105 protein-coding genes, 4 tRNA genes and 4 pseudogenes (2 of these 113 cut by a window edge) are annotated in these 111348 nt (G+C 67.0%); 60 read left to right on the forward strand and 53 right to left on the reverse strand.

Annotated features, from left to right (window positions below; all coding sequences use genetic code 11):
• On the forward strand, positions 1-252 hold the 3' portion of the coding sequence (locus ABN401_RS03535) for a plasmid fertility inhibition factor family protein (protein ID WP_349683453.1). 159 nt of this gene lie to the left of the window's left edge; the window shows 252 of its 411 coding nt (coding positions 160-411); its start codon lies beyond the left edge, outside the window; its stop codon occupies positions 250-252.
• A 118-nt stretch (positions 253-370) separates the two neighbouring features.
• The gene (locus ABN401_RS03540; protein ID WP_349683454.1) at positions 371-919 is read left to right on the forward strand and encodes a hypothetical protein; all 549 of its coding nucleotides are present in this window, start codon (positions 371-373) and stop codon (positions 917-919) included.
• 19 nt (positions 920-938) lie between these two features.
• Here ABN401_RS03540 and ABN401_RS03545 read toward each other — a convergent pair whose 3' ends face one another.
• The 6 genes and pseudogenes from ABN401_RS03545 to ABN401_RS16400 form a co-directional block, all read right to left on the reverse strand.
• Entirely contained in the window at positions 939-1649 is a 711-nt protein-coding gene (locus ABN401_RS03545) for a Fic family protein (RefSeq protein ID WP_349683455.1), read from the reverse strand.
• 69 nt (positions 1650-1718) lie between these two features.
• Positions 1719-2444 carry a hypothetical protein gene (locus ABN401_RS03550; protein ID WP_349683456.1) on the reverse strand — a complete coding sequence of 242 codons (726 nt, stop codon included), beginning with the start codon at positions 2442-2444 and terminating at the stop codon, positions 1719-1721.
• 883 nt (positions 2445-3327) lie between these two features.
• Positions 3328-3918 carry a YjaZ family protein gene (locus ABN401_RS03555; RefSeq protein ID WP_349683457.1) on the reverse strand — a complete coding sequence of 197 codons (591 nt, stop codon included), beginning with the start codon at positions 3916-3918 and terminating at the stop codon, positions 3328-3330.
• Between the two features lie 47 nt (positions 3919-3965).
• Positions 3966-4589, reverse strand: a complete 624-nt coding sequence (locus ABN401_RS03560) for a helix-turn-helix domain-containing protein (RefSeq protein ID WP_349683458.1) — start codon at positions 4587-4589, stop codon at positions 3966-3968.
• A gap of 317 nt (positions 4590-4906) precedes the next feature.
• Positions 4907-6403: a hypothetical protein gene (locus tag ABN401_RS03565; protein ID WP_349683459.1), complete on the reverse strand. Its 1497-nt coding sequence runs from the start codon at positions 6401-6403 to the stop codon at positions 4907-4909.
• Between the two features lie 228 nt (positions 6404-6631).
• Positions 6632-6985: pseudogene (locus ABN401_RS16400) on the reverse strand (hypothetical protein); the annotation flags it as partial.
• On the opposite strand from ABN401_RS16400, the gene ABN401_RS03575 reads away from it, so the two are divergent.
• On the forward strand, positions 6933-7709 hold the full coding sequence (locus tag ABN401_RS03575) for a hypothetical protein (RefSeq protein ID WP_349683461.1): 777 nt from the start codon (positions 6933-6935) through the stop codon (positions 7707-7709). The pseudogene ABN401_RS16400 and the gene ABN401_RS03575 sit on opposite strands and share 53 nt — an antisense overlap.
• On the opposite strand, the gene ABN401_RS03580 is transcribed toward ABN401_RS03575, so the two are convergent.
• Both ABN401_RS03580 and ABN401_RS03585 read right to left on the reverse strand, forming a co-directional pair.
• Positions 7706-9154, reverse strand: coding sequence for a UvrD-helicase domain-containing protein (locus ABN401_RS03580; RefSeq protein WP_349683462.1), 1449 nt, complete (start codon positions 9152-9154; stop codon positions 7706-7708). The genes ABN401_RS03575 and ABN401_RS03580 overlap by 4 nt on opposite strands.
• A complete protein-coding gene (locus tag ABN401_RS03585; RefSeq protein WP_349683463.1) occupies positions 9147-10889 on the reverse strand; it encodes an ATP-dependent nuclease in 1743 nt (580 codons plus the stop codon). The genes ABN401_RS03580 and ABN401_RS03585 overlap by 8 nt, the downstream gene beginning before the upstream one ends.
• 751 nt (positions 10890-11640) lie before the next feature.
• Between ABN401_RS03585 and ABN401_RS03590 the strand changes: the two genes are divergently transcribed.
• A complete protein-coding gene (locus tag ABN401_RS03590; RefSeq protein ID WP_349683464.1) occupies positions 11641-13017 on the forward strand; it encodes a hypothetical protein in 1377 nt (458 codons plus the stop codon).
• 69 nt (positions 13018-13086) lie between these two features.
• Here ABN401_RS03590 and ABN401_RS03595 read toward each other — a convergent pair whose 3' ends face one another.
• The 4 genes from ABN401_RS03595 to ABN401_RS03610 all read right to left on the reverse strand — a co-directional run bounded on the left by ABN401_RS03595 (position 13087) and on the right by ABN401_RS03610 (position 16311).
• A complete protein-coding gene (locus tag ABN401_RS03595; RefSeq protein ID WP_349683465.1) occupies positions 13087-14550 on the reverse strand; it encodes a tyrosine-type recombinase/integrase in 1464 nt (487 codons plus the stop codon).
• Between the two features lie 327 nt (positions 14551-14877).
• Entirely contained in the window at positions 14878-15705 is an 828-nt protein-coding gene (locus ABN401_RS03600) for a transporter (RefSeq protein ID WP_349683466.1), read from the reverse strand.
• Between the two features lie 142 nt (positions 15706-15847).
• Positions 15848-16060, reverse strand: a complete 213-nt coding sequence (locus ABN401_RS03605) for a DUF2842 domain-containing protein (protein ID WP_349683467.1) — start codon at positions 16058-16060, stop codon at positions 15848-15850.
• Positions 16060-16311, reverse strand: coding sequence for a transglycosylase (locus ABN401_RS03610; protein WP_349683468.1), 252 nt, complete (start codon positions 16309-16311; stop codon positions 16060-16062). The genes ABN401_RS03605 and ABN401_RS03610 overlap by 1 nt, the downstream gene beginning before the upstream one ends.
• 138 nt (positions 16312-16449) lie before the next feature.
• On the opposite strand from ABN401_RS03610, the gene ABN401_RS03615 reads away from it, so the two are divergent.
• On the forward strand, positions 16450-17541 hold the full coding sequence (locus ABN401_RS03615; RefSeq protein WP_349683469.1) for a COX15/CtaA family protein: 1092 nt from the start codon (positions 16450-16452) through the stop codon (positions 17539-17541).
• 12 nt (positions 17542-17553) lie between these two features.
• Here the strand turns inward: ABN401_RS03615 and ABN401_RS03620 are convergent, their stop codons facing one another.
• Positions 17554-18951 carry an alkaline phosphatase PhoX gene (locus ABN401_RS03620; protein WP_349683470.1) on the reverse strand — a complete coding sequence of 466 codons (1398 nt, stop codon included), beginning with the start codon at positions 18949-18951 and terminating at the stop codon, positions 17554-17556.
• A 1037-nt stretch (positions 18952-19988) separates the two neighbouring features.
• On the opposite strand from ABN401_RS03620, the gene ABN401_RS03625 reads away from it, so the two are divergent.
• The 6 genes from ABN401_RS03625 to msrB all read left to right on the forward strand — a co-directional run bounded on the left by ABN401_RS03625 (position 19989) and on the right by msrB (position 23587).
• A complete protein-coding gene (locus ABN401_RS03625; protein WP_349683471.1) occupies positions 19989-20267 on the forward strand; it encodes a hypothetical protein in 279 nt (92 codons plus the stop codon).
• 197 nt (positions 20268-20464) lie between these two features.
• A complete protein-coding gene (gene rplM / locus ABN401_RS03630; RefSeq protein WP_349683472.1) occupies positions 20465-20941 on the forward strand; it encodes a 50S ribosomal protein L13 in 477 nt (158 codons plus the stop codon).
• Positions 20942-20995: 54 nt separating this feature from the next.
• Positions 20996-21466 (forward strand): 30S ribosomal protein S9, encoded by a 471-nt coding sequence (gene rpsI / locus ABN401_RS03635; RefSeq protein WP_432763517.1) that lies wholly within the window; start codon positions 20996-20998, stop codon positions 21464-21466.
• Positions 21467-21744: 278 nt separating this feature from the next.
• Entirely contained in the window at positions 21745-22089 is a 345-nt protein-coding gene (locus ABN401_RS03640) for a hypothetical protein (protein WP_349683474.1), read from the forward strand.
• Positions 22086-23018: an N-acetyl-gamma-glutamyl-phosphate reductase gene (gene argC / locus ABN401_RS03645; RefSeq protein WP_349683475.1), complete on the forward strand. Its 933-nt coding sequence runs from the start codon at positions 22086-22088 to the stop codon at positions 23016-23018. Before ABN401_RS03640 ends, argC begins: the two co-directional genes overlap by 4 nt.
• A 56-nt stretch (positions 23019-23074) precedes the next feature.
• Positions 23075-23587: a peptide-methionine (R)-S-oxide reductase MsrB gene (msrB, locus tag ABN401_RS03650; protein ID WP_349683476.1), complete on the forward strand. Its 513-nt coding sequence runs from the start codon at positions 23075-23077 to the stop codon at positions 23585-23587.
• On the opposite strand, the gene ABN401_RS03655 is transcribed toward msrB, so the two are convergent.
• Positions 23584-23970, reverse strand: coding sequence for a hypothetical protein (locus tag ABN401_RS03655; protein WP_349683477.1), 387 nt, complete (start codon positions 23968-23970; stop codon positions 23584-23586). The two genes, msrB and ABN401_RS03655, sit on opposite strands and share 4 nt — an antisense overlap.
• Positions 23967-25946, reverse strand: a complete 1980-nt coding sequence (gene phaC / locus ABN401_RS03660; protein WP_349683478.1) for a class I poly(R)-hydroxyalkanoic acid synthase — start codon at positions 25944-25946, stop codon at positions 23967-23969. Before phaC ends, ABN401_RS03655 begins: the two co-directional genes overlap by 4 nt.
• Positions 25947-26031: 85 nt before the next feature.
• Here phaC and ABN401_RS03665 point away from each other — a divergent pair, with 85 nt between their 5' ends.
• The 9 genes from ABN401_RS03665 to ABN401_RS03705 all read left to right on the forward strand — a co-directional run bounded on the left by ABN401_RS03665 (position 26032) and on the right by ABN401_RS03705 (position 34170).
• Positions 26032-26493, forward strand: a complete 462-nt coding sequence (locus ABN401_RS03665; RefSeq protein ID WP_349683479.1) for a hypothetical protein — start codon at positions 26032-26034, stop codon at positions 26491-26493.
• 58 nt (positions 26494-26551) lie between these two features.
• Positions 26552-27508: a class II fructose-bisphosphatase gene (glpX, locus tag ABN401_RS03670; protein ID WP_349683480.1), complete on the forward strand. Its 957-nt coding sequence runs from the start codon at positions 26552-26554 to the stop codon at positions 27506-27508.
• On the forward strand, positions 27508-29322 hold the full coding sequence (recJ, locus tag ABN401_RS03675; RefSeq protein ID WP_349683481.1) for a single-stranded-DNA-specific exonuclease RecJ: 1815 nt from the start codon (positions 27508-27510) through the stop codon (positions 29320-29322). Before glpX ends, recJ begins: the two co-directional genes overlap by 1 nt.
• 59 nt (positions 29323-29381) lie before the next feature.
• Positions 29382-29456 (forward strand) — tRNA-Glu (locus ABN401_RS03680).
• A gap of 133 nt (positions 29457-29589) precedes the next feature.
• Entirely contained in the window at positions 29590-31176 is a 1587-nt protein-coding gene (locus tag ABN401_RS03685) for a histidine kinase famiy protein (RefSeq protein WP_349683482.1), read from the forward strand.
• A gap of 71 nt (positions 31177-31247) precedes the next feature.
• Positions 31248-31829: a cold-shock protein gene (locus ABN401_RS03690; RefSeq protein WP_349683483.1), complete on the forward strand. Its 582-nt coding sequence runs from the start codon at positions 31248-31250 to the stop codon at positions 31827-31829.
• A gap of 23 nt (positions 31830-31852) precedes the next feature.
• Positions 31853-32335, forward strand: a complete 483-nt coding sequence (locus ABN401_RS03695; protein WP_349683484.1) for a DUF192 domain-containing protein — start codon at positions 31853-31855, stop codon at positions 32333-32335.
• Positions 32336-32384: 49 nt separating this feature from the next.
• Positions 32385-32461, forward strand: a tRNA-Pro gene (locus ABN401_RS03700).
• 185 nt (positions 32462-32646) lie between these two features.
• On the forward strand, positions 32647-34170 hold the full coding sequence (locus tag ABN401_RS03705; RefSeq protein ID WP_349683485.1) for a tryptophan halogenase family protein: 1524 nt from the start codon (positions 32647-32649) through the stop codon (positions 34168-34170).
• Between the two features lie 28 nt (positions 34171-34198).
• Here the strand turns inward: ABN401_RS03705 and ABN401_RS03710 are convergent.
• Positions 34199-34273: transfer RNA gene (locus tag ABN401_RS03710), tRNA-Asn, on the reverse strand.
• A gap of 65 nt (positions 34274-34338) precedes the next feature.
• Here ABN401_RS03710 and ABN401_RS03715 point away from each other — a divergent pair.
• Positions 34339-35148, forward strand: a complete 810-nt coding sequence (locus ABN401_RS03715; protein ID WP_349683486.1) for a TrmH family RNA methyltransferase — start codon at positions 34339-34341, stop codon at positions 35146-35148.
• A gap of 231 nt (positions 35149-35379) precedes the next feature.
• Here ABN401_RS03715 and ABN401_RS03720 read toward each other — a convergent pair.
• Positions 35380-35453 (reverse strand) — tRNA-Cys (locus ABN401_RS03720).
• A 172-nt stretch (positions 35454-35625) separates the two neighbouring features.
• Between ABN401_RS03720 and ABN401_RS03725 the strand changes: the two genes are divergently transcribed.
• The 4 genes from ABN401_RS03725 to ABN401_RS03740 all read left to right on the forward strand — a co-directional run bounded on the left by ABN401_RS03725 (position 35626) and on the right by ABN401_RS03740 (position 41492).
• Positions 35626-36255: a protein-L-isoaspartate O-methyltransferase family protein gene (locus ABN401_RS03725; protein ID WP_349683487.1), complete on the forward strand. Its 630-nt coding sequence runs from the start codon at positions 35626-35628 to the stop codon at positions 36253-36255.
• 130 nt (positions 36256-36385) lie between these two features.
• Positions 36386-37915 (forward strand): TolC family outer membrane protein, encoded by a 1530-nt coding sequence (locus ABN401_RS03730; protein WP_349683488.1) that lies wholly within the window; start codon positions 36386-36388, stop codon positions 37913-37915.
• A gap of 156 nt (positions 37916-38071) precedes the next feature.
• Positions 38072-38698, forward strand: coding sequence for a DUF2497 domain-containing protein (locus ABN401_RS03735; protein WP_349683489.1), 627 nt, complete (start codon positions 38072-38074; stop codon positions 38696-38698).
• A 79-nt stretch (positions 38699-38777) separates the two neighbouring features.
• Complete coding sequence (locus ABN401_RS03740) at positions 38778-41492, forward strand: valine--tRNA ligase (protein WP_349683490.1); 2715 nt, start codon at positions 38778-38780, stop codon at positions 41490-41492.
• 144 nt (positions 41493-41636) lie between these two features.
• Here ABN401_RS03740 and ABN401_RS03745 read toward each other — a convergent pair whose 3' ends face one another.
• A complete protein-coding gene (locus tag ABN401_RS03745; protein WP_349683491.1) occupies positions 41637-41765 on the reverse strand; it encodes a hypothetical protein in 129 nt (42 codons plus the stop codon).
• Between the two features lie 64 nt (positions 41766-41829).
• A complete protein-coding gene (locus ABN401_RS03750; protein WP_349683492.1) occupies positions 41830-42390 on the reverse strand; it encodes a carboxymuconolactone decarboxylase family protein in 561 nt (186 codons plus the stop codon).
• A gap of 132 nt (positions 42391-42522) precedes the next feature.
• On the opposite strand from ABN401_RS03750, the gene ABN401_RS03755 reads away from it, so the two are divergent.
• Both ABN401_RS03755 and ABN401_RS03760 read left to right on the forward strand, forming a co-directional pair.
• Complete coding sequence (locus ABN401_RS03755) at positions 42523-43413, forward strand: LysR family transcriptional regulator (protein ID WP_349683493.1); 891 nt, start codon at positions 42523-42525, stop codon at positions 43411-43413.
• Entirely contained in the window at positions 43410-44147 is a 738-nt protein-coding gene (locus ABN401_RS03760; RefSeq protein WP_349683494.1) for a TlyA family RNA methyltransferase, read from the forward strand. Before ABN401_RS03755 ends, ABN401_RS03760 begins: the two co-directional genes overlap by 4 nt.
• A gap of 305 nt (positions 44148-44452) precedes the next feature.
• On the opposite strand, the gene ABN401_RS03765 is transcribed toward ABN401_RS03760, so the two are convergent.
• The gene (locus ABN401_RS03765; RefSeq protein WP_349683495.1) at positions 44453-45055 is read right to left on the reverse strand and encodes a glycine zipper 2TM domain-containing protein; all 603 of its coding nucleotides are present in this window, start codon (positions 45053-45055) and stop codon (positions 44453-44455) included.
• A 141-nt stretch (positions 45056-45196) separates the two neighbouring features.
• Here ABN401_RS03765 and ABN401_RS03770 point away from each other — a divergent pair, with 141 nt between their 5' ends.
• Together ABN401_RS03770 and ABN401_RS03775 are read left to right on the forward strand one after the other, a co-directional pair.
• A complete protein-coding gene (locus ABN401_RS03770) occupies positions 45197-46438 on the forward strand; it encodes a class I SAM-dependent RNA methyltransferase (RefSeq protein ID WP_349683496.1) in 1242 nt (413 codons plus the stop codon).
• A 3-nt stretch (positions 46439-46441) separates the two neighbouring features.
• Positions 46442-46840 (forward strand): hypothetical protein, encoded by a 399-nt coding sequence (locus tag ABN401_RS03775; RefSeq protein WP_349683497.1) that lies wholly within the window; start codon positions 46442-46444, stop codon positions 46838-46840.
• Positions 46841-46843: 3 nt separating this feature from the next.
• Here ABN401_RS03775 and ABN401_RS03780 read toward each other — a convergent pair whose 3' ends face one another.
• The 3 genes from ABN401_RS03780 to topA form a co-directional block, all read right to left on the reverse strand.
• On the reverse strand, positions 46844-47920 hold the full coding sequence (locus ABN401_RS03780; RefSeq protein ID WP_349683498.1) for a PA0069 family radical SAM protein: 1077 nt from the start codon (positions 47918-47920) through the stop codon (positions 46844-46846).
• Between the two features lie 123 nt (positions 47921-48043).
• On the reverse strand, positions 48044-48559 hold the full coding sequence (locus tag ABN401_RS03785; RefSeq protein WP_349683499.1) for a hypothetical protein: 516 nt from the start codon (positions 48557-48559) through the stop codon (positions 48044-48046).
• A 183-nt stretch (positions 48560-48742) separates the two neighbouring features.
• Positions 48743-51361: a type I DNA topoisomerase gene (gene topA / locus ABN401_RS03790; RefSeq protein WP_349683500.1), complete on the reverse strand. Its 2619-nt coding sequence runs from the start codon at positions 51359-51361 to the stop codon at positions 48743-48745.
• 149 nt (positions 51362-51510) lie between these two features.
• Here topA and ABN401_RS03795 point away from each other — a divergent pair, with 149 nt between their 5' ends.
• On the forward strand, positions 51511-51759 hold the full coding sequence (locus ABN401_RS03795; protein WP_349683501.1) for a hypothetical protein: 249 nt from the start codon (positions 51511-51513) through the stop codon (positions 51757-51759).
• A 131-nt stretch (positions 51760-51890) separates the two neighbouring features.
• Here ABN401_RS03795 and dprA read toward each other — a convergent pair whose 3' ends face one another.
• Together dprA and plsY are read right to left on the reverse strand one after the other, a co-directional pair.
• Entirely contained in the window at positions 51891-52979 is a 1089-nt protein-coding gene (dprA, locus tag ABN401_RS03800) for a DNA-processing protein DprA (RefSeq protein WP_349683502.1), read from the reverse strand.
• Positions 52976-53617, reverse strand: a complete 642-nt coding sequence (plsY, locus tag ABN401_RS03805; RefSeq protein WP_349683503.1) for a glycerol-3-phosphate 1-O-acyltransferase PlsY — start codon at positions 53615-53617, stop codon at positions 52976-52978. The genes dprA and plsY overlap by 4 nt, the downstream gene beginning before the upstream one ends.
• A gap of 135 nt (positions 53618-53752) precedes the next feature.
• On the opposite strand from plsY, the gene ABN401_RS03810 reads away from it, so the two are divergent.
• The gene (locus tag ABN401_RS03810) at positions 53753-54682 is read left to right on the forward strand and encodes a glycerophosphodiester phosphodiesterase family protein (protein WP_349683504.1); all 930 of its coding nucleotides are present in this window, start codon (positions 53753-53755) and stop codon (positions 54680-54682) included.
• 14 nt (positions 54683-54696) lie between these two features.
• Here ABN401_RS03810 and gatA read toward each other — a convergent pair whose 3' ends face one another.
• The 3 genes from gatA to ABN401_RS03825 form a co-directional block, all read right to left on the reverse strand.
• Positions 54697-56175, reverse strand: coding sequence for an Asp-tRNA(Asn)/Glu-tRNA(Gln) amidotransferase subunit GatA (gene gatA, locus ABN401_RS03815; protein WP_349683505.1), 1479 nt, complete (start codon positions 56173-56175; stop codon positions 54697-54699).
• Complete coding sequence (gene gatC, locus ABN401_RS03820; protein ID WP_349683506.1) at positions 56176-56463, reverse strand: Asp-tRNA(Asn)/Glu-tRNA(Gln) amidotransferase subunit GatC; 288 nt, start codon at positions 56461-56463, stop codon at positions 56176-56178.
• Positions 56464-56554: 91 nt separating this feature from the next.
• A complete protein-coding gene (locus tag ABN401_RS03825; protein WP_349683507.1) occupies positions 56555-57094 on the reverse strand; it encodes a hypothetical protein in 540 nt (179 codons plus the stop codon).
• Positions 57095-57166: 72 nt separating this feature from the next.
• Between ABN401_RS03825 and ruvX the strand changes: the two genes are divergently transcribed.
• From ruvX to pyrC, 4 genes are read left to right on the forward strand one after another with little or no spacing between them, the layout of a single operon-like run.
• A complete protein-coding gene (gene ruvX / locus ABN401_RS03830; protein WP_349683508.1) occupies positions 57167-57646 on the forward strand; it encodes a Holliday junction resolvase RuvX in 480 nt (159 codons plus the stop codon).
• Positions 57643-58566, forward strand: a complete 924-nt coding sequence (locus ABN401_RS03835) for an AEC family transporter (RefSeq protein ID WP_349683509.1) — start codon at positions 57643-57645, stop codon at positions 58564-58566. The genes ruvX and ABN401_RS03835 overlap by 4 nt, the downstream gene beginning before the upstream one ends.
• A 23-nt stretch (positions 58567-58589) precedes the next feature.
• The gene (locus ABN401_RS03840) at positions 58590-59570 is read left to right on the forward strand and encodes an aspartate carbamoyltransferase catalytic subunit (RefSeq protein WP_349683510.1); all 981 of its coding nucleotides are present in this window, start codon (positions 58590-58592) and stop codon (positions 59568-59570) included.
• Complete coding sequence (gene pyrC / locus ABN401_RS03845) at positions 59567-60847, forward strand: dihydroorotase (protein ID WP_349683511.1); 1281 nt, start codon at positions 59567-59569, stop codon at positions 60845-60847. The genes ABN401_RS03840 and pyrC overlap by 4 nt, the downstream gene beginning before the upstream one ends.
• 9 nt (positions 60848-60856) lie before the next feature.
• Here the strand turns inward: pyrC and ABN401_RS03850 are convergent, their stop codons facing one another.
• Together ABN401_RS03850 and ABN401_RS03855 are read right to left on the reverse strand one after the other, a co-directional pair.
• A complete protein-coding gene (locus ABN401_RS03850) occupies positions 60857-61438 on the reverse strand; it encodes a hypothetical protein (protein WP_349683512.1) in 582 nt (193 codons plus the stop codon).
• Between the two features lie 64 nt (positions 61439-61502).
• Complete coding sequence (locus ABN401_RS03855) at positions 61503-61838, reverse strand: hypothetical protein (protein ID WP_349683513.1); 336 nt, start codon at positions 61836-61838, stop codon at positions 61503-61505.
• 99 nt (positions 61839-61937) lie between these two features.
• Here ABN401_RS03855 and gatB point away from each other — a divergent pair, with 99 nt between their 5' ends.
• Positions 61938-63443 (forward strand): Asp-tRNA(Asn)/Glu-tRNA(Gln) amidotransferase subunit GatB, encoded by a 1506-nt coding sequence (gatB, locus tag ABN401_RS03860; RefSeq protein WP_349683514.1) that lies wholly within the window; start codon positions 61938-61940, stop codon positions 63441-63443.
• Positions 63444-63540: 97 nt separating this feature from the next.
• On the opposite strand, the gene ABN401_RS03865 is transcribed toward gatB, so the two are convergent.
• Both ABN401_RS03865 and ABN401_RS03870 read right to left on the reverse strand, forming a co-directional pair.
• Positions 63541-63987, reverse strand: coding sequence for an RcnB family protein (locus ABN401_RS03865; protein ID WP_349683515.1), 447 nt, complete (start codon positions 63985-63987; stop codon positions 63541-63543).
• 151 nt (positions 63988-64138) lie between these two features.
• Positions 64139-64576 carry a YciI family protein gene (locus ABN401_RS03870; RefSeq protein WP_349683516.1) on the reverse strand — a complete coding sequence of 146 codons (438 nt, stop codon included), beginning with the start codon at positions 64574-64576 and terminating at the stop codon, positions 64139-64141.
• Positions 64577-64721: 145 nt separating this feature from the next.
• Between ABN401_RS03870 and ABN401_RS03875 the strand changes: the two genes are divergently transcribed.
• The 6 genes and pseudogenes from ABN401_RS03875 (at position 64722) to ABN401_RS03900 (ending at position 71118) form a co-directional block, all read left to right on the forward strand.
• Complete coding sequence (locus ABN401_RS03875) at positions 64722-65126, forward strand: BLUF domain-containing protein (RefSeq protein ID WP_349683517.1); 405 nt, start codon at positions 64722-64724, stop codon at positions 65124-65126.
• Positions 65127-65414: 288 nt separating this feature from the next.
• A pseudogene (locus ABN401_RS03880) lies at positions 65415-65606 on the forward strand (Arm DNA-binding domain-containing protein); the annotation flags it as partial.
• A 51-nt stretch (positions 65607-65657) separates the two neighbouring features.
• A complete protein-coding gene (locus ABN401_RS03885; protein WP_349683569.1) occupies positions 65658-66545 on the forward strand; it encodes a tyrosine-type recombinase/integrase in 888 nt (295 codons plus the stop codon).
• Positions 66546-66772: 227 nt separating this feature from the next.
• Entirely contained in the window at positions 66773-69607 is a 2835-nt protein-coding gene (locus tag ABN401_RS03890; RefSeq protein WP_349683518.1) for a recombinase family protein, read from the forward strand.
• A complete protein-coding gene (locus ABN401_RS03895) occupies positions 69604-71031 on the forward strand; it encodes a recombinase family protein (protein WP_349683519.1) in 1428 nt (475 codons plus the stop codon). The genes ABN401_RS03890 and ABN401_RS03895 overlap by 4 nt, the downstream gene beginning before the upstream one ends.
• Before the next feature lie 3 nt (positions 71032-71034).
• A pseudogene (locus ABN401_RS03900) lies at positions 71035-71118 on the forward strand.
• Between the two features lie 437 nt (positions 71119-71555).
• Here the strand turns inward: ABN401_RS03900 and ABN401_RS03905 are convergent.
• Both ABN401_RS03905 and ABN401_RS03910 read right to left on the reverse strand, forming a co-directional pair.
• Positions 71556-71990 carry a hypothetical protein gene (locus tag ABN401_RS03905; protein ID WP_349683520.1) on the reverse strand — a complete coding sequence of 145 codons (435 nt, stop codon included), beginning with the start codon at positions 71988-71990 and terminating at the stop codon, positions 71556-71558.
• A 44-nt stretch (positions 71991-72034) separates the two neighbouring features.
• Complete coding sequence (locus ABN401_RS03910; protein WP_349683521.1) at positions 72035-72655, reverse strand: HupE/UreJ family protein; 621 nt, start codon at positions 72653-72655, stop codon at positions 72035-72037.
• Positions 72656-72833: 178 nt separating this feature from the next.
• Here ABN401_RS03910 and ABN401_RS03915 point away from each other — a divergent pair, with 178 nt between their 5' ends.
• A complete protein-coding gene (locus tag ABN401_RS03915; RefSeq protein ID WP_349683522.1) occupies positions 72834-73607 on the forward strand; it encodes a DUF4198 domain-containing protein in 774 nt (257 codons plus the stop codon).
• 83 nt (positions 73608-73690) lie between these two features.
• Here ABN401_RS03915 and ABN401_RS03920 read toward each other — a convergent pair whose 3' ends face one another.
• The 3 genes from ABN401_RS03920 to ABN401_RS03930 all read right to left on the reverse strand — a co-directional run bounded on the left by ABN401_RS03920 (position 73691) and on the right by ABN401_RS03930 (position 76683).
• The gene (locus ABN401_RS03920; protein WP_349683523.1) at positions 73691-73954 is read right to left on the reverse strand and encodes a hypothetical protein; all 264 of its coding nucleotides are present in this window, start codon (positions 73952-73954) and stop codon (positions 73691-73693) included.
• Complete coding sequence (locus ABN401_RS03925) at positions 73954-75543, reverse strand: DUF4331 domain-containing protein (RefSeq protein ID WP_349683524.1); 1590 nt, start codon at positions 75541-75543, stop codon at positions 73954-73956. Before ABN401_RS03925 ends, ABN401_RS03920 begins: the two co-directional genes overlap by 1 nt.
• 165 nt (positions 75544-75708) lie before the next feature.
• The gene (locus ABN401_RS03930) at positions 75709-76683 is read right to left on the reverse strand and encodes a hypothetical protein (RefSeq protein ID WP_349683525.1); all 975 of its coding nucleotides are present in this window, start codon (positions 76681-76683) and stop codon (positions 75709-75711) included.
• A 205-nt stretch (positions 76684-76888) separates the two neighbouring features.
• Between ABN401_RS03930 and ABN401_RS03935 the strand changes: the two genes are divergently transcribed.
• Positions 76889-77646 (forward strand): IS5 family transposase gene (locus tag ABN401_RS03935; protein ID WP_349683526.1). Its coding sequence is split into 2 segments (ribosomal slippage): positions 76889-77210 and positions 77210-77646, totalling 759 coding nucleotides; the frame shifts between segments, so codons are not numbered across the junction.
• Between the two features lie 131 nt (positions 77647-77777).
• Here the strand turns inward: ABN401_RS03935 and ABN401_RS03940 are convergent.
• From ABN401_RS03940 to ABN401_RS03960, 5 genes are read right to left on the reverse strand one after another with little or no spacing between them, the layout of a single operon-like run.
• On the reverse strand, positions 77778-78443 hold the full coding sequence (locus ABN401_RS03940; RefSeq protein ID WP_349683527.1) for a TetR/AcrR family transcriptional regulator: 666 nt from the start codon (positions 78441-78443) through the stop codon (positions 77778-77780).
• A gap of 48 nt (positions 78444-78491) precedes the next feature.
• Entirely contained in the window at positions 78492-79250 is a 759-nt protein-coding gene (fabG, locus tag ABN401_RS03945) for a 3-oxoacyl-ACP reductase FabG (RefSeq protein ID WP_349683528.1), read from the reverse strand.
• Positions 79247-80953 carry a class I adenylate-forming enzyme family protein gene (locus tag ABN401_RS03950; protein ID WP_349683529.1) on the reverse strand — a complete coding sequence of 569 codons (1707 nt, stop codon included), beginning with the start codon at positions 80951-80953 and terminating at the stop codon, positions 79247-79249. The genes fabG and ABN401_RS03950 overlap by 4 nt, the downstream gene beginning before the upstream one ends.
• A 24-nt stretch (positions 80954-80977) precedes the next feature.
• Complete coding sequence (locus tag ABN401_RS03955) at positions 80978-82351, reverse strand: spinster family MFS transporter (RefSeq protein ID WP_349683530.1); 1374 nt, start codon at positions 82349-82351, stop codon at positions 80978-80980.
• Positions 82351-84825 carry a TonB-dependent receptor gene (locus ABN401_RS03960; protein WP_349683531.1) on the reverse strand — a complete coding sequence of 825 codons (2475 nt, stop codon included), beginning with the start codon at positions 84823-84825 and terminating at the stop codon, positions 82351-82353. The genes ABN401_RS03955 and ABN401_RS03960 overlap by 1 nt, the downstream gene beginning before the upstream one ends.
• 219 nt (positions 84826-85044) lie before the next feature.
• On the opposite strand from ABN401_RS03960, the gene ABN401_RS03965 reads away from it, so the two are divergent.
• From ABN401_RS03965 to ABN401_RS03985, 5 genes are read left to right on the forward strand one after another with little or no spacing between them, the layout of a single operon-like run.
• The gene (locus tag ABN401_RS03965) at positions 85045-85491 is read left to right on the forward strand and encodes a MaoC family dehydratase (RefSeq protein ID WP_349683532.1); all 447 of its coding nucleotides are present in this window, start codon (positions 85045-85047) and stop codon (positions 85489-85491) included.
• A 28-nt stretch (positions 85492-85519) separates the two neighbouring features.
• Positions 85520-86053, forward strand: a complete 534-nt coding sequence (locus ABN401_RS03970; protein ID WP_349683533.1) for a MaoC family dehydratase — start codon at positions 85520-85522, stop codon at positions 86051-86053.
• 12 nt (positions 86054-86065) lie between these two features.
• Positions 86066-86497: a Zn-ribbon domain-containing OB-fold protein gene (locus ABN401_RS03975; RefSeq protein ID WP_349683534.1), complete on the forward strand. Its 432-nt coding sequence runs from the start codon at positions 86066-86068 to the stop codon at positions 86495-86497.
• Complete coding sequence (locus tag ABN401_RS03980) at positions 86494-87684, forward strand: lipid-transfer protein (protein WP_349683535.1); 1191 nt, start codon at positions 86494-86496, stop codon at positions 87682-87684. Before ABN401_RS03975 ends, ABN401_RS03980 begins: the two co-directional genes overlap by 4 nt.
• Positions 87681-88466, forward strand: a complete 786-nt coding sequence (locus ABN401_RS03985; RefSeq protein WP_349683536.1) for an enoyl-CoA hydratase/isomerase family protein — start codon at positions 87681-87683, stop codon at positions 88464-88466. The genes ABN401_RS03980 and ABN401_RS03985 overlap by 4 nt, the downstream gene beginning before the upstream one ends.
• Here the strand turns inward: ABN401_RS03985 and ABN401_RS03990 are convergent.
• Complete coding sequence (locus ABN401_RS03990; RefSeq protein ID WP_349683537.1) at positions 88443-89399, reverse strand: alpha/beta hydrolase; 957 nt, start codon at positions 89397-89399, stop codon at positions 88443-88445. The two genes, ABN401_RS03985 and ABN401_RS03990, sit on opposite strands and share 24 nt — an antisense overlap.
• A complete protein-coding gene (locus ABN401_RS03995) occupies positions 89386-91011 on the reverse strand; it encodes a flavin-containing monooxygenase (protein ID WP_349683538.1) in 1626 nt (541 codons plus the stop codon). The genes ABN401_RS03990 and ABN401_RS03995 overlap by 14 nt, the downstream gene beginning before the upstream one ends.
• A gap of 153 nt (positions 91012-91164) precedes the next feature.
• Between ABN401_RS03995 and ABN401_RS04000 the strand changes: the two genes are divergently transcribed.
• Positions 91165-92667: a CoA-acylating methylmalonate-semialdehyde dehydrogenase gene (locus tag ABN401_RS04000; protein WP_349683539.1), complete on the forward strand. Its 1503-nt coding sequence runs from the start codon at positions 91165-91167 to the stop codon at positions 92665-92667.
• Positions 92668-92862: 195 nt separating this feature from the next.
• Here ABN401_RS04000 and ABN401_RS04005 read toward each other — a convergent pair whose 3' ends face one another.
• From ABN401_RS04005 to ABN401_RS04015, 3 genes are read right to left on the reverse strand one after another with little or no spacing between them, the layout of a single operon-like run.
• Positions 92863-93675, reverse strand: coding sequence for a class I SAM-dependent methyltransferase (locus tag ABN401_RS04005; protein ID WP_349683540.1), 813 nt, complete (start codon positions 93673-93675; stop codon positions 92863-92865).
• A 45-nt stretch (positions 93676-93720) separates the two neighbouring features.
• Positions 93721-94176, reverse strand: coding sequence for a cupin domain-containing protein (locus ABN401_RS04010; protein WP_349683541.1), 456 nt, complete (start codon positions 94174-94176; stop codon positions 93721-93723).
• A gap of 2 nt (positions 94177-94178) precedes the next feature.
• Positions 94179-95594, reverse strand: a complete 1416-nt coding sequence (locus ABN401_RS04015; protein WP_349683542.1) for an NAD(P)/FAD-dependent oxidoreductase — start codon at positions 95592-95594, stop codon at positions 94179-94181.
• Positions 95595-95717: 123 nt separating this feature from the next.
• On the opposite strand from ABN401_RS04015, the gene ABN401_RS04020 reads away from it, so the two are divergent.
• From ABN401_RS04020 to ABN401_RS04040, 5 genes and pseudogenes are all read left to right on the forward strand, one after another.
• A complete protein-coding gene (locus ABN401_RS04020; RefSeq protein WP_349683543.1) occupies positions 95718-96431 on the forward strand; it encodes a winged helix-turn-helix transcriptional regulator in 714 nt (237 codons plus the stop codon).
• A gap of 218 nt (positions 96432-96649) precedes the next feature.
• Positions 96650-97597, forward strand: coding sequence for a hypothetical protein (locus ABN401_RS04025; protein WP_349683544.1), 948 nt, complete (start codon positions 96650-96652; stop codon positions 97595-97597).
• Positions 97598-97607: 10 nt separating this feature from the next.
• The gene (locus tag ABN401_RS04030; protein ID WP_349683545.1) at positions 97608-98156 is read left to right on the forward strand and encodes a fasciclin domain-containing protein; all 549 of its coding nucleotides are present in this window, start codon (positions 97608-97610) and stop codon (positions 98154-98156) included.
• Positions 98157-98548: 392 nt separating this feature from the next.
• A pseudogene (locus tag ABN401_RS04035) lies at positions 98549-99009 on the forward strand (transposase); the annotation flags it as partial.
• Between the two features lie 253 nt (positions 99010-99262).
• Entirely contained in the window at positions 99263-100453 is a 1191-nt protein-coding gene (locus ABN401_RS04040; RefSeq protein WP_349683546.1) for a hypothetical protein, read from the forward strand.
• A gap of 309 nt (positions 100454-100762) precedes the next feature.
• On the opposite strand, the gene ABN401_RS04045 is transcribed toward ABN401_RS04040, so the two are convergent.
• Positions 100763-101200, reverse strand: coding sequence for a BLUF domain-containing protein (locus tag ABN401_RS04045; protein WP_349683547.1), 438 nt, complete (start codon positions 101198-101200; stop codon positions 100763-100765).
• A gap of 476 nt (positions 101201-101676) precedes the next feature.
• Here ABN401_RS04045 and ABN401_RS04050 point away from each other — a divergent pair, with 476 nt between their 5' ends.
• The 3 genes from ABN401_RS04050 to ABN401_RS04060 all read left to right on the forward strand — a co-directional run bounded on the left by ABN401_RS04050 (position 101677) and on the right by ABN401_RS04060 (position 103742).
• Positions 101677-102912, forward strand: coding sequence for an alpha/beta hydrolase family protein (locus ABN401_RS04050; RefSeq protein WP_349683548.1), 1236 nt, complete (start codon positions 101677-101679; stop codon positions 102910-102912).
• Positions 102909-103076: a hypothetical protein gene (locus ABN401_RS04055; protein WP_349683549.1), complete on the forward strand. Its 168-nt coding sequence runs from the start codon at positions 102909-102911 to the stop codon at positions 103074-103076. Before ABN401_RS04050 ends, ABN401_RS04055 begins: the two co-directional genes overlap by 4 nt.
• Before the next feature lie 276 nt (positions 103077-103352).
• The gene (locus ABN401_RS04060) at positions 103353-103742 is read left to right on the forward strand and encodes a BLUF domain-containing protein (protein ID WP_349683550.1); all 390 of its coding nucleotides are present in this window, start codon (positions 103353-103355) and stop codon (positions 103740-103742) included.
• Between the two features lie 316 nt (positions 103743-104058).
• On the opposite strand, the gene ABN401_RS04065 is transcribed toward ABN401_RS04060, so the two are convergent.
• From ABN401_RS04065 to ABN401_RS04075, 3 genes are all read right to left on the reverse strand, one after another.
• Complete coding sequence (locus ABN401_RS04065; protein ID WP_349683551.1) at positions 104059-106092, reverse strand: ATP-binding protein; 2034 nt, start codon at positions 106090-106092, stop codon at positions 104059-104061.
• A gap of 689 nt (positions 106093-106781) precedes the next feature.
• Positions 106782-107513 (reverse strand): hypothetical protein, encoded by a 732-nt coding sequence (locus ABN401_RS04070; RefSeq protein ID WP_349683552.1) that lies wholly within the window; start codon positions 107511-107513, stop codon positions 106782-106784.
• Entirely contained in the window at positions 107510-108013 is a 504-nt protein-coding gene (locus ABN401_RS04075) for an RNA polymerase sigma factor (RefSeq protein ID WP_349683553.1), read from the reverse strand. The genes ABN401_RS04070 and ABN401_RS04075 overlap by 4 nt, the downstream gene beginning before the upstream one ends.
• 106 nt (positions 108014-108119) lie before the next feature.
• Here ABN401_RS04075 and ABN401_RS04080 point away from each other — a divergent pair, with 106 nt between their 5' ends.
• Both ABN401_RS04080 and ABN401_RS04085 read left to right on the forward strand, forming a co-directional pair.
• Positions 108120-109391 carry a S8 family serine peptidase gene (locus ABN401_RS04080; RefSeq protein ID WP_349683554.1) on the forward strand — a complete coding sequence of 424 codons (1272 nt, stop codon included), beginning with the start codon at positions 108120-108122 and terminating at the stop codon, positions 109389-109391.
• A gap of 96 nt (positions 109392-109487) precedes the next feature.
• Complete coding sequence (locus ABN401_RS04085) at positions 109488-110204, forward strand: hypothetical protein (protein ID WP_349683555.1); 717 nt, start codon at positions 109488-109490, stop codon at positions 110202-110204.
• 252 nt (positions 110205-110456) lie between these two features.
• On the opposite strand, the gene ABN401_RS04090 is transcribed toward ABN401_RS04085, so the two are convergent.
• Positions 110457-110648, reverse strand: coding sequence for a hypothetical protein (locus ABN401_RS04090; protein ID WP_349683556.1), 192 nt, complete (start codon positions 110646-110648; stop codon positions 110457-110459).
• Positions 110649-111077: 429 nt separating this feature from the next.
• Positions 111078-111348, reverse strand: partial view of an asparagine synthase-related protein gene (locus tag ABN401_RS04095; RefSeq protein ID WP_349683557.1) — the end only. The gene runs 1481 nt beyond the window's last position; 271 of the gene's 1752 nt are visible here — the last part of the coding sequence; the start codon falls outside the window, past its right edge — the gene reads right to left on this strand; it ends in the stop codon at positions 111078-111080.

The raw sequence follows: 111348 nt of genomic DNA on the forward strand, positions 1-111348 counted from the left end.
GATCGTTACGCCCGCGTGGGCCAGTGGTTTGCCGGCAATCGCCACTGCCGGATGATGGACGCTACGCTCGACGAGGGGCAGGTCTGTTTCATTGACGGACGGCACCGGTTTTCATGGCTCCGGGACCAGGGCGTGGAATCCGTGCCGCTTCAGGTCGCTCCGGACCTGCGGGACGCCTTCAACGACCGGTTCCAGGCGAAAAGCCTCGCCACCGTCCTGCGCGTGAGCGCAAATATCCAATCCGAAACGTGACTCTCCGAGGGCCCGCCTTTCGCCCGTCCCGACCGGCGGCTTGCCTTCATCGGGAGGGCTGAACTTGGCGCCGAGAACGCCCCGATCCGGCGCCGACCCGAGCCGTCACACGGCCGTTGTGGGCGACGTCGCCGCGATGTGGTCAAAACTGGCCTGGGACGTGGACGTCTTCCGCGACATTCAGGTCGGCTACCCCCACGAGCAGCAGCCCCTGGCCTATGCGGCCATCAATGTTTTCATCGCTGCGACCTCCCTTCGAAACTGGGCGGAAGCGGCTGTCCGAAGCGACGCCCGAGCGTCCGACCGGGCCTTCGACCGGCAAGGCTTCGACAGCGACCTGACAGTGGCCGTGCCCGCGCAGGCGATGTGCGAAGCGATCGCCAACACGGCGAAACACTCCCGGTTCGCGGACGGCGAGTGGCCGGGAGGACGTGTCAGCCTGGAGTGGGAGGAGGGCGATGAGGACAGTCCACCGGGATGGATTTTGCGCTACGGCGTCGAAGGGGCCGTCATCCCGAGCCTCAGCGTCAACCGGTTCGGATCGCTTCCGGAGACGTGGTGGGCTCACTTGAGCGATCTTGGACTGGTCGAAGGCGACTTCCACCTCCCGGAATGGCAGCAGAACAAGCTACGCCGGATATTCGGGCATTCGCCGTCGATCGACTGAAACGGGTTTCTGCCGACGGTTAGAGGTCCTCCTCCTCCAAGGGCGCCATGCCCATGCCAGGCGCGTCGAACGGGCCATCGAGCCATTGGACGATGTACTCCGCGACGGCGCTCAGCCACTGCGGTCGCCGATCTGGGCGACGGCTGTAGTTTTCAAGCGCGTGAGCGAGCAGGAAGTCATAGGACCGCGGGTGGATCGCGAACCGGTTGGAGAGCGGCAAGTTCATCTCCAGGGCCGCAGCGGCGAATAGCGACCGCTGCACATGACCGTTTCCATCCAGGAAGGGGTGAATGAAGCCGAATTGGCTGAACAGATGGGAGAGCGTCACCAGCTGATCCCAAGGCTGGCGGAGGGTGTCTATCCGCTCGCGAACCGTCTCGATGAGCCCCTCCATGGCCGGGCGGACGGTTTCCGGCTCCATGAAGTTGAACGTCTGGCCTTCAAACATGACGCTGGGGCCGCCCATGATCCGAAGGGCGAGCGAGGTGCCCGGGGCGCCGCGATAGGCGCCGGCGTATTCCGGATGGGTCGGCGGGGCGAACGGCGCATAGAGTCGGCGATGTAGAAGGCGCGGATCATCGAGGCAGGCGCGCCGGTAGACGGAGTCGGTTTGGAGCTGCTGCAGAAGCGCGGCGCTCTCGACAGCCATCCGCGCATCGAACTCAGGAAGGCGCTGCGGATGCCATTCGGGGTGTTTGATTGTCGTGATGGGTGCTTGATGCGGCTTCACGCGTTTTGCTGAGGTGACCCGTCGGCCCTTAGCACGTAGCCGCCATCGTCTCCATCGCGTACATCGGTCTCAGGCTTCGAAAGCCTGGGCGACGAGCCGACCGGCGCGGACCGAGCCGAAGTCCCGGGCCGCCTTGGCCAGACGAACCGGATCCATGGATCGCGCCCGTTCCAGCGCCCGGGGCAGAAGCTCGGCCTTGTCCTCCGCCAGCCGGTCCATGGTCTGCAGCAGATCGACGAGCAGAACCTCCTGGGTCAGGCGCGCCGGAACGGAGGACTTCTTGCGGAAGTCGTAGGTTCGGCCGCCGAGCTTGAACCGGCCGTGACGTTTGAGATTGTAGACCACCGGCTCGTTGTACAGCTGCGTCGAACCGACTCCGAGGCCGTTGAAGGCGCTGGGAGACACCATCAGGAACCTGTCGTCCTTCAAAAAGGCCTCGACCAGCTTCTCAGGCTTGGCGGGCGCCTTGCCGAACCGGGTCTGACGGGGCGCCATGTAGACGCCGCCGGAGACCTTCTCGAGCCGGCCTTCATCAAGCAGCTGCCGGACGTGGCGGTCCACCGCATTGGACCATTTCTCGAGATCCTGACGGCGATAGACCTGCCCGGGGCGCAGTCGCTTCTTCAGTTCGCTCAGGGCCGACATGACCACCTCTAAGGCGCAGGTGTGGGAGCGCTTCGTCGCCATTGCAACGTATTTGATTTGAATTCCATGCAGAATATTTTGCGCGATCCGCGCCGCCTTGGGAGACCTCTTGGGGTCGCCTGCCGGCCGCAAGAAGGCGAAGCCGCCCAAGACAGCGTCCGTTGCGCCTGCTCTCTTGCAAATCGCTGCACCGTCCCTGGAGGTCTCCGACCTGTAATTCGATTGCTTAACGCGCCACGTCGGCAGATCGACGCTACCCGAATGTGGGGAATCATTCTGACGAATGCGGCGGGCGAAGCGGTCGGGGAGCTGATCGTCGAAGGGCCGTTCGAGTCGATGCGGGACCGGTGCAGACACGCTCTTGAAACACGGCCCGATGCTGTTCTCGCTCGGATCGCCTCCCCAGACGGTCTGTTTGAATTCGCCTATCCTGACGGAGACGACAAAGTCGGAGGACAGCCGGCGATCGCCGGGTCTGGCGCCATCTCTGTCGGCCTCGGGGACACCGGTTTCCGAGCTTGAACGCACGAGGACGGTGACGTCTATCTCGGCGCGCGTATTTCGCGCGAGGACGAAGCGCGGCTCCGTTCAATCTGCGAGGTTTTGAGCATCCGTGTGTGGCGGATGCGTCTGGCGCGGAATCGTTACCGCCTCGAGGCGGAGCTTGCGCTCTGACTGCCAGCCAGATCGGGAGCCTAAGGGCCGGACGGCTGACAACCGCCTGCAACAGCAATCCAACAGGTGGTCGACGGCCGGAAGCGCGCTTTGGTATGATTGGTGTATGCTTATGTCCCTAGACATGGATGTCCTGGGGGAACCTTTGAGGCATTCGTTGATTTTTAAGGCCCGGGGTCCTATATGTCCCCGGGTAGGGAGCGGTGGCGACATCGTTCCCAGGACGACAGATCGGTTGAGGTGCCCGCAAGGTCGCCAACAGCGTTCCCCCGCCCCGCAAGGGGTCCACGCGTGATGCGAGATAGCCGCAAGGCGAAGTGGGTATCGAGTGAAGGGCGGCTTCGGCCGCCCTTTTTCGTTACCGGCCGTGGAACTTGGCCGGCTTCCCATCGAGAATCGTGTCGCACAACAGGTTGAACTTCACTCTCTGATAAGCCGTGACCGGGGCAGGGATGGCGCGTTCCGAATCGGGCGAATAGGCGCTCTCGACATAGAGGCGCAGTCGCTTCTTCTGCTCCATCTTTCGGACATTGAAGAAGACCCGGTACTCGCGGCCCGACCGGGTTGTGATGATGGCGAAATTGGCTTCCGGAGTCTGATAGACCTTCGTTCCCGGAAGGCCGGCGAGAAGGGCTCTCAAGCCCTTGGACAGATCGTAGCGCTCCTGGTCGAAGCAACGCTCGACCCCACGATCGTCGAACACGGTGACCCTCGCCGGGTGTCGATCAGGATCGTATTTATCGGAGAAGCAGTGGGTGCTGAAGGTGACGAAGCACATCACCCCCTGACGTTTCCCGGTGTCGAAGGTGAAGCTGAACTCATGCAGATGGGTCAGATCCACTGCGGCGCCGTTCACCGACAGCGGCGCGAAGGGACTTTCGGCGGCCTGGGATTGAGCCATCGTCGTGCTGTTCGCCATCGCCACGACCTCGCCCGCGGCGGGGTCCATCGTTTCAGGCTCAGGCTCAGGCGCCTCGTCTTGTACGACAACGTCCGTCACGCGCCTGCGGCCCCCTTGGCGCCAAGGGCTTCCCTCGAAGCCCAGCTTTTGAGGCCGCCGTTGCGCCCGACGCTGCGGCGCAGCTCGGAGGCCTTGCGGTTGGCTTCCAGGTATTCATCGGCGATGGGACGAATTTTCTCGATCAAGGGCGACAGGTCATAATGGTTGCTGGCCTGGCCCCCGTGACCGTTGCTGCGCTTGACCCGGCGGACCAGACCTTCGGCCTCCAGCTTCGCGGCCGCGCGCTGCACGGTCTTGGTGCTGACGTCGAGCCGGTCCGCAATCCGTTGCTTGGAAGGGAAAGGCATCTCAGCATTGTCCCACCAGTGATCGAGAAGGTGGAGCAGGACAGCCAGTTCAACGGCGTTGATGTGCAGCCTGGCCTGCGCCCGCAAAATGATCGAAGGCACCACCGTGTATCCAGCCTTGATCACGTTCTTTCCCCAGCGCTCCTCCATCGCCGACTTCGTGGTCGATGCGGCTTCCACAGGGGTTTCAAGCGCCTCGACCGCCGTCGCAGTCTGCGCTCCTTCGTCGCCCGCCGCTGCGGCGAGGGATTGATGGACGGCCAGCTGCGGGGCGCTGATGCCAGGCAAGGGGGGAACGGAATGCGTCGTCATTGATTTTCACCTTTCGACGGGTAAGATGCTGCTAAGAACCCGCGAAAGCTAGGGCTCGGACCGCGAGGCCCAGGGACACGGTTGTCCGTATCCCCAGGACATGGGTGTCCATACCCTCCAGGTCAAGGGCGTCCCCGGAATCATGACGCCAGTGTCGTTCAGTACGCATGGGTCGCATGACGACATGTAGTACCATCGGGTCCCGGACGCAGGCGTCCACGGGGTGGCCCATTTTACGTCCCGTCGTCGTAGAGGGCTGGCTCCCGATTGACGCGACCCTGCCGATCAGCGGCGTGTCCGTGCGCCGCTAAACGCCTTCAACGGGCGCCGCGCTTGCTGGGCAACAAGGACAACAGCACCTTGAGTGAGGCGTGATCCCGACAGAACTCCTGCGGCGACTTCATGCCCAGTTCAGGCCGATGGCCGCGCAGAAACAGCCGCCTGCGATCTTCGTCGAAGCATTTCTCGGCCGCGGTTTCGAGGACGGCGAGACATTCGGCGGCCAGGGCGTCTCTACGGGCGGCGTCTGCGAATTCTTCCGCGATCCGATCGAGGCTGCGGAAAGCCACCCCGAGCATGGCCTCGCCTTGTCGCGCGGCGTCCAGGGGCGTCAGGGGCGTTCCTTTGCCCTGCCGGTTGAGCCAGGCCTCGACCTCCAGCCCTGGCACGACCTCCGCCCTGGATCTCAGTCGAGACACCCGCTGGTCAGCGGCGGCACGCTCGGCGGCCTCGATGGCTAACGCCTCCTGAGCGGCTATCAGATCCGCCTGGCGGATCGCTTCCTGAAGACTGGGTTCAAACGGAAGGCCCATCAGGCTGTCGCAGGGTGCGCCGCCACTGATCATGGATTGGACGGCGTCCAGGGACCGCACGAGCCCTGACCACTCCGGGCCGCCTTCCTCGATAATGGCGGTCAGGGACCTGTTGAAACCCGGCACGGAAGCCCTCCAGGCGGTCAATGAGAACGCCGGGGTCTCCATCGGCGCACCGGTCGTCTCGAACAGGCCGTCCAACAGGGTTTCGGTCTGTCGCCATCGCTGATTCGCCGCCTTCAATGCGGCTTCCCGAGCCAGGAGAACCTCGCGCGCGCGGTCGTTGACCAGCAGACCATGTTTCGTTTCGAGGAGCAGGCCATAGGCCTTCAGGGTCTCAAGGAACGTGTCCAGCGAATCCTGAGGTGGGACGAACCCGGGCAAGGCGGCTTTCATTGCCGCCGGAGTCGGTCGGTTGACGCCACCCAGCACGCCGGGGGCGAGACAGTCCTTCAAGGCGCTGAGCGCTTCGTCGGGCTCGATCGGCCACAACATGCCATGCCGGGTCGGCGCGCGGCGCAGGACCAGCCGATTGATCAGAACCGCTCGCCAGAGGTTCGAGGGAACGACGAAACCGTCATCAGACGCCGGCGGCGCGCCGACGAGGTCCTGAAGGCCGAGAGCGAGGACGCTCTGCCGTTCCGCCTGGAGGGCAGGGGTCAGGCGCGGCTCGGCGGCTCTGAGGGCGAGAGCGGCCCGCCGGGCCGCTCTCTGACGGGCCTCCGCAGCGGCTTTCCGCTCGGCGGCGATCGTCGCCTTGAGCGAGGTTTCCGCCTCGTCCACCGCCGGATTGAACAGCCATGTCCGCGGAGCCGTCCGAAGCAGGGCGTTGCGTACCGCGGCCTCTGTGCCCTGCGTCCGGTAGGCGCTGAGATCCACCTCGATGGCCGAGACCGCGCCGGCGCGGATTTTCGCGATCTTCTCCGCGTCGCAGGCGTGGGTGACGAGGACCTCGACGATCAATCGGCGCCCATCGGCGGCCACCAGTACGACGTCGGGCACGATCTCCCCCAAACGCTTTTCGAGCACCGCATCGGCGAAGACGTAGGATCGGCCCTTGTGCGTTTGATGCTTTCGGTCCCCGATCTTGCCCTCAATCGATGGAAGGTGGATCTGCTTCAGCTCGCCCAGAACCGCTTTCGCCCAGAGATGGGCATTGGTTTCTATGCCGAGTCCGCACCCGCCGGCCCCCGACGCCTTATGGGCGAAGTGATCCGTGATCCTCTCGCCCTTTTTGGCGACGAGGTCTTCGCCGCAGGCGGGGCAGACACAGTCGCACGCCTTGCCGCTCGCGACCTCGCCTATGGTGACGATGCTTCCATCCGGGCGAAGACCGAACGCCAGTCCGACTCCGAAGCCGGCGAAGGGGCTGTGATCCGGACGGTGAAAGTCTGCGGCCATTGCGGCGAGTGGACGGCGTTTCGCGCGTTCGGGCAATCCGTCCCGGCTGGGCGGACGACCGGAAGTGACGCAGGTCGATGCGAGGGTGATAGGATAGGCGACCGACCGCCCTATCCAATCTGGAACCTGCATGTCTGAGCCGTTCGACCACGATGCAGCCCTGGAGGCGCTGGCGCAGGACATTCAGGCGCTCAGGGCCGCCGAGGACGATTTGAGGCGGCGAAAGGCCACTCTCCGAACCGACCTTCCGCGTCCATCGGACCCTATCGCGGCCCGCCGGTTCGCAATCGCGGCCTATTGGACCGCTCCGGAGGTCCCGACCGAAATCCTGGCCGAGCTGGCGACGGGTCTCAGCGGCGGCAAGGCGATCTACAAATTCACCCGCGAAATGACCGCACGCGACAGCGACGTCCCTTGCATGCTGTGCGGCGCGCTGCTGGTCGTCCAGAGCCGCGAGCAACTGCAGCGCCTGAGGGAGGCCGGGACCGGACGATGCGCCGAGTGCGCGCCGCCACGCGTCAAACCTCTCGCCTCATTGCGAGAGGCGCCGCGTGGGAACCCGCCGCTTGAGCCGTTCGAACGCGAAATCCTCCAGCTTCACGCGGACCGCGATCAGTCAGCCACGATGCAGATCGAGTGGCTCTGGGGCGCCCACTCCGTCGATCTGACGCCCGATCAGGTTCGACTTTATCTCCAGGATCCGGATCTCGGCGCGGCGGCGGCGTCGGGCGTTTTCCGCGACGACTACCTGGCCTGGCTGGAGTCCGAAGGCGGGGTTCAATGCGGATCCGCGACGCAGTCGGGGCGGCGCTGTCTTCGATCCGTTTATGGAGCCTCACATGAGGAGCCGGCTGAATGGGTTCAGCGCCGGGCTCGCGGCGACTATTGCCATATTCATGGCGGCTAGGCGGCAGGCTGAAAACGCCTTAGCGGCGACAGGACGGTGAGGGTGTGCGTCGCCCGCGTCAGGGCCACATACCAGTCCTTGCCGCTCATGCTGTCGGAATGAATGACCACCGCATTGGCGAACTCCAGACCCTTGACCAGGAGCGTGCTGCCGACGGCCCGGTGAGGGACCGGCCGACCCGCGTGGCGCGCCTGATTCTGGGCGCGCCAGAGCCCCTCCGTCAGGTCTGTGCAGTCGTCGGCGATTTTCATTTTGAGCGCTGCCCGGATCGCCCGGAGCATTTCGCGGCGGTAGACGAAGGACGTCGGGCGAGCCGCGAACGCGTCGATCAGGGCCAGCACAAGCGCGTCCGAACCGCCTGCGCCCAATGCAACGCCTGTACCGATGAGGTCGTGGCCGAACTTCGCTGTTCCCAGGCTTCCTCCGCGCTTGCGCGACGCGATGGCGTGGTCGAACGCCGCCCGTTCCACACCCCCCATGCATTTCTCGATCACGTCCAGGGTGGCGCCGAGCCTATCCGAACTCCCAAGGCTGCCGAGCCGTCGCACCAAGGCATAGGCTGTCTTGCAATCGACCGGTTCGATATTCGAGAACCCCTGTTTCGCAAGCTTGCTCGCGATCTTCGCCCGGCCTTCAAGATTGGCGGGATCGGCGATCACCACCAGGTCGCCGGCCCGCCCCATGGCCGTGAGGCAGGCGCCGACGACCTTCTGATGCCTTTGCCCGATCTCGTTCGGCAGGGCCGTCCATCGCACCTGGTCCGGCAGATTTCCGAAATCGACTGGCGCACCGCGCTCGAGATCGGTTCGGATCTGCTTCAACCAGGTCGCCATCCCCTCGTTGTTGTGTTTGATCCATCGGTGAGGCCGGCTCAGCGTGCAGAGCTTGGCGAACCGCGGAAACACGTCTCTGTCCCAATCGACGGGCGTCTGACCCTTGAAGTCGAAAATGGCCTGCATGGGATCGCCGAACAGGCAGGTGGAAAGGCTTTCCGAGAGGGCGGTGACGACGGCGTGCTGAGACGCGCCACAGTCCTGGTACTCGTCGACGAACAGGCCGCTATAGGAGGCGCTCAGCACCCGTTTGACCGCACCGGACCGGATCAGCCTCGTTGCGGCCGCGTAGACCATAGTCCAGTCGCTGTCCGTGCGAGGCTCGGCGAGGGTCAGCCCTGACCGGCCGCGATAGGCGCTCGCGTAACGCAGGGACCAGCCCGCGATGGTGTCGACGAGATACAGGCGGCTCGAAACGCCATGGTCGCGGAGACGACGCCGGAGCACATCGACCCCGGCATGGGTGTGGGTCAGGATCAGCCGACGACCGGTCCCGGCCGCGGTCGCGCGTGCGATCAGCTCCGTCTTGCCGCATCCGGCCGCCGCAACGACGCTGCCGAGACGTAACCCGGCAACGGTGGCAGGGAGCGTCTCTGCCGAGAGCTCAGCCATCGATCCATTCGCGGAGGGTCCGCAGATGGCTGGCGAGCGGAGTGGTCGGGCTCTGGGCGAGGAGCGGGGCGACGATGGCGGCGACCGCTTCCCCATGCTCGATAGTCTTGAACCAGGCTTTGGCCTTCGCGGCCCTGCCGAATACGGTGCGGACTTCGGGACAGTCGCGCGCACTCGGCACATCGAGATCGACGATTGCGGCCAGGCCCGCCTTGAGAAGAGCCGCGTTCGTCGCGTCAACGACGCTGGCCTGGCTTGAACATGACGACGCGTACTGAAGCAGCGACACCACCCCCGCCCAGGGCAGGTCCAGGAACAGCCTCTCATCGGTGGCGCTGTCGTCGGGCCAGATGAGCACGACCCCACCGGCCGCCTCTACCGCCAGCACGGTTTCGGGCGACGGGGGTTCGTCGGAGTCGAGGACGGCCAGGCAATCGAAGCCGAGGTCCGACAGATGCCGGGCGAGCGCGAGCGCTTTGGAGACGCCCCCACCGTCGACCGCCACCACGCCCGCGAGGGCGAAGGAGTCTTTCCCTTCTGCGATCCAGGCGACGTCCAGCCCTCGGAGAAGGCCGTATTCCGTTCTGCCCTCACCCACGAGGACGCGACGCGCGAGGAAGGCGCCGGGCGCGGCCCGGAGGTGACGTTGAGCGACCTCGGGGCTTGACGCTGTCTGGCTCACGGACCGGACGGTGGTCAGTCCGTCATCACATCGGACCGTATGGATGTCCTGGGCCCGCAGTTCGCGGATGACCACTTCCGAATGGGTGGTCAGGAAAATCTGAGGCGGGGCGGCGAGAGTCGTGGGGGATGGAGATCTATCATCGGGCGGGGCGAGCAGATACTTCAGCAACCGCGCGATACGGTGGGGCTCCAGGCCGTGTTCGACCTCGTCGACCAGAGCGATATGGGACCCGCCGGCATTGTGTTGGAGCGCCGAGACGATCAGGCGAGAGGAGCCGGTGCCGAGCGTGCGGAGCGGCAGACTACCGGCGTGAAGCACAACGCCGCCGGAGGAGATGGCCGACCCCTGAACGTCAAGCTCAGCGGTGAACCCGTCGCGTACGCGAACGGAGAAATGCCGGCTCAGCTTTTCGGCCTGGGCGACCGGCGCCACGAACACATCCTTGTTTGTCGAGCGGAATGCTTCTCGCGCCGCGCGGCTGGCGGCCGCCAGCTGCCCGGTCATCCGCCCGTCGAGGCCGATCCGGTTCAACACAGACTGACGGCCCCAGCCCAGATGCCGGTCCGCATAAGGGCCCAGTCTTGTCGGGGCGAGGTCGCGGGCATCGGCGAACCTCAGCGAAGGTGGCTCAGCCTCGGGATCGAGCCGGAGGTGGAAGAGCGACCACCGGCCTTCGAGCGTTGAAGCGTCGAGGCTGACGCGGATCGAGAGCGCATCCTCCAGAGAGTCGTCCGGCTCGTCGGAGAGAGACCCAGCCGTCTCGTCCCAGCCCCTCAGATGAAACCCGTATCGCGCGTCGCTGCGGAAGCTGTCGGGTAGGCCGACGACCGTGATGGTGACCGTCGCCGGCTGGGTGAAGTCCAGATTGTAGAAGTCGGTGTCATCCGCGAGGTAGTTGGTGCGAGGGCTCAGGGCGAGTTCGATCGCGTCCAGAATGGTCGTCTTCGTCGCGTCGCCGGGCCCGATCAGACAGTTCATGCCCGGGGATGGCGTCCAGTCCAGCGTGCGGATGCCGCGGAAGTTGCGGACCTCGACCAGAACAATGCGCATCTCGCTCTCCGTCGCCCTCGCGCCTCCCGGACGCCGAAACCGGATGAGGAGCCTGGGCCACGCTTTACGAACCCTGTCGTGGAACTCCCTGCGACCATCGACATCAACCAGCCAGGCGCGTCAACGCTAAACATGTTTCCTTTTTGTTTCCGTGAACGAACGCGGTACAGATTTCGGTTGCGTGCAGCGGCGAAGCACTACACACCTTCGACTTGGCGTCTCGCAGGCCAACGTTCTTTCTGCGTGCGGTTTTCGAGGTCGGGGCAACCACGACAGCTCGGGAGCTGATCCAGCTGGCTACTGTGGGCACCTACTCAGCCAGCGTCCCGGTCCGAGGCGATGAGGGATAGGGTAGGCGGGGCGGCACAGCCCCGGAAGTAGATCGCAGGCCCATCCCCGTGTCGGGAGGTGGGTTGTCCAAGGCGCCCAAGTCGGCTCGAGCAGCAGACACGCGCGGAGGACGGACCAAACCGACGCGATCTCCGGATGGCGTGGGTTTGGGCAACCGTCCTCTGTCTCCCACAACCCAGCCTCTCAATCAGCAGATACGGGCTTCAGACCTCGGCGACACGGCTAGGACGCATCCTGACCCCATCGAATCTGGTTATCGCCTCGATTGGACATCTGCTTTCACAAATTTGGTCGGCGCAACCTGATCCACGGTCGTCCCTATCTGCGGGCCAAAAATTTTCGCGCGAGGGGGAGGGGCGGTTGGCGGTGATCCGGGTATCATCCGGAAACCCCGGCCGCCTTGCCGACCAGACTGATCCGGATCGTGATGACCAGCCCCCTGTGGATCGCCCAGAGACACGGCCAGGATTGGGAGGATCCGGATTGTCTCGCAGCAATCGCCTGGTTGACCCAAGGCCTTCCGTCCAGAGCTTGGTCGAACCGTATGGAGGCTGTTCAAGCCACGTTCGAGGCGGCGAAGGTCAGGTGGGCGCAAGGGGAGCGCGTCTCCTTGTTCGATCCGGCCGACGCCGCCGCCTGGTACGTTTTCCAGGCCAGGGCCTATGCCGCCGACCGCGAGCACTGGTTCGAACCTGAGGCCTACAGGATCGTCCCCTTGTTCCGACGGATCGGCCAACTGCTTCCCCAGCTCAAGCCGGTCAAAGGGGCGGAAGATCGGGTCGTCGAAATGATGACGCGCTACAGACGCCAGCCCGATGACGGACTCTACGAACTGCTCGTCGCGGGCGCCTACCGGACCGCCGGATGGACCGATGTCGCCTGCGTGCCTGCGGAACCCGGCGTTAGGCGCCGTCCCGACCTGTTCGTCTCCCGCGGACGGCGAAGCTGGGCGGCAGAGTGCAAGCGGGTCGGTCGATCCGGCTATGGCGAAACGGAACGCGCACGGGGCGAGGAAATCTCGCAAGCGTTCCATGCGTTTTGCCGGGGGCGCGACGTCTCGCTATCCATCCAGGTCGCTTTCAAGGATGAGCTCGCGGCTGTGGGCGCAAGCTACCTCGCCGACAGGGCCGAGGTGTTCCTCCAGAATCCTCGACGGGACTCCTGGGATGACGCATCGGGCGCAGGGTGGATTCGGGTCGTCGATCGCCGACGCCTCGATCTGGTGCTGCAGCAGGACGATCTCTTCTTCGGGTCCAGCCGAATGATCCAGCTAATCGAGGGCGCGTACTCGCCTTCGGTCCAATATAGTCTGGATGGCTCATGGCGGCCGGCGAAAGACCGACCTTTCCATGCGGCGCAGGTCGGAAGGGTTTCGGCCGTGTCCTGGCTCAGCGCGTCAGAGAAAGCTCAGAGCCGCAAGGCCAAGCACTTCCGAAAACTGATCCGGGAGGCCGCGGATCAGCTTCCGGGCGACAGGCCAGGCGTCGTCCACGTCGGCTACGAGGCCTTCTACGACGATGCGACCGAGGCCCTCAGGCATGCTCTGAACCATCAGCACATTCGTGAACTTGATGTTTCGTCGAGCCGACTTCGTTATGTCTACGCCAACTACATGGCGCCGGAGCACACCAACGACCGCAACGAGTCCTCTGCGCTCACCGAGACGACCGCGACCTATCCGGTCGGCAATCGCAGCACCGCGGAGCCGCTCAAACACCACCTGCTATTTGCAGACGCCGAGCCGTCTCCCGGACCGTTCTGGGCGCGACGGCGCTAGCCGGCTGTAGGCACCGCCAATGACGGTCCTGACCCATCTCCCGCGGAGCAGCGAGGCAAGCGCTCCCGGTCAGGCGTGGGCGGAGGGCTGGCTTTGCGCTGGAGTGGAGGGCACCTGCCCGGCGTCACCGGCGGGATTGTAGAAGCGAAGCGCGGACCTCGCCTTCGCGGCGTAGTCCGACGCGTCGGCGGCATGGTCGGAGTTTGGATTCACGACCGAGAGAAGAAGTGTCTCCAGCTTGGCGATCGCGGCGCGCTTCTCGGCCATGTAGTTGTGCTGGACATAGACGGCCATGGTGATCGGCGATCCACCGCCGAAGTCCCCGGCGTGATTGAGCAGCTTCGACAAGATGAAGGGGCTGACACCAGCGATCGCGAGGCGGGTAGCCCCGCTACGTCTGAGATCGTGGGCGGTCAGGTCCGGCGACCCGATCCCTTCCCTGATGTCGCGCATCGCATGGCTGATGGCGGCAGGCGACAGATAGGGGACCGTCTTGCTGCGACCGACGAAGACATAGGACGACGGGTCGTCACCCGGCGTCGGCTCGGACCGGAGCGCGATAGCCTCACGGATGAGGTCGATCGCGCTGGCGCAGAGAGGGACGGCCGTCACCCGACCGGCCTTTGTCTTCTCCGCAGGGATCGTCCAGACGGCCGCGCCGAAGTCGATTTCCGGGATGCGCATGGCGGCGATCTCGCCCCGCCGCTGAAGCGTCAGCATGGCGAGCTGGATGGCGATGCGGACCGGTCGGCTGACCATCACCGGCTCTTCGCGACCGCGGGGGAGGGGACGGCGTAGCCCGGTGGGATCGATGAGCGCCTTCCATAGGGCACGGGTCTCATCATCCGTCAGGATGCGGGTGCGGGGGATCTCTTCGGCCAGGTCCGCGAGCTCTCCGGCGGGATTACGGGTTACGCGCCCCTCGAGCACGCCCCAGGCGTATATCTGGCGGAGCAGTCCTCGCACTCGGTTGCAGGTCGTGCCGCGCCCGGCGGTTAGAAGATCGCGCAGCAGCTTTCGAACAGCATCGCGGGTGAGGGCTTCGACCCTGATGCGGCCGAGCGGGGTCAGGTATTTCTTGTAGAGATAGCGCTCGGCTTTGATGGTCTGAGGCCGTTTGCGACGGCGGCTCGGGCGATACTCGCCGGTTTCGCAGACGGTGAAATAGGCTTCGGCCAGATCCGCGACCGTGCGGATGGCCTCAGTCTTGGCCTCGGCCTTGACCAACTGGCGCGTCGTTGCCGGGTCCTTGCCGTCGTCGACCTCGGACTGGATCTTGCGGGCTTTCGCCCTGGCTCCGGCGACCGTCAGGGAGGAGGTGTCGCCTATGGCGTGCTCGGGCGGGACGTAGTGGCCGAGCCGGATGCGCGGTTGACTTCCGTCCGGCCGGCGATACCTATAACCCCAGATTTTGGTGTCCGAGGATACCCGGAGATAAAGGCCCTTGAGGCCCGAATCCCAGAGCTCAAGACGGCCGCCTTCGATGGCCTTCGCCGACGCAACCGTTCGGTCCGTGAGCTTCAAAGTCGGCATCCAGATCTCCGATGGCCCCGTTTGCTGGGGCACATATGGGGCACAGATTGCAGCAACTCAGAAAATAGCGGTGAACAGCGATGATGTCAAAAATCTACGCAGGAACAATGCGCTAGCACAGTCCTGCACAGCGGTGAAAAGTGCTGAAAACAACCTCAGGTTAGCCTGGGGGTCAAGGGGTCGCAGGTTCGAATCCTGTCGCTCCGACCATTTTCCCTTGACCCATTCCTGTTCGCCTTAACGTGAGCCGCGCGGCGGCTCTCTGCCTGAGGACGGGTTGTTCGTCCGACCGCTCGCGACGCCGGCGGTCGCTGCTTGAGGGCTGGGTCAGAAACCCCTCACAAGTTGAATGATCCAGCGCTGGTCGAACGGTTCGTCATCGGAGACCGGCAACTCCACACCGATGAGCAGGAACAGGCTGTCGACGAGCCGGGTCCTCAGCGCGGGTGTCACGGTCACCACGTCTTTGCCCTCGTCCGGCGCGAACCAGTTCACGGCCAGGGAATAGGTGAACTGGCCGAGCGGTGCCGCCTCGGCCGGCGTCACGGTCTGGCCGAGCGCGAGACTCAGGCCGAAGCCGTCCGCGCCGCCTTCGTCGCGCGCGGCATATGAGGCCCGGCTCCGAAAGGAGACACCGGCCCCGAGGTCCGTCCACAGATTGACCTGGGGCGTGACACCGAACACCTCGCCCGCGCCGACCGAGTCGTCGCCGGTGGGCAGTTCGAGGCCGAGGCCGGCGTTCAGGGACAGGTCTCGCGTCTCGGCGAGCATGACCTGGGCCGTGACCCCGATGTCGCCGATGCCGGAGCCGCCGCTGTCGAGGTCCTGATAGATCGGGGCCTCGACGCCGACCCAGAGCCGGCGCGAGAGTGGGTAGTTGAAGCGGGCGATGACGCGGTGGGCCTCACCGCCGTCGGCATCGATCCAGTCGTAGGCGAGGTGGACCTCGCGGGTGAAGAATCCGTCGGGCGCGCCAAGCCAGCCCTGACGGGGCGCGCCGCTGGACCCGTCTGGCACGCCGATCCAGGGCTGGGTGAACTCCGCGGCGAAGCGGGAGGCCTCCAGCGGCGTCCAGGTCTGGGCGGTGGAGGATGAGGCGGCGGCGACGGTCGCGATCGATGCGACAGCGGCGAGAAGGGCGAAGCGGAGGGACATGAGCGGGTCTTCCGAGCAGGCGCTGCGAGCGCCGGGGCGTCGGACGGCCACAGCGGCCGTCTCGGCACACCAGAGCCCGGCGGTCACAGCCCCTTCTTGCGGCGGATTGGCGTTCGCTTGCGTATTCTTGCCTTTGGGACCCTCAGCGCCGTTTGAAGAACGGCTTGCCCTCGGCCCAGGAGAGAAGGGGGAAGAGGGGCAGGCCCCAGAGGGTGCCGGCCAGTGCGTAATAGGTCAGCAGGGCGAGGGGATGGTCCGGGATCAGCCCCCCGACGGCGATGGCGACCCAGATGTAGCCGATGAGGAAGATCATGATGCCGAGGGAGGCCACGGCGCGGCGCGTGCGCAGGCCCATCAGCGGGTATTCCGGAACAGGTAGAAGGTGACGAGGCCGAGCACGGATCCAGCTCCGGACCAGGCGGTCCAGCCGATCTCGTCCATCGAGGCCGCGCCAAAGACGCGGACCGCCAGGAACCAGCCGCACACGGCCCCGGTCGCGGACACGAGAGAGGCCGCGAACAGCCCTCTGCGACCGGTCAGCTGATCACCGGCCCAGGCCAGGATCAGCACGCCCACGATGGCGATCGCGATATCGGCCTGCTGCATGGTGTCTGTCTCTCCTCAGCCCGGTGCCGCATGCGACCTCGCGTCCGGCCGGCGGCTTTGATCTTGCCGCGATGCAGGGGCATACCGCCCGTCGACGCCGCGAGGCGTCACTGTATCGGTCGGAGCGTCGGGCGTCGAATGAACCGTTTCGGAAAAGTCGAACAGTCGCGGGTCGTGGCCGTCTGGCTGTTCTTCACCGCCGTCATGGTGTTCGCCATGGTCGTGATCGGCGGGATCACCCGTCTGACCGGGTCGGGCCTGTCGATCACCGAATGGCAGCCGATCATGGGGGCCCTGCCGCCACTGACCGAGGCCGACTGGAACGAGGCCTTCGAGAAGTACAAGGCGATCCCGCAATACGCCCTGGTCAATGCCGGCATGAGCCTGAGCGAGTTCCAGGGCATCTTCTGGTGGGAGTGGTTCCACCGGTTGTTCGGGCGGCTGATCGGGGTGGTGTTCGCCCTGCCGTTCTTCGCCTTCCTGGCGTTCCGACTTCTGCCCGAGCGGTCGTTCCTCGGCCGGTTTGCCCTGCCGGACCGGTTGGTGTGGCGGTGCGCCCTGCTACTGGTGATGGGCGGGATGCAGGGGACGATCGGCTGGTGGATGGTGTCGTCGGGCCTGTCGGAGCGGGTCGATGTCGCGCCAGAGCGGCTGACCGTGCATCTTGGGCTGGCGCTGCTGATCTTCGCCGGGCTGATCTGGACGGGGCTGGAGGCGTGGAACGGTCCGGAGACGTCGCGGTCGCCGGCGGGATGGAGCCGGGGGGCCACGGTGCTCTGGGGCGCGGTCTTTCTCCAGTGCCTGCTGGGCGGGCTGGTGGCGGGGGCCAAGGCGGGTTTCATCTATACCGACTGGCCGCTGATGAACGGAGCGATCCTGGCGCCGGTCGACTGGGGTCAGGGAGCGCTGGCCTTCCTGCACGATACGGCCCTGGTGCAGTTCAATCACCGGATCTGGGGCTATCTGCTGGTGCTGGGGGCGACCGTCTATGCGGTGCAGGCGTGGCGCTGGAGGCTGGCCGAGGGGCTGGGTGCGGCGGCGATCGGGGTGGCGGTGGCGCTGTGGCTGCAGGCGGCGCTGGGCGTCGTGACCCTGGTCAATGTCGTGCCGATCTGGCTGGGCGGGCTTCACCAGGCGGGCGCGGCCCTGGTGCTGGCCCTGGCGACGGCGAACCTGTGGCTGGTCCGCCGGTCCCAGCCGCGGCTGTTCATGAGTGGCCCGCGCGGCTGAGCGTGTCGGCGATCAGGCGCGCAGAGTCTCCCACGGGCCGGTGATGGCCAGGGTGATGCCGGGCCAGTAGATGTTCACGAACAGGGTGCGGCCGTCCGGCGAGAAGGTCGCGCCAGCCAGCTCGGCGTTGCCCTCGAACACGTTCCGGCCGATCACATAGACCTTCCCCTCGGGCGTGATGCCGCGCAGGTGGTTGCGATCGGTCTCGGAATAGCGGTCCTCGCAGATGATGATGTCGCCCCACGGCGCGATCGTCAGGTTGTCGCCGTAGTCAAAGACCTTGTCGTCAACGGATTCGAAGAACAGCTGCAGCCGGCCGCCGCTCTCGTCGGACTGGCCTTCGCGCGGGGAGGGGACGTAGCGCATGACCTGGCCGTCCTGGGCCGCGCCGCCCGAGGTGCAGGTGAAATAGAGTTCGCCGCGACCGAACTCGATGCCCTCGCCGCGCGCGAAGTTGGCCGCGCCGCGCTGATGGCCGCGCATCCGCAGGTCGTCGTCGGGGGCCTCGACGTCGTCCAGATCGATCCATTCGACCTCGACCCAGTCGCCCATGTTCCACAGACGGGTGTCGATGTTGGAGGTGTCCGCGCCCGGCTGGCCCTTGATGACCAGGGCCTGGAGCCGTCCGCCCTTGACCAGTTCGCCGGGGGCCTCGGGCAGGTAGCGGTAGAACAGGCCGGTGCGGCCGAAGCTGTCCTCGGTCATGTAGACGATGCCGGTGCGGGGATCGACGCAGGCGGCCTCGTGCTGGAACCGGCCCATGGCGGTCAGCGGCACCGCCTGCTGGAGGCCGGTGGCGGTGGGGCTGACCTCGAACATGAAGCCGTGGTTCCGGGACAGGCCGGCGGCGATGCCGTCGGTGTTCTCCTCGCCGCTGAGCCAGGTGCCCCAGGGGGTCTTGCCGCCGCCGCAGTTGACGATGGTGCCGGTCAGGCTGAGGTGCTGGCTGACCGTGCGGCGCTGATTCATGTCGTAGACGATGGTCGTGGTGCCGCCGGTCAGGGGCATGTCGCCGGTGACGTCATAGGCCCGGCTCTTGTCGATCAGGCCGATGCGCTCGGAGCGGACTCCGGCGGGGCCATAGCTGGTGTCGCGGGGCTTGAGCTCGTGGTTGCGGATCAGGGCGACCTGGCCGCCGCCGAGATCGAAACAGCCCATGCCGTCGGCCTTGTAGGGCACGAACAGGCCGTCGCTCATGGTTTCACCGGCCTGGGAGACGACGCGGTAGGAGAAGCCCTCGGGCAGGTCAAAGACGCGGAACGGGTCGGCGCGCAGGGGGCCGTAACCATGGACCTCGTTGCGATAGGTCTCGTCGGACGGCAGGTCCTGGGCGGCGGCGAAGCGCGGCAGGCCCGAGAAGGCGAAGCTGGCGGCGCCGGCGGTGAACAGACTGCGACGGTCGAGACGCATGGGGAGGCTCCTGGATAGAGCCGCCGTTTAGTCGATCGGGGTCCGGCGGGTCATCATGGTTCTGTGACGCGGGGCGCGGCCATGCGTCATCGCTCTTCCGCTGCGAACGGGTTGGGAAGGGCGGGCGGAGCGTCCCGGCGGTCGCCGGGATGACAATGAAATACCGTTTCGCGAACGCCTCGACGCTCCGCGCGATTGGTCTGATCGGAAGCGGACGGCCTGCCATGCTCGAAGCAACGCACAGGACCAACGGCTCTGTTAGAGCCTTGCCGTTACCTCAGCCTCCGGCGGGAAGGTCGGCGTCCTTGCGAGAGCCGATCCCCTGAACGCGGCGAGTCTTCTGCTCGCCGCCTTTTTGGTGGGCTACCGCCCGGGACGCGGTCCCGGGCTGCTTGAGCCCGGGACCCTCGTTTCGAACGGCGTCGTCACCCACACCACCCCCTCGGCCCGGGACGCCGGATGACCGCTCTTCACGGCCTCCGGTCGTTGGACTTCGGGAGCCCCCGCTCCAACCGCTTCCGCCGCGACAAGCTCGCAAGGCCTTGCGCCCTTCCCAGGCGACGGAACCGAGGGGGAGGGTAGCATGCACGTCAATGCGGGCGCGTTCGCGGGGCTTCGAGCGCGACGGGTGTTGGAATCGTTGGCGGAATCCGGGCGAGTGCGGATGATTGAAGATTCTTCCTTCTCCCCTTGCGGGAGAAGGTGGCTCGCGAAGCGAGACGGATGAGGGGTGAAACTCGGTCTCTGCCGGTGGGGGAGCGGTTCGAACGCTCACCGGCGACGTTTCCTTTCACCCCTCATCCGGCCCTCCGGGCCACCCCTCCTCGGATCGCATGCGATCCTCGTCGACCCGCAAGGGGAGAAGGGGTGAGGCTTGCGATCCCTTGTCGACGCGCACGGCGAGAAAGGCATCCGCTGGCGCTCATCAAGCTTCAGAGAGGACGTGCCACTCCGCCCACAGGCGGGCGAACAAAAGAAGAACAATTGAGTTGTGCCAGTCAAGCAGGCGGCGCTTAATCGGGCCAGAAGGAGCCTCCATGCGCGACGTCAGGACCGACTTTCATGTTCCCCGGGACATCCGCCAGCCCCGGGTCGGGGCGCGGTTGATCGTTGCCTGCCTGGCCAAGGACTGCGAGCGGGCGTCACTGATGGATCCCCGGACGCTGTTCGGGGCGCGGCGGAACTGGCCGGTGGCCGGGAGATCGAACCGGTTTCGCTGCCAGTGCGGATCGCGGGAAGCGCGGGTGAGCTATACGGTCAATACGGCCCAGGTGGATGGTCCGGTATGCCTGGACGCGGTTCGGCTGTGGTTCTGAGGGCTCGAAACGGCTCAGAACAACACGGTATTTTAATACCGTAAGGGTTTTCACGAGGAAACTCAGTGGGTTGGACTTAGAAGTGGGGATCGACACGCATTGACGACGCCGAGCCGCTCCTCTAGAGACGCGCCTTCGCTCGTTCCGGCCCGTCCGGGGCGACCCCGTTTCGTCTCCCGTCCCAAGGACCCCTCGTCATGCTGAAGAGCACCACGGCTGCGCTGAAGCCGTCCGAGGTCGACAAGAAGTGGATCCACATCGACGCCGAAGGCGTCGTGGTGGGCCGTCTCGCGACCTTCATCGCCATGCGCCTGCGCGGCAAGCACCTGCCGACCTACACCCCCCACGTCGACCTGGGCGACTATGTCGTCGTGACCAACGTCGACAAGGTCGTGTTCACCGGCAAGAAGACCACCGACAAGATCTATTATCGCCACACCGGCCACCCGGGCGGCGTCAAGTCGACGACCCCGCAGAAGGTGCTGGGCGGACGCTTCCCCGAGCGGGTGCTCGAGAAGGCCGTCGAGCGCATGCTGCCCAAGGAAAGCCCCCTGGCCCGCACGCAGATGACGCACCTGCGCCTGTTCGCCGGCCCCACGCACAGCCACGAAGCCCAGAAGCCCGAAACGATCGATTTCGCCGGCCGCTCGGCCAAGAACACCCGGAGCCTGTAAGCCATGACCGACGTCACGCAAGACACGGCCCCGGAAGCCGCCTCCCAAGAGAAGATGGGCGGCTTCGACGCCCTGAAGGGCCTGGGCACCGCCGGCACGGCGGAATCGGCTCCCGAATACGTCCAGAAGCTGGACGCCCAGGGGCGCGCCTATTCGACCGGCAAGCGCAAGAACGCCATCGCCCGCGTGTGGGTGAAGCCGGGCTCGGGCAAGATCACCGTCAACGGCAAGGAACTGAACGCCTATTTCGCGCGTCCGGTCCTGCAGATGATGGTCGCCCAGCCGCTGGAAGTCACCGATCGCGTCACCCAGTTCGACGTGGTCTGCACGGTCGAGGGCTCTGGCCTGTCGGGCCAGGCCGGTGCCATCCGCCACGGCCTGTCGCACGCCCTGACGCACTATGAGCCGGCGCTGCGCCCGGTCCTGAAGCCGCACGGCTTCCTGACCCGTGACAGCCGCGTCGTCGAGCGCAAGAAGTACGGCCGCGCCAAGGCCCGCCGCAGCTTCCAGTTCTCGAAGCGCTAAGTCGGTCGCAGCCGCGACCTGGAATACAAGGGCGCTCCGGGGAAACTCGGGGTGCCTTTTTTTCTTGGTCTAACGTCCCTTATGGTCACATCACGCGGAGTTGTTCCAAGTCACCGAATGCTGGTTTAGGCGAGCCAAAGGACAATCCGTCCCGAACCCCTTCTGATTTGCTGTTTTGCGGGCCGCATCTGACAACAAGACATGCTTGACGCTGCCGTCGAAATCCGTCCCATACCCGAAGGGACTGCACATCATTCGCTAATGCGGAGGTGTGCCACATGCCCAAAAAACTACCCGATCCGACATTATCGACGCCACAAAGCGCGTTGCCGAAAATTTCTCGGCGTGAGGATGGCCTCCAGTCAACTCGGGAGGCATTCGTGCGTGAGAGGAAAAAGCGTCGTCGATACGGCCCCTCAGACAAACTGAAAGTCGATATGAAGACCGGGATTTGCGAAGCATCCGGCGAGGCGTTGCACTATCTGCCTTCCATTCTGACCGTTCTGACAGCCCTTCGGTTTGCCGGTTGGCTGATACCGCTCCTCTCCGGCGTTGCTCTTGTTGCCGCCGGACTTCCATCAACCGCCATAAAGGCAGTCTTGAGTCTCTTCACTCGATCATGACCCACACCATCTTCATAGACGGCGAGGCCGGGACCACGGGGCTGGAGATCCGCGAGCGGCTGGAGCGGCGCGACGATCTGGAGCTGATCCTGTTGGGCGACCGGCGGCGCGATCGGGCGGCGCGGGCCGAGGCGCTGAACGCGGCGGACGCGGTGATCCTGTGCCTGCCCGACGACGCGGCGAAGGAAGCCGTGGCCATGATCGAGAACCCGGACGTGCGGGTCATCGACGCATCCACCGCCTATCGCACGGCGACCGGCTGGACCTATGGCTTTCCCGAGATGGACGCGGTCCAGCGGGGCGAGATCGTGGGCTCGCACCGGGTGTCGAACCCCGGCTGCTATCCGACCGGCTTCATCGGCCTGATGCGGCCGCTGGTGAAGGCGGGACTTGTGCCGGTGGACTGGCCGGTCACGGTCAACGCCGTCAGCGGCTATTCCGGCGGCGGCAAGGCGATGATCGCGGAGTTCGAGACTGGCGGCGCGCTGCCCTATCGCGCCTATGGGCTGACGCTGAAGCACAAGCATGTGCCGGAGATGACCCGGCACAGCGGGTTGCATGTGCCGGTGCTGTTTTCGCCGGCGGTGGGGGCCTATCGGCAGGGGATGCTGGTGGAGGTGCCGCTGCATCTGGCGGCCCTGCCCGAGACGCCGTCGATCGACCGGCTGCACGGCGCTCTGGTCGAGGCCTATGACGGCTGTCGCTTCGTCGAGGTGGCGGGGCTGGACGAGACCGAGGCCATGACGGGACTGGATCCCGAGGGGCTGAACGGGACGAACCGGATGCGGCTGCATGTGTTCGGCGACCGGGGCGGGAGCCAGGCGCGGCTGGTGGCCCTGCTGGATAACCTCGGCAAGGGGGCGTCGGGCGCGGCGGTGCAGAACCTGAACCTGATGCTGGGGCTGGACGAGGCGACAGGGCTCAGCTGAGCGGCGCGGATGTGACGCCTTGAAACCCGCGCCGTTGTGCCGACGTATGTGAGGCCATGACCCAGACGCCAACCTCCACCCACACCCGCCGCGCCGTCCTGCTGACCGGGGCGGCCACCGCGCTCGCGGCCTGTTCGTCTCCCGGAGAGGCGGACGCGTCCACGGCGCAGTACGCCAACTCTCCGTTCCGCCGGATCACCGAGGCCCAGTGGCGCGAGCGACTGCCGGCCTTCACCTATGCCGTGCTGCGCGAGGAGGCGACCGAGCGGCCCTATTCCAGTCCGCTGAACGACGAGAGCCGCAGGGGCACCTTCGTCTGCCGAGGGTGCGAGCTGCCGCTGTTCAGTTCGACGACGAAGTACGATTCGCGGACCGGCTGGCCCAGCTTCTACGACGTGCTGCCGGGCGCGATCGGGACCAAGATCGACTTCGCCATCGGCATTCCCCGGACCGAATATCACTGCGCCCGCTGCCTGGGGCACCAGGGTCACATCTTCGATGACGGACCGCGCCCGACGGGCAAGCGGTACTGCAACAACGGCGTGGCCCTGACCTTCCGGCCGGCCTAGAGACCCGCCTTGGGGGCCTTCATGGCCGAGCGGACGGTGTAGCCGAACAGCACCGAGGCGATGACCACCAGAAGGCCGTAGTCCCAGCCCCGCAAGAAGAAGGGCACGACCGCCAGCACCGTCACCACGGCGGGGAAGATGGCGGCCCAGAGGGCGGACGTCGGCGCGCGCATGTCGATCATCGGCGGACGGTCCGGGTCCATCCGCATGAGCTTCGACAGGGGGCGGTGCAGCACCACGAACATCGCCGTGTAGAGCCCGGCCAGAAAGGGATAGCGCCACATCGGGGCGGGCTCGCCGTAGACGGCGGACGTCAGGGTCAGCAGCAGCAGGGGCAGGCCCGTCGAGATCGCGAGCAGCAGGTTCGGTTCGAGACGGTTCAAGACTTCACTTTCACATAGGACCCGGGGGCGGGTTCTAGCGGTGAAAGGGGGCCTTTGTGGGGATCGCGGGCTGCGACCCATTCGCCCGACCGGGCATGCAGCCATTCGGCCCAGTGGTTCCACCAGCTGCCGGGATGTTCGACCGCCCCGGCCTGCCATTCGGCGAGGGTGGAGGGCAGGGTGGGGTTGATCCAGTGCTGGTACTTCTTCGCGCTGGGCGGATTGACCACGCCCGCGATATGGCCCGAGCCCGCGAGCGTCAGGGTGACGTCGGCGTTCGAGAAGGCCCGGGCCGAGCGATAGACCGAGTTCATCGGGGCGATGTGGTCCTCGCGGCTGGCCTGGAAATACAGCGGGATCTTGACCTTCGACAGGTCGACCTTGATGCCGCCGATCTCGAACTCGCCCCGGGTCAGCTTGTTGGAGCCGTACATGCTGCGCAGGTAGGTCATGTGCAGCGCCTTGGGCATGCGGGTCTGGTCGGCGTTCCAGAAGAGCAGGTCGAAGGCAGCCGGCTCCTTGCCCATCAGATAGTTGGACACGAAGAACGACCAGATCAGGTCGTTGGCGCGAAGGGCGTTGAAGGTGTCGGCCATGGCCGCGCCGGGCAGGACGCCGCCGGCGGCGTCCATCTGCTGCTCTATCTGGCCCAGCCAGTGCTCGTCGGTGAACAGCAGCAGGTCGCCCGCCTCCTCGAAATCGTGCTGGGCGGCGAAGAAGGTGGTGGCGTTGACACGCTTGTCGCCCTTGGCTGCCATATGGGCCAGGGCCGCCCCCATCAGGGTGCCGCCGATGCAGTAGCCGACCGTGTTCAGCCGGTCCTGACCGGTCTGCTCCATGACCTTCTGGGTGGCGCGATAGATGCCCTTTTCCAGATAGTCGTCGAAGTCGTGGCCGGCCATCGACACGTCCGGATTGACCCAGGAGCAGACGAAGACGGTGAATCCCTGGGCCGACAGCCAGCGGATCATCGAGTTTTCGGGCTGGAGGTCCAGGATGTAGAACTTGTTGATCCACGGCGGGAAGATCAGCAGCGGGATGGCGCGCTGCTGGTCGGTGGCGGCGTCGAACTGGATCAGCTCGAACAGCTCGTCGCGCCAGACGACCTGGCCGGGGGCGGTGGCGACGTTCTCGCCGACGACGAACTTGCCGTAGTCGGCCTGGCTGATCTTCAGGCTGCCCATGCCGCGCTCGAGGTCGGCGGCGAAGTTCTGCATGCCCTTGACCAGCGATTCGCCGTTGCTCTCGGCCATGGCCTTGAGCGCGGCCGGGTTGGAGGCGAGGAAGTTGGAGGGCGAGAAGGCGTCGGTCAGCAGTTTGGTGAAGAACTCGGCGCGGCGCTTGGTGCGGGGATCGACGTCCTCGACCGAGGAAACGAGGCCGTTCATCCAGTCGGCGGTGACCAGATAGGACTGACGCATCACGTCGAACATGGGGTTCTCGGACCAGGCAGGGTCCTTGAACCGTTTGTCCCTGGACGGCTGCGGGGGTTCCTCGCCCGAGACGCGGCGGGCGGTGGAGGCCCACAGGTCCATGTAGCGGTTGAACAGGTCGGCCTGGGCGGCGAACAGCTTGTCCGGGCGGGCGGCCAGACTGGTCATGACGGAGTTCATGGCCGGGCCGACGTTGAACGGGTCGGGCGACAGGGCTGTCGGGCGGTCGGCTTGCGACAGGGCGGCCTCGGCGATGGCGGTCTGGGCGGTCATGGCGGCCCGCGCCAGGTTCAGCGACAAGGTCTCGATCATCTGGCGCTGGTCCTCGCCGGGGAAGGCGAAGGGGATGTCGGGGGCGGGCTGGGCCTCGGGCGGAGCGGGAGAGGGTTCCGCCGCGATCAGGGGCTCGGCCGCGACGGCGGCTTCGACGGGGGCCTTCTTGACCCGGGGGGCGCGTGGCTTCGCCGTGGTGGTGCGGCCGGGCTTGCGCGGGGCGCTGGCCACGGCGAGGGGCTTGGGCGGGGTCCGGGGGGTCTTGGCCATGGGGTCTCCGGCGTGTCCTTGGGGGCGACGGGCGCGTCGTCCGCCCTTTGCGCCTGGCACGATCATGGCCTAAGACCGGCCCGATATGAACGCGCATCGAGCGAAAAAGACAGCGGCCCTGATCCTGAGCGCGGGTGCCGTGACGGGATGCGCCGGGGCCTTCGAGGCCGAGACCGACACCGCCTCGCCGATCGCGCCCCGGGTCCAGGCCCTGGTGGACGCCAACCGCGCCTATCCGCGCTGGACGGAATTCCCCGTGGCCTCGACGACGACACCGCCCTCGACCGAGGTCGCCAGCCGCGTGCGGGGCCTGGCCTCGCAAGGGACGGCCCTGGCCGATGAGGCGGCGCGGATCGAATGGACCCTGGGCGATCCGGCCACCCTGTCCCGCGAGATCACCGCCCGCGTGGACGCCCAGCAGATTTCGCCGGTGACGGCGGAGACCCAGGCCGAGGTCGAGGCCTTCGCCGCCGAGGCGCGTCGTCGCGGCGTCGCGCCCCCGCCCATCGACCGGGCCCCCAGTGCTCAAGGGCCGGCACCGCGCTGATCACCTATCGCCCGGTTGAGAGAATCCGGGGATCATCCTTCGCCTCAGGAGACCGCCCATGGCCGCATCGGCCCCCTTCGCCTCGACCCTCGCTGCGGACGCCGCCATGGTCACCGAACTGGCCGCCATCGCCAGCTGGGCCCAGATCGGGCGCGGCGACGAGAAACACGCCGACCAGCTGGCCGTCGACGCCATGCGCAACGCCCTGAACAGCCTGGATATCGACGGCAAGATCGTGATCGGCGAGGGCGAGCGCGACGAGGCGCCCATGCTCTACATCGGCGAGAAGGTCGGCACTGGCAAAGGCCCGGCCATCGACATCGCCCTGGACCCGCTGGAAGGGACCACCCTGACAGCCAAGGCCATGGCCAACGCCCTGACGGTGCTGTCGATGTCGGCGGCGGGCGGCATGCTGCACGCGCCCGACACATACATGGACAAGATCGCCATCGGGCCGGGCTATGCGCCGGGCACGGTCGACCTGGACATGACGCCGGGCGACAATGTGCGTTCGCTGGCGGCGGCCAAGGGCGTGCGGCCCGACCAGATCACCGTCTGCTGCATGGATCGTCCGCGCCACGAGGCCCTGATCGCGGCGCTGAGAGAGGTCGGCGCGCGGGTCATGCTGATTACGGACGGCGACGTGGCGGGCGTGATCCATACGGCCGAGCCCGAGACCGGCATCGACCTGTATCTGGGGTCAGGCGGCGCGCCCGAGGGCGTGCTGGCCGCCTCGGCGCTGAAGTGCGTCGGCGGGCATTTCCAGGGGCGGCTGCTGTTTCGCAACGACGACGAGCGGGCGCGGGCCGAGCGCACGGGCGTCACCGATTTCGACCGGAAGTACGACCTGCACGAACTGGTGTCCAAGGACGCGGTGTTCGCCGCCACGGGCGTGACCAAGGGGGCGATGCTGGACGGCGTGGTGATGCGGGACGGCTTCGTCACGACCCACACGCTGGTGATGGACAGTTCCACCCGGACGGTGCGGCGCATCCGGACGACGCGGCCGATCTGATGGCGGATGGGGCGGCGACAGGGCTGACGCCCGGTTTTCTGGATGTCGCCCGCTCCCTGTCGGGCCGGGCCTGGCGACAGAGACCCGCCGAGGCTTCTCTGATCCGGGCTCATATGCAGGGTCTGGGACTGTCGGAGCCGCTGGCGAGGGCGCTGGCGGCGCGGGGCGTGGCGGCGGAGGCCGGCGCGGACTTTCTGGAACCGACGCTGAAGCGGCTGTTTCCCGACCCTTCGGCCTTCATGGACATGGACGCGGCGGCCGAGGCCATCGTTGGTGCCCTGACGGCGGGCGAGGCGATCCATGTCTTCGCCGACTATGACGTGGACGGGGCGTCCAGCGCGGCGCTGCTGGTGCGCTGGTTCCGGGCCATGGGGTCGGCCCTGCCCATTTATGTGCCCGACCGGCTGACCGAGGGATACGGCCCCAGCCCCCTGGCTTTCGATCGGCTGAAGGCCTCGGGGGCCGACCTGGTAATCACCGTGGATTGCGGTGCGGCGGCCAATGAGGCCATCGCCCATGCCTGCGCCATCGGGCTGAAGGTCGTGGTGATCGATCACCATCTGATGCGCGAGGAGCCGCCGCAGTGCCTGGCCGTCGTCAATCCGAATCGTCCGGGAGACACGTCGGGGCAGGGGAATCTGGCGGCGGCGGGCGTGGTGTTCGTGCTGCTGGCCGCCCTGAACCGCGAGGCGCGGCGGCGAGGCCTGTTCGACGGCCGGGCGGAGCCGGACATCCGGCGTTGGCTGGATCTGGCGGCGCTGGGGGCCATCTGCGACGTCACGGCGCTAACCGGGTTCAACCGGGCGCTGGCGGGGCTGGGGCTGGGCGTCATGTCGGGGTGGGGCAATCCGGGGTTGAAGGCCCTGCTGGCCGTCGCGGGCAGCGAACCGGGGCCGGCCAAGGTCAATCACGCGGGCTTCATCCTGGGCCCCCGTATCAATGCGGGTGGGCGGATCGGTCGCGCGGATCTGGGGGCGCGGCTGCTGTCGACCGACGATCCGGACGAAGCGCGGGCGCTGGCCGAGGAGCTGGACGCCCTGAACGTGGCCCGGCGCGAGGTCGAGCGCGAGGTCACGGAAACCGCGATCCGCCGGGTCGAGGCGACGGGCCAGCACGTCGACGGATCGGCGGTCGTGGTGGTGGGGGGCGAGGACTGGCATCCGGGCGTCGTCGGGATCGTGGCCGGGCGGTTGAGGGAGCGGTGGCGAAAGCCGGTCGTGGTGGTCGGCATCGACGCCGTCGCGGGCGTGGGCAAGGGCTCGGGGCGCTCCCAGCCGGGAATGAACCTGGGGCGGGCCGTGCAGGGCGCGTGGCGCGACGGCCTGCTGATGGCCGGGGGGGGCCACGCCATGGCGGCGGGCCTGACGGTGCGGCCCGACGGCATCGAGGCGCTGCGCGATTATCTGAACGCGGCCATGGCGGGAGAGCAGGGCGAGGCCGAGGCGCAGGACTGCGTCGAGATCGATGTGCTGATCGATCCCGGTGCCGCGACGCGAACCCTGCTGGAGGATTTCGAGCGGCTGGCGCCCTTCGGACCCGGTAATCCCGAGCCGTCCTTCGCCCTGGTGGGGGTGCAGGCGCGCGAGCCCGTGCAGATGAACGGCGGTCATGTGCGGTGCCGACTGGTGGGCGCGGACGGGGCCTCGGTCAGGGCCATCGCCTGGCGCTGCGCCGACCTGCCGCTGGGGCGGTCGCTTCTGGCGGGGCAGGGGGGTCTGAGCGTCGTCGGACGGCTGAAAGCCGACGACTGGAACGGGCGGCGCGGCGTGCAGTTCGAGATCGAGGACGCCGCCGACCCGCGCATGTCCATTTAGCGACACGGGGTGCTTGCGCCCTCCGGAATCGCCCGCTATATCGCCCGCTCTCGCGCAGCGGTCCCTTCGTCTATCGGTTAGGACGTCAGGTTTTCAACCTGAAAAGAGGGGTTCGACTCCCCTAGGGACTGCCACGCGGGGCTCCTCCGACATCGCCATTCGCGCGGCCTGTGTACGGTCGCGACTTTTGCGCCGTGATCGAAAACGGCCTAGCTGCGTTCGGTTCTCAAGGGTTGCTCTCCCGACCCTGCAGCGGAGCCGACCCGAGTGAACGACACGCCTGAACTTCCGCAGCCTCGCGTCCTGCATCCGACCGTGACCCGCGAAGGGTTCACGGGCACCGACGACATCTTCTTCGCCGCGGTCGAGATGACCCGCATGCCGATGATCGTCACCGACCCGAACAAGCCCGACAATCCGATTATGTTCGCCAACGCGGCCTTCATCGAGCTGACCGGTTACAGCTCCGAAGAGCTGGTCGGGCGCAACTGCCGCTTGCTGCAGGGACCCGGCACCGACCCGGAGACCGTCAGCGTCGTGCGAAACGCCATCGAGGCGCGCACCGACGTCGCGGTCGAGATCCTGAACTATCGCAAGGACGGCTCGGCCTTCTGGAACGCCCTGTTCGTCAGCCCGGTGTTCGGGCCGGACCGGAAGCTGCTGTACTATTTCGCGTCGCAGCTGGACGTTTCTCGCCGCCGCGACGCCGAGGACGCCCTGCGGCAGGCCCAGAAGATGGAGGCCGTCGGGCAGCTGACGGGCGGCATCGCCCACGACTTCAACAACATGCTGACCGTCATCATGGGCAACATCGAATCGGCGATCGAGCATGTCGACGACGAGGGTGTCCGCCGTCGCCTGGACCGGGCGATGGAGGGGGCGCGGCGGGCCGAGACGTTGACGGGCCAACTGCTGGCGTTCGCCCGAAAGCAGCGGCTGGACGGTCGTCCGACCAATCTGAACCTGCTGATCGAGGGCCTGCGCGATATGCTGGGGCGGACCCTGGGCTCGCAGATCACCATCCGCCCCAACCTGGCCAGAGACCTGAAGCTGGCGCAGGTCGATTCGGTGCAGGCCGAGGTCGCCCTGTTGAACGTGCTGGTCAACGCCCGCGACGCGATGGCCGACGGCGGAGAGCTGGAGATCCGGACCGAGACGGTCACTGTGACCGAGCGCGGAGAGCTGGGCGATGCTGACCCCGGCGAATATGTGGTGGTCTCCGTCACCGACCGGGGCGCGGGGATGGCTCCCGCCGTCCTCGCCCGCGTCACCGAGCCGTTCTTCACCACCAAGGACGTGGGCAAGGGCACCGGGATGGGCCTGGCCATGGTCTATGGCTTCATGCGCCAGAGCCGGGGGCACCTCGTGATCACCTCGGAGGTCGGAGAGGGCACCACGGTACGGATGATCTTCCCGGCGATCGGTGGCGAGGCGGCCCAGGCACTGCACCGCCCGGTGCGAGACATTCGTGGCGGGACGGAGACCATCCTGATGGTCGAGGACAATCCCGACGTGATGGACATGGGACGGAGCATCCTCGCGGACCTCGGCTACACCGTCCTTGCGGCGACGACGGCGGGCGAGGCGTTGCAGCGGCTGGAGGACGGCGCGCAGGTCGATCTGCTGTTCTCCGACATCGTCATGCCGGGCGGGATGAACGGGGTGACCCTGGCCAACCAGGTCCACCGGAGGTGGCCGAGGATAGAGATCCTGCTGACCACCGGCTGGGCCGACCAGGCGCTGGACCACGAAGACGACCGCAGCGGGTTCGAACTGATCGGCAAGCCCTATCGCCGGGGCGACCTGGCGCGGAAGGTCCGCGACATCCTGGACGGTTCGAACGGGGTAAGCTGAGCCGTTTCTGAAACACGCGTTTTTCGCTTTTCCCGGCTTCACAGAACCGTGTTAAACATGAACCGTTCGCAATGTGCGCGGACGGGGGGCTGAACGTGTCTGAGATTGAGGGGCTGGACGTCACGGACACCGTCCGTGTGGTCGGGCGAGTGAAATGGTTCGATCCGGGCAAGGGGTACGGCTTCATCGTTCCCGATGACCCGGGCGTGACGGACCACAAGGACGTGCTGCTGCATGTGAGCAGCCTGCGCGACGGGGGCTGGGACCTGGCGGGCGAGGGGGCCTCGATCGCCTGTGATTGCGCGCGCCGGCCCAAGGGCTGGCAGGTGGTGCATGTGCACGACCTGGGCGAGGCCGACCCGGAGATGGCGACGCCCAAGCGCGGTTACGAGAGCCTGAAGTCCGACCGTCGCAGCCTGTCCATGGCCGAGGAGGTCGGCGGCGACCTGGAGATGGCCACCGTCAAATGGTTCAATCGCACCAAGGGCTATGGATTCGTGGTGCGCTCGACCGATCCGGGCGATATCTTCGTGCATATCGAGACGCTTCGGCGCTGTGGCCTGGACGATCTGGTTCCGGGCGAGACGGTGGCGGTGCGGTTCGCCAGCGGGCCCAAGGGCCTGGTGGTCGCGGAGATCAAACCGGGCGGCTGAAGCGTCGCCCCGAAAGGGCGACGATGCTGTCGAAACGATCCTTCTTCGGCCGGATCATGGGTCTGGGTCTGGGCCTGGTGCTGGCGGCTTGCGCGGGCGGCAACGCGCCGGTGGACGCCGCGGGCAATCCGCTGGAGCCGCTGACCATCGTCACGGCGACGGGCGAGCACGATTTCATGGTCGAGATCGCCGACGACGATGCCGAACGCGAGCGCGGGCTTATGTTCCGGGAACCCCTGGCGGACGATCGTGGCATGCTGTTCCAGTTCCCGGAGGCCGGTGAGCGTGGTTTCTGGATGAAGGACACGCCGAGCTCGCTGGACATTATCTACATCGACCCGGCGGGGCGGATCGTCTCGATCGCCACTCACACGACGCCCTTCTCGCAGGCGATCATCCCCTCGAACGGCGCGGCCAATGGCGTGCTCGAGCTGCGCGCCGGACGGGCCGAGGAAATCGGGGCCAAGGCGGGCGACCAGGTGAAACACCCCTTCTTCGGCTCCTGAGCCGCCTCTCGCGTTGCCATGGCGCGGCGCTTCTGGCAGACCCCGCCTCCGGAGTGTAGCGCAGCCTGGTAGCGCATCTGGTTTGGGACCAGAGGGTCGGAGGTTCGAATCCTCTCACTCCGACCATTTGTTCGGGTGGCTATCGCTCAGCGCGCGGCGCTTCGCTGCTTGAGCCACGCGCTTTAGGTTGGCTATCGCTCAGCGCGCGGCGCTTCGCTGCTTGAGCCGGCTACCGATCTTCCCCCCCGATATCTGTCTGGCGAACTTTCGGCGCGTGGTTCATCTTCGGACGAAGCGTCGCCGGAGGACCCATGCCTGAACCGATCAAGTCCATTCTGATTGTGGGTGGCGGCACGGCTGGCTGGATGGCGGCGGCGGCGATCAAGCGGTCGGTGGGCCCTCATGCCGAGGTGCGGCTGGTCGAGAGCGCCGACATCGGCATCGTCGGCGTCGGCGAGGCCACCGTGCCGACCATCAAGGACTTCAACGCCCTGATCGACCTCGACGAGGCCGAGTTCATGCGCGAGACCAAGGCCACGATCAAACTGGGCATCGAGTTCAACGGCTGGGGCAAGGCCGACAGCGCCTATTTCCATCCGTTCGGCACCTATGGCGTGGGGCCGACGCTGGGGGATTTCCCCGGCTCCTATTTCGCGCTGAAGGAGCGGGGCAAGGCGGGGAGCCTGGAGGCCTATTCGATCTGCGCCCACGCGGCGCGGCGCGGCCGGATGGGCCAGCGGTCGCCGGACCCGCGCTCGGCGCTGTCGGGGTTCCACACCGCCTATCACTTCGACGCGAACCTGTATGGGCAGTATCTGCGGAAGGTCTGCGCCGGGCGGGGCGTCGAGCGGATCGAGGGCGAGATCGTCGAGGTCGTGCAGCGACCGGAGGACGGCTTCGTCGACCATGTCGTGCTGAAGGACGGGCGGACGTTGAAGGCGGATCTGTTCATCGACTGCACCGGCTTCCGGGGGCTGCTGATCGAGGGCGCTCTGAAGGCCGGGTACGAGGACTGGTCCCACTGGCTTCCCATGAACCGGGCGCTGGCGGTGCCGTGCGCCAAGGTGCGGGCGGTCGATCCCTATACATCGTCGACGGCGCGCGAGGCCGGCTGGCAGTGGCGGATCGCCCTGCAGCACCGGACGGGCAACGGCTATGTCTATTGCTCGGACTACATCGACGACGACGCGGCGCGGGAGACCCTGCTGTCCAATCTGGACGGTGAGGCCCTGGCCGATCCACGTCCGCTGCGGTTCGTGACCGGGCGCAGGAAGAAACTGTGGGACAAGAACGTCGTGTCCCTGGGCCTGTCGTCGGGGTTCATCGAGCCGCTGGAATCGACCAGCATCCACCTGGTGCAGGTCGGGATCATCCGGCTGTTGCAGCACTGGCCCGACACGGGTTTCAGCCAAACGAATACAGACGGTTACAACCGGCGGCTGGGACGCGAGATCGAGCTGATCCGGGACTTCGTCATCCTGCACTATCACGCGACCGACCGGGACGACACGCCGTTCTGGCGGCACGTCCGCGACATGCCGATCCCCGACAGCCTGATCGAGCGGGTCGAGATGTTTCGCGACCGGGGCCTGCTGTTCCAGGTCGGTGCCGACGAGTATTTCAGCCAGGGATCGTGGATGGCGGTGATGGTCGGGCAGGAGATCCTGCCGAAGACCTACAACCCGCTGTACGCCTATCAGAACCTGGACCAGGTGGCGGCGGGCTTCGAGCAGATTCGCAAGGCCTGGACCGCCACGGTCGACAACCTGCCCACCCACGAGGCGTTTCTGAAGCAGCAAGGGATGTGGGCGGGGGAGACGCCGGCGGCGGCGTGAGCCCGGCGCGGGTCCGATCTGGTCCAAGTGGCTCCGCGGGTAGGGATCGAACCTACGACCAGCCGATTAACAGTCGGCTGCTCTACCGCTGAGCTACCGCGGAATGCACACTTGGGAGGCGGGCCTATAGCAGCGGGCTTCCGCGTCGCGCAACGGGAAATGTCGTCAATGTCCATCGCGTTCCTCGACGACGCCGACGATCCGCGCGTCGCCGACTATCGCGACATTCGCGAGCGGGACCTGACCGGGCGGCGAGGTCTGTTCATCGCCGAGGGCGAGGTGGTTCTGAACATGCTGCTGTCGCCGGCGTCGCTGTGTCGGCCACGTTCGGTCCTGATGGCCAAGCACCGGATCGAGCAACGGCGCGATCTGCTGGCGCGGGTGCCGGACGGGGTGCCGATCTATGCGGCGTCCCAGCCCGTGCTGGACCGGATCGCCGGGTTCGATCTGCATCGCGGGATGCTGGCGGTCGGGGAAAAGCCGCCGGGTCCGGACCTGGACGCCCTGCTGGCAGCGATGCCGGAGCGGGCCGTGGTGCTGGCGGTGTCAGGGGTCGGCAACCACGACAATATGGGCGGTCTGTTCCGCAACGCCGCCGCCTTTGGAGCCGCCGCCGTGCTGCGCGACGACCGGTGCTGCGATCCCTTTTACCGCAAGGCCATCCGGGTCTCGGTCGGGGCGGTGTTGCGGACCCCTACGGTCGCCGCCCCCTCGCTGGAGGCGCTGATCCAGGCGCTGGAGCAGGCCGGGTTCGACATTCTGGCCCTGACGCCCAGGGCGGAAACCCCACTGAAGGCGGTCAAGGGACTGGGGCGCCAGGCGGTGCTGGTCGGGTCCGAGGGGCCCGGCTTGCCGGCCGGAACGCTGGCACGGCTTAGAACGGTCGGCATGCCCATGGCGGGTGGATTCGATTCGCTGAACGTCGCGACGGCGGCGGCCCTGGCTCTGCATCAGATCTGCGGCGGGCCGGAAGCGTGATCGTCACCAAAATTTCAAGCCGTTAACGCTTCGTCCACCTTGATGAACGCCGGTTTCCATGGCGCTATGACCGTCCGGGGAGGACGACATGGCTGGGTTGTTGAGTTTCATGGGTCGCAATGTGCGGATCGCGGTGGCGATCGGCGTGGTCGCCGCCAGCGTGGGCGCGGCGGGTGCGATCGGCTGGATGACCGCGCCGGTCTAGGGTCGACGATCCGGTCCGGATCGCGATGGAGGCCTGACCGGGAATCGAACCCGGGTGCAAGGATTTGCAGTCCTCTGCGTCACCACTCCGCCATCAGGCCACAGGGCCTCTTTCAGGGGCCCCAGATCGCGAGGGGCGTTCGCTATCAGATCGGCCAGAGCGCTGCAATCATTGTCGGGGGGCATTGTCGGCGGCGATGATTGTCGGTTGCGCCCGGCGGACCTATAAGCGCCCGAGTTTTTTCAACGATCGCCGTCAGGACGCCCGCAGCTATGGATTTCGCCGCCGCCCGCAAGGTCATGGTCGATTCGCAGGTCCGCGTGAACGACGTCACCGATCGCGGCCTGCAGGCCGCGATGCTGGCCGTGCCGCGCGAACGGTTCTGCGATCCGGCCCGGGCCTTCTCCGCCTATGGCGAGGTCGAGGTCGAGATCGCGGCCGGTCGTCGGTTGATGCAGGCGCGCGAAGTGGCGAAACTGATCCAGGCGCTGGACCCCCGCGAGGGGGAGACCGCCCTGGCTGTCGCGGCCCCCTATGCCGCGGCCGTTCTGGCCAGGCTGGGCCTGACCGTCACCGCCCAGGAGGCCGAGGCCGCCGTTCTGGACGTTGTGGGGCCCGCCCTGAGCGAGGCCGGGGTCGAGACGGCCGTCGCGTCGCTGAGCCAGCCGGTGGGCGAGGGCTATGATGTGGTGATCTCCGAGGGCGCGGTGGCGGTTCGCCCCGAGGCCTGGCTGGCGGTGCTGAAGGTCGGGGGACGGCTGGCGGTCGTGGAGCGGACGGGGCCGAACGGCCGGGCGGTGCTGTATGTGAAGGGCCGCGAGGGCGTTTCGCGGCGCGAACTGTTCGACGCGGCCCCGCCGGTGCTGGCGGAAATGACACCTGCGCCGGCTTTCGCCCTCTGAAGGCCGGATTGCGTCGGCATGACGCTGGCGGTCGCGTGAAAAAAACTTAACTGGCGCAAGGCGAAGCTCTTACGCACTACGCCGTTCGTGGGATACCGGCGCCGGTCTGGCGCCCCGAAGGATCAGGTTGATGTTCAAACGCACGCGCGCGCTCGCAACGGTCGCCGTCATCGCCGTCACGGCGGGACTGGCCACGCCGGTCCTGGCCGACACCCTGCTGGACGCCATCGCCCTGGCCTATCGCACCAATCCGACATTGCAGGCGCAGCGGGCGAATCAGCGCGCCATCGACGAACTGGTGCCCCAGGCACGCTCTGGCCTGCGTCCGGATCTCAGCGTCAGCGTCAGCGCCCGCTATAGCCGCACCGAAACAGAAGGGTCGGGCGGCGTCGATCTCAACGGCGACGGAATCGTCGACTTCGCCGGCACCGGCGGCGTGACGGAGAACGATACGGGCAGCGCGACCCTGAGCCTGAGCCAGACCCTCTATTCGGGTGGTCGCATCGCGCGCGGCATCGACGCGGCCGAGGCCAACGTCCTCAGCGGTCGCGAGCAGTTGCGCGCCGTGGAGCAGTCGGTGCTGGGCTCGGTGATCCAGGCCTATGTCGACGTGCTGCGCGATATCGAGATCCTGCGCATCCGCGAGGCCAATCTGAGCGTCCTTCAGCGCCAGCTTGAGGAATCCAACGCCCGGTTCGAGGTCGGCGAGATCACTCGCACCGACGTCGCGCAGTCCGAGGCGCGGCTGGCGCAGTCGGAATCGGACCTGGCGGCCTCGCGCGCCCAGCTGTCGGTGTCGCGCGCGGCCTATGCCGCCGTGGTGGGACAGGCCCCGGCCGATCTGGAGCAGCCCCCGGTCCTGCCGGGCGTGCCCGCCGAATTCGAAGCCGCCCTGGACATCGGCCTGGCCGAGAACCCCGGCATTCTGGCCGCCGAATACGAACTGCGGGCCGCCGAGGCCCAGGCGGCCCAGGCGCGCTCGGCCTATATGCCGTCCGTGGGCCTCTCGGCCAGCTATGGCGGCAGCGACGAACTCGCGTCGTTCGATCTGGGGCGGAACAGGCAGTTCCAGGCCGGGGCCACGCTCAGCGTTCCCCTGTTCACCGGCGGGTTGAACCGCAGCCGCGTCGCCCAGGCCCTGGAACAGGCCAACGCCGCCAAGATCAGCATCCGGGGTCAGGAGCGGACGGTGCTTCAGAACGTGAGCTCGTCCTACGCCCAGATCGTTTCGGCCAACGCCCAGCTGCAAGCGGGTGAGGAAGGCGTGCGCGCCGCACGGATTGCCGCCGAGGGCGTGCGCCAGGAGCAGCAGGTCGGGCTGCGCACCACGCTGGACGTGCTCAACGCCGAGCTGGAACTGCGCAACGCCGAGATCACCCTGGCCACGGCGCGCCGGAATCAATACGTCGCCCAGGCCAATCTGCTGGCCTCCATGGGGCGGTTGAGCGGCGAGGATCTGGATCCGACGCTCGAGGTTTATGACGCCGCCGCCAACGCCGACCGCGTGCGCAACCGGGGTGCCCTGCCGTGGGATTTCGCGGTCGAGGCCATCGACCGGATCGCTTCGCCGCCGGTCACGCCGGCCAACGATGGAGCCCAGGCGCCGATCGACGAACAGCTGAACGGCGAGATCGTGCGGACCGCGCCCCGGGGCCAGTAGCGACCGTCGAGCAGGCCCGGTTAACCAACGAGGCGAAAAAGTCCCGTTGATTCCGCAAGTGGTAGATGCGACGAACGGTGGGGGGCTTGGCGAACGTCGGCTCCGCGTCTCTCGCCCATGCTTTCGCCTTTTCGAAGGTTCGCTCAAGGCCCGACCATGACCGACACGACCGCTCAAGAACCGACGATGGAAGAGATCCTGGCGTCCATCCGCCGGATCATCTCCGAGGATGACGCCCCCGCCGTCGAGGCCGCCCCGGCCGCCGCGCCGGAGCCGGAGTCGGAGCCTGCGGTGGAAGCCGAGCCCGAGCCCGAGCCGGTCATGGCCGAGAGCCCCGCACCCGAGTCCGGGCCGGCGCCCGCCGCCGAGGAGGAGATCCTCGACCTGACCGACCGCTATGAGGCACCCGCCGTCGAAACGATCGGCGATCTGGACGTCACGGCCGTCGAGGACCCGGAGCCTGAGCCCTTCCCCACCGCCTTCCAGCCGGAGCCGGAACCCGTGCATCACGAACCCGTCCCGTCCGAGACCTCGGCCCCGCTCGACAGTCTGGTGGGTGCCGGTGCGGCCGCCAGCGCGGCCTCGGCCTTCGCCGGCCTGTCGGCCAGCCTGGCCCGGCCTGAGCCGTCGGCTCTCGTCGGCGGCAGCGGCCCGACCATCGAGGCCCTGGCCCGTGAACTGCTGCGCCCGATGCTAAAGGAATGGCTCGACGCCAACCTGCCCGGCATCGTCGAGGCGGCGGTACGCAAGGAAGTCGAACGCATCGCCCGCAACGCGGGCTAGCCCCGCTCGCCACCGGCGACTAAGACCAACAGGGGCGGTTCCCACGGGGGGCCGCCCTTTCTGCATTCCGAGACCCAAGATGCTTGAGAAGACCTTCGATCCCAAAGCCGCCGAACCGCGTCTGTACGCGATGTGGGAGGGCTCTGGCCTGTTCGCCCCCCGGACCGACGGTGCGGCCGACGCCTATTCGATCGTCATCCCGCCGCCGAACGTGACGGGCTCGCTGCACATCGGCCATGCGCTGAACAACACCCTGCAGGACATCCTGGCGCGCTATCACCGGATGCAGGGCAAGGCGGTGTTGTGGCTGCCGGGGACGGACCATGCGGGCATCGCGACGCAGATGGTGGTCGAGCGCCAGCTGGCAGCAGCCGGCAACGTCGGCCGGCGCGACATGGGCCGCGACGCCTTCGTCGAGAAGGTCTGGGAGTGGAAGGCCGAGAGCGGCGGGACCATCGTCCAGCAGCTGCGCCGTCTGGGGGCGTCGTGCGACTGGAGCCGCGAGCGGTTCACCCTGGACGAGGGGCTGAACGCGGCGGTGAGGAAGGTCTTCGTAGAGTTGCACAGCAAGGGCCTGATCTATCGGGACAAGCGGCTGGTGAACTGGGACCCGCAGTTCCAGACGGCCATCAGCGACCTGGAGGTCGAGCAGCGCGAAGCCGACGGCCACTACTGGCACTTCGCCTATCCGCTGGCGGACGGCGTGACCTATGAGCACCCGATCGCCTTCGACGAGGCGGGCGAGGCGACGGAATGGGAGACGCGCGACTTCATCGTCGTGGCGACGACGCGGCCGGAGACGATGCTGGGCGACACGGGCGTGGCGGTGCATCCGGACGACGCGCGCTATGCGGGGCTGGTCGGCAAGTTCGTGACCGTGCCCATCGTCGGGCGGCGCGTTCCGATCGTGGCCGACGACTATGCCGACCCGACCAAGGGCTCGGGCGCGGTGAAGATCACCCCGGCGCACGATTTCAATGACTTCCAGGTCGGAAAGCGTGCGGGACTTCAGGCGATCAACGTCATGGACGCCTTCGCGCGGATCACCACGGCGGATGCGCCGGACGTGCCCGCCGACTACGACGGCATGGACCGCTTCGCGGCGCGCAAGGCCATCGTCGCCCGCGCCGAGGAGGAGGGCTGGCTGAGGGACATCGAGAAGACCAGGCACGTCGTGCCCCACGGCGACCGCTCCGGCGTGGTCATCGAGCCCTGGCTGACGGATCAGTGGTATGTCGATGCCGCGACGCTGGCTCAGCCCGCGCTGAAGGCGGTGGAGCAGGGCCACACTGCCTTCGAGCCGAAGTCCTACGAGAAGATCTATTTCGAATGGCTGAGGAACATCGAGCCGTGGTGCATCAGCCGCCAGCTGTGGTGGGGGCATCGGATCCCGGCCTGGTATGACGCCGAAGGGAACATCTACGTCGCCGAGACGGAGGCCGAGGCTAGAGCGCAGGCGGGCGGCAAGACGCTGACGCAGGACGAGGACGTGCTGGACACCTGGTTCAGCTCCGCTCTCTGGCCGTTCTCGACCATGGGCTGGCCGGAGGACACCGACGACCTGAAGCGCTTCTATCCGACCAGCGACCTCGTCACGGCGGCAGACATCATCTTCTTCTGGGTGGCCCGGATGATGATGATGGGGCTGCACTTCATGGACGAGGTGCCGTTCAGGCGGGTCATCATCAATGGCCTGGTCCGGGACGAGAAGGGCCAGAAGATGTCGAAGTCCAAGGGGAACGTCATCGATCCCCTGACCATCATCGACGAGCTGGGCGCCGACCCCCTGCGCTTCACCATGGCGATCCTGTCGGGCACACGCGACATCAAGTTGTCGAAGCAGCGCATTGAGGGTTATCGCAATTTCGGCACCAAGCTATGGAACGCCGCGCGCTTTTCCCAGATGAACGACTGCGCCCGCGTGGAGGGTTTCGACCCCGCGACGGTCGATCAGACCATCAATCGCTGGGTCCGGGGCGAGCTGACCAAGGCCGAGCGCCAGGTGTCCGATGCCATCGAAGGCGGCCGTTTCGACGACGCCGCGTCGGCGCTCTATCGCTTCGTCTGGAACGTCTTTTGCGACTGGTATCTGGAGCTGGCCAAGCCGGTGTTCGGGGGCGCAGACGAAGCTGCCAAGGCCGAGACGCGGGCCATGACGGCCTGGACCCTGGACCAGACGCTGAAGCTGCTGCACCCCGTCATGCCCTTCATCACCGAGGAGCTGTGGGACGAGCTTGGCAAGACCGGCCCGGCGCGGGACGAGGCGATGCTGCTGGGCGCGGCGTGGCCGGTGCTGCCCGATGCCTTCATCGACGTCGAGGCCGAGGGCGAGATCGGCTGGCTGGTCGATCTGGTCGGCGAGATCCGCGCCCTGCGTGGCGAGATGAACGTGCCGCCGGCCGCCAAGCCGCCGCTGACCTTCGTGTCTCCGGAAGCCATCACGACCGCCCGGATCGCGCTGCACCGCGACCTGATCCTGACCCTTGGGCGGGTGTCGGAGATCGGCGTGGCCGAAGCGGCGCCCGAGGGCGCGGTGACGGTCGTGTCGGGCGGCTCGGCGGCGGCCCTGTCGCTGGCGGGCGTCATCGACCTGGCGGCGGAGACGGCGCGGCTGTCCAAGGAGATCGCGGCCGCCGACAGCGACATCGGCCATGTCATGAAGAAGCTGGGCAACCCCAACTTCGTGGAGCGGGCGGCTCCGGCGGTGATCGAGGAACAGCGCACCAAGTTGACCGAGGCGGAAGCGACAAAGGCGCGTCTGCAGGCGGCTCTGGGCCGATTGGCGGGGCTGTAGGGCTGCGATAACCGCCGCCGTGCACCCCGGCGAAGGCCGGGGTCCAGGTCACGGACACTCTGGCATGAGACAGGCCAGACAGCCTCGCTTGGCTTTGCGGGCGGCGCTGGACCCCGGCCTGCGCCGGGGTGCACGGTGAGGGGGCTAACGCATCCGGGGCATGCTGACGCTGACACTCTCGGCGGCGACCAGCATGCCGCGTCGCGTGGCCGGGATGAGCCAGAGGGCCACGCCGAGGATGGCCAGGGCGAACAAGACCGAGATCACGCGCATCGGAGCCTCCGTCGGAGCGACGTCGAACGGAGTTCGTCCGACGCCGCCCCGGGGTTACGAGGGATCAGGCCGCGCGACGCGGTTCGAAGGCGTTGGCCTGGAAGGCGGCATCGACCGGGGTCGCGGCGATGTGGTTGACGTAGTTGGAGATGGTCTTCAGGCCCACGCCCAGCACGACCTCCAGCACATTGCCCGCCGTATAGCCGGCCGCGATCAGGCGGTTGACGTCGGCGTCCGAGACCCAGCCGCGCTCACGCACCACGCGGGTGGCGAAGTCGCGCAGCGTCTCCAGCTTCGCATCGGCGATCGGCCCGCCGTCGCGGACGGCCTGGATGACGGTCTGGTCCAGATGCTGGCCCTGGGTCACCGTGGTGTGGGCGGCGACGCAGTAGCGGCAGGCGTTCTCGACCGAGGCGGCGATCAGGACGACCTCGCGCTCCAGCGGGGTCAGGTCCGACTTCTGATAGGCGCCGGCCAGCGCCAGGTAGCCCTCGATCACGGCCGGGCTCTCGGCGAACTCACCGACGAGGTTCGGCACGATGCCGAAGGCGGCCTTGGCGCCGGCGATGAAGGGGCGCGAGCCTTCCGGGGCGGTTTCCAGGGTGTGGATGGGGAACTGGGTCATGGTGATCTTCCTTCGTGGGGTGGGGCGGCGCATCGGCGCGTCGTCGAGGAGGAAGATGCGCCGGGATCGGCTCGTGCATTAGTCGGGCGGATCGGCTTTGACTTATGCGCTTATCGCATGAAAGGAGGAGGGATGGATCGCCTGTCCGCCCTTCGCCTGTTCGTCCGCGCCGTCGAGAGCGGAAGCTTCTCGCGTGCCGGGCGCGACGCCGGCTTGTCGCAGTCGGCCGCCAGCCGTTCCATCGCGGCGCTGGAGGCGGACCTGGGCGCGCGGCTGCTGATGCGAACCACGCGGCGGCTGTCGGTCACCGAGGCGGGTCAGCGCGTCTATGAGCAGGCCCAGCGTTTGCTGGAGGAGGACGCGGCCCTGGTGGAGGCGGCGGCGGGCGCGGATCGGGAGCCGGTCGGCCGGCTGCGGGTCTCGACGTCCATCGCCTTCGCCACCGCCGAGGTGGCCCCGCATGTGGACGCCTTCCTGAAGGCTTGGCCCCGGCTGAGGCTGGACATCGCGGCGACGGACGCCCGGATCGATGCGGTCGCGGAGGGCGTCGATCTGATCCTGAGACTCGGGCCCCTGACGGACAGCAGTCTGACCGGGCGGCGGCTGGGCACCTATGAACGTTGGCTGGTGGCGTCGCCGGCGGTCGTCCAGGCGCTGGATGGGGAGGCCCCGCTGGAGGATCGGCTGAACGGACGCTGCGTGGTTTTCTCCGGCTCGACGCTCGGCCAGAAATGGCGACTGACGGGCCCTGCGGGGGTCGTCGAGATGGAGCCGTCCGGGACACTCAGCGCAGCGGCGGGGGCCGTGGTGCTGAGCCTCGCGGTCCAGGGGGCCGGCGTGGCCCTGATGCCGTCCTTTGCCGTGGCCCGGGACATCGCCGACGGGCGGCTGGTCCGCGTGGCCCCCGACTGGTCAGGCCCACCGACGCCGGTGGCAGCCTTGTGGACCCACCGGGACCTGCCGCGAAAGGCCCGGCTGTTCCTGGATCACCTGACACCCCGATTGAGGCTGGACGAACGATGACGACGCGACTGGATGTAATGCTCGTCTCGCGAGGTCTCGTCGACAGCCGGGCGCGGGCCAGGGCGGCGATCGAGGCCGGGGGCGTGACGGTGAACGGTCGCCCCGCGCGGGCCGCCTCGGAGAAGGTCACCGACGACGCCGTCTTGACGGTCGAGCCGCCGCATCCCTGGGTGGGGCGGGGCGCATGGAAGCTGGTCCACGCCCTGGACCTCTGGCCCGTGGTCGTCGAGGGACGGACGGTGCTGGACGTCGGGGCCTCGACCGGAGGGTTCACCGAGGTCTGCCTGGCGCGAGGCGCGGCGCGGGTTTTCGCGGTGGATGTGGGCTCTGGGCAGATGCATCCCCGCGTCGCGGCGGATGCTCGCGTGACGGTGCTGGAGCGGACCGACGCCCGTTCCCTGACGCCGGATCTCATTTCGACGCCCCCTGAGTTGATCGTCTGCGATGCGAGTTTCATCAGTCTGATCAAGGTTCTGCCGGTGGCACTCGATCTGGTGCCGGAAGAGGCCGAGCTGATCGCGCTGGTCAAGCCGCAGTTCGAGGCGGATGGGCCCGGCGCGGTCGGCAAGGGCGGGATCGTCAAGGACGTCGAGGCCCGCAGGGCGGCCGTGGAGCGGGTCTCGGCCTGGCTGGAGAGCCTCGGCTGGACCGTCCGCTCGACGACCGAAAGCCCGATCCCCGGCGGCGACGGCAATGTCGAATACTTGCTCTGGGCGTCGCGGCGGCCCGGATGACGACGTCGCTCAAGCAGCGAGCGACCGCGTCGCGAGTGGTAGCGACCAAAGGGAGTCGCTCAAGTAACGAGCGACTGCGTCGCGAGCGATAGCGACCAAAGGGAGTCGCTCAAGCAGCGAGCGACCGCGTTGCGAGCGGTAGCGACCAACAGGACCCCGTCGCTCAAGCGGCGAGACTCCGCGAGCCGAGCGTTGGCGACACCGCACAAAAGCAACCGCCGGCGGATTGCTCCGCCGGCGGCGCCCGTCACGATCCCGATCGACAGGGGGGCTGAAAACTAACCGGAACCGCGAACCTTGATCGATCAGCGCGGCAGCCAGCCCCGCCGCGGATCGTAATAGTAGTAGCCGTCGGCGGAGACCTGATAGCCGCTCTGGTAACGGCCCTGGTCCCGGCGATCATCGTAGCGGCGGTCGTCGCGATAACCGCGATCGTCATAGTAGCCCGACGAATAGGCGCGGTCGTCGTAGCGATCATTTCCACCGTAGTAGGTCTGGGCCTGGGTGTGGGTCTGGCCGCGATAGTCCGAGCGGCAGTTCTCGTTGGACGCCCGCCCGACCTGGGAGCCGATCACGGCGCCCAGGATGCCGCCGATGATCGAGCCCTCGGTCCGGTTGCCACGGCCCGCGACCTGCGATCCCGCGACGGCTCCGATGCCGCCGCCGATCAGGGCGCCTGCGCCGGTCCGGCCCTGGCCATAGGTCTGGCAGCGGTCATAGCCGTAGCTTCTCTGGCCGTAGCCGTTGTTGTGGCCGTAGGGCTGGCTGTAGCCGTTGTTCGAATAGCCATTGTTGGAATAGCCGTTGCCGTAGCCGTAGGACTGGGCCGAGGCGGCGGCGGGGGCCAGCGTCGCGGCGGCCGCGAGGGCGGCCAGGGCGGCGACGGGCTTGGAGAACCTGGTGGTCATGATGAAAACCCCTGTTCCGACGTCGGGACATCCGGCGTCTGTTGGGAGGTGTTCTAGGGGGGCGAACCTGAACCGGCGTTGAGCCGGCCGTTCATCTCCGTTCATGTTTCGGCCGGGCGGCGAAGCGGTCTAGAAGACGCAATGACCACAACGCTGAGGATCGCCCGGGTCGCGGGGCAGGGGGACGGCGTCGCCGAAACCGCCACGGGTCCAGTGTTCGCGCCCCTGACCCTGCCCGGCGAGACGGTGCGGGGAGAGGTCGGCGACGGGCGGCTGGAGGGGGTCGAGATCGTCGAGGCGAGCCCGGACCGCGTCGCGCCGGTGTCGCCCCACTATGGCGACTGCGGCGGGTGTTCGCTGCAGCACTGGGCCAGCGGCCCCTATCTGGCGTGGAAGCGGGACCAGGTGATCGCGACCCTGGCGCGCGAAAAGATCGAGACCGAGGTCGAGGCGACCGTGGCCGTGCCGCCGGGCAGCCGTCGCCGGCTGGCGCTGCATGCGCGGCGGCTGGTGGATGGACGTGTCGTGCTGGGCTTCAAGGCGAGGAAGTCCTGGCGGCTGGTCGAGGTGACGGCCTGTCCGGTTGCGGACCCCCGGCTGGTGCGGGCCTTTCCCGTGCTGACGCGGGTCGCGGCGGCGTTTCTGGATCATCCCAAGTCGGCGCCGACCCTGCATGTAACCTGGACGCTGGATGGGCTGGACGTCGATGTGACGGGGGTCGAGCGGCGTTCGGGCCTGTCGGGAGACGGCCGGGCTCAGGCGATCCGCGCGGCGGCGGCGGCCGATCTGGCCCGTCTGTCGCTGGCGGGCGAGACCCTGGTGATGGCGCGCCAGCCCCGGGTGGCGTTCGGTCCCGCGACCGTGCCTCTGCCGGCTGGCGGCTTCCTGCAGGCCGTGCCCGAGGCCGAGGCGGCGATGGTGTCCAGGGCCGTCGAGGCGGTGAGGGGGGTCAAGAAGGTGGCGGACCTGTTCTGCGGGGCCGGGACCTTCACCTTTCCCCTGGCCACGGTGGCCGGCGTTGTGGCGGTCGATGCCTCGGCGGCCGGGATCGCGGCGTTGAAGGCGGGCATCGGCACGGCGAAGGGGCTGAAGCCGATCGTGGCCGAGGCGCGGGACCTGTTTCGCAGGCCGTTGACGCCGTTCGATCTGAAGGGCTGCGAGGCCATTGTGTTCGATCCGCCGCGGGCCGGGGCGATCGATCAGACGGCCCAGATCGCGGAGACGAAGGCGAGCGTCGTGGTCGGCGTGTCCTGCAACCCCCAGACCTTCGCGCGGGACGCCCGCGTGCTGATCGAGGCGGGGTTCCGGCTGGAGCGGGTCACGCCGGTCGATCAGTTCCTGTGGTCCAGCCATGTCGAGCTGGTCGGCGTGTTTCGGAGATAGACGATGGCAGACGCGGAACCGGATTTCGGCGAGGGCAGTCCTGATGAAGATTGGGGCGGTTTCGACGTGGACGACTGGTCGCGGCTGGCGCCGTTCGTCGGCCGGGTCGCGACCCTGGACGACGTGCAGGCGCGGCGGGCGATCTTCGCCTTGGCCGAGACGTCGGACGCCCGGCCGATCGGCATGGACCTGCCCCAGCCGGTGATCTGGTGGGACGAGGACGGCGAACAGGGCGCGGTGGCGGTCCAGGCCGAGAGCCATGTCGGTCCCGACGGCGAGGTCATGGAAGTGTTGGGCGTCATCCTGCCGGACGGGGAGGGGGTGGTCGTGCTGCTGGAGGATGTGGACCTGGTCGATGACACCGATCCGACATGGCGCGCGCTGGTCGAGGGCGCCGTCTGAGCGTCAGCCGAACAGCTCCAGCTGCGCCCGGGCGTCGGCGGGGACGCGGAACTTTGTCTCGTCGAGCGGGTGGCGAGGGGCGTCAAGGCCGTAGCGTTTGATGGCGGCCTTGAACCGGGCGGCGATCAGGTCGGCGACGGGGCCGGTGCCCTTCATCCGGGTGTTCCAGTCGGGATCGTAGTCCTTGCCGCCCCGGGTCTGGCGAACCAGGGACATGACGCGGGCGGCGCGCTCGGGCCGTGCGTCCGCCAGCCATTCGCGGAACAGGTCCTTGATCTCGAGCGGCAGGCGCAACGTCACATACATGGCCGTGGTGGCACCGGCCTTGGACGCAGCCTCGAGTACGGCCTCCAGCTCATGGTCGTTCAGCCCGGGGATCACCGGCGCGAAGCCGACGCCGACGGGGACACCGGCGTCGGCCAGGCGGTTTATGGCCTCCAGACGCTTGGCCGGGGTCGAGGCCCGGGGTTCCATGGCGCGGGCGAGCCGGCGATCCAGCGTCGTGATCGAGACAAAGGCGCTGGCCAGACGGTCGCGGCCCATCGGCCCAAGAATGTCCACATCGCGAGTGATCAGATTCGATTTGGTGATGATGGACAGGGGCTGGTTGAAGCGTCGGCAGACCTGAAGGATCTGCCGGGTGGACTGAAGGTCCCGCTCGACCGGCTGGTACGGGTCGGTGTTGCCGCCGATGTGAATCCGCTTGCAGACGTAGCGGCGCGCGGCGAGCTCCTGTTCCAGGAGACGCCCGGCCCCGGGCTTGAAGAAGATCCGGCTCTCGAAATCCAGGCCCGGGGATAGGCCCATGAAGGCATGGGATGGACGGGCGTAGCAGTAGATGCATCCATGTTCGCATCCCTTGTAGGGGTCGATCGAGCGGTCGAACCCGATGTCCGGGCTGGTGTTTCCGGCGATGATCGTCCGGGCGTGTTCGGGGGTCAGGATGGTGCGGATCTGGGTCGGAGCCTCATCCTCGGCGGTCCAGCCGTCATCGAAGGCTTCGGTCGTGGTCGGTTCGTAGCGCCCGGTGGCGTTGGATCGGGCGCCGCGTCCTTTCGTCGGCAGAGGGGCAGAATGCATGGCCCGAACCTAATCAAGATTCGGAACAAAGCAAGAACATTATGGACGCGGCCCAGCCGTAGAAGCGGCGATTGTCGGGCATAAGGGGGCGTGGGCGGCTCCCGCAGGAGCCGCCCGAGGTATTCAGCCGACGCGGCCCGCAGCGACGGCGAGGGCGGAGGTGTCCGCCAGACTCTCGACCGTGTCGCCGGTCACGACCACGGCGACGGATTCGCGATAGGGGCCGGTGGGCTTGCCGAGGGCTCGCAGAGTGGTGGCCACGCCCTCGCCGAACGCGAACACGGGCGCGCCCTTGGTGCCGGCGCGAATGATCAGGTCATCGAGGGCGGCCTGGGACGTCTCGTCGACGTTTCCGGCCGGCACGACGAGGGCCTTCAGGGCGCCGCTGTCGATGTCGGCGGGAGAGGCGGTCGCGAGGATGCTGGTTCCGCCGACGCTCAGGCCTTCGTCGCCGACCGACACGGGGGCCAGCGACAGGCCGCTGGCCCGCAGGACCGCCTCGGCGTCCGGCATGGCGCCGAAACTCATGGCGCGGCGCATCGCCAGGCCGGCGCGGGCCCGGATCGGTGCGAGACGGTAGCCGCTGCGGGCACCGGGGGTGGAGCGGGGCTGGTAGGGAAGTTTGCGTTGCGCGAACATGGCGTCTCCATCAGGTTTATTCGGCCCGAAAGTCCCCGCCAAACAGGTTCGCGCGCCGGCGCAATCACGCCGACGAGAAAGGGGGTGGGGTTCAGGATATCCAATACTTAAGGTGATCGGGCTCGGGTTTCAACCCGACGCGGCCCTGACGGCGGAGATGCTGGCACGCTCTCCGCCGTCGTCTCAGGCTCCGGCCTTCTTCTTGGGGGCCGCATTCTTGGCCGCCGGCTTCTTCCTGGCGGTCGAGGTCTTTGCGGGCGCGGCTTTCTTCGCCACGGGCTTCTTGCCCTTGGGAGCGACGAGGGCGCGAGCGGCCAGAAGCGGCACGGCCACCTCCATCGTCATATCCTCGGGCGCGGTGCCCTTGGGGATTGTGGCGTTGATCTTGCCGGACTTCACATAGGGGCCGAAGCGGCCGGACATGACGTGGACGGGCTCACCGGTCTCGGGGTGGGCCCCCAGGTCCTTGAGCGGCGCGACGGCCGCGCCGCGACCCTTGAAGCCGCCCGCGCGCTTTTCGGCCAGCAGGACGACGGCTCGGTTCAGACCGATGTCAAAAACCTCATCGATATCCGTGACATTGGCGTAGGTCCCGACATGAAGAATGAAGGGGCCGTAGCGGCCGAGGCCCGCCGTGATCGGCTGGTTGTCCTCGGGGTGAACGCCGACGGTCCGGGGCAGGGACAGCAGTCGCGAGGCCTGTTCCAGGGTCAGGGTCGCGGGCGACCAGCCCTTGGGCAGGGAGGACCGCTTGGGCTTCTCCTCGCCGGGGACCGAGGTTTCCACATAGGGGCCGAAGCGGCCGATCTTGAGCGCCACGGGCTGACCGGTTTCGGGATCGACGCCCAGATCGCGGTCGCCGCCGGCCTCGTCGCCCGCGTTCTCGCCCGCGCCAAAGCCCCGGGTGTAGCGGCATACCGGGTAGTTGGAGCAGCCGATGAAGGAGGACTTCATCTTGAAGCTGGCCTTCAGATGCAGCCGCCCGGTCTTGCACAGGGGGCACAGGCGGGCGTCGGAACCGTCCGGCTTTTCCGGGAACAGGAAGGGGCCGATGGCGGTGTCGAGCTCGTCGATCACGCCCTGGCGTTCCAGCACGGCGGCCGTGGCGGGCTTCAGCTTGGACCAGAAGTCGCGCAGCAGCGCCTTCCAGTCCATATCGCCGGCCGAGACCTCGTCCAGCTGGGTCTCCAGCGCGGCGGTGAAGTCGTATTCGACCCAGCGACCGAAGAACTGCTCCAGGAAGGCGGTGACCAGGCGGCCGTTGTCCTCGGGAATGAAGCGGTTCTTGTCCATGCGGACGTACTGGCGGTCGCGCAGGGTGGTCAGGATGGAGGCATAGGTCGAGGGTCGGCCGATACCGAGCTCTTCCAGCTTCTTGACCAGGGTGGCCTCGGAGTAGCGGGGCGGGGGCTCGGTGAAATGCTGGTCGGTGCGGACCGCCTCGATCTTGGCTTTTGCACCTTCCTTGAGCGCCGGCAGGCGGGTGGAATCGTCGTCCTCCTCGGCTTCGGCGCCCTTCTGCTTCTCGTCGCGACCTTCCTCATAGACCGCGAGGAAGCCGTCGAAAGTGACGACCTGGCCCGTCGCGCGCAGGCCCGTCAGGCCGTCGGGCGTCTCGACCTCGACCGTGGTGCGGTCCAGGCGGGCTGCCTCCATCTGGGAGGCGACCATCCGCTTCCAGATCAGTTCGTAAAGGCGCTGGAGATCGGATTCGAGGCGCAGGCTCTCGGGCTTGCGGGCGATGTTGGTCGGCCGGATCGCCTCGTGCGCTTCCTGAGCATTCTTGGCTTTCGACTTGTAATATTTGGCTTCTGCTGGAACGAAGGCGGGTCCGAAGGTCTTGCCGATGACCTCGCGCGCCTGGGCGATGCCCTCGGGCGTGGTCTGGACGCCGTCGGTCCGCATATAGGTAATGAGGCCGCCGGTCTCGTCGACGCCTTCGTACAGCTTCTGGGCCGCGCGCATGGTGCGCTGGGCATCGAAGCCGAGCTTTCTGGACGCCTCCTGCTGCAGGGTCGAGGTGGTGAAGGGCGGCGAGGGGAAGCGACGGACCGGCTTCTTTTCGATGGACCTGATGGTGAAGTCGCCGGACTGGATGGCGTCGCGGGCGGCCATGGCGGTCGCCTCGTCCTTGATGTCCAGCCGCTGCACGCGCTGGCCGGCGTGCTTGACCAGGCGGGTGGTGAAGGGCGGGCTGTCGGCCGCCAGATCGGCCTCGATCGACCAGTATTCCTGGGGCCGGAAGCGTTCGATCTCCAGCTCGCGGTCGACGACGATGCGCAGGGCCACGGACTGGACCCGACCGGCGGAACGGGCCCCCGGGAGCTTCCTCCACAGGACCGGCGACAGGGTGAAGCCGACCAGATAGTCGAGCGCGCGGCGGGCGAGGTAGGCCTCGACCAGCTCCATGTCGATCTGGCGCGGGGCCGCCATGGCCTCCAGCACAGCCGACTTGGTGATGGCGTTGAAGGTGACGCGTTCGACGGCGGTGTCCTTCAGCGCCTTCTTCCTGGTCAGGACATCAAGCACATGCCAGCTGATGGCCTCGCCCTCGCGGTCGGGGTCGGTGGCCAGGATCAGGCGATCGGCGCGCTTGGCGGCCTCCGCGATCTCGGACATGCGCTTGGACGCCTTGGGATCGATCTCCCAGTCCATGGCGAAATCCTCGTCGGGCTTGACCGAGCCGTCCTTGGAGGGGAGGTCGCGGATGTGTCCGTACGAGGCGAGCACCTCGTAGCCGGAGCCGAGGTATTTGTTGATGGTCTTGGCCTTGGCGGGGCTCTCGACGATGACGAGATTCATTACGGCTCAGTCTGAGGGGAGGGTGGGCGAACGTGGTCAGGCTCGCGCCCTATGTCAATCGGACGCAGAAACGACGGCTCAAGGCTAGGTTGCCAAACAGTCTGAAGTTGTGTCCAAGTGAGGCCGTCAACCCAGTGAGGGGCATCGCCATGACCGTTCAACCGATCCCGTCCACGACAGGGTACCCGGCGCATGCCACCGAGCTGGAGCGGCGGGAGTTCCCGGTCCGCGAATACATCGGGGCCATGGCCACGGAGCTGGCGCAGATGGCGCGCTGGGACGGGGACGAGGTCCTGGGACAGCTGTTGGACAGCGCCGCCGCCCGGGCGGGCGAGGTCCGGCCGTCGCAAGCCTCGGACGTCGCTCAGGAAGAGCCGTCCCGACGAAGACCGGCTTAGAGCATGATCGGTCAAGGAGGACCCACTGCGTGGGTCCGCCGAAAGCGTGATTCATGCTCTCGCTGGATCCTGGACCCTGAGTCACGGCATCAGCGGAATCGCGAAACGATTCCCCCTCAGCCGATCAGGGTCTAGATCGTCGCCGATCCGCCGGGAAGCAAGGTCGCCCGGCCCGCCAGGCTGAGTTCCAGCAAGGCCGCCGCCACGCTACTGATGGGCGCGTCCAGGGCGCGGGCGATCTCGTCCCGGGGGGTCGGCGTGGGCGACAGCAGGGTGGCGACACGGTCGAGGAAGGCGGCGTCGAGGTCGCCCGTGTTCTCCGCGTCTTGGAAGGGGTCGTCTCGGAACGGTTCGGACAGGGTCCGCAGGGTCTCAAGCCCCCGGATCACATCGTCGAGGCCCTCGCAGATGTGGGCCCCTTGGCGCAGCAGCTCGTTCGGCCCCTTGGACCGGGGATCGAGCGGCGATCCCGGGACGGCGAAGACCTCGCGACCCTGCTCGTTGGCGAGTCGCGCGGTGATCAGGGAACCAGAGCGGATCTCGGCCTCGACCACGATGACCCCGCGCGACAGACCGGAGATGATGCGATTGCGACGCGGAAAGTCACGGGCCTGGGCGCGGCTGCCCATCGGGCTTTCGGACACGACCGCGCCGCGCTCGACGATCTGGTCGTAGAGGGCGGCGTTGTCGGGGGGATAGACGTCGTCGACGCCGCCGCCCAGCACCGCCACCGTGCCGGTCTCGAGCGACCCCGCATGCGCGGCCGCGTCGATGCCGCGCGCCAGGCCCGAGACGACGACGAAGCCGGCCTCGCCCAACTGCTGGGCCAGGCCCCGGGCGATCCGCTGACCCCCGGCCGAGGCGATGCGGGCCCCGACCACGCCCACGGCATCTCGCGACAACAGGCCAACGTCGCCCCGGACCCAAAGAATCGGCGGGGGCGGATCGAGGGCGGCGAGGCGCGGCGGATGACCCTCGTCGTCCAGTACGACCAGATGGGCGCCGATGCGGGCGCCGGCCTCGATCTCAGCCTCGATGCGGTCCATCGGCGGAAGGGTGAAGCCGTGCGCTCCGCCGCTGCGGACCAGATCGGGGAGGGCCTCGATGGCGCGCTCAGCAGAGCCGAAGCGGAGCAGAAGCTGGCGGAAGGCGACGGGACCGACGCGGTCGGTGCGGGCGAGACGAAGCCGCGCGAACCGCTCGGCCTCGGTCAGGCTCACGCCTGTTTCGCCGCGCCGATGCGGGGCTCGGCCCCCTTTAGCAGGCGGCCGATGTTCTCATGGTGGCGGATCCAGATCAGGACGGCGGTGAAGACCGACAGTACCAGGATCGGAGCCGCGACGGGCAGGCCGACGGAGGAAAGGGGCAGCAGCGCCAGCAGGGGCGCGGCGGCCGAGGCGATCAGGGCGGCCAGGGAGGAATACCGCAGGGCGAAGACCACGATCAGCCAGGTCGCGCCCGCCATCAGCCCGAGCGGCCAGGCGGCGGCGATCAGCAGGCCGAAGAAGGTGGCGACGCCCTTGCCGCCCTTGAAGCCCAGCCAGACGGGGAACAGATGACCAAGGAAGGCCGCGCCGCCGGCGATGGCCCCGGCGACCTCGGAGCCGAACAGCTGGCGCGCGATCAGCAGGGCGACCGCGCCCTTGCCCGCATCGAGCAGCAGGGTGGCGAGCGCCAGGTCCTTCCTGCCTGTCCGCAGCACATTGGTCGCGCCGATGTTGCCCGAGCCGATGTTGCGGACGTCGCCGGCCCCGGCCGCGCGTGTGATCAGGACCCCGAACGGGATGGATCCCAGCAGGTATCCGCCCACGGCGACGGCCGCGAGGGTGCCCAGCGCGGGTCCCACCAGATCCTGCAAGTGATTCGCTCCCGGAAAACGTGCGTCTTCAAGATGCGTCGGCGGGAGCGCCGGGGCAAGCGGCACCCAGGATCGCGCAATGGGTTCCGCCCGGGGGTCGTGGCGGCTATGACACGCGGCCTTCGGAGTCGCCCCATGATCCGCACCCTCGCCGCCACGACGGTTCTTCTCATCGCGCCCGGATGCGCCGCCGCGCCCGGGTCGTCGGCCCAGACGGCAGCGGGGAGCCCGGCGCTGGCGGCCTTCTTCGACTGCGTGCGCGAGACCGGCGGGGTGATGGTGTCGGCGCACCGGGCGCAGTCGGCGGACGACCAGCCGGAGAACTCCATCCAGGCCATCGAGGCGACCGGGCGAGCCATTCCCGGCGCGATCGTGGAGATCGACGCGGCCCTGACCTCGGACGGACGTCTGGTGCTGATGCACGACGAGACGCTGGAGCGGACGACGACGGGCGCGGGGCGGGTGGCGGACCTGACGTTCGCCACGGTCCGGATGGCGCGGCTGGAGGCGACGAACGGGACGGTGATCGATGCGCCGCCGCCGACGCTGGTCGAGGCGCTGGAGGCGGCCGGACGAGCACGGGTGATCGCCTCGATCGATCTGAAGCCGGCGGACGAGACGGCGACGCTGGCCCTGGCGCGGCGGGTGATCGAGGAGGTGCGGCAGGCAGGTGCGCAGGATCGTGTGATTCTGATCACCTATTCGCCGGAGACGGCGCGGGCGGTGGCGGAGATGGCGCCCGAGATGATGATTTCGGCGGGGCTGGACGCCGTGGCGGGCCTGGAGGGGCTCAATCCGGCGCAGATCCTCGCGTGGACCGGGACCCGCGAGGCGCGGCCGGGGCTGTGGCGGGCGCTGGCCGAGCGGGGCGTGGAAGCGCAGTTCGGCACGCTGGGCGCGCCGGGGCGGCGGCTGGACGACCGCTATGCCGAGGACGGCGACGTGTCGGAGTATCGTGACCTGTTCGAGCAGGGTGCCGTGGTGATCGCCACGGACGCGCCTCTGGCGGTCAAGGGCGTTCTGGGGGCGGAACTGGAGCGCGCCGCGGTCTGCCCTCTCCCATAGGGAGAGGGACGTCATCACCACCAGCGATCGGGCCGGCCCACGCTGCCCGCCGCCTGTTCCAGCGCCGCGCCGACCTGGAAAACCGTGGCCTCGTCCAGCGCCTTGCCGATGACCTGTAGGCCCAGGGGCAGGCCGTTGGCGTCGAGTCCGGCGGGGACCGAGATGCCGGGCAGGCCGGCAAGGTTCGCCGTCACGGTGAAGACGTCGTTCAGATACATCGTCACCGGGTCGATCTGCTTGTCGCCCAGGGCGAAGGCTGCCGACGGCGTCGAGGGCGTCAGGATGGCGTCCACCTTGCCCCAGACATCGTCGAAGTCCTGGGCGATGCGGCGGCGGACCTTCAGCGCGCGGACGTAGTAGGCGTCGTAGAATCCGGCCGACAGCACATAGGCCCCGATCGTCAGGCGGCGCTGGACCTCCTTGCCGAAGCCCTCGGCGCGGCTGGTCTCGTAGAGGTCGGTCAGGCTGGTCGCGTGCTCGGCGCGATGACCGAAGCGCATGCCATCATAGCGGGCAAGGTTCGACGAGGCCTCGGCCGGGGCGACGATATAGTAGGTCGGCAGGGCGTATTTGGTGTGGGGCAGGGAGATGTCGACGATCTCGCAGCCGGCGTCGCGCAGCCAGGCCACGCCCTGGTCCCACAGGGCCTGGATCTCGGCCGGCATGCCGTCGACGACGTATTCGCGCGGCACGCCGATGCGCAAACCCTTGACCGATTGGCCGACGGACTGGGTCCAGTCCGGCGTCGGAATGTCGAGGCTGGTCGAGTCCTTCACGTCAAAGCTGCACATGGAGCGCAGCAGGATCGCCGCGTCCTCGACCGTCCGGGTGATCGGCCCGGCCTGATCGAGCGAACTGGCGAAGGCGACCATGCCGTAGCGGCTGGCGCGGCCATAGGTCGGCTTGATGCCGACGGTGCCGGTGAAGGCGGCGGGCTGGCGGATCGAACCGCCGGTATCAGACGCCGTGGCGGCCAGGCACAGGTCGGCCGCGACCGCCGAGGCGGAGCCGCCCGAGCTGCCACCCGGCGTCAGGTCGGAGTTGGAACCCTTTGATTTCCAGGGGTTCCTGACCGGACCAAAGGCCGAGGTCTCGTTCGAAGAGCCCATGGCGAACTCGTCCATGTTCAGCTTGCCCAACATGACCGCCCCGTCCCGCCACAGGTTGGCGGTGACGGTCGACTCATAGGGCGGGACGAAGCCGCGCAGCATGTTCGACCCGGCCGTCGTCTGGACGCCGTCGGTGCAGAACAGGTCCTTGATGCCCAAGGGCGCGCCTTCCAGGGCACCGGCGTCGCCCGAGGCGATGCGGGCGTCGGAGGCGCGGGCCATGTCGATCGCCTTGTCGGCGGTCACGACGACATAGGCGTTCAGGGTCGGGTTGGCGGCCTCGATGTTCGAGACGAAGGCGCGGGTGATCTCCTCCGAGGAGAAGGCCTTGGTCTTGAGGCCGTCGACGGCGGCCTTGAGGGTGAGCGAGGTGAGGTCAGACATCTATTCGACCACCTTGGGCACAACGTAGAAGCCGTCGGCGGACTTGGGCGCGTTGGACAGCACGGCATCGACCCGGGCTCCGTCGGTCACGACGTCGTCGCGCAGGCGAAGCGGCTGGGCCACGTTCGAGGTCATCGGCTCGATGCCGGTCACATCGACTTCCTGAAGCTGTTCGATCCAGGCGAGGATGCCGTTCAACTCTCCGGCCAGGCCTTCGAGCCGGTCGTCGGGGGTCTTGATGCGGGCGAGGTGGGCGACCTTCCTCACCGTTTCGGCGTCGATGGCCAAGGGGCCCTCCAGTCGAGCGGGTTCAAGCGGGCGGGATTAGCCGCCCGCACCGCAACGCACAAGGACTGGGCCGCACAAGGACCGGCCGACTCTATTGGGCCGGTGTGACCATGACGCCCGTCGGGGGCCCGCCGTCGACCCCCGGCGTCCAGGAGACGATGACCTTGCGGTGGCGGCTGTCGATCTCGCCGGTCGCCTCGTCGATGGTGCTCTCGTGGATGTCGAGGTCGACCCGTCCGACGGAGGACGACAGCACCGTGTATTCGAGGATGTTGCCCAGTTCGTAGATCACCCATTCGCCCCCCGGATCGGTGAAGAAGGCGATGTAGGTGTAGAGGCCGTTTGCGGCGGGATCGCCGCCGGCCGTGCCGAACACCTTCGCCCCATTGTCCGCGACCCAGTCGATGCGGACCACGCTGGCCGCCGACATCAGGGTGCCGTCCGCGTCGACCGCGATCGGCACCGCCTCCGGCGCGCCGGAGGCGGCAAGAGGCGTGGCCTGAGGGGCTGGTGCCTCTGTGCCCGGCGCGGTGCCGGCGGGCGTCGCCGCACCGTTTGAGGAGGCCTCGCAGGCACCGACGGACAAGGCCAGCGCAAGCAGGCCGATGATGGACGATACGGAACGCGACATGGAACCCCTCCCAATGGTGACGCTTGCACCCTGTGCTTTGACAGCGCCGCTGGCAACGCCTAGGCCGCCCGCGTGCCAATACTGAACCTGACAGACCTCGCGGCCGCCTGTCCTCCCGGCACGCCCTGGATGGGTCTGGACCTGGGCGAAAAGACCATCGGCGTGGCCGTGTCGGACACAAGCCGGATGATCGCCAGTCCGCTGGAGCTGGTTCGCAAGTCGAAGTTCACGGCCGAGGCGGAGACGCTGTTCCGACTGATGGACGGGCGCAAGATCTCGGCGCTGATCATCGGCCTGCCGATGAACATGGACGGGACCGAGGGGCCCCGGGCGCAGTCTTGTCGGGCCTTCGCGCGCAATCTGGACAGGCTTCGACCGACAAGCGTGGCCTTCTGGGACGAGCGGCTGTCCACCAGCGCCGTCGAGCGATTCCTGATCGACGAGCTGGACTTGAGCCGCAAGCGGCGCGCGGGCGTGGTGGATCGGACGGCGGCCGCGTGGATTTTGCAGGGGGCGCTGGACCGCGTGCGGGATCAGGAAACCTGGGTGTGACCGCCCTGTTCGCCGGGGTCGTTCCGGTCTTTGTGCTGATCGCCGTCGGCTATGGCCTGCGAAAGTCCGGGTTCCTGCCGGACGCGGCGTGGCGGCCGATCGAGAGGCTGTCGATCCATCTGCTGTATCCGGGCTTTCTGATCCCGGCGATCTGGCACGCCGACATCTCGGGGGGCGGGGCGACGGCGGCGGGGGCGGCGGCGGTCAGCGCCGTGTTGATCATCGCCACGGTGACGCTGCTGGTCCGGCCCATGCTGCGGCTGGACGGGCCGGCCTTCACCTCGGTGTTTCAGGGCGTGATCCGCTGGAACAGCTTTGTCTTCCTCCCGGTGATCCAGGCGGTCTATGGGCCGGACGGGCTGGCGCTGGCGGCCGTGGTGATCGGGGCGATGATCCCGGTCACCAACATCCTGTGCGTGATCGTCTTGGTGCGGTGGGGAGCCGATCAACGCGAGATGTCGGCGTTGTCGCTGGCCAGGGCGATCGTCTCCAACCCGATCCTGGTGGCCTGTCTGATCGGTCTGGCGCTGAACCTGGGCGGCGTGCCGCGTCTGGCGGGGATATCGGAGACGCTGGTGCTGCTGGGCGGCGCAGCCCTGCCGCTGGGGCTGATCGTGGCGGGGGCGGGGCTGAGTTTCGCCGAGGTGGCGCGGCGGCGCGTGACGATCACCGGGGTCTCGGTCGTGAAGCTGGTCATCACGCCCTTCGTGATGTGGGGGCTCTGTCGGCTCTATGGCGGATCGGAGACGGCGCAGGGGATCGCGCTGATGTGCGGCGCGGCGCCGGGCGCGGCGGCGTCCTACATCCTCGCGCGGCAGATGGGCGGGGATGCGCCGCTGATGGCCGGCATCGTGGCCCTGACGACCGTCGGCAGCGCGGCGGGGATACCGATCCTGCTGGCGCTGTTCCATCTCGGGTGATCCGGCGCTATAGGCGGGCTTTGATGACCCATCCCGCCGCCGCCGCCGACCTGATCGCCGACCGGCTGGTCCCGTTCCCGAAACCCCATTTCCTGGCGGCGGCCGACCTGAACCCGCCGTTTGTCGCGTCGTTGCTGGATCTGGCCGACGCCTTTGTCGACTTGAATCGCCAGTCGACCAAGGCGCTGGACCTGCTGCGCGGGCGCACGGTGCTGAACCTGTTCTTCGAGAACTCGACCCGAACCAGTTCCTCGTTCGAGATCGCGGCCAAGCGGCTGGGGGCCGATGTCGTGACCATGCCGGTCGGGGCCAGTTCGGTGAAGAAGGGCGAGACCCTGATCGACACCGCCGTGACTCTGAACGCCATGCGGCCCGATATCCTGGTGGTACGGCACGGGGCGTCGGGAGCGGCGGCCCTGCTGAGCCAGAAGGTCGGGTGCGCGGTCGTGAACGCGGGGGACGGACGACATGAACATCCGACCCAGGCGCTGCTGGACCTGCTGAGCCTGAGGCGCGCGTTTGGGGACGTGGGCGGGCTGACGGTGGCGATCTGCGGCGACATCGCCCACAGCCGGGTTGCGCGGTCGAACGTCGCGCTGCTGTCGATGATGGGGGCGCGCGTGCGGCTGATTGGGCCGCCCACCCTGGTGCCAGGAGACGCCGATCGCTGGGGCTGCGAGGTGTTCCACGACATGCGCGAAGGGCTGGTCGGCTGCGACGTCGTGATGATGCTGAGGCTGCAACTGGAGCGGATGGACGGAGCCTTGGTGCCGTCCACGCGCGAGTATTTCCGTTTCTGGGGGCTGGACCGCGAGAAGCTGGCCTGGGCCAAGGCGGGCGCCAAGGTCATGCATCCGGGACCGATGAACCGGGGGGTGGAGATCGATTCGGACGTGGCCGATGACCTTTCGGTGTCCCTGATCCAGGATCAGGTCGAGATGGGTGTGGCGGCTCGGATGGCGGTGCTGGCGTCGCTGTCGGCCCGGCTGGAGGGTGCCGCATGAGTTCGCTGGCCATCGTCAACGCTCGCCTGCTCGACCCGGCCACCGACTATGACGGGCCGGGGTGTGTGCTGATCGAGGACGGCGTGATCACCCTGGTCGATCATGGACCGTCGACGCGACGGGCGGATCAGATGATCGACGCCCAGGGCCTGTGCCTCGCTCCCGGCCTGATCGACATCCGCGTGCGGACCGGCGAGCCGGGGGCCGAGCCGAAGGAGACGCTGAAGTCCGCCAGTCTGGCGGCGGCGGCCGGAGGCGTGACGACGATCGTGGTTCAGCCGGACACCGACCCGGCCGTCGACGATCCGGCCATGGTCGACTTCATCCAGCGGCGCGGCGCGGCCCTGGGGCTGGTCAATGTCCGCGCGGCGGGAGCGGCGACGAAGGGACAGGGCGGGACGCGCATGGCCGAGATCGGCCTGATGCACGAGGCGGGAGCCCTGTATTTCACCGACGGCGACCATGTCATCGCCGACAGCCGGGTGCTGCAGCGGATCATGGCCTATGCCACGGCCTTCAACGCCATGATCGCCTGCCGCCCGGCCGATCCCTGGCTGTCGGAGGGGGCGGTGGCGACCTCGGGCGAGCTGGCGACCCGGCTGGGCCTGGCTGGCGCGCCAGCCATCGCCGAGCGCATCCAGCTGGAACGGGACCTGGCCCTGGTCGAACAGACCGGCGCGCGGTTCCTGGTCGATCAGATATCCACCGAGGCCGCGCTGGAGGTCCTGGCGCGGGCGCGGGGCCGGGGGCTGGAGGTCGCGGCCTCGGTGTCGATCAACCACCTGTGCTTCAACGAGGTGGACATCGGCGACTATCGCACCTTCTACCGGCTGGACCCGCCGCTTCGGCCAGAGAGCGACCGCCGGGCGCTGATCGAGGCGGTCCGGGACGGGTTGATCGAGGCCATCACCTCGGCTCACACCCCCGCGCCAGCCGAGGACAAGCGCCGACCCTTCGCGGAAGCGGCACCGGGCGCGGTCGGTCTGGAGACCCTGCTGCCCGCCGCCCTGACCCTGCATCACGAGGAGGGGATCGACCTGCTGGACGTGCTGAGGCCGCTGACCGAAGGGCCGGCGACGCTGCTGGGGTTGGACGCCGGACGACTGGCCCCGGGCACCCCGGCCGATCTGGTGCTGTTCGACCCCGGCGCGCCGATCATCGTCGATGCCGACGCGCTGAGATCCAAGTCGAAGAACTCGCCCTTCGACGGACGGCGGCTGCAGGGCCGGGTGGCGCGGACTGTGGTCGCCGGTCGCACGGTCCATGCGACCGGCTGACCCGGGGGCCTACTCCTTGATGCCGGCCTTGTCCGAGACATAGCCGCTGCAGGCGGTGGAGGCCTCGTTCAGCAGATCCTGCTCCTGTCCGCCGAGCGCGGTCAAAGCGGCGAGCGCGGCCGGCGTTATCTCGCCCGCGTTGTAGATCTCGATCTGGGCGTTGTAGATCTCGGTGCGCTTCTCGATCGTCTTGTAGGCGGCGTCAGCCACGTCCTCGGGCAGCAGCATGGTCATCTGCAGATACTGCTGATGCATCTGGCGCGAGAACTCCGCGCTGCTGGCGAAGGCGGCCTCGATCTCGGCCACGCCCGCGTCGTCCAGGGGCCCCGCGACGCGATCGATGTTCTTCTCTGTGTCGGCCACCGCCCGGGAGGTCAGTTCACCGAACTGAAGGCACACCGACAACTGCTGCTCGAAGATGCGCTGACGGGCGGCCGCCTGCGACACGTCCAGCGCCTGAACGGCGGTGAACATCGAAGCGACCGCCACGATGCAGGCCGAGACGGCCGACGCCGTGGCGATCGTTCCTTCCAGCGAGACCCGCTGTCTGCGGCTGACGGGGGCGTGCTCGGTGGGATCAGGCTGTGTCATCCGTCGATATGACGACGTTCCCCGATTCCCGACAATGACGGTTCCTGATCAGCCACCCGTGGGCTCAGGACGCCGGCGTTTGCGGCAGGGCCTTGAGGTCGGCGTCGATGGCGTCGACCGTCGCCTGGCTGATCATGCCGCCGGACATGGGCATGACCTGGGCCAGGGTCATGTCCTCGAACTGCGGACGCATGGGGTGCTGGGCGACGCCGGGCAGGTGCTTTTCCATGACCGCGGCGGTTTCGGCGTTGTTCAGCAGGTCCTTGATCGGGCTGGCGATGGTGGGACGGGCCGTTGCCGGGGCCGCGTGGTTCGAGTGATCCTGGGCCGGGGCGGTCTGGGCCAGGGCGGTGGGGGCCAGAACCGCGAGCGCGGCAGCGGCGAGAACGGACTTGATCATGGAAGACTCCGAGGATGGGAGGACGCAGATGACCCCCAAATCGCGACAGGCTCAAGACACGACCTTCCACAGGTCCGCGCGGAGCGCTAATCACGGCGCATGACCGACACGCTCGACACATCGAAGTTGATCCAGGGCCGCACAGGGGCCTGGGAGATCGTCATGGGGCTGGAGATCCACGCCCAGGTGGCCTCCAAGGCCAAGCTGTTCTCCGGAGCGGCCGTGGGATTCGGCGCGGGGCCGAACGAGCAGGTGTCGCTGGTCGACGCGGGCTTCCCCGGCATGCTGCCGACGCTGAACCGGCACTGCGTCGAACAGGCGGTGAAGACCGGGCTCGGCTTGAAGGCGCAGATCAACAAACGCAGCCAGTTCGACCGCAAGAACTACTTCTATCCCGACCTGCCGACCGGCTATCAGATCAGCCAGCTGTATTTCCCGATCGTCGGCGAAGGCGTGGTCGAGGTCGAGGCCGAGGACGGCAGCTTCTTCAATGTCGGGATCGAGCGGCTGCACCTGGAACAGGACGCGGGCAAGCTGATCCACGACCTGTCGCCAACCGAGAGCTATGTCGATCTCAACCGGGCGGGCACGGCCCTGATGGAGATCGTGTCCAAGCCCGACCTGCGCAGCCCCGAGGAGGCCGTCGCCTACGTCAAGAAGATCCGCACCATCCTGATCTACCTCGGCACCTGCGACGGCGACATGGAGAAGGGCAACCTGCGGGCGGACGTGAACGTCTCGGTGTGTCGCGAGGGCGGCTATGCGAAGTTCAAGGAGACGGGGTCGTTCAGCCACCTTGGGACGCGCTGCGAGATCAAGAACGTCAACAGCTTCCGCTTCATTTCTCAGGCGATCCAATATGAAGCGCGCCGCCAGATCGAAATCCTGGAGGACGGCGGCAAGATCGATCAGGAGACCCGGCTGTTCGACCCCGTGAAGGGCGAAACCCGGTCGATGCGGTCCAAGGAGGAGGCAAACGATTATCGCTACTTCCCCGATCCGGACCTGCTGCCGCTGGAGCTGGAACAAGCCTGGATCGACGAGATCAAGGCCACCCTGCCCGAACTGCCCGACGAGAAGCGCCGCCGGCTGATGAGCGACTATGGCCTGTCGCAGTACGACGCCGTGGTGCTGATCTCCGAGCAGGCCAAGGCGGATTATTTCGAGGCGGCGGCCCAGGGGCGGGACGCCAAGCTGGTGTCGAACTGGGTGACAAACGAGCTTTCGGCGCGGCTGGCGGCGGACGGAAAGGACTTCTCCGAAAGCCCCGTTCCCGCCGCGCATGTCGCCGAGTTGGTGGCTCTGATCGAGGACGGGACCATCTCGTCCAAGATCGCCAAGGAAGTCTTCGACCACGTCTGGAACGGCGAGGGCTCTCCGGCCGAGGTGGTCGAAAAGCACGGCCTGAAACAGGTCACCGATACCGGCGCGATCGAAAAGGCCGTCGACGAGATCATCGCCGCCAACCCCGACAAGGCCGCCGCCGTCGCCGAAAAGCCCCAGGCCATCGGCTGGTTCGTCGGCCAGGTCATGAAGGCGACAGGGGGCAAGGCCAATCCGGCGGCCGTCAACGACATCCTCAAGGCCAAGCTGGGATTGTCCTAGCGCCCTGACGCTCGCCGCGCGGCGAGACGCTGCCTGAACGCGGGCGCGAAAAGCCCGCCCGGATCGCTCCGGACGGGCCCTGTCTGCCTGCTCTGACCTAGTTCAGCGAGATGATCACGCCGGTCGCCAGAGCCGCGAGAACGACGTCGCCGGTGTCGGTCCGATAATATCCATAGCCGCGCGGCGGGTGCGCATAGCCATAGCGGTGGTAGTCCCGGACATACCAGCGGCCGCGATAGTCGTAGGGGATGGTCGCGCCGCGATACCAGCGACCCCGGTGGCCATAGGCGTTGCCGTAGGGCGGGGAGTAATAGCGGCGGCCGTCGCGGTATTGATCGCGCTGGCCGCGGCGATAGTCGTTGTAGCGTTCGCGATGGGTGTAGCGGCCGCCGTCGTGGCGATTGCGGTCCGCGCGGCGTTCCCAACGCTCATAGCGACCGTCGCGGTCACGGTCGCCGCGCCAGTGCTGCGCCGAGGCGGCCATCGGCGCGGCCACGGTGGCGAGCGTCGCCAGGGCGCCAATGATCAGGGTTCTGGTCTTCATCACATGCTCCTGCTGCACAAGCCGCGCCCGCGGGCGGTCACGGCGAAACCCGACAGGGTGCAAGGTCGGATCGTCTGCATGAACCGACGCTGAATGGAGCATTCAGGTTGAGGGGCCGGGGGAACGACCCGCGCTCCCCGGACCCGATCGGTCAGCGCGCCATGCCACCAGCCATGGGGATGTCGAGGATTGGCCGGACCTCGATCCGGGCCGTCGAGGCGGCCGGAACCCGCGCGGCCCAGGCCTCGGCCTCGGCGCGGTCGGCCACCTCGATGACGAACCAGCCGCTGAGCGCCTCGCCGTAACCGTCGACAGGGGCCGAGATTGCGCGCGCGTCGCGCACTGACACCGTGGCCCCCAAGGAGGGCTCGGCCAGCGGGCCGCCGCCCCGCACGATCCCGGCGGCGTTCATCTGTTCCGAAAGGGCCGCGAAACCAGCCCAATAGGCCTGGGCACGGGCCGGATCGTTTCGGGCGGCGAAGTCAGAAGGAGTCTCATAGACGAACAGGGCAAACGGCTCGGCAGACGCCGGCGCGGCGATGACGAGGAGGGCGAGGGCGGCGGCGAGGGGGGCGAAGGCGCGGGTCATGGCGAGGTCCTGATTGAAAGGACGCGGGCTTGCGTCACACAGGAGACGCGCGACGGTGCGGCACTTCGACAGGTCTTGAGAAAACCCTGTTTCGACCGGGGATGCGCTAAGGGTGGTCAGCCGTCGGTGCGGCTCTGGACCCGTCATGTCTCTTTTCCGCGTCGTCTATGCATCCCAGCCCTTCGGCTATGACGACGCCATGCTGAACGGCATCCTGGCGGATGCGCGGCGCTGCAATGTCCGCGACGACATCACCGGGGCCCTGGTGTGCCGGGCCGATCTTTATCTGCAATGGCTTGAGGGGCCCGAGCCCGCGGTGCGGGGGGCCTTCGCACGAATCGCCCGCGACGATCGCCATCAGGACGTGCGACGTCTGCTGGCCGGCCCGGCGATGACACGCCTGTTCCCACAGTGGGCCATGCGCCACGATCCTGCGCGATCCTGGATGTGGAGCCCGGCCGAGGTGGCGGACGGCGTCCTCGAGCGCGTCGGAGAGGATGAGGTGCTGAAGGTCTTCGAGGCGATCGCCTCGGAGCCGGCACCGGACTGAGCGCTGTACCGCCGGCGACACGGTGGATGGCGGACAGGGTGTCCGATTCTCCGCCATTCACGCCGTTTCAGCTGTTTTTTTTAACTTCATAAAAACAGATATATGGGCTGATTATTGTTCACGCGGTTTCAGGCTTTTCCGGCCAGGTGTAAATCTTTTGGGGGGTGAGTAGACGGGTAATCGTGCTATCAAAAGTTCGATTCCAATTCGGAAAATAAACTCATGCCGCGTAAAGCCAGAGAGCTGGGACCGCTCGCTGTCTCAAGGCTGACACAGCCAGGTCTCCATATGGTGGGTGGCGTCGCAGGGCTGGCCCTGCAGGTCCTTCCGTCCGGTGGTCGGAGCTGGATTTTGCGCGCCACGATTGGCGACCGTCGGAGAGAGATGGGGCTTGGGGGCTACCCGGATGTCACCCTGGCCCGGGCGAGGGAGGCGGCTCGCGACGCCCGTGCAGCGATCAAGGGAGGGGTCGATCCGATCGAGGCCGGACGAACGGCCCGGAGCATGCTGAGATCCGGTCAGAAGACCAGGATGACGTTTCGCAATGCTGCGGATGCTTATGTCGCCGCCCATGGGAGTGCCTGGCGGAACAGCAAGCATCGTGATCAGTGGACATCAACGCTGTCGACCTATGCCTATCCGGTCCTCGGCAGCCTCGACGTCTCCAGGATTGAGTCCGCTCACGTTCTAAGGGTGCTCGAGCCGATTTGGATCGAGAAGACCGAGACGGCGACACGACTACGCGGGCGCGTGGAACGCGTCCTTGACTGGGCGACAGCCCGGGAGTTTCGCACAGGCCCAAACCCCGCCCGGTGGCGCGGGCACCTGGACAAATTGTTGGCGAATCCCGCCCAGTTGCGCCGGGTCGTGCATCACAAGGCTCTCGCCGTGGATGCCATGCCCGCCTTCATGGGCCGATTGAAGAATGCAGAAGGCCTAGGTGCGCGGGCGCTGGAGTTCGCGATCCTCACAGCCGCCCGGTCCGGCGAGGTCCGGGGTGCTCTCTGGGCGGAGATTGATATGGACGAGGCCGTCTGGACGGTTCCGGCGGAGCGAATGAAGGCCGGAAAGGAGCACCGCGTCCCTCTTTCCAAGGCGGCCCTGGCTGTCCTCCAAAGTCAGCGCCCTGGACATCGGGACACCGCAGTTTTCCGCGCGCCGTCGGGAGGACCGGTCTCTGACATGACACTCTCCGCTGTCCTGAGGCGGATGGGGGAAGACGCGGTGCCTCACGGCTTTCGCTCAACCTTCCGTGACTGGATCGCCGAGCGAACCACATATCCGAATGAACTCGCCGAGTTGGCTCTGGCCCATACCATCGGAAACAAGGTCGAGGCGGCCTATCGGCGCGGAGACATGATCGCGAAGCGAAGGCAGCTTATGGAGGACTGGGCCGCCTTTATTCGCTTCGGTACATGAAGATGGCATCGCGGCCGACGCACTTGGATCTTTCTTCGGGCTCCGATTGAACGACTACGGTCGTCCTCGTGATCCCGCTGTTGACCCGACGCCGTCTCCTGAAAGGCTGCTCCATGACCTGAACGTGATGGGGTCGGCTGAAGCTGCACAGCCTAGGGTTTAGACTTCACTCGTGTTGGTCGTCACCCACCATGTCAGCGTCAGGCGTCAGTGACCCGATCCGGGCGGTGCAATACCTGCGCATGTCAGATTCCCAGCAACACTACTCGCTGGCCAGACAGACTGAAATCAACGCCGCGTTCGCCACACGGCAGGGTTACGCGATCATCCGGACGTACACGGACGAAGCGGTGAGCGGCGTCTCGATCCGCAGTCGTCACGGCATGATGGCTCTGATCAACGATGTTCTCGCCTCTCCTGACTTCGAGGCGATCATCGTCGCCGATGTGACGCGCTGGGGGCGGTTCCAGGACTCCGATGAGGCCAGTCACTACGAGTTCATCTGCCGCGAGGCCGGGGTCGACGTCATCTACAGCTCCGAATTGTTCGCCAATGACGGCAGCCCAGCCGCTTCGGTGCTCAAGGGCGTTCGTCGTGCCATGGCGGCGGAGTTCAGCCGCTCGCTTTCGACCCGAACCAAGGCGGGGAATCGTCAGGCCCTCCTGTTCGGTGGATGCCTCGGCGGAAAGGCTCCGTACGGCTTCGCGAAAATCGCTGTCGATCCGGCGGCCGCTCGAGCGGAGTTGCAGGCGGGCGCTGTCGACCCAGCCCGTCTCCGACGGCCCCTTCGATACGAATGGTCGAATGCCGAGGAGGTCTCTGTGGTCAGACGGATCTTCCGGCAGTTCGTCCGGGAGGGTCGTTCGGCTCTTGAAATCGCGAGGGGCCTCGACCGAAACGGTGTGAAACATCGTGAAGCGACCTGGACAAGCGCGAGGGTCGGGGCTGTTCTGGACAATACCCTGACGGCCGGGATCCTGACCTTCGCCAAGAGCGTCAACCACCTCGGCGATCGCATCAAGCTGCCAGCGACGCAGTGGTCGAGAGTTCGTCATCTTCGGCCGATGGTCAGCCTCAAGGTCTTCCAAGACGCAGCGACGCGGCGTGCTGCCCGCGTGCGTCAGAACCACACCGACACCGAACTCATAAACGCTCTTCGGTGCCTTGGAGACGCGCATGGCGTGCTCAGCCATAGCCTCGTCGCGCGTCGCGGTCTCGTCGCCCCGAGCGTCTACACCCGCCGCTTTGGAAGCCTGAGGAGGGCTTTCGATCTCGCGGGAGAGACCAGATCGACGGGTCGTCGAACCTGGCGCAAGGAGGATCTGACCTGGGCGAAGGTTCGCCCGGCCTTGGAGCGACGCCTGGCCGAAGAGGGCCATCTCAGCATCCGGGTCATAGACGGTTGCGACGATCTGCCGAACTCAAACACCCTGAGACGGCGTTTCGGCCCTCTGGAGGCCCTCTACCCGGCCGTCGGGGAGATGCGAACCCGTACGGAGAGGCTTCAGCATGCGCAGGCGCGCAGGGCCCGGCGTGTCCCCGACGCCGTCGGGGTGGGGGCTCCGAGGGCCGCGAACAGATGGGTGTCGGTCAAGCCGGTGACGGCGCATCCCGCACAACAGGCCGGCCCGTTGCTCATCGTTGATTGCGGGCCGGCGCAAGCTCTGTCTCGACCAGCCCCGCCCCCGGTTCCAATCGCGTCTGTGCCCCGCGTCCTGAGACCCGCCGCCCAATACATCCGGATGTCCACGCGTCAGCAGAAGACTTCGATCGGGCTCCAGATGCAGGCCATCGCCGACTATTGCGCCTCACATGGCTATGAAATCGTACGGACGTATATCGATGCCGGGCGGAGCGGGCTGTCGACGCGGGGCCGAACCGGTTTGATGGCGCTCCTGGCCGACGTGGTCGATGATCCTGAGTATTCCTCCGTCATCGTCTTCGACGTCAGTCGATGGGGGCGCTATCAGGACCCCGATGAGGCTGCGCACTACGAGTTCTTGTGCCGCTCCTCCGGGGTCGCGGTCCGATACTGCAGCGAGCCGGCGACCTCGAAACCGACAGCCGATTCAGCGATCGTCACGTCGGTCCAAAGGCTTCTGGCCGCTGAGTTCAGTCGACAACGATCGGCGGATGTTCGCTCCGGCCAGAAGCTGCGCAGAGACAGTGGGCTCTGGCCAGGCGGGAACGTCCCCTTTGGCTTTAGTCGTGCGTCGTCGCCGCCGGGCGACGATGAGCCCCGCGTCCTCGCGCGCGAAGAGCGCAAACCCAAGGGAGCCACCTCGGTGCGTGTCGTGTGGGGTCCGCCTGAAGAGGTTGCCGCGGTGCGACGCGTTTTCGAACTCTTTGTGGATGAGGTTCAGAGCGCCGTTGCGGCGGCCGCGACCTTGAACGGCGAGGACCGCCCCACGCGTTGGGGCCAGTCCTGGACGGCTCGTCGGGTACGCAGCATTCTGCGCAATGAACTCGTCATCGGCGTTCTCGCCTTGGGCAGGCGTGAAATCCTTCTGGGGGAGACCTCACCGATACGTCCGCGTGACGCATGGTCCCGAAGAACGGTGCTCCCGCCCATGATCGATCCGGGGGTGTTCAGTGAAGCGCAAGCGCGTCTCGATGGAGATGGACCCCGGCGTGTCACAGACGCCCTCCTGCTGGCTGAGCTTCGGCGACTGCTCGCTCAGCACACACGACTGGACCGTTCGCTTGTGGAGTCGTTCGGTCGCTTTGCTGTGCGGCGCTACGTCGTGCGGTTTGGATCTCTGCAGGCCGCGATTCGTCAGGTCGGATTCGTGCGCATCGATCGAGATCGCCAGAACAGCGAGCCTCTGGACAATGAGACCGTCAAGATCCGGCTGCGTCGGATCCTCAAAGAGACCGGTCATCTGAGCGTCGCCTTGATCAATCGTCGGGGTGATATTCCATGCGCCGCGACGCTGAGAAAGCAGTTCGGCTCGATGGACGCCCTCTATGAGCAGATCGGGTATCCGACGGATCGGGCTGAGCAAATGCGACGTGCGTGGGCGTCGCGACGGGCGAGGGCCGCAGGTGGAGACGGGGCGTGACCGGCAAGACGAAGATGACGGATGGCCCCGCAGAACCAAACGGTCCGATCCCGGCGGCGCAGTATCTGCGGATGTCGACAAATGTGCAGACGGAATCGTTCGCGTCTCAGGATGCGCTCAACCAGGCCTTCGCCGAGCGGCATGGCTATGAGATCATCAAGACCTACAGCGATGCAGGCAAAAGCGGGCTGAGCATCAAAAGACGCGAGGGGCTAAGGGGTCTTCTTCGTGATGTCCTCGCAGACCCCCCGTTCGCGGCTATTCTCGTGACGGATGTGAGCCGTTGGGGCCGGTTTCAAGATCCCGATGAAGGCGCTCACTATGAGTTCCTCTGCCGCAAGGCGGGCGTGAGGGTCTTGTACTGCGCGGAGGCGTTCGAAAACGACGCGTCCCAAGGGGCGTCAATCCTCAAGACCGTCAAGCGCGTCATGGCTGCCGAGTACAGCCGTCAGCTTTCTGAGAGAATACGGGCGGGCATCCGGCGCGTTCAAGTGGCCGGTGGGGTTGCGGGATCAACGGCTCCGTACGGGTTCACAAAAATGCCTTTGCGCTCTGAATCCGGACTCACGACGGTCCATCATCCGGTGCGCGCCGGGAAGGGTCCGATCCGCAGGTTCGGTCTCTGTCCCGGCCCCGAGGAGGAGTTGAAGGTCCTGCGCCGAATATTCACCGCTTATGGCGAAGACGGTTTGTTCCCAGCAGAGATCGCGCGTGAGCTGAACGCGGAAGGACATGATCGGCGGGGGAAGCCCTGGATCGCCCGGAGCGTGGTCTCTGTGCTGGAAAACGAACTGACGATCGGCGTCCACTGCTACGGAAAATTCCACCAGAGGATGGGAAGACCCCGCATCAACGTTCCGCGAGCAGAGTGGAATCGTTTGCAAATCTTTGACCCGCTGATCGATACGGCGCTCTTCGATCGAGTGATGGCGCGACGCCGCGCCAGCCTTGAGACGAAGGTGGCGGACGAGGCGCTGATCGAAGACTTGGCGCGGCTGGCCGACCGTTTCGGGCGTCTGACGCTCGCTTTGGTCGCCGAGCACGCCGTCTCGTCTCCAACCGTTTATGTAGGCCGGTTCGGGTCCCTCACTGCCGCTCTCCGCCTCGCGGGCCAGAAGCGCCTCCGCCACAATCCTCAGAGGTGGAAGGCCCGCGACATCACTCTGGCGAAGATACGGCCCGTTCTGGCGCGTCTGCTGAAGCGGAACGGATATCTCAGTGTAAGCATGGTCGACCGCTGTCCTGATTTGCCCCGCGCAGTATCCATGCGCAAGCATATCGGTCCGATCAGCAGCATCTTTGCGAGTGTTGGCGATCACATGGCACCGGCGGAAAAGATCCGTCTCGGGCAAGCTCGCTGTCGGCCCAAGCTGGGGGCCACGGAGCGCGCAAAGCGTGCAAAGCTCCCACCCGAAGCGTCCTAGCCTGGGCGGTCAGTTCGCGCCCGCGCCCGCGACGACGGTTTTTACACACCGAAAGGGTCGGCGGTTCGAACCCGTCGCCGCCCACCAGTTTCCGTTATAAAAATCAGATACCTACCGCCAATCGGCGGTCAAGAGATGCTCCTTGTTCAAATCGTTTTCGTCGAAGGGGGGCATTAGGGGGGGGCATTTTTGCTAACTTCGTTGAAACGCCCTGCGACGCGATGAACAGCTTATTGGGGCTATTGCCGCTTCCAGAGTCAGGGGCGTTAGCTGCCAATGGCAGCGCTCGAGCGCGCGGAAAGCCGGTGGCTATGACCGAGTTTGGCTCATAGCGGCGGTTGGGAAAGACCGGGCTACGGCTGACCGACTAGTATGCCGCTTTGTCGGGATCTGGGTGGTCCCTGGTCTGCGCGATTGTCGTCAGGTGCCATTTGCTCTGGCCAAGCTTACCCAATGGAAGCCGTTGTTAGAATCGGTGGCTTAAAGGTCGGAACGGTTTGCGTTCCTCAGCCCGAGGCCCAGCGTCACTGCATATGGTCCGGCTCGTAGCCGGCGGTGGGCGTGAAGGGCAAAGAGCCTGCGAGGATCGCAACGGCAGCAAGCCAGCTCGCCATGATCTTGACGCCCAGTCGGACGGGTGTTCTCAGGATGTAAATCGCTGGGATGGCCGCTATCATGAGCGGCAGCGCGAACAGCAGGTCCAGCGGGCGGCCCGCCGCGGCCACGACGAGTCCGACCCACACGCCGGCGTTTGCCGCAATGGCGAGCACAGTTAGCCCATTGGGAGGGTTGGGCAGGTGGACCGACAGACTGATCGCGACCACGCTGATCCAGCAGCCTGCAAAGGCGACCTCCTCCCAGTTGGCCGGCAGGTCGACGGCGACAACCATCAGCGCGAGAAAGGATGTCAGGCCGATGGCTGGAGCAATCAGCCGGCGTGGGACGTAGGCCAGAAACATGCCTAGTGCCAGACAGAGCAGGGCTGGTGGCAGGACTCCGCCCCTCATCCCAGTAGCGCCTGCGAAACGAACCAGAGCCCGGACACCGCGATCACAACGCCCAGGCCCTGAACCAGCCGCATTCCTCCTCTGCGAAGGGCCAGGTAGCCGATGCCGATCCCGATCAGGTGTAAAAGGCCAGTCGATAGGACGAACCCGACACTGTAACCTACGGGATCGGCGGCCGAGGGCAGCTCCTGGCCGTGGGCGTACCCATGAAAGATCCCAAAGACGGCAACGATCACAATGGCCACCCAAATGGCAGGCTTGACCGCGAAGGCGATGACTGCGCCCAGGACCACGACGGACAAGCCGATCCCCAGTTCGACAGGCGGTATCGGCACGCCGAGGATCCCCATTACGCCCCCGATCGCCATCATGATCGGAAACACGACGGGAAGAACGGCGACCAGCGGCCGCCCCAGGATGGCTCCCCACAGACCGACTGCGACCATCGCCAGCATATGATCGGGACCATTCAGCGGGTGCAGGAACCCGGAAACAAAACCTCCAACCAAGCCCGTTCCGTCGTGAGCCCAAGCGAGCGTCGGCCACAGGCAGAGTCCGACGAGACCCTGCACAGCAAGTCTCGACAGATTTTTGGTCCGAAGGGGTGTCATGAGCATTCCCTTTCTGCGCCTGCGCGTTGCCTCCGCAGCGAGCGTTCGTGCGTATTTGACTTTAGCCGGGGCATACCCCGTCTCACAGCTACGCCGTACCGGCAGCGCCGGATGAGCGGTGACATTTGGGGGAGACAACGTCTTGCGAAAACTTGGGATCACGGTCCTAGCCGCGTGTATTGCAATGCCGGCCGCCGCTCACGATTTCTGGCTCCAGCCGGCGAGTTTTTGGGTCAGGTCCGGCGCACCTGTCGGCCTGTCGCTGCTCGTGGGGCATGGCGCGAACCGACAGCTCTGGGACGCCGATATCCGGCGTATGACCCGTTTCTACAGCGTCGGTCCGGCAGGCACCGCCGAGTTGAGCGGCTCCATCCGCCAGGGAGGCGCGGGCCAGGTCGCCCTGCTCGCGCGTGGCGTTCATGTGCTGGCCCTTGAGACCTCCCACGCCCAAAGCGATCTGCCCGCGATCCGGTTTGAGGACTATCTGAGGGTTGAGGGGCTGACGCCCGCGATCGAGGCCCGTCGTCTTTCGAGCCGGACAGACCAGCCGGGCCGGGAAATCTACAGTCGTCGGGCAAAGGCCCTGGTGCGGGTCGGTGGCGGACCGGCCGTCGATGAACCTCATGTCACCGCCCCTCTGGGTCTGACCCTGGAGATCGTGCCCGAGCGGAACCCCTACGCCGTTCCCACCGGAGAGGCCCTTCCATTTCGCATCTACTATCAGGGCCGTCCCCTTGAGGGGGCTCTGGTGAAGCTGACCAATCTGGGTGCCGATGAAGAGCCTGCGGCGACCTCACGGTCCAACGCTTCTGGCCGCGTCGCGTTTACTATGCCGCGAAGAGGGGCCTGGCAGCTCAACGTCGTCTGGACCCGGCCAATCACCGGGAACCCGACGGCGGACTTCGACACCACATTCTCCAGCCTGACGTTCGGCTTCGACGCACCGCCTGCGGCCTGAATGCCGGAAGCGAAAAGCGACGGACCCCTGCAGGTCCGTCGCTCCCTGGCGGCCGAGGAGGTGCCGGCCGCGCTCGTTCGAGATCAAGTGATATCGAACGGGTCGGTGGTCAAACTGAGGGGAATGATGTCGGCCTGCATCGGCTCGCGAGGGTCTGTGTTCGGACCCGCGCGGGCGCTGAGGGCGAAGCCGGTTCCGAACCGGTCAGCCCCCATAGCGGGCGGTGACGGCGGCGGGGGCGTCATCACGATGCCGCCTCCACCGCCGTCGGAACAGCCGGCCAGGACGGCTGCCCCGCCGGTCAGGACACCGGCGATGGCAAGGGTCTGTGCGGTGCGCCGACGCATCACTGACCTCCCCGCGGCGAGCCGCGAAGGGGGGTGTTCAGATAGGGGAAGCGGTTCTGCAGCTCACGGGCGCTGATGGGGGCGCCGTCGGTAAAGGGAACCGTTCCGACCGGTGCGTTGGACGGCTGGCACAGGCCCAGCGCGGTCTGGACGCCGTTGATCGGCACGGGATGGCACAGCCGGCCCATGGCCACGCGCAGGGTGATGTCGACCGTATCGTCGCCCGGACGACGACCGTTCGGATACCCCGCCAGATCGTCGCCGGCCACGCCGAAGGTGCTTTGGGTCGCCTGCGGGGTGGGGGCGATGTTGGTGTTCAGGCGCATGATCTCCGCGGCCCGGACGGTGGACTGCTGGTTCAGCGTGGGTATGCCGGTCAGGAAGGTCGCCACCAGGTCGTTGCGGGGGAAGTTGTTCGGCGCCAGGTCGGGGATGTTGGTCCCCAGCGTCTGATTGACCGGTCCCCGGAAGAGTGCGTTCAGGATGGCCGGGAAGGTCGGGTTGGTGACGAAGTCCGCCACGGCCGCATCCGCCGTCGGCTCGACGGCATTGAACAGATCCTTGAACGGCAGGCCGATCACCAGTTCGTTGACCAGAGGATGAGACAGGCGCGAGACCTGAACGAAGGCCCCGCCGTCCACGGTCGGGTCGGTGTAAGTCGGGGTGGGATCGCGCAGCGTCGCCTGAGGAAGGCTGGCGGTGGTCCAGCCGCCGATGACGCCATTGCCCGAGCCGACCAGGCAGGCAATCGGAACCTCGATGGCCAGCGACGTGATGTTCAGCCTGCCGACCAGATCGTCATTGGCGCGGCTCTGGCGGATGCCGCCAGGGAAGCCGCCGGTGTCGTTTGCGCCGGGAGCGCTGGCCCCCTCAATAGGCACATAGTTCACCAGGTCGAAGGACGGCCCCAGATTGACCGCGAAGGCCTCGGCGCGCTGGCCGGCGAAGACGCGGCTGAGGCCGTTGCATCCGGGAATATTGGCGTTGGAAACGAAGCTGTCGGCATAGGCGGCGTAGTTGGGGAAGGTCTTGCCCCCGATGTTGTCGACTGGTTTGGCGAAGGCCTGACCGCCGTTCTCGTGGGTCACAAGTTGCCGCGTTCCGGTGCGGCGATCGCCGCGGATGACGTTGAGGGTGAAGGATTCCAGCTCTCCCTGATTGGGATCGTTGGAACTGCCGATCGGTCCGATGGCCCGGAGCGGGATCGGCAGGGTCTTGCCGCCGACGTTCAGGGTGATCCCGGTGTTGTTGCGCAGGGTGTTGGTGAACTGGAACTGGAAGGTGATGTCTTCCTGGGCGTCGCCATTGTTGTCGATGTGGATCTCGTAAATCGCATCCGGATCCATGGTGAAATAGTTCGGCCCGTAACCCGGTCCTTGCAGCGGCTGGTAGTTGGCGATCAGGGTCACGAAGCCGGCCCGTCCCGGTTCGTAGCTCCGGAACATGTAGAAATCGGTCCCGTCGACCTTGGGCGTTTCGGTGATCGCGGGCGCTTCCCGGTGGCTGGAGCCAGACGCGGAAGGAGCCGCGGCGCAGACGAGCGCAGACAGCGCTACGGCGGCCATCTGAAGGCGATGTCGGTGTTGCATCTTGGAGTCCCCATGAGGCTTTTTGTTGAACCGTTTGGAGGCAACGGCCGCCTGACCAGCGCACCATCCGCAATGAGAAACGAACGCCGCTTTGGGAGAGATGCAACTAAGGCGAAAAATAGTTCCCGCAGAGGCCCTCCTGAGGCCGAATGCGACGTTTTGTCGTCATTTGCGGCGGGAGAACCATGGCGGCCAGATGAAGCGGTGCGGCTCGCGCAGATCGCTCCATCGCCACGTCCCGGAGCCCACAACAAGAATGGTTGCCGCGCTCTCGCCCTCAGGCACAATCACGAAACGGGGTCCCGTCAGCGGCTGACTGCGACACGCCTCGGGTGCCGCCTCGATCGCTTCGAGAATGGCGACCCGCACGGCCGCGAACGCGGGTTCGGCGCGCGCATCGTCGGGCTTAATCCAGGCCCCATCCCAGACCTGAACGGCATTGGCCACGGAACGGGCCTCGCGCGGCAGGGTGGCCAGAGTGTCTTGCATGCCGGTATCTGCTCCGATGGCGTTTGCCAGCGAAGCGCCGATGTCACAGCCGCCTCCCGGCGTCACCGCAGGAGCCGGACCGGCTTCGACGATCACTGCCGTCGTCGAGAGTTCGGCCCCGGTCGTCCCCAGTATCGACTCCACGATGGCCAGCACGGCGTCGGAGGGCTTTGCTGCCACCGCAGGATCAGCGGCTTCGACGTTCGGCGTCACCGCCGTTTCAGCAATCGAAGTCTCGGCCGGCCTGTCGGCCGTCTTGATCGTCTCATCTTTGGCTGCGGGCTTTGTCGTCTTGGCCTCGGCACTTTCGACGGGATCCTTCTGGTCCGTTGAGGGTCGCAACTTCGGTTGCGGTTCCATGTAGGCACCGCCGCCTTCACTTGGCTCAAGCGATAGATCGACGATAAACGTCGAGGTCTTCGGCGAACTGACTGTCTGGGCGTTCAACCAGGCAAGCGCCAAAAGATGAAGGGATGCGATTATCAGGGCGGCAGCAACTCGCCGTGGCCGCGGCCCGAGCTTTTGCGCGGCCCGGTCGGCGATAATCATCGCCCTTACTCTCCAGATTTTGGATCGACCGCGCGCGGCGCGAACGCCGCTGCTGGCTCTGATAAAAATGCGGTTCGCAAAATCTTTGACCACAGATGGCATGCTGGCACTTGGATGACTTCATACACGCGGCACCATTTGCCGTAGCACCTACCGGACTTAGTCGGTTCAAACGTTACCCGCCAAGGTCCCGCCCTCGATCGTGAGACAGTCTTCGCGCCAGTGGACGCGCTGTGCGTCGGCCTAGGGTCAGGCCCCATTGATGTGAGGCCCACGATCTGATTCAGGCTCCTGAGGAGTCTGGATCATGAGTGACCTGTTTTGGCTGACGGACGAGCAGATGGCTCGCCTGGAACCCTATTTCCCGAAGAGCCACGGCAGGCCCAGGGTAGATGATCGCCGCGTCCTGAGCGGGATCGTCTTTGTCAATCGGAACGGGCTTCGCTGGCGCGACGCGCCGGCGGCCTACGGTCCTCACAAGACGCTCTACAATCGCTGGAAGCGGTGGAGCGAGGCGGGCGTCTTCTTCCGGATGATGGAGGGCCTGGCAGGTGGCAACGCCGAACGGCGCACCGTGATGATCGACGCGACGTATCTAAAGGCACACCGCACGGCTTCGAGCCTGCGGGCAAAAAAGGGGGTCCCGGGCGGCTGATCGGACGCACCAAAGGCGGCATGAACACCAAGCTGCACGCCGTAACCGACGCCAACGGACGGCCGATCAGCCTGTTCATGACGGCAGGCCAGGTCAGCGACTACATCGGTGCCGCCGCCCTGATCGACAGCCTGCCCAAGGCACAGTGGCTGCTGGGCGACCGGGGCTATGATGCGGACTGGTTCCGGGAGGCGCTACAGGCCAAGGGCATCACACCCTGCATCCCTGGTCGGAAATCCCGGACCCAGCCGATCAAATACGACAAGCGTCGCTACAAGAACCGGAACCGCATCGAGATCATGTTCGGCAGGCTCAAGGACTGGCGGCGCGTCGCCACCCGATATGACCGCTGCCCGACCGTCTTCCTCTCCGCCGTCGCTCTCGCCGCCACCGTGCTCTTCTGGCTATGAGTCCTGACCCTAGGGCCGACGGCCGATTCTGGCTCAATGCGGCGGTTGGGAACGTCCGCTTGTCGCACGGTCAGCTAGCCGAAAGGCGTTCTCCGCCATGTAGGACGACGGAACGCAACGCGGTTAGTTGGTTACCGACCCGTCTGCATGCCGGCCACGATCATCTCGGCATAGGTTTCGCCGATCTCCCGTGCCGACTGCGGGGAGATCTCCGGACGGAACCAGCGATGGGTCCAACCGAGAACGCCGAGCATGCCGTAGGCGACGACCCGCGACGGGCCGACATTTCGCAGGCTGCCGTCCGCATACCCCGCCTCGACGATCTCGATGAAAGCGTTCTCAATGATGCGATTAACCTGACGCATATCCGAGGACCACTTGGTCCGGGAGCCGGACACCCGGCTCAGGTTCTCGCGGATGTAGATGAACAGCAGAGGATAGTGCTCGCCGTAGGACTCCATGATGGCGACGATCAGCGCCCTCAGCTTCTCAGGCGGTGACATTTCGCTCGCCGCGATCTCGGTGGCGATCTCGGAGTTGCGTTCAGCGACGGCGCGCAGGACCTCGTCGAACAGCTCTTCCTTGGATGAGATGTAGTAATAGACCGAGGCCCGATCGATGCCCAACTCCGCCGCGACGGCGCTGATGCTGGCTCCCTGAAGGCCGAGGCGATCGAAGACCCGGACCGCCGCTTCCGCGATTTCGCGACGGCGCCGTTTGTAGGCGTCGGAGCTCTCGTGTTTGGCGGCCTTTCGGCGTTTCCCGATAGCGCTGGTCTGGTCGGTGGAAGCAGTCATTGCCGGTCCTGATTACCGATGGAATCGGCAAACACCAACGCATCGCGCTCAGCCTTTCGGGCCACCGGCGACATAAAGAACCTGGCCGGTAACGAAGCTCGACCGCTCGTCCGCGAAGAAGGACACGGCGTTGGCGATGTCGTCTGGATGGCCGGGACGACCAACGGGGATGTCGCGCACGACGTCGGCGACCATATCCTCGAAAGACAGACCGAGGCGTTCGGCGACGCCGGCCGTCATTGGTGTGACGACGAAGCCTGGGGCGACGACATTGGCGGTAATGCCTGATTTGCCCAGTTCAAGGGCCAGAGACTTGGTCAGGCCGATCACGCCGGCCTTGGCGGCGGCGTAGTTGGCCTGGCCGTGAGCGCCGAGCGCGGCGATGCTGGCGAGGTTGACGATCCGTCCGTAGCCTCCTGCGCGCATGCCGCCCAGTACGCCCCGACACATGAGGAAGACTCCGCGCAGGTTCACGTCCTGGACGATCTGCCAGTCCTCAAGACTCATCTTGGCGACGGTCCGCTCCCGCAGGACACCGGCATTGTTCACGAGAACCGCCGGAGGGCCGAGCGCGGCCTCGACGGACGCGATCGCATGCTCGACCGACCCTTCATCCGCGACGTCCACGGCCACACCGAGGGCGCGTCGGCCGAGGGCCTCGACCTTGGCAACGGTCTCGGCGCAGGCCGCGTCGTCGAGGTCGAGAATGGCGACGTCGAATCCGTCGCGGGCGAGGCGTTCGGCGATCGCGGCCCCGATGCCGCGTGCGGCTCCGGTCACAAGGGCGATCCGTGTGCCCTCGCTCATGACAGGCCCAGTCGCTCCGCGGCCATGCGCGACAGCAGGAACTTGCGCGGACGGCCAGACGGGGTCAGCGGAACCTCATCCGCCACGATCGGCAGGATGTGGCGAGGCACCTTGAAGCGGGCCAGCCGCGCCGAGCACCAGTCGACAAGGGCGTGCGGTTCCAGAGTGTGTCCAGGGCGAGTGACTATAAAGGCCACGCCGACCTCACCCATGCGATCATCGGGTACGGGTGCGACAAAGGCCTGAACGACGGCGGGGTGAACCATCAGGACATCCTCGATTTCCGATGGGGTGACCTGCTCGCCGCCGCAGCGATAGCTTTCCTTCACCCGCCCCACGAGCGTCAGATAGCCGTCTGCATCGATGCGGCCGAGATCGCCCGTGTGCAACCACCCCTCGGCATCGAACGCCTCGGCCGTGGCGTCGGGCTTGTCGAAATAGCCCTGCGTCACCCCCGTGCCCCGAGCCATCAGTTCTCCGACCTCGCCGGGGTTCAGAACGTTGCCCGTCGCCGGGTCCACGACCCTGTAGTCGACAAGGCGGTTCGCGATCGCCGCATCCCCTGCCGGCCCGACATCACGAAGGCGGCCGTTGGTGGTCTTGAGCCGTTCGGCGGGGTCATCGGGGCGCGTCACGGTGGTGGACGCCGTGCATTCGCTCATCCCGTAGCCGGTCGTGATCTCGATCCCCGGTAACGTCTGGAGGATCCGGTCCCAGAGCCCGGGAGGCGTTCGGCCGCCGGAGGACAGCATGGCCTTCAGCGAACTTGTGTCCACGGAAGTGGCCTCCAGTGCGTCAAGCACAGCGAGGGTCATGGTTGGGATGAGAAGGAGGTCGCTCACCCCATGCCGTTCGATGGTTCGCAGCGTCTCGCGAGGATCGAATTTCAGGTGCGGGACCACGGCCCCCCCGACGAACAGGGCGGCCAGCAGTCCCTCCACATAGCCGTAGACGTGGTTCATCGGCAGGCTGAAGTGGATGCGCCGGCCGTCTTCGAAGGCTCGGGCATAGGCGCTGCCGAAGGCGGCGCGCAGCAGCATGTCGTGGGTGAGCAGGACGCCCTTGGGCGATCCCGTCGTCCCTGAGGTGTAGATGATGTCGGCGGGGGCCCGGGGATCGGCCTTCGCCTCGACTGGTGCTGTCGCGGCGAGCGTCTCGAAAGGGGGTGCCCCCGCGCGGCCTTCTCCCTCGGCCTTGAAAACGACGATGGAGCGCAGGTCCGGCAAGGCTTCGCCGCCCCCGGCAGTCTCCCAGCCAGGAGCGATGTCATCCAGCATGCCGAGGTAATCGAGATCCCGAAAGCGATCCATGGTGACCAGAAGGGCCGCCCGGGACTGGCGCAGGACATAGGCCAGTTCGTCCCTGCGGTTCAGGATGTTGACCGGCACCGCGACGCAGCCGACGGCTGCGACGGCGAACTTCAGAGCCGCGAATGCGGGGTAGTTGGCCATGACGAGCGCGACGTGTTCGCCCGGTCTGAGGCCCGCCGCCTGCAGCCCCCCGGCGACCGCAGCGGACCAGTCGGCCATCTGTCGATAGGTCCAGGTCTGGTCGTCCGTGATCAGATAGGGGCGATCCGGATGAAGCTCTGCCGCCGCGAGGAGCATCTCGTACAGGGTTCGGGGAACCCAGGGCGAGAAGCGGTCCGCAAGCACAGACTGGCGGTCGTCGACGGGCAGGAGAGGCGTGCGGGCGGACTTCATGGTCAGGACGCCAGGGAGATGGGCTCAGGGATTCAGCAGTTCGTGGTGGCGACGATACTCGGTTCGACCCCAGCCGAAAGCCAGGGCGGCGAGCGCGGTAGAAACCGACAGGGTCAATCCCAGCGACATCCCCAAGGCCGCTTCCGAGCGAAACACGAAGTCGTTCAACAGACCCGGCAACAGGGGGCCCATCGTCAGTCCGCCGAGGTTCGCGATGAACAGGATCAGCGCGAGCGCCTGACCCCGGACCTGATTGGGCAGCACCATCTGGGACGCGGCGTAACAACTGCCTGCGGGCATGGCGAGAAGCACCACGCCGACCGCGAAGACCGCGACCGTGGCCATCGCGCTGGACCCCTGGGCCCAGAGCAGGGCGACGAAAGCCGCAGTGCCGAGTACCGAGCTGACCGTAGCGATCCGAAGCGCCGCATCACGGCGACCCGCGATGAGGCCCCGGTCGCTCAAGCGCCCGCCCATCAGCATGCCGAAGCTGCCGCCGATCAGAACCACGAGGCCCATGACGAGGCCGGTCTGCTGAGGCGTCCAGTCGAAAGAGCGCTGCAGGACCCCGGGCGACCAGAGCATGAAGGCGTAAAGCGCGACGGCCTGAAACATCAGTCCGAGGGCGATGGCGGCGACCGGAACCCGGCGCTTCGCGATCTCAGCGACCGTCTCGGCGATGGTCAGCCGGGCGACGGCCCCATCTTGTGCCACCAGGGCTTTGCGGCGCCTCGGCTCGCGAAGCGTCAGAACCCACAGGGCGACCAGAAGCCCAGGAATGCCGGTGACCAGGAAGGTCGCCCGCCACGAGGCGATCTCGCCGAAGAAGGGCAATGTCAGGGTCGCGGTCTGGGTGATGAGCTGAACGACCAGTCCCCCGACCAGAAGGGCCAGACCGGAGCCGAGATAGATGCCCACGCCATAAAGGCTCATGGCGGCACCCAGCTTTTCGTTCGGAAAGCTGTCGGAGATCATCGACACCGCAGCGGGCGCGAGAGTGGCTTCCCCGACGCCGACGCCCATGCGCGCCAGAAACAGGCCCGGATAGCCGGTAGCCACCGCGCAGGCCGCCGTCATCAGGCTCCAGAAGAAGACGCCGGCCGCGATGATGTTGCGCCGGTTGAAGCGGTCCACCAGCCGACCCGCCGGCAGGCTGACCAGAGTGTAGAACAGGGAGAAAGCAAGCCCGCCCAGCAGGCCGACCTGGGTGTCGGACACCGCGAACTCGGCCTTGATAGGGCCGACCAGAAGGCTCAGGATTTGGCGGTCGATGAACGACAGCGTGTAGCAAACGGTCAGGACAGCGACCGTGTACCAGGCATAACCGCCCGGGCTCTGTCCCTCCAAAGAAGGGGCCGCCGGACCTTTCGATCCGGCGACCTGGGAGGTTTCAGGCATCAGAACCGCGCCGCGAACTGCAGAGCGATCTCGCGGCCGCGAGCGACCACGCCGCGTTGCTCGCCGACGGAGCCAGGCACGCTGGCTCCCCCGGTCCGGTCCGCCGCGTAGAGGATGTAGGTCTCGTCCGACAGGTTCCGTCCCAGGAGCTGGACGGTGTACCGATCGTCTGGCGAGGTCAGCGTCAGGCCCGCATTGTAGCGCCAGAACGAGTCCTGGAGCGTGGAGGGGGCCATGGTCTCCGAAGCGAAGTAGGAGCCGCTGTAGAAGGCATCTCCTGTGAGCGCGAGGTTGAAGCCTGCCAGCTGCGTCTCATAGGTGAAGCCCGCGCTGCCCGCCCATTCCGGGGCCCTTGCCGGTGCCCGGCCCTCGAAGTCCTGCTGCAGCGTCAGAGCGGTCGCGTTGACGAAGGAGCAGTTCGCGGGAGCGACCGCCGTCGCCCGGACCGTGCCGGTCGGGAAGGCGTAGGAGTAGCACTGCCCGACAAAGTCCCGGAACTGGGCGTCGACGTATGCGATCGCGCCCCGTACCTCCAGACCGTCCGTCAGTTGCCACCGCGCGTCGGCCTCGAAGCCGCGTTGCTGGACTTCGCCGGCGTTGTTGATCGTGTAGGCGATACGAGCAGGGTCGTAGGTGTTCACCTGCAGATCTTCGAACGTGTAGGCGAAGGCGGCGAAGTTGGCGCGGATCCGACCCTGGTCGAAGATGCCCTTGGCCCCGAACTCGAAGCCCGACGCGGACTCGGCGTCAAAGTCGATGTCCCCGATCCGGGTCGTCGTCTGCTGTGGGCTGGTCAATCCGAAACCGCCCGACTTGTATCCGGTCTTGTAGGCCAGGAAGAAGGTCCGGTTGGACGATGGCCGCCAGGTGATCGTCGCCTCGGGCGACACGTTGTCGTCCTCGAACTGACCCACGATGTCGCCCGGCACCGTGGAGCCCGGATAGACGGTCGACTGAGTCGCGAAGGTTCCGATGCCGTACAGGTTGCGCTTGGCGAAATCCTTGGTCTCACGTGTCCAGCGCAGACCGCCCGCGATCTCGATTGTGTCGCTGATGTCATAGAGAACCTGGCCGAAGATGGACTGTGTCTCACCGTCCTGCTGGGCGAGATCCTCGTAGGTCACGAAGCGTCCGGAAGCCGCGCTATAGCTGCTGTCGCGCAGCTTGGTGTCGTTGGTGGTGTAGAGGTCGGTCCACTGGAAGAAGGCCCCGAGCATGAAGTTCAGCGGTCCGGAGTAGTCGCTGGTCAGGCGGAACTCCTGGCTGATCTCCTGATTGGTCTGGCGATTGTAGAAGGCCAGCTGGGAATAGGTCGTCTGGTCGAGACCGGACAGGAACTCGTACTGGGTGGAGTTGTAGCCCGTCGTCGACGCGAGGTTCAGCGTTTCGCTGAGCGCCCAGTCGAACTCCAGCACGCCGGTGAAGACGTCCAGTTCGCCGTAGGCCCTGCCGTTTCCACGATAGCCCCGCATCGTGCGGGCGATCGCGTCAGGGAGATCGCCGCTGGTCGTGCGGTTGTCCGCGACACAGTCAGCGAAGGGGTCTGCGATCCCATAGACCCTGGGGTTGGAGCCGCCGGAACAGGCTCCTATGTTCTGCGTCGCGACGCCGGGTCCGGCGTCTTCGTTGTGACCAGCGAACAGCTTCAGCCGGGCGGTGATGGTCGGAGCGATCTCCGCTTCGATCGTGAGGCGTCCGAGGATCTCCTCGTCTCCGGGACGAGAATCCGCCGCGCCGGGCAGCGTGGCGGCACCGGCCGGCGCGCCCGTCGCCGCGACGTAGAAAGGGTTGGCGATGGGCTGGGCCGTGTTGGTCAGCCAGCCGTCCAGGTTGCGATAACGCAGTGCCAGACGGGCCGACAGCCCCTCGGCGATCGGGCCTGAGAGATAGCCCTCGATCGTGGTCTCGTCGCCTTCGAACTCATAGCCGGCGCGAATGCCGGCCTCAAAGACATCCGTCGGATTGGCCGAGGTGATCGAGATCACACCCGCGGGGCTGTTCTTTCCGAAGAAGAGGGCCTGGGGTCCTTTCAGGACCTCCACCTGCTCCAGATCGAAGAAGCCCATCTGAGTGATGCGGCCGTCGCTGGTCTGGACGCCATCGATGGCGACGGAGACCGCCTGCTCGAATCCGGTCTGGTTCGCCGGAGAACTGATGCCGCGAATGGCGACGGATCCGCCCCCGTTCGACTTGTATGCCCCGACGACCACGGTCGGCGTCAGTTCCCCGATCCGGGACAGATCGTCCGCGCGGTTGCGTTCGAGGGTCTCGGCGCTGATGACATTCACGACGACCGGAACGCTGATCAACGTCTCCGACCGCCGTCGAGCGGTCACGATGACGTCGTCGATGGCCGAGGCGTCTTGCGGCGTCTGCGCCGCGGGCGAGTCTTGCGCCGCGACGGGCTGGGCGGTGGCACAGACGAGCGCGCTGGCGGCGCCCGCCATCAAAAGCGACTTGGTGGTGATAGCCATGGCTTCCCCCTGATGTTTCCGACCTTGCCGCCCTGCGCCCGTCTTCTGCGAGTCCTTGCGACATCGTCAGGAAGACCCTCATCTCACGAGCTGTCAATACTAGTGTTGACAGAAATCAACGATCGCGTTGATGATGCAGCATGGAGACCCGAACCCTGGCCCTTGCGAAGGGTCTCGTGTCCCATCGCGGCCATTGCTGTTCTTCTGGAGGATCATGACGTGGACGGATCTGGAGCCTCGCTCCCGCAGGATATCGCGATCACGATCGACACCCCGGTCGGCTATCGCCTGCAAAGCCTGAGGAAGAAGGCCGCGATCCAGCTGATGGGATCTCGCCTCTGGGGGCGGTTCAATCCCAACCACTGGGATCCGGTCTACGCTGCGGCCACGGGGCTCAAGGCACCGATCCAGACCGGCGAGATGTCATCGGCCTACATCGCCGAGATGTGCGTGAACCACTTCGGTGCGGCTTTCTTCAAGGGCGCGCGGGTGGTCTGCAAATATGTGGCCTCGACCTATGCGGACGAGATCATCTCGACCCACGGTCTTGTTCGCGAGAAAACGCCCAAAGGGGCCGGCTTCCGCTTCATCGTCGATGTCTGGGCCGAGAACGAAGCCGGAGAAAAGAAGACCGCCGGCTGGGTCGAAGTCGATGTCGGCGTCTGACGCTCAAGGGGCAGGAGAAACCACCGCCATGACACCGCTACCCGCTACCGATGCGCTGAAACCCATGAGCCCGATCCAGGCGCGCCAGACCCGCGAATTCATAGACGGTCTGGCCTCGGAGGCCCGGCCCTACTGGGACATGGTCGAGATCGGCGACGAGCTGTCGCGCGATCTGCACCTCTCCGCCGAGCTGGTGATCCTCTACGCGGATGGCGTCGAGGACTTCAATCCGTGGTACGAAGGCTGGCGGATGAACTCCTGGCACGTTGAGGGCCAGTCCCCCTTCGGCCAAGCCATCGTGCCGCCGCTGCTCGTCTCGCACTTCGTCCTGTCGGTGCAGTTCGACGCGACCCGGCCCTTCTCGATCGGGTCCATCCACACCTTCCACGACTCGGAAATCCTGGAGCCGATCCTGGTGGGAACCACGGTCCGGATCACGACCCGGGCGGTCGAGAAGTTCGAGAAGCGCGGCCGGCGGTATGTGCGGCATGCCGTCGAGGTCACGGACGTGGAGGACAACCGGGTCTACTTCCGCGAGACCCGCGACATCCTCTCGCTTTGATTGGCTCGCGTGATGGACAGCACAATCCTCAGGCCCGTCGTCGATGAAATCCTCCAGCTCGATGAGGGGGGGGCTCATCTGCTGGGCAGCGCTTGCCAGGATTGCGGCACGCTCTATTTCCCACCCGTGTTGAGCTGTCGGAACCCCGACTGCGCGGGCAAGACCATCGTGCCCTCTCAACTGGGTGGGGCAGGGGTGCTCTTCAGCTTCACGATCCAGCGCTATCGTCCCCCGGCCCTGTTCGCTCTCGACCCGTGGGAGGCCTATGCCATCGGTTCCGTGGATCTCGCCGGCGGGGTCAGGGTCTTGGGGATCATCCAAGCCCCATTCGATCACCTCAGACCAGGCTTGGCGGTCCGACTTTCGACCTCTGTGCTCAACGACGGCGACGAGGGTGCGGTCATCACCCATGTCTTCGTTCCGGATGAGGATGCGCCGGTATGAGGCCGGTCTATGTCCTCGGCGTCGGTGCCCATCCCTGGGGCAAGTGGCCTGACACGCCACAGGTCGGTCTGGCCATTCACGCCATGAAGGCAGCCTTGGCCGAGGCGAACCTAGGTTGGCGCGACCTCCAGGGTCTCGTCGCCGCCAGCTCGCGCTTCGAGGGCGGAATGGGATGGGGACTTCACGCCAATGAACTCGCCCAGGCCGTCTCCGAGCACGGGATGGCCTGCGTCAATGTCGGGGGGGCCTGCGCCGCCGGAGCCGTCGCCTTCCACACGGCCCACATGATGGTGGCCAGCGGTCAGTACGACACAGTGGCGACCCTCGGGGCCGAGCGGATGCCCAAGGGGTTCATCCCACGCCCGCCAGGGGCCGCTGACGATCCGACCGACCATGACTTTCTGCGATGGAAGACCATCGGGGCGACCAATCCCGCCTATTGGGCGATGGAAGCTCGACGCCGGATGCATGAGGTTGGCACGACCGAGGAAACCTTCGCCGCCGCGTCCGTGCTCATGCGGCGTCATGGCGCTCACAACCCCTATGCCCGGTTTCGCACGCCCTCGAGCGTCGATGAGGTGATGGCCTCGCCCATGGTCAGCGATCCGCTTCGACTGCTCGAAATCTGCGCGGTCAGCGACGGGGCGGCCTCGGTCATCCTCGGTTCCGAGGCGCAGGCGCGCCAAACCGGAGGGCCCCTCATCCAGGTCGCGGGCAGTGCGATCGCCACAGGCCAGTTCGGCGACCCGGCCACCCGCATTCCCATGGTTGGCTCGACGCCTCGTCCGGGGGTCGCCCATACCAGCGAAGTGGTCGGAGCTGTTCAGAAGGCCTGGAAGGCGGCCAGCATCGGTCCAGAGGATGTCGATCTGCTGGAACTCGCAGACAATACGGCGTGGCACGTCCTCGCCTGGCCTGAAATGCTGGGATTCTTCGAGCCGGGCGAAAGCGACCGCAGGCTGGCCGCCGGCGACCTTCAGGTCGGCGGACGACTGCCGATCAATCCCAGCGGGGGCTTCCTGTCCTTCGGCGAAGCGACGACCGCGCAGGCGCTTGTGCAGATTTGCGAGCTGTTCTGGCAGCTCCGGGGACAGGCCGGAGGACGACAGGTCGAAAACGCCCGGATCGCCATGTCGGCTGTGCTCGGCCTTGGCGCCAACGGTGGCTCTGTGGTGCTGAAACGATGAATGCCGCCGTCCAGCTCGACGTGCAGGACGGCGTGGCTCTCATGACCCTGTCGCGTCCGGAGACCGGCAATGCGGTCAGCCAGGATGTCGCGGACGGGTTGCTGGCAGCTGCGCTTGTCTGCGAGTCCGACGACAAGGTTCGCAGTGTCCTCCTGACCGCGCAGGGCACCGCGTTCTGTGTCGGGGGAGACGTCAGGGCCTTCGCCGAGGCCGGCGACGGGATGCCGTCGCTGGTTCGGCGTCTGACCGCGTCCCTCCACATGGCGGTGGCGCGGCTCGCCCGCATGGACAAGCCTTTGGTCACGGCGGTCAACGGCGCTGCGGCGGGCGCCGGTCTGGGCCTGGCCGTTCTTGGCGACATCGCCCTGGCGGCGCGATCCGCGAAGTTCACCGCCGCCTATGGTGCCCTGGGACTGACGCCCGACGCCGGGGCGACCTGGCTGTTGCCGCGTCTGGTCGGTCTCAGGCAAGCCCAGAGACTGTTGCTGCTCAACGAGCGGATCGATGCGGTCGAGGCGGAACGGATTGGACTGATCACGCAGGTTGTCGAGGATAACGCGCTCGCAGCCGAAGCGCTGGAGCGTGCCTCCCGGCTTGCGAAGGCTCCCCGCAGAGCCTTCGGCAGAACACGGGGCCTGCTCTATGCGGCCATGGCCAATGGTCTGGAGACCCAGCTCGAGCTGGAAGCCCAGTCCATTGCCGAGGCCGCCGGGTCCGGGGAAGGGCATGAGGGCGTAGCGGCGTTCGTCTCCAGGCGGTCAGCCGACTTCGGGTCGATCTGAAGGCCCGGATCCGTCGACGGTCAAGGATCGCCTCAGCGCATCGGACAGCCAGGCCAGGGCCTCGTCGCCGCGTCTGGAACCGCCCGGCAAGCCGACGAAGCCGTGAATCATGTCGCCGAAATGTTCGGCCGAAACCTCGACGCCCGCGGCGCGAGCCCGCTCGACGAATGACAGGCCCTCGTCTCTGAGCGGATCATGGCCGGCGGTGAGGACCGCAGTGGGCGGCAAGGACGAAAGTTCGGCGCGCGTCAGGTCAAAGAGGGGATCGCCGGAGCGATCGCCTTCACCCCTGTAGGCCGACCATGCCCAGTCCAGAAAGGCGCCCGTCAGCATGTGACCTTCGCTAAACCTCTCCTGAGACGCGCCTGTCCGGGACGGATCCAGGCACGGATACAGCAGCCCGAGAGCCTGGACCGGAGATCCTTTTGCCGCGCAGGCGAGCGCGGTCGCCACCGCCAGCTGGGCACCCGCGCTGTCGCCGGCCAACCCGACCCGTTTGGGTTTCAGCGTGGAGCGAACCCAGGCCACCGCAGCAGCCGTGTCTTCCAGCGCCGCTGGATAGGGGTGCTCCGGGGCCAGTCGATAATCGACGGACGCGACGGTCACGCCTGAGGCGATCGCGAGACGACGGCAGAGCGCGTCATGGGTCTCCAAATCCCCGAACACGAAGGCACCTCCGTGGAAGAAGACGATGACCGGATCCAGCGAGGCGTTCGGCGGGAGAAAGAGTCGCCCGGCGATTCGCTCGGCACCGGTGATCTCGATGTCCCTGACCCGGATGGCGTCCGGACGAACACCCTTTGCCAGAAAGGCGTTCGCGGCCTCGCGGATCTGGACCGCCGAAAGCCCATCGGACGGAGGACGAAGAGCCATTCGGGGGTCAGCCACCAGGGTCGCGAGATCAGGGTCCAGCTGGTCTTCAGGAGGCTTCACGGAGGCTCTCGTGACGACGCAGGTCAAAGCCCTCGTAGCCGTTCGAGGCCGTGTTTTCGAGGATCCGACGATAGCCGCGAACGCCCCCGGAATAGGGCATGAAGACCCGGGGCTTTCCAGGCATTTCCGCGCCTACATAATAGGACGGCGTCGTCATGTAGAGGGTTTGCTGGGCGCGTTCATTGACGTGGGCGACCCAGGTTCGGACGGCATCGGGGGTCGCCTCGACTTCCATGATGCCGTCTCGGCGGGCGACGTCGAACAGCTCGGCAAGCCAGTCGATCTGCTCCTCGCTCGACAGAAGCACATTGCTCAGCAGCGATGGGCTGCCGGGACCGCCGATAAAGAACAGGTTGGGGAAACCGTCGACGGCGATTCCCAGATGGCTCGCCGGGCCGCCCGCCCAAGCCGCCTTCAGCGTCTGGCCCTCGCGCCCCGTAATGTCGATCTTGAGGATCGACCCGGTGAAGACGTCGAACCCCGTCGCATAGATCACGATGTCGAACGGCAGGTCCTGATCGCTCGTGCGGATGCCGTTCGTCGTGAAGCGCTCGATCGGGGTCTCGCTGATATCCACGAGGGAAACATTGGGCCGGTTGAATGTCTTGAAGTAGCCGCCATCGACCGAAGGGCGCCGCGTGCCGAAGGCGAAGCCGCGCGGCACCAGTTTGTCGCGCAGGCCGGGATCCTCGATCTGTTCAGCGATCTTGCGCTGGACGAAGGCCGAAGCGATGTCGTTGGCCTCCTGGTTCAGCAGGATGTCCTTGAACGTCAGCGCAAAGCCGAATCCGAGCCGGTTCCAGGCGGCCTCGAAGGCGGCCTCGCGTTCGTCCGGATCGACCTCGGCCGCCGACCTGGGATCCGGCTTGAAGCCGAGACCACTGGGCGAGTTTCGGGCCGCCTCTCTCCGGGCGCGATAGTCCGCCTTGACCGCCCTGTCCTCCTCCTCGGTGACCGGCGCGTTTGCCGCCGGGATCGAATAGTTGGCTGTTCGCTGGAACACCGTCAGATGCGTGGCCTGGGCGGCGATGATCGGCGTCATCTGAACGCCCGAGGAGCCGGTTCCAATGATCGCGACCCGCTTGCCGGAAAAGTCGACGGGCTCGCGGGGCCAGCGCGCGCTGTAGATGATCCTGCCCTCGAAAGTCTCTTGGTCGGGATAGGTCGTGGCCTTAGGCTCGGACAACTGTCCGACCGCGATGACGAAGCGCGCTGCGGTGAACCTGCTCCCGTCCTCCGTCTCGATCGTCCAGCGGCACGTCACTTTGTCATAGGCCGCCCGGCGGACGCGGGTCGACAGGTCGATGTCCTTGCGAAGGTCGAACCGGTCGGCGACGTGATTGATGTAGGTCAGGATCTCGGGCTGGGTCGCGTAGCGTTCCGTCCAGCGCCATTCCTGCTCCAGCGCCTCGGAGAACCGGTACGAGTAGTCAAAGCTTTCCACGTCGCAGCGTGCGCCCGGATAGCGGTTGTAGTTCCACACACCCCCGATTTCGTCCGATGCCTCCAGAACCCGCACGCGGAAGCCCTGTTCGCGAAAGGTATGAAGCGCGCGAAGGCCGGCGAAGCCCGCGCCGACGATCAGGACATCGAGGTCGACATTCTTGGTCATGGCCATCTCCCTATCGAAAATCGTGACACGGCGAGCGCAAACCGTCAACGATAGTGTTGATAGCAATCAGGTCGAACGCTAGGCTCCCGATGAGGTTCAGAAAACGGCTTTCAGACGAGCCGATTGATGATCGCTTTCAGGGAAGACGCTCGCATGCGCGACATTCATCATTTCATCGACGGCGCGTCCTTCACCGGATCGTCGGGGCGTTTCGGCGACGTGTTCAACCCGAACACCGGCGAGGTCCAGGCGCGGGTGCAGCTGGCCACCGAGGCCGAGATGGATCGCGCGGTCCAGGCCGCCCAGAACGCGTTCGAGGGCTGGTCCTCGACCAACCCCCAGCGCCGCGCGCGGGTGATGTTCGAGTTCAAGCGCCTGGTCGAGGCCAACATGACCGAGCTGGCCGAGCTGCTGAGCGCCGAGCACGGCAAGGTCGTCGCGGACTCCAGGGGGGACATCCAGCGGGGCCTGGAGGTGATCGAGTTCGCCTGCGGCATCCCGCATGCTCTGAAGGGCGAATACACCTGGGGCGCGGGTCCCGGCATCGACGTCTATTCGATGCGCCAGCCGCTGGGCGTGGTGTCGGGCATCACGCCGTTCAACTTCCCGGCCATGATCCCGATGTGGATGTTCGGCGTGGCCATCGCGACCGGCAACACCTTCATCCTGAAGCCCTCGGAGCGCGATCCGTCGGTGCCGGTGCGTCTGGCCGAGCTGATGATGGAGGCGGGCGCTCCCGCGGGCGTGCTGAACGTCGTCCACGGTGACAAGGCGGCGGTCGACGCCATCCTGATCCACCCGCTGATCCACGCCGTCAGCTTCGTCGGGTCATCGGACATCGCCTCCTACGTCTACCAGACCGGCGCGGCGCACGGGAAACGCGTCCAGGCCATGGGCGGGGCCAAGAACCACGGCATCGTCCTGCCCGACGCCGACATGGACCAGGTCATCAAGGACCTGTCGGGCGCCGCCTACGGCTCGGCCGGCGAACGCTGCATGGCCCTGCCGGTCGTGGTGCCGGTCGGAAAGCAAACAGCTGACATTCTGCGCGAGCGGATGGTGGCGGAGATCCCGTCGATGCGGGTCGGCGTCTCGACCGATGCCGGGGCCCACTACGGCCCGGTCGTGACCGCCCAGCACAAGGCCCGCGTCGAGGGCTGGATCGATCAGGGGGTCAAGGACGGCGCCGAACTGGTCGTCGACGGGCGGGGCTTCAGCCTGCAGGGCCACGAGAAGGGCTATTTCATCGGCCCGTCGCTGTTCGACCACGTCACGCCCGAGATGGAATCCTACAAGGAGGAGATCTTCGGCCCGGTGCTGCAGATCGTTCGCGCGGCCAGCTTCGAGGAGGCGCTGAGCCTGCCGTCCAAGCACCAGTACGGCAACGGCGTCGCCATCTTCACCCAGAACGGCCGCGCGGCGCGGGACTTCGCCGCCCGGGTCAATGTCGGCATGGTCGGCATCAATGTGCCGATCCCGGTGCCGGTCGCCTATCACACCTTCGGCGGTTGGAAGCGCTCGGCCTTCGGCGACACCAACCAGCACGGCATGGAGGGCGTGAAGTTCTGGACCAAGGCCAAGACCGTCACCGCCCGCTGGCCTGACTCCGACCTGGAACACGCCGACAGCAGCTTCGTCATCCCGACGATGCGCTAGATCCGGCAGACTTGCCTGGCAGTCCGCCTTCGTACCATCGCGCGTTCAAGCAAGGCGGGGACGGGCAGGAGGTGGCCCAAGGTGGATGAGAATGGGACCTTGCCAGCCCCTCTCAATGTCGCCTTTTCGGCGGTGTGCGAGCGACCGTTTCTGGCGCATCGCCGACCTTGTCGTGATACTGATGGAAAGCAAGATTTAGGGCTTGGTCACGGTCACCTTGAGGAAGGTGGCCGGGATTTCCGTGCGATCGGCACCGCCGCGATTGTTCGTCTCGAACACCGACAGCAGTTCGGCATCCAGGGCTTCGGCTCGGCCCTGGCTGGACGCCGCATCGAACGCGTTCATGGTCGGTCCGTAGTAGGCCCTGAACGTCTGGAGCAGGTCGCGCGGCGGCCCGGCGATCCGGAAGACATAGGTCGACCGCTCGCACACGATGGCGCCGCTGGGCATGCCGGCAGCCTCGAAACGGTCGCGCACCTTAGCCTCGACGCCCCAGGTCACCGGGCTGATGAAGCCCTCGGGTGCCGGCGGGGAGTAAGCTGCGCTGGTCTTCAACACCTGGGCGATCAGGGTTGGATCGTCTGGGATCCAATTGCCCATGACGATCCGGCCGCCCGGACGCGTCACCCTGACCATTTCGCGCGCGACGTCGAAAGGGCGGGGCGCGAACATCGCGCCGAAGATGCTGACGACAAGATCGAAGGTCGCGTCGCCGAGGTCACACAGATCCGAGGCGTCACCCTGCTGAAACCTCAGGTTCAACAGCCCGGCTTCAGCCGCGCGCCGATTGCCAGCGGCGACCAGGTTCTGGGCGATGTCCACGCCAGTGACCATCGCGCCGCGCCGTGCAGCGGGAAGTGCGGTCGTGCCGTCGCCGCATCCCAGATCGAGCACGACCATGCCCGGCGTGACGCCAAGGCCCTCGATCAAGGCCTCTCCGCTCTCGCGCATGGACGCCGCGATCCGGGTGAAATCGCCCTTCTCCCACAATGCCTGGTTCGGGTTCATGTCAATTCGCCATGTTCTGTCTGGAAAAGGGTGAGCGCGCGCCCGTCAGTCGAGGCCTCCCTCGACCGCCGTCGCGTCGACAGCGCCGTCGAAGGCTATGAAGAGAACGCAAGGTGTGGCGCTGACGCAGGTCGCGCGGTGGGCGAGGCCGGCCGGGCCATAGGCGTAGGTTCCGGGCGTGAGGGTCGCCTCGGCCGCGCCGCGATAGGTCACAGCGAGGCGTCCCGCGGCCAGCATCATCCGCTCTGCGCTGGTGTGGCTGTGATTCGGCAGCGTCTGTCCGGCCGCCACCCGGAGCAACACGTCGGCGCCTGGGCGGGCCGGATCGCCGCGCAGCACGGCGAGCTCGCAACCCCGTGGGAAGACGGCGGGGCAGGGCGACCAAGCGATCACCGGGTCTTCGGGAACGAGGACCAGCGGGCGGTCCTGGGCCTGGGCGACCGGGGCGGCGAGCAGGGAGAGAAGGGGAACAAGGGCGGCGGCGGGCATGGGCATGGGCATGGTCAGGCTCCTGGGGGTGGGGCGAGGTCTGAGGCGGCGAGAAGGCGGGACAGGCCCTCGAGACCCGGCGCCAGGGCCGCGCGCCATCGCGCGACGGCGGCGGCCTCGGCCTCGGTCGGGGCGGCGGCGGCCTGCTTCAGCAGGGCGGCGAACCGGTCCAGCCGGCTGTCGCGGACCCAGGCGTCCAGCTCGGGGCTGCGCGTCCAGGCCTGGCGCGCGCGGGCGTCCTGCAGATGGGCCGCGACCCAGTCGCGAGGCGTATCGACCATGGCCACCGGCCGGCACAGGGCGTTGCGGTCGTCGTCGTCCGAGCCGGTCGCCTCGACCCGGGCGATCAAAGCCGCGCTGAACGGCGGCGCGCAGCGGCGGACGTAGTGCAGATTGATCCGGCCGGGCTGGAACACCGGCCGCGTCGGCGCGCGTGGAATGCCCGAGGCCGTGCAGTGGATGTGAAGTGTGTCGGGGCCGGTCGGAACCTCGCCCTGGTCCAGCACGATGCGGTCGCGGGCGATGCGCTGGACACGGCCCCGGCGCACGACGTCCCCGACCGAGCGCAGGCGCTCCAGCTCGGCGTCGCTGACGAAGGCGCAGTGGAACAGCCCCGGCGCGACCGCAGGGTCCAGACGCCGCATCGTGCCGACCGCTTCCCACCGGACGAACAGGTCGTCTACGTCGACGGCGGCGGCGGCGGCCTCCATCTCGCCGGCCCACGCGGTCAGGACCTCGGCGAGAAAATCGCGGCTCGGCTGGAAGAGGGCGCGGTTCAAAAGCCACGGATCGCGCGGGCGGATCCAGCGGATCGTTTCTGGGCCGCGGCCGGCCTGAAGGAGCCACAGGACGGTGTCGATCGCGGTCTTGCCCGCGCCCACTACGACATGGGCGGCGGAGTGCTCGGCATCCGGCAGATCGTGAGGGGCGATGCAGCGCACGCCGGGCTCGACATCGAAGCCGGGTCCATCAGAGATCGGAGTCCGTGTGCCGGTCAGGGTCGCGTCGATGATGCGGCGACGGGCTGTCAGGCGGATGGGAGCCCCGTCCTCCATCGCGACGGCCAGGCCGTCGCCGCGCCAGTCATGGCCGGGCAGCCAGGTGACGCGGCCGCTGGACAGCAGTCGGTCGCGCATGACCGCGTCGAGGTAACGCACCACCTCATCGCGCCCGGCCATGCCCATCAGTCCGGCATTCAGCGGGTCGGCGGACGGTGCGTCATCGCCGAGCGGCGTCGAGTTCACGCCGTACAGACTGGACGGGCTATGCAGCCGAACGAAGGGATAGGCCTCCCGCCAGTGACCACCGACGGCCGTTCGTCGGTCCAGCAGGACGACACTGGCGGCGGTCTCGGTCAGCAGGGCGTCGACAAAGGCCAGGCCCATGACGCCCGCCCCGATCACCACATAATCCGCTTCCAGTTCACGCATTGCGACCCTCTCGCCCTCGACCATCGGCCTGCGGGATGGGGTCCGCTAGTTCAGGAACTGAATCGACCGGACTCGCGGCGCGAGCTCCCCTATCCTGGCGATCGAACGGCGGGAGACGGGGACGTGAGCAAGGGTGGTTATGAGCAGTTCTGTCCGGTGGCGATGGCGGCCGAGGTGCTGTGCACCCGCTGGACCATTGTGCTGTTGCGCGAGCTGATGGCGGGATCGACCCGGTTCAACGCCCTGCGTCGCGGGGTGCCGCGCATGTCGCCGGCGCTGCTGTCGCAGCGGCTGAAGGAGCTGGAGGCGGCAGGGGTCGTGGCCAAGTCCGGCTCGGGCAACGGACAGGCCGGGTCGGAGTATCGACTGACCGAGGCGGGGCGCGAGCTGATCCCCCTTATCCAAGCGTTCGGCTTCTGGGGTCAGCGCTGGATCGATGCCGAGTTGTCGCTGTCGCGGCTCGATGTGCAGCTGTTGATGTGGGACATGCGGCGCAATCTCGATCCCGACCCACTGCCGCCGCGCCGGAGCGTGATCCGCTTCCGCTATGACGACGCCGTCGCCGCTCAGGCTCTGTGGTGGTTGATCGTGGAGCCGGGCGTCGGTGTCGATCTGTGCTCGGTGGATCCCGGCCACGACCTGGACGTCGAGGTTCGCGCCGACGTCCGAACCATGACCGCGATCTGGATGGGGCACGAGACTGTCAAAACCGCCCTGGCCGACGGCCGGCTGTCAGTAGAAGGCGACCGCGACCTTTGCGGCAGCATGCAAACCTGGCTGGGTCTGAGCCCCTTCGCCAGCACGCCAAAGCCCGCCCTAGGGACGGAAGCTGGTTAGGCCGTGAGGCAGGCTATCGCCTTGCGCTCGCCAATGCAGGACAACGTAGGCGTCCGATGTCAGACCGAGCTCCAACGACCGCTACTGGCAGCCCACTCCAGGTCAGATTGGGGCGGGAAGCGGCACTGCGCTTTAGGTCCTCCGCCAAGCCTTTCCAAGACATGGCGGAACAGCGGAGGTTGGCGAACGTTGCCAACGTCTGGACGAGGAGTCTGACGATGAAACGATCAATCACCCTGACGAGCGCGCTGGCGCTGACGCTGGCCATCTCGGGTGCCGCCATGGCGCAGAACGGAAACGGCAATGGCAACGGCCGGGGCAGCGGCGGGGGCGAAAGCGCTCAGCAGGACCGCGGCAACGGAAACGGGGGTGGAAACGTCAACCGGAGCGGCGGCAACGACAACCGTCGCGGCGACAACGGGCGCGGGAACGACCGGGCAGAGCGTCAGGCCGACCTGCGCATCCCCGATGTCGCCCGCGATGTGGCGCGGGGTCAGGACCGGATCGAGCGCGACGTCCGCCGCGAGGTCGAACAGCGGGTTGGGCTTGACGACGGCGTGGTGGTGCTGCGCCGCGACGCCGGTCGCGGGCTGTTGAACGGCTGCCCGCCGGGGCTGGCCAAGCGCGACAACGGATGCCTGCCTCCGGGTCAGGTCCGGCAGATCGAGCGGGCGCAGGATCCGTACAACCGTTACAACTATCTGTGGCGGACGCTCGGCGGTGACGGCGAGTATCGGTACCGCGACGGGTACGTCTATCGGACCACACCTCAGGGCGGCCTGCTCGGCTATCTACCCGTCCTGGGCGGCATCCTGTCGCCGGGCAACGCCTGGCCGGCGCAGTACCAGTATCAGCAGCCGCCCCGATACCTGTCGCAATACTATGGCCTGAACGACGGCACGCAGTATCGCTATGCCGACGGGGTGCTGTATCGCGTCGATCCGCAGACCTCGTCGATCGGTCAAGTCGCGGCGCTGCTGACCGGACAGCAGTTCAACGTCGGTCAGCGTCTGCCGGCAGGGTATGACGTCTATAACGTGCCCTCTGCCTATCGGAACCAGTACCCTGACAGCGCGCAGAGCCAGTACCGCTACAACGACGGCTACGTCTATCAGGTCGACCCCACCACCCAGCTGGTGCAGGCCGTCATCCAGCTGCTGACCTGAGGATCGACACATGCGCAACGCAAAGACCTGGGCACTCGCGCCCGTTATTATCCTGTGCCTCGCGGCGTGTGGCGGCGAGGCCGACAAGGGCGGAGACGGTGCGACGCCGGTTCCGTCCTCGAAAACCCTGTCGGTCGCCATCGGTGACGAGGGCGACCTTGATACGCTGGAGGGCGTGATCGAGAACGCGGGCCTGTCCGACGTGTTGGATGGCAAGGGCCCCTATACCGTCTTCGCGCCGGCGAATGCCGCGCTGGGCGCGGCGGGGACAGACCTGTCGGACGAGGCGATGAAGGCCCAGAGCGCCGCCTTGTTGCGGGCTCATATCGTCCCGGGGGCCCTGACCCGCGCCGACATCCTGGCCGCGATCGACCGGGGCGGCGGAGGCAGCGTGCAGATTCGCACCATGGCCGACGGCCTTTTGACCTTCAGCCGTGACGGAGAGGCGGTGATTGTGACCGCCGAGGATGGTGCCGCCGCCCGGCTGAGCCGGGACGAGATTCTGGCCACCAACGGCGTCGTCCAGCCGATCGACGGCGTGCTGGTGAAGGCGGGTTAGAACGGTTTCAACCCCATACGGGGCGGTTGGAAGGATGGTTCGTCGGTATGCCCGTGAACACATTCAAAATGGGCGTGGCACGTCACGGGTCGCTCCCGGAGGCGGAGCTACCGGCCGCTTTTAACCGACCAGAGCGTCAGAGACTGGATGACCCGCCCGGTCCTTAAGGCCGGACAAGGCGAATGACTGCCCTGGGTCGCGAGCGGCGGCTGGGTTCTCACTCGAAAGCAGACCTGCACAGCTTCGCCGAAAAGCTGCCGCGTCCAACGTCGTCTGACGGTGGGAAGCGCATCTGGCCGTTCCGTTGAAGATCGGACTTTAATCGGCCTGCTGAATGTCGCGTTTTCGGCGGGTTGCCGGGCGATCCGGGCCTGCCGCCAGAGGCGTCGAGCCGTGTGATCGACGAGTATCTGGCGGCGCGGGACGATGCGGCCTTCGGCACGGCCACGCCGGTCACGCCCAAGTTCATCTCGCCGGTGGACCCGGCCGCGCGCTGGACCGGCGCGAACAAGGGGCCGGCCTTCCTCGACTACGCCACCAACCACCTGATCGACCTGGACCACGCGGTCATCATCGACGTTGAGGCCTCCACCGCCTGTGCCCCGCGGAACTGACGGCGGCTCGCACCATGATAGAGCGGGTCCGGGATCGGCATGATCTCCACCCCGATCGCCTCGCCGCCGACACCGCCTATGGATCAGCCGAGATGCTGGAATGGCGGGTCAACGACCAAGAGATCGCACCCCACATCCCGATCATCGACAAGTCTGGCCGGACGGACGGTACCTTCTCCCGAGCCGACTTTACCTATGCTCCCGCCGCCGACCGGAAACGCTGGCCCGGCGGCAAACCGAGGACTGTTCCACCCTGCCTCGTTCCCCGCCTCGCTTGAGGCCTCCCCAAGGCGCACCTCCAGCGACGGAAGGGTTCAACCGGGTGATCGCGGCCGACGATGCCGAAACAGACGCTGGACGGGCAGCGGGATGCTGGCTCCAGTACGGCAGCAAAGCTGTTCAGAACGAAGTCGTAACCACCGCCTGTGATTTTCGGCCCCTGCGAGAAGGATTCAGTGCAAGAGAGAGAGGCGAGCCAAATCGGTAGAGGCGATGATCCAGACTTTCACGCGTGCCAGCGACCGAGAGGCTCTGACCGCCTTGTGCGGGTCACCGCTTCTGGCCAACGGTTGCGTGAACCTGATCTCGCTGGACGCCGTGCGTGACCGCGCCGGCGACCTTTGGCCCCGCAAGCGCGAACTGGTCTGGGACTTCACCGACAAGAGGCTGCGCGAACGGCTTCAAGCCCATGACATGGTCTTTCGGGTCGATGACACCACCTACCTGATCGCGGTCGTGGCTGACTATGCCGCCGCTGCCCAGGCCGTCGCCATGCGAACCCTTGAAGAGATCCTGCTGCACTTCATCGGCCGCCTCGACCGCGCTCACATCATCATCCGCCGGGTCGATCGCATCGACGGTGCAGAGCTGACGACCAGCCCGGTCGATATCGAGCGCATCCCAAGGCTGGAGGATGTCCCGCAGCAGAAGGCCCAGATCAGCCCCACCGCCAGCGCCGAGCGCGAAAAGAACCCGCTTCTGTTCAGATCTTTGTCCGGCCGTGATCTTAGGGTCGATTTCTCGCCCCGCCCGGTCACGAGCCTGCAGCACGGGGTGATGACCGCCCTTCACCTCCCTCGCCAGGTCGTGGATCTGGAGGGCGAGGCCGTGCTCGGTCCCGCCGCTCTCGACGCCCTGACGGATGGCGATCTCATCCGCATCGACGAGGCGACGCTGGACTACGCCTCCTTGTTCACAATGGGCGATCAGGACGCCGGCTATATCGCCTTGATCATTCCTGTATCCTATCGAACCCTTCTGAACCGCCGTGGCCGTGCGGCGCTGATCCAGCAGGGCGGCGGTCAGCCGGCCTTGAAGACCGGGGCCTTGTTCGAAATCCTCGACATGGACAGCGGCACGCCGCCCAGTCGGATCGCGGAAGCGGTCTCGCTCTCGCGCACCATGGTCCGGGGCGTCGTCGCGCGCCTCCCCGAGGGACGGGGCAGCCTCTCGCCCTTCACCGCCGTCGGTCTGACGGGCCTGACGGTGCCGCTGGCGCGGCAGCAGGGCGCCGGTGCGCCGACCTTCAAACCTCCGGCGCAGTCTTTGGATCGGCTCAGGACCGCGTTTCGCGCCCTGATCGCGTTGGACGCCCTGAAGGGCGACGAGGCCGCCCTCAAAACGATGGGGTACACCCATGCCAGTCTGGCTACGGACCACGCCGTGTCGGCCAGGACGGCCTGAGGCCGGGCGGCTGGGACGCGACGGTTCTCCTTGTGTCCGACGGTGACCGTCCGTTCGTCGTGCACGCGCAGCGAAGGCCGGAACCCGCCATGGTCGGACGCCTCTGGACGGCGGCCCGCCGACGTTCGCTAGCCTTGCTCGACGTCGGACGACCTCTCGGCGAGAGCCTGAAACCCGTGAGGAGCTCCCCCGCCCAAGGAAAGTCACCCAGACCTGCCGGGCTCATGGTGGTCCGGACACCACTGCCGGCCTTTCCCCCGGGCGATCAAACGCTTTGCCGCAGGCGGGGTGAACTTTAACGCCCAGTTGTCAGGCGAGGCCGGAGCCGGCCAGGGGATCCCGCTTGCCCCTGCGCGGCTGGAGCATCTCTAGGAACAGGTCGACAAGCTGGGCCGTGGACACCTCGTCGTGCGCCACCATGTCCTCGAGGCGGGTCCGTCCCTCGGGTGAAAACTCGGGTACGATCATGGACCAGTCCGGAAAGAGCCGCTCTTCGATCGGACCGCGGTCCAGGACCCGCATGTCGCAATGACGGGGATCGACTGAGATCCTCCGAAGGAGGGTGTCTAGGGCGTGACCCTCGCCCTCTAGGATTTGCGCATATCGACCGGGCGTGAATGACAGGGCCCCGGTAACTTCCACTGCTCGATTGTTCCTCACGGATTGGGCGAGGATGTCTGAAAACGCGAGGAGCTGGTCCTCCGGGTCGGTGGATCGGCTGACATAGGCGAGACGTTCCAACCGCATTGGATTCACCTCTCAAAAATGGAGTCACTCGCACCCTAGCTCAAATCTGTTACTCGTTCGTGCGCATGGCTGCGGGCCTAGCCTGACCGGGCGGATGTCCCAGGATCCTCGCATCGGTTGCACCAGCAGGGCGCGTTCGGAGTTGCAGTCATGATCGGGTCGGTCCGGGTCTCCTCGGAAAACGCTGCACGCGCCGGCACTCGAGACCTGCCGGATCGCGGGAGCCGCATTCAGAGGTTAACGCCTCCCATCAGGTTGCCAGATCCGACGCGCGTCTTGGCGTTTGCCGACGCCATATTGTGCCGAACGTCAGTCACCCCCTAGACCGGCGGCCTGCCGTTCCCGGTTTGACCGATTTTCGAGTGCAGGTGCAAAGGTTGAAGATGAGGCTCAGGACGGCTTTGGCTTCGCTGCTGCTTGTGACGACGCTCAACGCCTGCGCTACAGGCGCTGGGCCGTCCGTTCCTGCGGCTGAGGTGCAGGCCTGCAGCGGTGCCTGGCGGCTGAGTGACGGGCGCGGCGTAACGGCGTCACCCGTCGAGGCCGGGCTGCGCTGGCGTACCCTGGAGGGCGAGACCGGCCGTCTCCGCCTTAACGCGGACGGGGTCTGGCACGCGTCCCACGGAGGCGAGATCGATGACGGCCGGGCCCCCGTCGCCTTCTCCTGCCCGGGCGGATTGGAAAGGTTCGAGGGTCTGGCGGCCACAGCCGTCCCCACGGTCGTGGTCGATACGGTGTTTGCCGGGTCCGGCGGCGTGAGGCTGGCGGGCCGACTCACACTGCCTGCGGGGCCAGACACCGTCCCTGTCATTGTGCAGGTGCATGGCTCGGAGCGGACCTCCGCCCTTGTCTTCGACCCCTTCCAGCAACTTTTGCCGCTGCAGGGGATCGGCGTGTTCGTCTACGACAAACGGGGCACGGGCGGCTCGGATGGTCGCTACACCCAGGATTTCGAAGTGCTCGCCGCAGACGCCGTCGCCGCGGCCCGCGAAGCGCGACGGCTGGCCGGACCCCGTTTGGGACGGCTCGGCCTGCACGGGGCCAGTCAGGGAGGCTGGGTCGCGCCCCTGGCCGCCACTGGCGCGTCGGCAGACTTCCTCATCGTCAGCTACGGCCTCCTTGAAAGCCCGCTGGAGGAGAACCGGTCGCAAACGATCCTGGACGTTGCCGAAGCCGGGTTCGGTTCGGGGGAGCAGGCGGCGGCTGGCGCATTGGCAGACGCCGCCGGAACCGTGATGGCCTCGGGCTTTCGCGAAGGTTTCCGTGAACTGGAGGTGCTCCGTCGCGAGCATCGTGAGGCTCCATGGTATGGGGCGATCAAGGGTGAGTTCACCGGAGAAATCCTGCGCTACCCGCCGCTCCTTCTGCGCCTCTTTGGGCCTCTGCGCTCGCAAGGGACGAGCTGGCGCCATCAGGGCGAGCCGGTCCTTCGCGGGCTGAACATCCCCGTTCTCTGGATACTCGCCAGCGAGGATCGAGAGGCCCCGCCCCAGCAGACCCGGAGCAGGCTGGCCGCCCTGATCGCCGAGGAGCGGCCCATCCAGCTGGCCGAGTTTGCGGGGGCGGATCACGGCATGAGGGTGTTCGACACGGCGAGCGACGGGTCGCGCCGCTGGACGGGCTACGCCCCCGGCTACTTCCGTGCCGTCGGTGATTTCGCTCTCGGCCGGACACCTGAGAACGACTCCAACCCGCGAAGCCTCCCTCCATGATCCGTCAGGCCATGGTGGCCGACGTGGTCGACGGCGTGTCTTCGCTGCCCCCTGTCTGCCACGACATGGTCAGCCAACCGAGGGCGACGACCCCGGGACGGGACAGGTCGGTCCACCCGGGGCTGCTTCGCGGGACGGCGAAGGAAACCCTGGTCGAGGCATGAACGCCTAACCGTCCCCAGGGGCGGGCGAGTCTGCGGTCCAAGCCGACCTTGGTCTGCCCATGAACCCGCGTCGCCGGCAGCACGAAAGAGGAGCCATCACGGGGGCCAGCCGGGCTGCGTCCGCAATCCGGGTGATGCCCGCGCCTGCGTGACCGAACTACGAAAAACAGATGTCCATACGGAGGAAATGGCTTAGCTTGCCGGAGGGTGGCGCAAGGCCAGACGATCGGGTTCGCGCGAGCATCCTCGAACATGTCATAGAGCTTCGGATCGTCCATGTCTCTCGAACGCCTGATTTATCGCAGTACTGCCGTGAGCGAGGACTGCGCCACGGAATTCGACAGAATTGTCGCGGTGTCCGAGCGCAACAACGAACGATGCGGCATCACGGGGGCGGTCACGCTGTGCGACGGCCGTTTCGTGCAGGTTCTCGAGGGGAGTTCCGAACGACTGGACCCTCTGCTGGCGACGATCGCCCAAGACCCTCGCCATACGGACGTTCACATCTTGGGGCGCTGGGCCGTCACGGGGCGACTGTTTCCGAGCTGGTCCATGGCGCGGGCGGACGCGGCGCGTGCCGACGCCCAGCTGCGTAGCTGGCTGAGATCGGACGACTACGGCGTTACCCTCGTTGGGGCTCTTTTGACCCTCACGGGGCTCTTTTGACCCTCACCCATAATGTGCCGCTGTAGGTCCGCGCGATTCACGACGGGCGGAGGGTTTTGAGCCCGACCACCGCTCCCTCCTGCCACACCACCCGGTAGGGTTCCTGTTCTGCTCCTGTGGTCACGCGAACCATACCGGACAAGACCAGGGCGCGCGTACTCAGCTTGACCCGGGCGCCGCCCTTGTTCCGCTCGCGCAGGACACCGCTGACCACCTCGCCCGTCGCTTCAAGCCATACCGTGCAGGGCTGTGCAATCCGCGGACGGACCCACGCCCGTCGGTCTCCCTGTGTCGATCCACCCTGCATGGCCGCAGCCTAGTCGCTCGCGGTTACGCGAACCCTACCGGACGCGTGCACCGGCTCCCGTGAGCAGGACTCCAGGGTTTCGCTGATGGCGCGGATCAGGGTTTCCGAGGTGATCGGTTTGGCGACGTGTCCGTTGGCGCCTGCGATCTGTCCGGCCTCCACGTGTTCGGGCTGGGCGTTTGCCGTCAACATCAGGATCGGAACCGGCTGGCGGTTCGACGCCATTTCAAAGGCTCGGATCGAACGGACGGCCGCAAGTCCGTCCATCACCGGCATCTGCATGTCCATCAGGATCAGGTCGAGCGTTTGAGTGCGGAACGACAGGAGCGCCTCCGCGCCATTGGTCGCCGAAATAACCTCGGCGCCGATGGGTCGAAGAATCAGTTCGGCGACCTTGAGGTTGGTGGGATGATCGTCTGCGACGAGGATCCGCAAGGCACGGTCCATCGGGTTCGGATCATCCGTCGTCTCCGGCTTCACCTGGGGATCACAGGGCTGAAGGGGGAGGTCCAGCCAGAAGGTCGAGCCGATCCCCGGTTGGCTCATGCAGGTCAGGCTGCCGCCCAGTCTCTCGGCCAGCTCCCTCGAGATCGCCAGCCCAAGGCCGCTCCCCCCGAAGCGGCGCGTGATCGATCCGTCCGCCTGCTGAAAACGACCAAAGACATCCCGACCGCTCGGATCGAAGCCGATCCCGGTGTCGGTGACCGTAAACCGGACGACGTCTCCCTTGCGTGGGCAGACCGAAAGGGTCACCTCGCCGACCAAGGTGAATTTGACCGCGTTGGAGATCAGATTCGTCAGTATCTGACGCACCCGCACGACATCGCCGACGAAAGCGCGGTCGAGGTCGGGATCCAGGTCAAGGCGCAGCCCGATGCCCTTCTCCTCGGCCTTCAGGCGCAGCAGATCTCGGGTCGCGCGAAGGGCGTCGCCAAGGTGAAAAGGCTCCTGCTCGAGCTCGAGCTTCTGGGCCTCGATCCGGGCGATATCGAGGATGTCGGACAAGAGCCGCTCAAGCGTCACGCCTGAGTCCCGGATGATCTCCGCAATCTCGCGTTCCGGGCCGGGGAGGTTGGACCGGCAGAGCAGATCGGCCATGCCGACCACCCCGTTCAGAGGCGTCCGGATCTCGTGGCTCATATTGGCGAGGAACTCACTCTTGGCCTGGCTTGCCGCCTCTGCTGACGAGCGCGCCTGCTCCAGCTCGAGCGCCTGAGCCGACAGGTCGACTTCCCGGGCCTTGTGCTGGGTAATGTCGACAGCGATCGCGACCCATCCCCCGTGCGGGAGACGGCGATCCTCCACACGGAACCACCGGCCGTCCCTCAAGCGCTGCTCGTGGGCCCCGCACGCCTGAGCGCGCTGTGCCAGTCGTGTCCTGATCCAGTCGTCTTCGTTCCCCGCCGCATCCGGATGGGCCCCGCTCGCCACAGACCGGCGCAGCAGATCCTCGAAGCTGCGTCCCACCTTGAGCAGTGTGGGCGCGGTCTCGGAGCCACCTGCGGCCACATAGTGGTCGTTCCAAAGGAGGAGCCGGTCCTCGGCATCGTAAAGGGCGACGCCCACAGGCAGAGCCTCCAGGGCGCCGCGCAGCGTGGCGAAATGTGCGGCGCTTTCCGTCTTGGCCGCCACGGCGGCGCTCAGCGCCTGCCGGAGCTTGGTCTCGCGGCGACGCTGGCCGGTGATGTCGCGGGAGGTCACCAGAAGCCGGACGATATCGCCCTGTTCATCCAGGACCGGCGAGATCACGTGGGACCACCAGCGCTCGCGCCCTCGAGCGGTGGGGCAGGGGGCCACGAACCGGGGTGACTGACCGCGACGCGCCCGCTTCAGGGCCATATTGAGTTTGCGGTGAGACTCGACGGGCCAGAGGTCTGCGAGCAACTGGCCCCGGTTGCGCTCGAAATCCGTGATCTCGAGCAGGGCCTTGCCGCGATCGTTCATGTACTCGACGCGGCCCTCCAGGCTCACGATCCGCACAACATCCTGGCTGGCCCGCAGCACAGCCGAGAAATAACCTTCCGACAGAAAAGCGTCCTGCATCGCGCTCCCCCTCCATGTCGAAGCCCACAAAATGCGACACGCTTCCGTCCGTAGGGGGCAAGAAAAGAATATCGATTTAACAGCGGTCCGCATCGACGGTCCGGCTGACGATTGGCGTCACGCTGTTAACGCTCATGACCGGGCTCGGGCTTGTCCGGAACGATCTCGGGGTCCTGGCGCGCAAGGGAGCGCGGGGCGCCGCCTCGGCGCCCCAAGAACCCGCGGTCCGGCCATGACAGCCGCCGCTAGGCGGGCTGCCGCCAAGGCCGATCAAAAGCCCAGACCGGCGGTGCCTGAACCGGCTTCCCGACCTAACGGGGCTCCGATGCCAATTCGGGGCGGCGTTGAACGCGCCGCAGACCTGGTCGACCTTATCCAGGTTCTTCTCGCTCGGCATTCAGACTGCCATCGGATCCGCGCCTATCTCCACGAGACCTTCCTCTTTGCCGTGGACTGCCACGGCCAAAAGGCGCCGGACTGAAGGAGGGCCTCAGGCTCAGAAGCACCCAAGGAGCTGACCCGCGCTCTGGCTCCGCATCGCGTTTGTCCTTCGCGAAGTGCGCTCGGCAGGGGGACGGCCCTTGCATCACGGGATCCTCCACGCCGCCAGTCCGTGCGAGACGCACGCTGATGGAAGCACGGTCATGCAGCAGACGACCTTTTGCCGTCTCGGTTCTCTTCGGCCGGGTTTAGCGCCAGCCGGCGTCTCTCGCCTTCGCTTCGGCCGCTGCATCGGCCGTCGTCCCCGCGATCGCTTCGTCGACCGCCGCGAGCACGGCGGCTGGGGTCTCCGACGAGGCCCTCCGCACCTCGTCGTCGGACACCTCCAGAGCCGCGAGCGCGGTGACCGTCCAGGTGCCGTCGGCGTGGCAGGCGAGACCGCCCCAGCCGTCGCGCTCGGACTGGAAGGTCCGGCACCAGCGGCCGTCGACATCCTGGAAGGTCAGGCCGACCGACAGTCCCTGCTCGTCCGCGCCTTCCGACGCCAGGCGTTGATCCAGCACGCCCTGGAGCCCCGCGCCCGCCACTGTCCGGTCGGGGCGAAGGGTCAGACCCCCGTCGCGGTTTGCCAGCGGACCCAGCAGCAGGCCGCCGACGAAGGCCGCCGCCGCAAAGGCCGCCCAGGGCACGGCGTGGCGCGGGGCCAGAAGCTCTCCGATCCTGGCGCGCAGGCTGGCGAGCGCGTGCGGCTTGGGCGCGCCAGAGCCGGCGGCGGCGATCCGGCGGGCGAGATCGGCGTCGCGAGGATCGAAGGCGATGGGGAAGGCCTCGGCCAGCGCCTGCCGCGAGTGGCTCATCGCCTTCATGCGGGCGGCGAGCACCGGGTCCGCGCGGGCGGCCGCCTCCAGGCGCGCGGCGGCGTCGGGGGACAGTTCGCCGTCGCTCCAGCGCATCAGGGTTTCGTCGTCGGGCAGGCTCATCCCGTCACTCCCTGTGCGGCGAGGGTCTCGATCAGGCTTTGCCGGCCCCGCACGAGCCGACTGGTCAGGGTGCCGGACGGCACGCCCAGAACCTGGGCGGCCTCGGCGTAGGACAGGCCTTCGATCAGCACGAGGGCCACAGCATGCCTCTGGTCGTCAGGCAGGGCCTGGAGCGCATCGCGCACCGCCAGGCCGTCGGCGCGCAACGCTTCCCCCGCTTGGGCGGGATCGGGCGCGCGAGCGGCGCCCTCCTCGTCCGAGGTCAGGACGCGGCCCCAGCGCTGGGCCTTTCGGCCTTCGTCGATGGCGATGCGTCTCATGAGGGTGAAGGTCCAGCTGTCGAGCCGCGTGCCTGGGCGGAAGCCGGATCGGGACGCGAGCGCTCGCTCCACGGTCTGCTGGACCAGGTCCTGCGCGTCCGCATCCGCGGGCCGCAGGACCTTCGCGAATCGGCGCAGGCGCGGAAGAAGCTCCACAAGCCCCGTCTGAAACTCGTCCAAGCGCGTTCCTCGTCCATTCGGATGAAACGACCGGCCCCGGACGTTTCATCCCTTGGCATATCGAGGATGGATGCCTTTTCTTGCAAGCGGGCATCGGAGCAGAGACGTGAACGGACGAATGGCGGGACTGGCGGCTCTGGCGGCGGCGCTCATCGGCACCACGCCGACGGCGGCTCAGATCGGCCCCCTGACGACACCCAGACTGCCGGGCGTGACCGGCCTGCCGGATGTCGGGCGGCTGGAGGGTCTGGCGGGGCGCGTGGTGGACGAGGCGTTGCAGGCCCCGTCCCGCCTGACCGGGCTGATCCGCCGGTCGCAAGGCGGGCTGGAGGCCGATCCTTCGGGCTGGCCGGTCGTGGCCGGAGAGATCGTCGCCATCGACCTGTCGGACGAGGCGCGGCGGGAGGCGGTGGAGAGCGGATACCGTTTCCTGCGCGAAGAGCGGCTCGAGGCGCTGGACCTGACGACCACGGTACTCGCCCCGCCCCGGCGTCTGTCGTTGGCGCGGGCCGTGGAGCGGCTGCAGGCGCTGGATCCCGGCGCGGAGGTCACCTTCAACCATGTCCATGCCCCGGCCGGCGCGGTCGAGGGTTCGCCGACATTCGCTCCCGCAGTCAGCACGCCGCAGCGCGGCGGGGCCAGGCTGGGCCTGATCGACACCGGCGTGGACGCCTCTCATCCGGCGCTGGCGGGGTCGCGGATCACCCAGAGAGGCTTCGCCGGGACGGCGCGGGCGGGCGCGCATGGATCGGCCGTGGCCTCGCTGATGGTCGGCCGCAGCGGGGCCTTCTCCGGCGGCGCGCCGGGGGCGGATCTTCTGGTCGCCGACATCTACGGTGGTCAGACGGCGGGCGGAGCCTCGACGACACTGGCCCAGGCCCTGGCCTGGATGGTCGAGCAGCGCGCCACGGTCGTGAACGTCAGCCTCGTTGGCCCGCGCAACAGCCTGGTCGAGCGAGCGGTCGCGCGAGCGCAGGCTGAAGGGGTGACCGTGGTGGCCGCCGTCGGCAACGACGGACCCGCCGCGCCGCCGCTATATCCCGCCGCCTACGCGGGCGTCGTGGGCGTCACGGGCGTCGGCGGGCGCAACCAGATCCTGCCCGAAGCGGCGCGAGGGGCGCACGTCGACTTCGCGGCCCCCGGCGCCGACATGGCCGCGGCGGGCAGCGGCGGCGGCTGGACCACAGTGCGGGGAACCTCTTTCGCCGCGCCCATCGTGGCGGGACTGCTGTCTACACGAGGACAGGCGTCGCTGGCGGGTCAGGCGACGGACCTCGGTGCCCGGGGCCGCGATCCCGTTTTCGGTGCCGGCCTGGTCGGGACGACGGCGCGGGTCGCCCCCTCCGCCGTCGGGGCGCGCGGGCGCTTGAGGCGCTGAGACAGAAAAAATGCAGCCGCCGGGATGAATCCCGACCGGCCCGTCGTTGGACCCTGCGAGGGCGACATGCCCGTAATGTTTATCAGGAGACTGACGATGAAGAAGCATCTGATCATGGCGACCGCCGCTTTCGGCCTGGCTCTCGCCGGCGCGGGAGCCTCCGAGGCGCAGGTTCTGGGCGGCTCCGGCGGCCTGACGGGCGGCCTGGGCGGAAGCTTGGGCGGTCAGGCCGGCAGCCTCGGCGGCTCTCTGGGCGGTAACGGCTCGCTGACCGGCGGCCTGACCGGCGGGATCGACGGATCGAGCCTGCGCGACCGCGCCACGGGCACCACCAGCGGGGCCCTGTCTCGCGCCGAGCGTCGGGCCGACCGGCTGCGTGCCCGGTCTGAAGCGGCGGCCGAACGCGCGGGCAACCGTGCCTCGGGCGTGGCCAGCGCGACGCGTGATCGCGCAGGCGTCTTGGCCGGGAGCGCCGAGGGCCAGGCCTCGGGCATGATCGGCGGCGCAGCCTCCAGCGCCGGCGGCGCCCGTCAGGGTCAAGGCCAAGGTCAGGCCGAAGGGGCGGGCATGCTGGGCAGTGCCCTGTCAGGCCGCGATCTCGACGTCACGGGTTCGGGCTCTGGCTCGGGTTCGGCGTCCGGCTTGGCCGCTCGGGAGCCGCGCGAAGCGGATTCGTCAGAGCAGCCCGCGCCGCGTCGCCGGGCCCGCGCGGACGCCGATGCGGGCGTGAACGGCTCAGCTTCGACCCGTCGCAATGGAGCCTCCGGTTCGGTTGGCGTCTCGGGCAGCGCGTCGGCGCGTCGAGACGACTGACCCCCCTCACCGCTGGAGCGCGGTAGGCCCCGTCGCCACCACGGCGGGGCCGCTCGCGGTCGGCTTCAGAACGGCCAATGACTCGGGTACAGCTCCTAGAGGCTGATCCGCGCAAAGTCAGACGGCCAGCCAGCCGTATGAGCGGACCAGGCCCACGTCCGCAGACCGGGGGGGCGGCTTGCGCTCGCGGGACGGTGTTCTGGGCACCGGCGCGGCCGAGCCCCGCCCCCACGGACGGTCCCAGGCGCGGAATCAGGCGTCAGGACGCAGACCCAGGATCGCGTTCCAGGGTCGCCCCCGGTGAAGCATCAGCAAGGCGAGCATCGTCACCAGCACCGGCATCAGGAGGATCAGGCTGAGCCAACTCCCGACGCGCTCCATCCCGTCGAGAAGCGACGTGAGGCGGCCCGGTCTGTTCGGCCAGGCCCCTGAGCCTGACGCCATGCTCTGGCCAATCATGAAATCACGCCCCCACCCAAGGATGAGGCGTCGCGCCGGAAAGCGCGGTTTGCAATGGACGTCACCTGGGGCGCGAAACCTCGAGCCGGGGAGACCTCCAGCCGGCGAGGACGCCCTGACCCGGACGCCCGCGTCGGGGCGTGGGACGCTGGATCAGGTCCGTCTCGCGAGGACGCCAGGCCGGCGGAGATCGGCTACGCCGGGCGATGGGGCGCGGGCGCCGTTTGCGGTCGATCAGGTCCGCGGACGGCGCGCCCGAACCCGGGCCCGACGAGCATCCCCATGACCCCTCAGCCTTCTTGCGCGATCTGGACGGCGACAGGATCGAGGCCCTGGCCTTCGCGGCCGCCTTCGTCGGCTGGGACCGGCCGACGCCTGAATCGATACAGCGAGCGTCGGCTGGGCATGGCACGATCAGCGTCGGCCACCCAGCCGGCGTTGCCAAACCCGGACCCAGGCCTCGATGGCGGCCGTGGCCAGGATGGCTCCGGCCCGACCCCTCCACATCAGGCTTTCGCGAGACAGCAGGGTCTCGGCGGAGGCGCGGTCGATCAGCCCCATCTCCGCCAGCCGGCCGTGGAGGATCCAGGGACGCAGAAGCGAAAGGTTGTCGGCGACCCGACGGCCGTAGACGCGGCTCATGTCGCCCTTCGAACGCCGCGCGACGATGGGGTCCGGCAGCCGC

Source organism: Brevundimonas aurifodinae, assembly GCF_040195595.1.
Classification (GTDB): Bacteria; Pseudomonadota; Alphaproteobacteria; order Caulobacterales; family Caulobacteraceae; genus Brevundimonas; species Brevundimonas aurifodinae.

Excerpts from the sequence above, each read along its gene's own strand:
- ABN401_RS03735 (WP_349683489.1), top strand. The coding sequence starts at position 38,072 with ATGACCGACACGACCGCTCAAGAACCGACGATGGAAGAGATCCTGGCG.
- ABN401_RS03580 (WP_349683462.1), bottom strand. The coding sequence starts at position 9,154 with ATGGCTGAGCTCTCGGCAGAGACGCTCCCTGCCACCGTTGCCGGGTTA.
- ABN401_RS03840 (WP_349683510.1), top strand. The coding sequence starts at position 58,590 with ATGACCCATCCCGCCGCCGCCGCCGACCTGATCGCCGACCGGCTGGTC.
- ABN401_RS04010 (WP_349683541.1), bottom strand. The coding sequence starts at position 94,176 with ATGCCCATGCCCATGCCCGCCGCCGCCCTTGTTCCCCTTCTCTCCCTG.
- ABN401_RS03865 (WP_349683515.1), bottom strand. The coding sequence starts at position 63,987 with ATGAAGACCAGAACCCTGATCATTGGCGCCCTGGCGACGCTCGCCACC.
- ABN401_RS03665 (WP_349683479.1), top strand. The coding sequence starts at position 26,032 with ATGAACGCGCATCGAGCGAAAAAGACAGCGGCCCTGATCCTGAGCGCG.
- ABN401_RS04000 (WP_349683539.1), top strand. The coding sequence starts at position 91,165 with ATGCGCGACATTCATCATTTCATCGACGGCGCGTCCTTCACCGGATCG.
- ABN401_RS03785 (WP_349683499.1), bottom strand. The coding sequence starts at position 48,559 with ATGTTCGCGCAACGCAAACTTCCCTACCAGCCCCGCTCCACCCCCGGT.
- ABN401_RS03715 (WP_349683486.1), top strand. The coding sequence starts at position 34,339 with ATGTCCATCGCGTTCCTCGACGACGCCGACGATCCGCGCGTCGCCGAC.
- phaC (WP_349683478.1), bottom strand. The coding sequence starts at position 25,946 with ATGGCCAAGACCCCCCGGACCCCGCCCAAGCCCCTCGCCGTGGCCAGC.
- topA (WP_349683500.1), bottom strand. The coding sequence starts at position 51,361 with ATGAATCTCGTCATCGTCGAGAGCCCCGCCAAGGCCAAGACCATCAAC.
- ABN401_RS03690 (WP_349683483.1), top strand. The coding sequence starts at position 31,248 with ATGTGCGCGGACGGGGGGCTGAACGTGTCTGAGATTGAGGGGCTGGAC.
- ABN401_RS03875 (WP_349683517.1), top strand. The coding sequence starts at position 64,722 with ATGTCTCTTTTCCGCGTCGTCTATGCATCCCAGCCCTTCGGCTATGAC.
- ABN401_RS03795 (WP_349683501.1), top strand. The coding sequence starts at position 51,511 with ATGACCGTTCAACCGATCCCGTCCACGACAGGGTACCCGGCGCATGCC.
- ABN401_RS03985 (WP_349683536.1), top strand. The coding sequence starts at position 87,681 with ATGAATGCCGCCGTCCAGCTCGACGTGCAGGACGGCGTGGCTCTCATG.
- ABN401_RS03920 (WP_349683523.1), bottom strand. The coding sequence starts at position 73,954 with ATGCGTCGGCGCACCGCACAGACCCTTGCCATCGCCGGTGTCCTGACC.
- ABN401_RS03850 (WP_349683512.1), bottom strand. The coding sequence starts at position 61,438 with ATGACACAGCCTGATCCCACCGAGCACGCCCCCGTCAGCCGCAGACAG.
- ABN401_RS03600 (WP_349683466.1), bottom strand. The coding sequence starts at position 15,705 with ATGTCCCTCCGCTTCGCCCTTCTCGCCGCTGTCGCATCGATCGCGACC.
- ABN401_RS03755 (WP_349683493.1), top strand. The coding sequence starts at position 42,523 with ATGGATCGCCTGTCCGCCCTTCGCCTGTTCGTCCGCGCCGTCGAGAGC.
- ABN401_RS03555 (WP_349683457.1), bottom strand. The coding sequence starts at position 3,918 with ATGGACCCCGCCGCGGGCGAGGTCGTGGCGATGGCGAACAGCACGACG.
- ABN401_RS03770 (WP_349683496.1), top strand. The coding sequence starts at position 45,197 with ATGACCACAACGCTGAGGATCGCCCGGGTCGCGGGGCAGGGGGACGGC.
- ABN401_RS03885 (WP_349683569.1), top strand. The coding sequence starts at position 65,658 with ATGACGTTTCGCAATGCTGCGGATGCTTATGTCGCCGCCCATGGGAGT.
- ABN401_RS03730 (WP_349683488.1), top strand. The coding sequence starts at position 36,386 with ATGTTCAAACGCACGCGCGCGCTCGCAACGGTCGCCGTCATCGCCGTC.
- ABN401_RS03915 (WP_349683522.1), top strand. The coding sequence starts at position 72,834 with ATGCCGGCCGCCGCTCACGATTTCTGGCTCCAGCCGGCGAGTTTTTGG.
- ABN401_RS03910 (WP_349683521.1), bottom strand. The coding sequence starts at position 72,655 with ATGCTCATGACACCCCTTCGGACCAAAAATCTGTCGAGACTTGCTGTG.
- ABN401_RS03855 (WP_349683513.1), bottom strand. The coding sequence starts at position 61,838 with ATGATCAAGTCCGTTCTCGCCGCTGCCGCGCTCGCGGTTCTGGCCCCC.
- ABN401_RS03560 (WP_349683458.1), bottom strand. The coding sequence starts at position 4,589 with ATGACGACGCATTCCGTTCCCCCCTTGCCTGGCATCAGCGCCCCGCAG.
- gatB (WP_349683514.1), top strand. The coding sequence starts at position 61,938 with ATGACCGACACGCTCGACACATCGAAGTTGATCCAGGGCCGCACAGGG.
- ABN401_RS03740 (WP_349683490.1), top strand. The coding sequence starts at position 38,778 with ATGCTTGAGAAGACCTTCGATCCCAAAGCCGCCGAACCGCGTCTGTAC.
- ABN401_RS03810 (WP_349683504.1), top strand. The coding sequence starts at position 53,753 with ATGATCCGCACCCTCGCCGCCACGACGGTTCTTCTCATCGCGCCCGGA.
- ABN401_RS03930 (WP_349683525.1), bottom strand. The coding sequence starts at position 76,683 with ATGCCATCTGTGGTCAAAGATTTTGCGAACCGCATTTTTATCAGAGCC.
- ABN401_RS03970 (WP_349683533.1), top strand. The coding sequence starts at position 85,520 with ATGACACCGCTACCCGCTACCGATGCGCTGAAACCCATGAGCCCGATC.
- fabG (WP_349683528.1), bottom strand. The coding sequence starts at position 79,250 with ATGAGCGAGGGCACACGGATCGCCCTTGTGACCGGAGCCGCACGCGGC.
- ABN401_RS04030 (WP_349683545.1), top strand. The coding sequence starts at position 97,608 with ATGCGCAACGCAAAGACCTGGGCACTCGCGCCCGTTATTATCCTGTGC.
- glpX (WP_349683480.1), top strand. The coding sequence starts at position 26,552 with ATGGCCGCATCGGCCCCCTTCGCCTCGACCCTCGCTGCGGACGCCGCC.
- ABN401_RS04090 (WP_349683556.1), bottom strand. The coding sequence starts at position 110,648 with ATGGCGTCAGGCTCAGGGGCCTGGCCGAACAGACCGGGCCGCCTCACG.
- ABN401_RS03925 (WP_349683524.1), bottom strand. The coding sequence starts at position 75,543 with ATGCAACACCGACATCGCCTTCAGATGGCCGCCGTAGCGCTGTCTGCG.
- ABN401_RS03585 (WP_349683463.1), bottom strand. The coding sequence starts at position 10,889 with ATGCGCATTGTTCTGGTCGAGGTCCGCAACTTCCGCGGCATCCGCACG.
- argC (WP_349683475.1), top strand. The coding sequence starts at position 22,086 with ATGACCCACACCATCTTCATAGACGGCGAGGCCGGGACCACGGGGCTG.
- ABN401_RS04015 (WP_349683542.1), bottom strand. The coding sequence starts at position 95,594 with ATGCGTGAACTGGAAGCGGATTATGTGGTGATCGGGGCGGGCGTCATG.
- rplM (WP_349683472.1), top strand. The coding sequence starts at position 20,465 with ATGCTGAAGAGCACCACGGCTGCGCTGAAGCCGTCCGAGGTCGACAAG.
- ABN401_RS04045 (WP_349683547.1), bottom strand. The coding sequence starts at position 101,200 with ATGCGGTTGGAACGTCTCGCCTATGTCAGCCGATCCACCGACCCGGAG.
- ABN401_RS03575 (WP_349683461.1), top strand. The coding sequence starts at position 6,933 with ATGTCTGAGCCGTTCGACCACGATGCAGCCCTGGAGGCGCTGGCGCAG.
- ABN401_RS04065 (WP_349683551.1), bottom strand. The coding sequence starts at position 106,092 with ATGCAGGACGCTTTTCTGTCGGAAGGTTATTTCTCGGCTGTGCTGCGG.
- ABN401_RS03980 (WP_349683535.1), top strand. The coding sequence starts at position 86,494 with ATGAGGCCGGTCTATGTCCTCGGCGTCGGTGCCCATCCCTGGGGCAAG.
- ABN401_RS03825 (WP_349683507.1), bottom strand. The coding sequence starts at position 57,094 with ATGTCGCGTTCCGTATCGTCCATCATCGGCCTGCTTGCGCTGGCCTTG.
- ABN401_RS03760 (WP_349683494.1), top strand. The coding sequence starts at position 43,410 with ATGACGACGCGACTGGATGTAATGCTCGTCTCGCGAGGTCTCGTCGAC.
- ABN401_RS03595 (WP_349683465.1), bottom strand. The coding sequence starts at position 14,550 with ATGCCGACTTTGAAGCTCACGGACCGAACGGTTGCGTCGGCGAAGGCC.
- ABN401_RS03955 (WP_349683530.1), bottom strand. The coding sequence starts at position 82,351 with ATGCCTGAAACCTCCCAGGTCGCCGGATCGAAAGGTCCGGCGGCCCCT.
- ABN401_RS03780 (WP_349683498.1), bottom strand. The coding sequence starts at position 47,920 with ATGCATTCTGCCCCTCTGCCGACGAAAGGACGCGGCGCCCGATCCAAC.
- ABN401_RS03725 (WP_349683487.1), top strand. The coding sequence starts at position 35,626 with ATGGATTTCGCCGCCGCCCGCAAGGTCATGGTCGATTCGCAGGTCCGC.
- ABN401_RS03995 (WP_349683538.1), bottom strand. The coding sequence starts at position 91,011 with ATGACCAAGAATGTCGACCTCGATGTCCTGATCGTCGGCGCGGGCTTC.
- ABN401_RS04040 (WP_349683546.1), top strand. The coding sequence starts at position 99,263 with ATGATCCAGACTTTCACGCGTGCCAGCGACCGAGAGGCTCTGACCGCC.
- ABN401_RS04060 (WP_349683550.1), top strand. The coding sequence starts at position 103,353 with ATGTCTCTCGAACGCCTGATTTATCGCAGTACTGCCGTGAGCGAGGAC.
- ABN401_RS04070 (WP_349683552.1), bottom strand. The coding sequence starts at position 107,513 with ATGAGCCTGCCCGACGACGAAACCCTGATGCGCTGGAGCGACGGCGAA.
- ABN401_RS03745 (WP_349683491.1), bottom strand. The coding sequence starts at position 41,765 with ATGCGCGTGATCTCGGTCTTGTTCGCCCTGGCCATCCTCGGCGTGGCC.
- ABN401_RS03960 (WP_349683531.1), bottom strand. The coding sequence starts at position 84,825 with ATGGCTATCACCACCAAGTCGCTTTTGATGGCGGGCGCCGCCAGCGCG.
- ABN401_RS03750 (WP_349683492.1), bottom strand. The coding sequence starts at position 42,390 with ATGACCCAGTTCCCCATCCACACCCTGGAAACCGCCCCGGAAGGCTCG.
- pyrC (WP_349683511.1), top strand. The coding sequence starts at position 59,567 with ATGAGTTCGCTGGCCATCGTCAACGCTCGCCTGCTCGACCCGGCCACC.
- ABN401_RS04025 (WP_349683544.1), top strand. The coding sequence starts at position 96,650 with ATGAAACGATCAATCACCCTGACGAGCGCGCTGGCGCTGACGCTGGCC.
- ABN401_RS03610 (WP_349683468.1), bottom strand. The coding sequence starts at position 16,311 with ATGCAGCAGGCCGATATCGCGATCGCCATCGTGGGCGTGCTGATCCTG.
- ABN401_RS03975 (WP_349683534.1), top strand. The coding sequence starts at position 86,066 with ATGGACAGCACAATCCTCAGGCCCGTCGTCGATGAAATCCTCCAGCTC.
- gatA (WP_349683505.1), bottom strand. The coding sequence starts at position 56,175 with ATGTCTGACCTCACCTCGCTCACCCTCAAGGCCGCCGTCGACGGCCTC.
- ABN401_RS03625 (WP_349683471.1), top strand. The coding sequence starts at position 19,989 with ATGCGCGACGTCAGGACCGACTTTCATGTTCCCCGGGACATCCGCCAG.
- ABN401_RS04005 (WP_349683540.1), bottom strand. The coding sequence starts at position 93,675 with ATGAACCCGAACCAGGCATTGTGGGAGAAGGGCGATTTCACCCGGATC.
- ABN401_RS03615 (WP_349683469.1), top strand. The coding sequence starts at position 16,450 with ATGAACCGTTTCGGAAAAGTCGAACAGTCGCGGGTCGTGGCCGTCTGG.
- ABN401_RS04085 (WP_349683555.1), top strand. The coding sequence starts at position 109,488 with ATGAAGAAGCATCTGATCATGGCGACCGCCGCTTTCGGCCTGGCTCTC.
- ABN401_RS03950 (WP_349683529.1), bottom strand. The coding sequence starts at position 80,953 with ATGAAGTCCGCCCGCACGCCTCTCCTGCCCGTCGACGACCGCCAGTCT.
- ABN401_RS04055 (WP_349683549.1), top strand. The coding sequence starts at position 102,909 with ATGATCCGTCAGGCCATGGTGGCCGACGTGGTCGACGGCGTGTCTTCG.
- rpsI (WP_432763517.1), top strand. The coding sequence starts at position 20,996 with ATGGGCGGCTTCGACGCCCTGAAGGGCCTGGGCACCGCCGGCACGGCG.
- ABN401_RS03775 (WP_349683497.1), top strand. The coding sequence starts at position 46,442 with ATGGCAGACGCGGAACCGGATTTCGGCGAGGGCAGTCCTGATGAAGAT.
- ABN401_RS03765 (WP_349683495.1), bottom strand. The coding sequence starts at position 45,055 with ATGACCACCAGGTTCTCCAAGCCCGTCGCCGCCCTGGCCGCCCTCGCG.
- ABN401_RS03695 (WP_349683484.1), top strand. The coding sequence starts at position 31,853 with ATGCTGTCGAAACGATCCTTCTTCGGCCGGATCATGGGTCTGGGTCTG.
- ABN401_RS03605 (WP_349683467.1), bottom strand. The coding sequence starts at position 16,060 with ATGGGCCTGCGCACGCGCCGCGCCGTGGCCTCCCTCGGCATCATGATC.
- ABN401_RS03870 (WP_349683516.1), bottom strand. The coding sequence starts at position 64,576 with ATGACCCGCGCCTTCGCCCCCCTCGCCGCCGCCCTCGCCCTCCTCGTC.
- ABN401_RS03640 (WP_349683474.1), top strand. The coding sequence starts at position 21,745 with ATGCCCAAAAAACTACCCGATCCGACATTATCGACGCCACAAAGCGCG.
- ABN401_RS03905 (WP_349683520.1), bottom strand. The coding sequence starts at position 71,990 with ATGTTTCTGGCCTACGTCCCACGCCGGCTGATTGCTCCAGCCATCGGC.
- ABN401_RS03940 (WP_349683527.1), bottom strand. The coding sequence starts at position 78,443 with ATGACTGCTTCCACCGACCAGACCAGCGCTATCGGGAAACGCCGAAAG.
- ABN401_RS03620 (WP_349683470.1), bottom strand. The coding sequence starts at position 18,951 with ATGCGTCTCGACCGTCGCAGTCTGTTCACCGCCGGCGCCGCCAGCTTC.
- ABN401_RS03705 (WP_349683485.1), top strand. The coding sequence starts at position 32,647 with ATGCCTGAACCGATCAAGTCCATTCTGATTGTGGGTGGCGGCACGGCT.
- recJ (WP_349683481.1), top strand. The coding sequence starts at position 27,508 with ATGGCGGATGGGGCGGCGACAGGGCTGACGCCCGGTTTTCTGGATGTC.
- msrB (WP_349683476.1), top strand. The coding sequence starts at position 23,075 with ATGACCCAGACGCCAACCTCCACCCACACCCGCCGCGCCGTCCTGCTG.